Source organism: Streptomyces sp. NBC_01497 (assembly GCF_036250695.1).
In the GTDB taxonomy this organism is placed as follows: domain Bacteria; phylum Actinomycetota; class Actinomycetes; order Streptomycetales; family Streptomycetaceae; genus Streptomyces.
Map to the genome: position 1 here is coordinate 7,882,341 of NZ_CP109427.1, position 115,343 is coordinate 7,997,683.

At 70.0% G+C, this 115,343-nt stretch carries 100 protein-coding genes, 5 pseudogenes and 1 riboswitch (1 of these 106 only partly in view); of the genes and pseudogenes, 63 read left to right on the forward strand and 42 right to left on the reverse strand.

Features of this window, described 5'->3' with window-relative positions; all coding sequences use genetic code 11:
- Positions 1-398 precede the first annotated feature (398 nt).
- Positions 399-662 (forward strand): alpha/beta hydrolase, encoded by a 264-nt coding sequence (locus OG310_RS33260; RefSeq protein WP_329459560.1) that lies wholly within the window; start codon positions 399-401, stop codon positions 660-662.
- Here the strand turns inward: OG310_RS33260 and arfA are convergent.
- Positions 636-2,180, reverse strand: a complete 1,545-nt coding sequence (gene arfA, locus OG310_RS33265; RefSeq protein WP_329459561.1) for an arabinosylfuranosidase ArfA — start codon at positions 2,178-2,180, stop codon at positions 636-638. The two genes, OG310_RS33260 and arfA, sit on opposite strands and share 27 nt — an antisense overlap.
- Before the next feature lie 101 nt (positions 2,181-2,281).
- The gene (locus tag OG310_RS33270; RefSeq protein WP_329459562.1) at positions 2,282-3,364 is read right to left on the reverse strand and encodes a LacI family DNA-binding transcriptional regulator; all 1,083 of its coding nucleotides are present in this window, start codon (positions 3,362-3,364) and stop codon (positions 2,282-2,284) included.
- Between the two features lie 435 nt (positions 3,365-3,799).
- Between OG310_RS33270 and OG310_RS33275 the strand changes: the two genes are divergently transcribed.
- The gene (locus OG310_RS33275) at positions 3,800-5,659 is read left to right on the forward strand and encodes an arabinofuranosidase catalytic domain-containing protein (RefSeq protein WP_329459563.1); all 1,860 of its coding nucleotides are present in this window, start codon (positions 3,800-3,802) and stop codon (positions 5,657-5,659) included.
- A 268-nt stretch (positions 5,660-5,927) separates the two neighbouring features.
- Here the strand turns inward: OG310_RS33275 and OG310_RS33280 are convergent, their stop codons facing one another.
- Positions 5,928-6,971 (reverse strand): LacI family DNA-binding transcriptional regulator, encoded by a 1,044-nt coding sequence (locus tag OG310_RS33280; protein ID WP_329459564.1) that lies wholly within the window; start codon positions 6,969-6,971, stop codon positions 5,928-5,930.
- Between the two features lie 257 nt (positions 6,972-7,228).
- On the opposite strand from OG310_RS33280, the gene OG310_RS33285 reads away from it, so the two are divergent.
- The 7 genes from OG310_RS33285 to OG310_RS33315 all read left to right on the forward strand — a co-directional run bounded on the left by OG310_RS33285 (position 7,229) and on the right by OG310_RS33315 (position 13,902).
- Positions 7,229-8,377 (forward strand): Gfo/Idh/MocA family protein, encoded by a 1,149-nt coding sequence (locus tag OG310_RS33285; protein ID WP_329459565.1) that lies wholly within the window; start codon positions 7,229-7,231, stop codon positions 8,375-8,377.
- A complete protein-coding gene (locus tag OG310_RS33290) occupies positions 8,374-9,300 on the forward strand; it encodes a PmoA family protein (protein ID WP_329459566.1) in 927 nt (308 codons plus the stop codon). Before OG310_RS33285 ends, OG310_RS33290 begins: the two co-directional genes overlap by 4 nt.
- Positions 9,297-10,022 (forward strand): cupin domain-containing protein, encoded by a 726-nt coding sequence (locus OG310_RS33295; RefSeq protein WP_443078789.1) that lies wholly within the window; start codon positions 9,297-9,299, stop codon positions 10,020-10,022. Before OG310_RS33290 ends, OG310_RS33295 begins: the two co-directional genes overlap by 4 nt.
- Before the next feature lie 123 nt (positions 10,023-10,145).
- Positions 10,146-11,483: an ABC transporter substrate-binding protein gene (locus tag OG310_RS33300; protein WP_329459568.1), complete on the forward strand. Its 1,338-nt coding sequence runs from the start codon at positions 10,146-10,148 to the stop codon at positions 11,481-11,483.
- Positions 11,480-12,445 (forward strand): carbohydrate ABC transporter permease, encoded by a 966-nt coding sequence (locus tag OG310_RS33305; protein WP_329459569.1) that lies wholly within the window; start codon positions 11,480-11,482, stop codon positions 12,443-12,445. Before OG310_RS33300 ends, OG310_RS33305 begins: the two co-directional genes overlap by 4 nt.
- Positions 12,445-13,281: a carbohydrate ABC transporter permease gene (locus OG310_RS33310; protein ID WP_329460499.1), complete on the forward strand. Its 837-nt coding sequence runs from the start codon at positions 12,445-12,447 to the stop codon at positions 13,279-13,281. Before OG310_RS33305 ends, OG310_RS33310 begins: the two co-directional genes overlap by 1 nt.
- A 3-nt stretch (positions 13,282-13,284) precedes the next feature.
- On the forward strand, positions 13,285-13,902 hold the full coding sequence (locus OG310_RS33315) for a hypothetical protein (protein WP_329459570.1): 618 nt from the start codon (positions 13,285-13,287) through the stop codon (positions 13,900-13,902).
- 385 nt (positions 13,903-14,287) lie between these two features.
- On the opposite strand, the gene OG310_RS33320 is transcribed toward OG310_RS33315, so the two are convergent.
- The gene (locus OG310_RS33320) at positions 14,288-15,142 is read right to left on the reverse strand and encodes a YihY/virulence factor BrkB family protein (protein ID WP_329459571.1); all 855 of its coding nucleotides are present in this window, start codon (positions 15,140-15,142) and stop codon (positions 14,288-14,290) included.
- A 980-nt stretch (positions 15,143-16,122) separates the two neighbouring features.
- On the opposite strand from OG310_RS33320, the gene OG310_RS33325 reads away from it, so the two are divergent.
- The 7 genes and pseudogenes from OG310_RS33325 to OG310_RS33355 all read left to right on the forward strand — a co-directional run bounded on the left by OG310_RS33325 (position 16,123) and on the right by OG310_RS33355 (position 23,861).
- Entirely contained in the window at positions 16,123-17,445 is a 1,323-nt protein-coding gene (locus tag OG310_RS33325; protein WP_329459572.1) for a PP2C family protein-serine/threonine phosphatase, read from the forward strand.
- Positions 17,442-17,801 carry an STAS domain-containing protein gene (locus OG310_RS33330; RefSeq protein ID WP_329459573.1) on the forward strand — a complete coding sequence of 120 codons (360 nt, stop codon included), beginning with the start codon at positions 17,442-17,444 and terminating at the stop codon, positions 17,799-17,801. The genes OG310_RS33325 and OG310_RS33330 overlap by 4 nt, the downstream gene beginning before the upstream one ends.
- Before the next feature lie 452 nt (positions 17,802-18,253).
- Positions 18,254-20,530 carry a catalase gene (locus tag OG310_RS33335; RefSeq protein WP_329459574.1) on the forward strand — a complete coding sequence of 759 codons (2,277 nt, stop codon included), beginning with the start codon at positions 18,254-18,256 and terminating at the stop codon, positions 20,528-20,530.
- Between the two features lie 190 nt (positions 20,531-20,720).
- Positions 20,721-21,348: pseudogene (locus OG310_RS38635) on the forward strand (ornithine decarboxylase); the annotation flags it as partial.
- A 576-nt stretch (positions 21,349-21,924) separates the two neighbouring features.
- Positions 21,925-22,611, forward strand: a complete 687-nt coding sequence (locus OG310_RS33345; RefSeq protein ID WP_329459575.1) for a HemK2/MTQ2 family protein methyltransferase — start codon at positions 21,925-21,927, stop codon at positions 22,609-22,611.
- A gap of 37 nt (positions 22,612-22,648) precedes the next feature.
- Positions 22,649-22,873: a CDGSH iron-sulfur domain-containing protein gene (locus tag OG310_RS33350; protein ID WP_443078791.1), complete on the forward strand. Its 225-nt coding sequence runs from the start codon at positions 22,649-22,651 to the stop codon at positions 22,871-22,873.
- Positions 22,854-23,861, forward strand: coding sequence for an iron-containing redox enzyme family protein (locus OG310_RS33355; protein ID WP_443078792.1), 1,008 nt, complete (start codon positions 22,854-22,856; stop codon positions 23,859-23,861). Before OG310_RS33350 ends, OG310_RS33355 begins: the two co-directional genes overlap by 20 nt.
- Before the next feature lie 71 nt (positions 23,862-23,932).
- Here the strand turns inward: OG310_RS33355 and OG310_RS33360 are convergent, their stop codons facing one another.
- Positions 23,933-24,157 (reverse strand): DUF2945 domain-containing protein, encoded by a 225-nt coding sequence (locus OG310_RS33360; protein WP_329459577.1) that lies wholly within the window; start codon positions 24,155-24,157, stop codon positions 23,933-23,935.
- Positions 24,158-24,699: 542 nt separating this feature from the next.
- On the opposite strand from OG310_RS33360, the gene OG310_RS33365 reads away from it, so the two are divergent.
- Genes OG310_RS33365 through OG310_RS33410 form a run of 10 tightly spaced genes read left to right on the forward strand, consistent with a single transcriptional unit; the run spans position 24,700 to position 29,806 of the window.
- Positions 24,700-25,020, forward strand: coding sequence for a gas vesicle protein GvpO (locus OG310_RS33365; RefSeq protein WP_329459578.1), 321 nt, complete (start codon positions 24,700-24,702; stop codon positions 25,018-25,020).
- Between the two features lie 58 nt (positions 25,021-25,078).
- Positions 25,079-25,519 carry a gas vesicle structural protein GvpA gene (locus OG310_RS33370; RefSeq protein ID WP_329459579.1) on the forward strand — a complete coding sequence of 147 codons (441 nt, stop codon included), beginning with the start codon at positions 25,079-25,081 and terminating at the stop codon, positions 25,517-25,519.
- 1 nt (position 25,520) lies between these two features.
- Positions 25,521-26,267, forward strand: coding sequence for a GvpL/GvpF family gas vesicle protein (locus OG310_RS33375; RefSeq protein WP_329459580.1), 747 nt, complete (start codon positions 25,521-25,523; stop codon positions 26,265-26,267).
- 1 nt (position 26,268) lies between these two features.
- Positions 26,269-26,538: a gas vesicle protein GvpG gene (locus OG310_RS33380; protein WP_329459581.1), complete on the forward strand. Its 270-nt coding sequence runs from the start codon at positions 26,269-26,271 to the stop codon at positions 26,536-26,538.
- Positions 26,531-27,097, forward strand: coding sequence for a hypothetical protein (locus OG310_RS33385; protein WP_329459582.1), 567 nt, complete (start codon positions 26,531-26,533; stop codon positions 27,095-27,097). Before OG310_RS33380 ends, OG310_RS33385 begins: the two co-directional genes overlap by 8 nt.
- Positions 27,098-27,103: 6 nt before the next feature.
- Entirely contained in the window at positions 27,104-28,111 is a 1,008-nt protein-coding gene (locus OG310_RS33390) for an SRPBCC family protein (protein WP_329459583.1), read from the forward strand.
- 8 nt (positions 28,112-28,119) lie between these two features.
- Complete coding sequence (locus tag OG310_RS33395; RefSeq protein WP_329459584.1) at positions 28,120-28,491, forward strand: gas vesicle protein; 372 nt, start codon at positions 28,120-28,122, stop codon at positions 28,489-28,491.
- Positions 28,488-29,297 carry a GvpL/GvpF family gas vesicle protein gene (locus tag OG310_RS33400; RefSeq protein ID WP_329459585.1) on the forward strand — a complete coding sequence of 270 codons (810 nt, stop codon included), beginning with the start codon at positions 28,488-28,490 and terminating at the stop codon, positions 29,295-29,297. The genes OG310_RS33395 and OG310_RS33400 overlap by 4 nt, the downstream gene beginning before the upstream one ends.
- 3 nt (positions 29,298-29,300) lie before the next feature.
- Positions 29,301-29,531 (forward strand): gas vesicle protein, encoded by a 231-nt coding sequence (locus tag OG310_RS33405; RefSeq protein ID WP_329459586.1) that lies wholly within the window; start codon positions 29,301-29,303, stop codon positions 29,529-29,531.
- Positions 29,528-29,806 (forward strand): gas vesicle protein K, encoded by a 279-nt coding sequence (locus OG310_RS33410; protein ID WP_329459587.1) that lies wholly within the window; start codon positions 29,528-29,530, stop codon positions 29,804-29,806. The genes OG310_RS33405 and OG310_RS33410 overlap by 4 nt, the downstream gene beginning before the upstream one ends.
- Positions 29,807-30,305: 499 nt before the next feature.
- On the opposite strand, the gene OG310_RS33415 is transcribed toward OG310_RS33410, so the two are convergent.
- Positions 30,306-31,085: an SDR family oxidoreductase gene (locus tag OG310_RS33415; protein ID WP_329459588.1), complete on the reverse strand. Its 780-nt coding sequence runs from the start codon at positions 31,083-31,085 to the stop codon at positions 30,306-30,308.
- A 151-nt stretch (positions 31,086-31,236) separates the two neighbouring features.
- Positions 31,237-31,854: a DsbA family oxidoreductase gene (locus tag OG310_RS33420; protein ID WP_329459589.1), complete on the reverse strand. Its 618-nt coding sequence runs from the start codon at positions 31,852-31,854 to the stop codon at positions 31,237-31,239.
- A gap of 816 nt (positions 31,855-32,670) precedes the next feature.
- Here OG310_RS33420 and OG310_RS33425 point away from each other — a divergent pair.
- Complete coding sequence (locus tag OG310_RS33425) at positions 32,671-33,996, forward strand: geranylgeranyl reductase family protein (protein WP_329459590.1); 1,326 nt, start codon at positions 32,671-32,673, stop codon at positions 33,994-33,996.
- Positions 33,997-34,155: 159 nt separating this feature from the next.
- On the opposite strand, the gene OG310_RS33430 is transcribed toward OG310_RS33425, so the two are convergent.
- A complete protein-coding gene (locus OG310_RS33430) occupies positions 34,156-34,677 on the reverse strand; it encodes an SRPBCC family protein (RefSeq protein WP_329459591.1) in 522 nt (173 codons plus the stop codon).
- 868 nt (positions 34,678-35,545) lie between these two features.
- Here OG310_RS33430 and OG310_RS33435 point away from each other — a divergent pair.
- The 4 genes from OG310_RS33435 to OG310_RS33450 all read left to right on the forward strand — a co-directional run bounded on the left by OG310_RS33435 (position 35,546) and on the right by OG310_RS33450 (position 39,404).
- The gene (locus OG310_RS33435; protein ID WP_329459592.1) at positions 35,546-36,241 is read left to right on the forward strand and encodes a hypothetical protein; all 696 of its coding nucleotides are present in this window, start codon (positions 35,546-35,548) and stop codon (positions 36,239-36,241) included.
- 224 nt (positions 36,242-36,465) lie between these two features.
- The gene (locus OG310_RS33440) at positions 36,466-37,662 is read left to right on the forward strand and encodes a PP2C family protein-serine/threonine phosphatase (RefSeq protein WP_329459593.1); all 1,197 of its coding nucleotides are present in this window, start codon (positions 36,466-36,468) and stop codon (positions 37,660-37,662) included.
- 232 nt (positions 37,663-37,894) lie between these two features.
- On the forward strand, positions 37,895-38,446 hold the full coding sequence (locus tag OG310_RS33445; RefSeq protein ID WP_329459594.1) for a cupin domain-containing protein: 552 nt from the start codon (positions 37,895-37,897) through the stop codon (positions 38,444-38,446).
- Positions 38,447-38,582: 136 nt separating this feature from the next.
- Complete coding sequence (locus tag OG310_RS33450) at positions 38,583-39,404, forward strand: alpha/beta hydrolase (RefSeq protein WP_329459595.1); 822 nt, start codon at positions 38,583-38,585, stop codon at positions 39,402-39,404.
- 60 nt (positions 39,405-39,464) lie between these two features.
- Here the strand turns inward: OG310_RS33450 and OG310_RS33455 are convergent, their stop codons facing one another.
- A complete protein-coding gene (locus tag OG310_RS33455) occupies positions 39,465-39,674 on the reverse strand; it encodes a hypothetical protein (RefSeq protein WP_329459596.1) in 210 nt (69 codons plus the stop codon).
- Positions 39,675-40,221: 547 nt separating this feature from the next.
- Here OG310_RS33455 and OG310_RS33460 point away from each other — a divergent pair.
- On the forward strand, positions 40,222-40,863 hold the full coding sequence (locus OG310_RS33460; RefSeq protein ID WP_329459597.1) for an alpha/beta hydrolase: 642 nt from the start codon (positions 40,222-40,224) through the stop codon (positions 40,861-40,863).
- 372 nt (positions 40,864-41,235) lie between these two features.
- On the opposite strand, the gene OG310_RS33465 is transcribed toward OG310_RS33460, so the two are convergent.
- From OG310_RS33465 to OG310_RS33485, 5 genes are all read right to left on the reverse strand, one after another.
- Positions 41,236-41,934: a YoaK family protein gene (locus OG310_RS33465; protein ID WP_329459598.1), complete on the reverse strand. Its 699-nt coding sequence runs from the start codon at positions 41,932-41,934 to the stop codon at positions 41,236-41,238.
- 329 nt (positions 41,935-42,263) lie between these two features.
- Positions 42,264-43,172, reverse strand: a complete 909-nt coding sequence (locus OG310_RS33470) for a class I SAM-dependent methyltransferase (protein WP_329459599.1) — start codon at positions 43,170-43,172, stop codon at positions 42,264-42,266.
- A 274-nt stretch (positions 43,173-43,446) separates the two neighbouring features.
- Complete coding sequence (locus OG310_RS33475) at positions 43,447-44,559, reverse strand: NAD(P)-dependent alcohol dehydrogenase (protein ID WP_329459600.1); 1,113 nt, start codon at positions 44,557-44,559, stop codon at positions 43,447-43,449.
- The gene (locus OG310_RS33480) at positions 44,556-45,959 is read right to left on the reverse strand and encodes an aldehyde dehydrogenase family protein (protein WP_329459601.1); all 1,404 of its coding nucleotides are present in this window, start codon (positions 45,957-45,959) and stop codon (positions 44,556-44,558) included. The genes OG310_RS33475 and OG310_RS33480 overlap by 4 nt, the downstream gene beginning before the upstream one ends.
- Before the next feature lie 8 nt (positions 45,960-45,967).
- On the reverse strand, positions 45,968-46,723 hold the full coding sequence (locus OG310_RS33485; RefSeq protein WP_329459602.1) for a (5-formylfuran-3-yl)methyl phosphate synthase: 756 nt from the start codon (positions 46,721-46,723) through the stop codon (positions 45,968-45,970).
- 295 nt (positions 46,724-47,018) lie between these two features.
- Here OG310_RS33485 and OG310_RS33490 point away from each other — a divergent pair.
- A pseudogene (locus tag OG310_RS33490) lies at positions 47,019-47,317 on the forward strand (IS630 family transposase); the annotation flags it as partial.
- Between the two features lie 46 nt (positions 47,318-47,363).
- Here OG310_RS33490 and OG310_RS33495 read toward each other — a convergent pair.
- Positions 47,364-47,933 (reverse strand): histidine phosphatase family protein, encoded by a 570-nt coding sequence (locus tag OG310_RS33495; RefSeq protein ID WP_329459603.1) that lies wholly within the window; start codon positions 47,931-47,933, stop codon positions 47,364-47,366.
- A 54-nt stretch (positions 47,934-47,987) separates the two neighbouring features.
- Entirely contained in the window at positions 47,988-48,722 is a 735-nt protein-coding gene (locus OG310_RS33500; RefSeq protein WP_329459604.1) for a siderophore-interacting protein, read from the reverse strand.
- A gap of 560 nt (positions 48,723-49,282) precedes the next feature.
- On the opposite strand from OG310_RS33500, the gene OG310_RS33505 reads away from it, so the two are divergent.
- The 7 genes from OG310_RS33505 (at position 49,283) to OG310_RS33535 (ending at position 57,257) form a co-directional block, all read left to right on the forward strand.
- Positions 49,283-50,617, forward strand: a complete 1,335-nt coding sequence (locus OG310_RS33505; protein ID WP_329459605.1) for a hypothetical protein — start codon at positions 49,283-49,285, stop codon at positions 50,615-50,617.
- The gene (locus OG310_RS33510) at positions 50,614-51,777 is read left to right on the forward strand and encodes a dimethylarginine dimethylaminohydrolase family protein (RefSeq protein ID WP_329459606.1); all 1,164 of its coding nucleotides are present in this window, start codon (positions 50,614-50,616) and stop codon (positions 51,775-51,777) included. Before OG310_RS33505 ends, OG310_RS33510 begins: the two co-directional genes overlap by 4 nt.
- 32 nt (positions 51,778-51,809) lie before the next feature.
- On the forward strand, positions 51,810-53,738 hold the full coding sequence (locus tag OG310_RS33515) for an alpha-galactosidase (protein ID WP_329459607.1): 1,929 nt from the start codon (positions 51,810-51,812) through the stop codon (positions 53,736-53,738).
- Positions 53,735-54,607 (forward strand): glycosyltransferase family 2 protein, encoded by an 873-nt coding sequence (locus tag OG310_RS33520; protein ID WP_329459608.1) that lies wholly within the window; start codon positions 53,735-53,737, stop codon positions 54,605-54,607. Before OG310_RS33515 ends, OG310_RS33520 begins: the two co-directional genes overlap by 4 nt.
- 325 nt (positions 54,608-54,932) lie before the next feature.
- Entirely contained in the window at positions 54,933-55,784 is an 852-nt protein-coding gene (locus OG310_RS33525; protein ID WP_329459609.1) for an aminoglycoside phosphotransferase, read from the forward strand.
- Between the two features lie 98 nt (positions 55,785-55,882).
- A complete protein-coding gene (locus OG310_RS33530; protein ID WP_329459610.1) occupies positions 55,883-56,020 on the forward strand; it encodes a hypothetical protein in 138 nt (45 codons plus the stop codon).
- 370 nt (positions 56,021-56,390) lie between these two features.
- On the forward strand, positions 56,391-57,257 hold the full coding sequence (locus tag OG310_RS33535; RefSeq protein WP_329459611.1) for a SigB/SigF/SigG family RNA polymerase sigma factor: 867 nt from the start codon (positions 56,391-56,393) through the stop codon (positions 57,255-57,257).
- Positions 57,258-57,570: 313 nt separating this feature from the next.
- Here OG310_RS33535 and OG310_RS33540 read toward each other — a convergent pair whose 3' ends face one another.
- The 6 genes from OG310_RS33540 to OG310_RS33565 all read right to left on the reverse strand — a co-directional run bounded on the left by OG310_RS33540 (position 57,571) and on the right by OG310_RS33565 (position 68,454).
- Positions 57,571-58,818 (reverse strand): MFS transporter, encoded by a 1,248-nt coding sequence (locus OG310_RS33540; RefSeq protein ID WP_329459612.1) that lies wholly within the window; start codon positions 58,816-58,818, stop codon positions 57,571-57,573.
- A gap of 115 nt (positions 58,819-58,933) precedes the next feature.
- A complete protein-coding gene (locus OG310_RS33545; RefSeq protein ID WP_329459613.1) occupies positions 58,934-59,530 on the reverse strand; it encodes a sulfurtransferase in 597 nt (198 codons plus the stop codon).
- A gap of 577 nt (positions 59,531-60,107) precedes the next feature.
- A complete protein-coding gene (gene metE / locus OG310_RS33550) occupies positions 60,108-62,426 on the reverse strand; it encodes a 5-methyltetrahydropteroyltriglutamate--homocysteine S-methyltransferase (RefSeq protein WP_329459614.1) in 2,319 nt (772 codons plus the stop codon).
- A gap of 165 nt (positions 62,427-62,591) precedes the next feature.
- Positions 62,592-62,813: riboswitch (cobalamin riboswitch) on the reverse strand.
- Positions 62,814-63,174: 361 nt separating this feature from the next.
- Positions 63,175-67,002 carry an ABC transporter ATP-binding protein gene (locus OG310_RS33555; protein WP_443078920.1) on the reverse strand — a complete coding sequence of 1,276 codons (3,828 nt, stop codon included), beginning with the start codon at positions 67,000-67,002 and terminating at the stop codon, positions 63,175-63,177.
- 38 nt (positions 67,003-67,040) lie between these two features.
- Entirely contained in the window at positions 67,041-67,532 is a 492-nt protein-coding gene (locus OG310_RS33560; RefSeq protein WP_329459616.1) for a MarR family winged helix-turn-helix transcriptional regulator, read from the reverse strand.
- Between the two features lie 607 nt (positions 67,533-68,139).
- On the reverse strand, positions 68,140-68,454 hold the full coding sequence (locus tag OG310_RS33565; protein WP_329459617.1) for a hypothetical protein: 315 nt from the start codon (positions 68,452-68,454) through the stop codon (positions 68,140-68,142).
- 1,492 nt (positions 68,455-69,946) lie between these two features.
- Here OG310_RS33565 and OG310_RS33570 point away from each other — a divergent pair.
- From OG310_RS33570 to OG310_RS33590, 5 genes are all read left to right on the forward strand, one after another.
- Positions 69,947-70,909 (forward strand): SDR family NAD(P)-dependent oxidoreductase, encoded by a 963-nt coding sequence (locus OG310_RS33570; protein ID WP_329459618.1) that lies wholly within the window; start codon positions 69,947-69,949, stop codon positions 70,907-70,909.
- A 388-nt stretch (positions 70,910-71,297) separates the two neighbouring features.
- A complete protein-coding gene (locus OG310_RS33575) occupies positions 71,298-72,434 on the forward strand; it encodes an SGNH/GDSL hydrolase family protein (RefSeq protein WP_329459619.1) in 1,137 nt (378 codons plus the stop codon).
- 383 nt (positions 72,435-72,817) lie between these two features.
- Positions 72,818-73,315, forward strand: a complete 498-nt coding sequence (locus OG310_RS33580; RefSeq protein ID WP_443078794.1) for a DUF4396 domain-containing protein — start codon at positions 72,818-72,820, stop codon at positions 73,313-73,315.
- 456 nt (positions 73,316-73,771) lie between these two features.
- Positions 73,772-74,776 (forward strand): zinc-dependent alcohol dehydrogenase family protein, encoded by a 1,005-nt coding sequence (locus OG310_RS33585; protein ID WP_329459620.1) that lies wholly within the window; start codon positions 73,772-73,774, stop codon positions 74,774-74,776.
- 473 nt (positions 74,777-75,249) lie between these two features.
- Positions 75,250-76,629, forward strand: a complete 1,380-nt coding sequence (locus OG310_RS33590) for a dihydrolipoyl dehydrogenase family protein (RefSeq protein ID WP_329459621.1) — start codon at positions 75,250-75,252, stop codon at positions 76,627-76,629.
- A 65-nt stretch (positions 76,630-76,694) separates the two neighbouring features.
- On the opposite strand, the pseudogene OG310_RS33595 reads toward OG310_RS33590, so the two are convergent.
- Positions 76,695-77,694: pseudogene (locus OG310_RS33595) on the reverse strand (aldo/keto reductase).
- A 334-nt stretch (positions 77,695-78,028) separates the two neighbouring features.
- Between OG310_RS33595 and OG310_RS33600 the strand changes: the two are divergent.
- Entirely contained in the window at positions 78,029-78,613 is a 585-nt protein-coding gene (locus OG310_RS33600; RefSeq protein WP_329459622.1) for a CGNR zinc finger domain-containing protein, read from the forward strand.
- A gap of 589 nt (positions 78,614-79,202) precedes the next feature.
- Positions 79,203-79,895 (forward strand): nitroreductase family protein, encoded by a 693-nt coding sequence (locus OG310_RS33605; protein WP_329459623.1) that lies wholly within the window; start codon positions 79,203-79,205, stop codon positions 79,893-79,895.
- Positions 79,896-80,027: 132 nt separating this feature from the next.
- On the opposite strand, the gene OG310_RS33610 is transcribed toward OG310_RS33605, so the two are convergent.
- Positions 80,028-80,672: a TetR/AcrR family transcriptional regulator gene (locus OG310_RS33610; protein ID WP_329459624.1), complete on the reverse strand. Its 645-nt coding sequence runs from the start codon at positions 80,670-80,672 to the stop codon at positions 80,028-80,030.
- A 323-nt stretch (positions 80,673-80,995) separates the two neighbouring features.
- Complete coding sequence (locus OG310_RS33615) at positions 80,996-81,886, reverse strand: alpha/beta fold hydrolase (protein ID WP_329459625.1); 891 nt, start codon at positions 81,884-81,886, stop codon at positions 80,996-80,998.
- 140 nt (positions 81,887-82,026) lie between these two features.
- Here OG310_RS33615 and OG310_RS33620 point away from each other — a divergent pair, with 140 nt between their 5' ends.
- On the forward strand, positions 82,027-82,416 hold the full coding sequence (locus OG310_RS33620; RefSeq protein ID WP_329460503.1) for a winged helix-turn-helix transcriptional regulator: 390 nt from the start codon (positions 82,027-82,029) through the stop codon (positions 82,414-82,416).
- A 145-nt stretch (positions 82,417-82,561) separates the two neighbouring features.
- Here the strand turns inward: OG310_RS33620 and OG310_RS33625 are convergent.
- From OG310_RS33625 to OG310_RS33645, 4 genes and pseudogenes are all read right to left on the reverse strand, one after another.
- Positions 82,562-82,726, reverse strand: a pseudogene (locus OG310_RS33625) (CGNR zinc finger domain-containing protein); the annotation flags it as partial.
- Between the two features lie 69 nt (positions 82,727-82,795).
- Positions 82,796-84,334, reverse strand: a complete 1,539-nt coding sequence (locus OG310_RS33630; RefSeq protein ID WP_443078921.1) for an ISL3 family transposase — start codon at positions 84,332-84,334, stop codon at positions 82,796-82,798.
- Between the two features lie 220 nt (positions 84,335-84,554).
- Positions 84,555-85,208, reverse strand: a complete 654-nt coding sequence (locus tag OG310_RS38640; protein ID WP_443078922.1) for a lactate/malate family dehydrogenase — start codon at positions 85,206-85,208, stop codon at positions 84,555-84,557.
- A gap of 10 nt (positions 85,209-85,218) precedes the next feature.
- Positions 85,219-85,635: a hypothetical protein gene (locus OG310_RS33645; protein ID WP_329459627.1), complete on the reverse strand. Its 417-nt coding sequence runs from the start codon at positions 85,633-85,635 to the stop codon at positions 85,219-85,221.
- 198 nt (positions 85,636-85,833) lie between these two features.
- Here OG310_RS33645 and OG310_RS33650 point away from each other — a divergent pair, with 198 nt between their 5' ends.
- The 3 genes from OG310_RS33650 to OG310_RS33660 all read left to right on the forward strand — a co-directional run bounded on the left by OG310_RS33650 (position 85,834) and on the right by OG310_RS33660 (position 87,412).
- Positions 85,834-86,031 (forward strand): helix-turn-helix transcriptional regulator, encoded by a 198-nt coding sequence (locus OG310_RS33650; RefSeq protein ID WP_329459628.1) that lies wholly within the window; start codon positions 85,834-85,836, stop codon positions 86,029-86,031.
- Positions 86,022-86,645, forward strand: a complete 624-nt coding sequence (locus OG310_RS33655) for a hypothetical protein (protein ID WP_329459629.1) — start codon at positions 86,022-86,024, stop codon at positions 86,643-86,645. The genes OG310_RS33650 and OG310_RS33655 overlap by 10 nt, the downstream gene beginning before the upstream one ends.
- A 407-nt stretch (positions 86,646-87,052) precedes the next feature.
- On the forward strand, positions 87,053-87,412 hold the full coding sequence (locus OG310_RS33660; protein WP_329459630.1) for a hypothetical protein: 360 nt from the start codon (positions 87,053-87,055) through the stop codon (positions 87,410-87,412).
- Between the two features lie 159 nt (positions 87,413-87,571).
- On the opposite strand, the gene exaC is transcribed toward OG310_RS33660, so the two are convergent.
- The 6 genes from exaC to OG310_RS33690 all read right to left on the reverse strand — a co-directional run bounded on the left by exaC (position 87,572) and on the right by OG310_RS33690 (position 96,805).
- Positions 87,572-89,095 (reverse strand): acetaldehyde dehydrogenase ExaC, encoded by a 1,524-nt coding sequence (exaC, locus tag OG310_RS33665; protein WP_329459631.1) that lies wholly within the window; start codon positions 89,093-89,095, stop codon positions 87,572-87,574.
- 109 nt (positions 89,096-89,204) lie between these two features.
- Positions 89,205-90,788, reverse strand: a complete 1,584-nt coding sequence (locus OG310_RS33670) for a GMC family oxidoreductase (protein WP_329459632.1) — start codon at positions 90,786-90,788, stop codon at positions 89,205-89,207.
- 146 nt (positions 90,789-90,934) lie between these two features.
- A complete protein-coding gene (locus OG310_RS33675; protein WP_329459633.1) occupies positions 90,935-92,482 on the reverse strand; it encodes an APC family permease in 1,548 nt (515 codons plus the stop codon).
- Positions 92,479-93,948, reverse strand: a complete 1,470-nt coding sequence (locus OG310_RS33680; RefSeq protein WP_329459634.1) for an aldehyde dehydrogenase family protein — start codon at positions 93,946-93,948, stop codon at positions 92,479-92,481. Before OG310_RS33680 ends, OG310_RS33675 begins: the two co-directional genes overlap by 4 nt.
- Before the next feature lie 391 nt (positions 93,949-94,339).
- Positions 94,340-95,593, reverse strand: coding sequence for a GAF domain-containing protein (locus OG310_RS33685; protein ID WP_329459635.1), 1,254 nt, complete (start codon positions 95,591-95,593; stop codon positions 94,340-94,342).
- Positions 95,594-95,788: 195 nt separating this feature from the next.
- The gene (locus tag OG310_RS33690; RefSeq protein ID WP_329459636.1) at positions 95,789-96,805 is read right to left on the reverse strand and encodes an acetamidase/formamidase family protein; all 1,017 of its coding nucleotides are present in this window, start codon (positions 96,803-96,805) and stop codon (positions 95,789-95,791) included.
- 509 nt (positions 96,806-97,314) lie between these two features.
- Here OG310_RS33690 and OG310_RS33695 point away from each other — a divergent pair.
- Both OG310_RS33695 and OG310_RS33700 read left to right on the forward strand, forming a co-directional pair.
- Positions 97,315-98,409 (forward strand): fatty acid desaturase family protein, encoded by a 1,095-nt coding sequence (locus OG310_RS33695; protein ID WP_329459637.1) that lies wholly within the window; start codon positions 97,315-97,317, stop codon positions 98,407-98,409.
- Positions 98,410-98,480: 71 nt separating this feature from the next.
- Positions 98,481-98,663: a hypothetical protein gene (locus tag OG310_RS33700; RefSeq protein WP_329459638.1), complete on the forward strand. Its 183-nt coding sequence runs from the start codon at positions 98,481-98,483 to the stop codon at positions 98,661-98,663.
- Positions 98,664-98,724: 61 nt separating this feature from the next.
- Here the strand turns inward: OG310_RS33700 and OG310_RS33705 are convergent, their stop codons facing one another.
- The 3 genes and pseudogenes from OG310_RS33705 to OG310_RS33715 form a co-directional block, all read right to left on the reverse strand.
- Positions 98,725-99,843 carry a hypothetical protein gene (locus OG310_RS33705; RefSeq protein WP_329460505.1) on the reverse strand — a complete coding sequence of 373 codons (1,119 nt, stop codon included), beginning with the start codon at positions 99,841-99,843 and terminating at the stop codon, positions 98,725-98,727.
- 166 nt (positions 99,844-100,009) lie between these two features.
- Positions 100,010-100,601: pseudogene (locus OG310_RS33710) on the reverse strand (class I SAM-dependent methyltransferase); the annotation flags it as partial.
- A 25-nt stretch (positions 100,602-100,626) separates the two neighbouring features.
- Positions 100,627-101,235 (reverse strand): CGNR zinc finger domain-containing protein, encoded by a 609-nt coding sequence (locus tag OG310_RS33715; RefSeq protein ID WP_329459639.1) that lies wholly within the window; start codon positions 101,233-101,235, stop codon positions 100,627-100,629.
- A gap of 117 nt (positions 101,236-101,352) precedes the next feature.
- Here OG310_RS33715 and OG310_RS33720 point away from each other — a divergent pair, with 117 nt between their 5' ends.
- Positions 101,353-102,051, forward strand: coding sequence for an SDR family oxidoreductase (locus OG310_RS33720; protein ID WP_329459640.1), 699 nt, complete (start codon positions 101,353-101,355; stop codon positions 102,049-102,051).
- Between the two features lie 288 nt (positions 102,052-102,339).
- Here the strand turns inward: OG310_RS33720 and OG310_RS33725 are convergent, their stop codons facing one another.
- Positions 102,340-102,768 (reverse strand): PPOX class F420-dependent oxidoreductase, encoded by a 429-nt coding sequence (locus tag OG310_RS33725; RefSeq protein ID WP_329459641.1) that lies wholly within the window; start codon positions 102,766-102,768, stop codon positions 102,340-102,342.
- 146 nt (positions 102,769-102,914) lie between these two features.
- On the opposite strand from OG310_RS33725, the gene OG310_RS33730 reads away from it, so the two are divergent.
- Positions 102,915-103,325, forward strand: coding sequence for a roadblock/LC7 domain-containing protein (locus OG310_RS33730; RefSeq protein WP_329459642.1), 411 nt, complete (start codon positions 102,915-102,917; stop codon positions 103,323-103,325).
- 183 nt (positions 103,326-103,508) lie between these two features.
- Entirely contained in the window at positions 103,509-104,738 is a 1,230-nt protein-coding gene (locus tag OG310_RS33735; RefSeq protein WP_329459643.1) for a DUF6397 family protein, read from the forward strand.
- A gap of 8 nt (positions 104,739-104,746) precedes the next feature.
- Here OG310_RS33735 and OG310_RS33740 read toward each other — a convergent pair whose 3' ends face one another.
- Positions 104,747-105,718, reverse strand: coding sequence for an NADP-dependent oxidoreductase (locus tag OG310_RS33740; RefSeq protein WP_329459644.1), 972 nt, complete (start codon positions 105,716-105,718; stop codon positions 104,747-104,749).
- Between the two features lie 204 nt (positions 105,719-105,922).
- On the opposite strand from OG310_RS33740, the gene OG310_RS33745 reads away from it, so the two are divergent.
- Together OG310_RS33745 and OG310_RS33750 are read left to right on the forward strand one after the other, a co-directional pair.
- Positions 105,923-106,309: a winged helix-turn-helix transcriptional regulator gene (locus tag OG310_RS33745; RefSeq protein WP_329459645.1), complete on the forward strand. Its 387-nt coding sequence runs from the start codon at positions 105,923-105,925 to the stop codon at positions 106,307-106,309.
- Positions 106,310-106,493: 184 nt separating this feature from the next.
- Complete coding sequence (locus OG310_RS33750) at positions 106,494-107,288, forward strand: SDR family NAD(P)-dependent oxidoreductase (protein WP_329459646.1); 795 nt, start codon at positions 106,494-106,496, stop codon at positions 107,286-107,288.
- A 318-nt stretch (positions 107,289-107,606) separates the two neighbouring features.
- Here the strand turns inward: OG310_RS33750 and OG310_RS33755 are convergent, their stop codons facing one another.
- A complete protein-coding gene (locus tag OG310_RS33755) occupies positions 107,607-108,626 on the reverse strand; it encodes a LacI family DNA-binding transcriptional regulator (RefSeq protein ID WP_329459647.1) in 1,020 nt (339 codons plus the stop codon).
- A 137-nt stretch (positions 108,627-108,763) separates the two neighbouring features.
- A complete protein-coding gene (rhaI, locus tag OG310_RS33760; RefSeq protein WP_329459648.1) occupies positions 108,764-109,933 on the reverse strand; it encodes an L-rhamnose isomerase in 1,170 nt (389 codons plus the stop codon).
- Positions 109,934-110,235: 302 nt separating this feature from the next.
- Between rhaI and OG310_RS33765 the strand changes: the two genes are divergently transcribed.
- The 5 genes from OG310_RS33765 to OG310_RS33785 form a co-directional block, all read left to right on the forward strand.
- Entirely contained in the window at positions 110,236-111,756 is a 1,521-nt protein-coding gene (locus tag OG310_RS33765; RefSeq protein ID WP_329459649.1) for a sugar ABC transporter ATP-binding protein, read from the forward strand.
- The gene (locus tag OG310_RS33770; RefSeq protein WP_329459650.1) at positions 111,753-112,802 is read left to right on the forward strand and encodes an ABC transporter permease; all 1,050 of its coding nucleotides are present in this window, start codon (positions 111,753-111,755) and stop codon (positions 112,800-112,802) included. Before OG310_RS33765 ends, OG310_RS33770 begins: the two co-directional genes overlap by 4 nt.
- Positions 112,786-113,868 carry an ABC transporter permease gene (locus tag OG310_RS33775; RefSeq protein WP_329459651.1) on the forward strand — a complete coding sequence of 361 codons (1,083 nt, stop codon included), beginning with the start codon at positions 112,786-112,788 and terminating at the stop codon, positions 113,866-113,868. Before OG310_RS33770 ends, OG310_RS33775 begins: the two co-directional genes overlap by 17 nt.
- 166 nt (positions 113,869-114,034) lie before the next feature.
- Complete coding sequence (rhaS, locus tag OG310_RS33780) at positions 114,035-115,126, forward strand: rhamnose ABC transporter substrate-binding protein (RefSeq protein ID WP_329459652.1); 1,092 nt, start codon at positions 114,035-114,037, stop codon at positions 115,124-115,126.
- A gap of 19 nt (positions 115,127-115,145) precedes the next feature.
- Positions 115,146-115,343, forward strand: partial view of an L-rhamnose mutarotase gene (locus OG310_RS33785; protein ID WP_329459653.1) — the 5' portion only. Its footprint extends 141 nt past the window's final position; 198 of the gene's 339 nt are visible here — the first part of the coding sequence; its start codon is at positions 115,146-115,148; its stop codon lies off the right edge, out of view.

Below are 115,343 nucleotides of genomic sequence, written 5' to 3' on the forward strand. Positions count from 1 at the left end.
GTCCCGGCGCCGATCTCCAGGGCGGTCCGTATCGGATGGCCCGCGTACGCCGTCACCCTGTCGAACAGCTCCACGGGATACCCCGGCCGAAACCGTTCGTACGCTTGCGCCACCACTCCGAAGCCACGTGCGCGACCAGACATGCCGAGCATCCTGACATGGGCGCCGCCATCGGTGCCTGATCTTTTGTGCGGCCGGCGACGAGCGGGATGCCTCGCCAGAGGCATGATGCTGTCCGCGTGCGGGCGACCGCCCGTGTCACCCCCAGGGCCAGGAGGCAGGCCGTCCCCGGCGGCCGCCGAGCAACAGCCCAGGCCGCACATAGGTCTGACGCCCAATCAGGCACGTTGTACGGCAATTCAGCGTGGACGGCGCACCGCGTGGCAGGTACCCACCGGGTGGGACGTATCCCCCGGATCTGCACCCGAATCCCCATCCAGCAGGCGGCCATCCCCCTCGTGCAGAACATCGCCGACCCCTCCACCCCTGTGACCGACCCGCGGGAGGCCCTCCGGGCGTTGGGTGGCAGGGCGGGCCTGGTGACAGTGGAGGCGGCGGGACATGGCGTCGACACCTCGTCCGGATGCGTGGCCGGCACCGTCACGCACTTCCTCGACGACCGCGCCCGCCCGGTCTCAGGCGCGTGCCCCGCGACACGATGACGGCGCGGTCACCGTGGCGCGCGGTGTGGTGCGGATCATCGACCAGGACACCGGCGGGAGTTCGGCGGACACGCCGGTGGGTTCGGCCACGTGGCACGTCGAGGAACGCGGTTCGACACGGCGCGGCGCCGCTCTGGAGTTCGTCGCGAGGAGGTCCCGCCCACCGAGGACGACATGCTCGACGACCTCGTGCCCCTCACCGGCCATCCGCAGCCGCAGGGTGGCCGGCCGGTGCTCGTCGCGGTTGACCGCGAAGACAGTGGTCCCGCCGGTGACGGGGTCGCGGGTGGCGGTCACGTCGACCGCTGCCACGTCGCCGAGCGTGCTGGAGTGCAGCATCGGCGAGACCGGCTCCACCCGCAGGACCTCGCCCACCGCGTGCCGGGCGGTGAGGGCGAAGGGATGGAAGATGCTCTGCCGCCAGGCCGGGGCATCCGGCTCGGCGCGGATCGGTGCGATGACGTTGACGAGTTGGGCGAGGCAGGCGATGCTCACGCGGTCGCTGTGCCGCAGCAGGCTCATCAGCAGGTTGCCCAGCACGACCGCGTCCTGGGCGCTGTACTCGTCCTCGATCAGCCGTGGCGCGCGGCTCCAGTCGGGGCCGTCCTGCGCGGCGAACCGGCCTTCGTCCCACAGGTTCCACTCGTCGAAGGCGAGGTTCAGTCTGCGTGGGGAGCGCCTCTTGGCGGCGATGTGGTCGCAGGTCGCGACGACGCCCTCGATGAAGGAGTCCATCACCTGTGCGCAGGCGAGGTAGCCGACCCGGTCGTCGCCGTGCTGTTCGAAGTAGGCGTGCAGGGAGATGTAGTCGACCACGTCGTACGCCTCGTCCAGGACCTGTGCCTCCCAGGCGCCGAACGTCGGCATCCGCTCGTTGGAACTGCCGCAGGCGACGAGTTCGATCGCCGGGTCGACACGTCGCATCGCCTTGCCGGTCTCGGCGGCCAGCCGGCCGTACTCGGTGGCGGACTTCTGCCCGATCTGCCAGGGGCCGTCCATCTCGTTGCCCAGACACCAGGTCCTGATGCGGTGCGTCTCGCGCACTCCGTGGGCGACGCGCAGGTCGGAATAGTAGGTTCCGCCGGGGAAGTTGGCGTACTCCAGAAGGTTGCAGGCGTCCTGCACACCTCGGGTACCGAGGTTGACAGCCATGATCGGCTCGATGCCGGATCGCCGGGCCCACGCCATGAACTCGTTGAGCCCGAAGGTGTTCGGTTCGACGGACCGCCAGGCCAGGTCGAGGGTCGCCCGGCGGTCCTCGCGAGGGCCGACACCGTCCTCCCACCGATGGCCGGAGACGAAGTTGCCGCCGGGGTAGCGCACGGTGCTGACGCCCAGCTCCCGCGTCAGCTCGATGACATCGAGCCGGAGTCCGTCCGCGTCGGCCTCGGGGTGGCCGGGTTCGTAGATCCCGCCGTAGACGCAGCGGCCCATGTGCTCGACGAACGACCCGAAAAGCCGCGGCGGCACCGGTGCGATGGTGAAGGCGGGGTCGATGGTCGCAGTGCAGGTGAACACACCGTTCTCCGAATCTCTTTCCGGACGGGATGGACGAGCGGACGAGCGGACAGACGGACCCCTCTGACGGACGGACCCCCCTCGCACGGGCAGGCGCACGGTCAGTGATCGGGATGGCTCCCGCAGGAGTCGCGGATCACGAGGTCGAACGGCAGTACGGTGTGGACGGGGTCGGGGGCCGTGCCGCCCAGGAGGTCGAACAGGACGGTGGCGGCCGTGCGGCCGAGATCCTCAGCGGGTACGCGGACGGTGGTGATGCCGGGCGTGGTCAGCCGTGAGACGCCGAAGTCGTCGTAGCCGGCCAGCGCGACGTCCTCGGGAACGCGCAGCCCCCGTGACCGGATCTCCAGCATGGCGCCGTACGCCATCTCGTCGTTGGCGGCGAAGATCGCCTGGACGTCGGCCATGCTGTCGAGCACCTGCCGGGCGCCGGCCCGCCCCGACTCCTCGCTGAAGTCGCCCACCGCGAGGCTGTGGGTGCAGGGCCGCCCCGCGCCGGCGAGCGCGCCGCGGAAACCCTCGTAGCGGTCCACCGCTGTCTGGTGGTCGAGCGGTCCGCTGATGTGCGCGATACGCGTCAGCCCGTGGTCTCGCACGAGGTGGCGGGTGACGGCGGCGGCGCCCGCGATGTCGTCGACACCGACGCTCGCCGCGTGCGGCAGGTGCGCGAAGCGCCCGACGAGCACCACCGGAAGGGCGGTGTCCACCATGCGGTTCACGTTCGGGTCGCTGATCGAGGCAGAGGCGATGATCGCCCCCGACGCCGCCCCCGAGCGCAGCACCCGTTCGTAGGCGGCCACACCATGGCTCTCGTCGGGGTTGGTCGACACCATCAGGGCCGCGTCGCGTGCGTTCGCCTCGGTGGTGACCCCCACCAGCAGGTGCATGAAGTAGGGATGGCCGAACACGTGCCGGCCGGTCTGGGGGACGACCAGGGCGATGGACGTCGAACGGCCCGCGCGCAGTGCCCGCCCCGCGGAGTTCGGGACATAGCCGAGCCGGGCCGCGGCGGCGCGGACGGCCCGCTTCGTCGGCTCGCTGATGCGCGGGTGATCGGACAGCGCCATGGACACCGCGCTCTGCGAGACCCCGACGGCCGTCGCCACGTCCTTCAGTCTGACGTCGGTCCGCCCCGTCGCCGCCGTCCCGTTTCCGGTGCGTCGTGTTCCGGCCGTGTCCGTCATGCCGTGTCCCTTCCCGCCCCTCGCCACGTCATCCGCCGGGCACGTGACCGTGGGCACGCGGGGCCGACGTGCATGGCCGCGGCAGGGGAGAGGAGACGATCAACTGCTTCAACGTTTCAGCGTGGTGGACGGTAGGCCCCCGCGAGCGCAGCAGTCAAGCCTGCCAACATGACGTCAACCAGGCCGATTCAGCGAGCAGTTCGAGGTGCGTGGGGGTTGACGGCCGGACGGGGCATCTCTACCTTCGGTTCCGCTGAATCGTATGAGCAGCGGATCGGCGCCGGCGCGGCGCCTGCCGGCCGTCTCACCGCACGCCGGGGATCACGCCCACTCCTCAACACCCCCTGTGCGTGTGCTCCTTCCTGCCGCGCCCGCACGTCCCTGCCTTTCCCACAGGCGTCCCCCGCCTGGCTCCCGACGGAGAAAGGGTCGACGATGACCGAACCCCCACCACCCTTCCGACCGCGTTCGGCACTGCGGCGCTCCGGCCGCGTCCTGCTCGCCTTCTGCGGGGCCCTGGCCCTGACGGTGGGCCTGCTGCTGGGCGTCACCGGCCCCGCGAACGCCGCCGGTTCCCTGCCCTGTGACGTGTACGGCGGCGCGGGCACGCCCTGTGTGGGCGCCTTCAGCACCGTCCGCGCTCTCTACACCTCGTACGACGGCAGCCTGTACCAGGTCACTCGCGTGCAGGACGGCGCAAAACTCGACATCGGACTGGTCGGGGCCGGCGGCTACGCCGACGCCGGGGCGCAGAACGCCTTCTGCAACGGCGCCACGTGCGTCATCAGCACGATCTACGACCAGTCGCCACGCCACAACGACCTGCTCATCGCCGGTGCGGGCACCGCCGGCGCCGCCGATGCCGGCGCCCTCGCCAACGCGCTGCACGTCAGCGTGAACGGTCACTCGGTCTACGGCGTCTACGTTCCGCCCGGGGTGGGCTACCGCCATCCCGTCGGCTCCGGTGTGGCCACGGGCGGACAGCCCGAAGGCATGTACATGGTGACCAGTGGTACGCACGCGAGCCGCGACTGCTGCTTCGACTTCGGCAACGTCGAGGCGGCCGAGAACGACACCGGTGCCGGTCACATGGACGCGCTCAACCTGTCGACGGCCCACGCCTGCGACCCCTGCCACGGCGACGGGCCGTGGGTCCAGGCCGACTTGGAGAACGGCATCTTCCAGGCGGACACCAATCCCCACAGCACCAACGGCGGCAACACGAGCCCCTTCGTCACGGCGCTGCTGAAGAACAACGGGCAGACATCCTTCGCGCTCAAGGGCGGCAACTCCCAGTCCGGCGGCCTCACGACGTGGTGGAACGGCGCCCTGCCCCCGGGCTACGCACCCATGCGCCAGGAGGGCTCCATCGTGCTGGGCACCGGGGGCGACAACAGCAACCGGGGGGCCGGGTCGTTCTTCGAGGGGGCGATCACCGCCGGCTACCCCTCCGACGCCGCCGACTCCTCCGTCCAGACGAGCATCGTGGCCGCCGGCTACTCGGGAGACACCGCCGGCGTCGCGCCGTCGACGATCGCCGCTCCCGGCGGGAAGTGCGTCGACGTGACCGGCGACGACGTGGCCGGCAAGACCGCGGCTGTACAGCTGTGGGACTGCCAGAGCGGGGCCACCGACCAGCGATGGGTCCATGACGCCGACGGGTCACTGCGGACGCTGGGCCGCTGCATGGACGTCGTCGGCAACACCACGGCGCAGAACGCGCAGGTCCAGCTCTACGACTGCAACGGGGTCGGCGGGCAGAAGTGGGTACAGCGGGATGACGGCTCCCTGCTCAACCCGCAGTCCGGACGCTGCCTGGACGCGACCGGCGGCGCCACCGCCGACGGCACCCGGCTGCAGATCCACGACTGCAACGGGACCGCCGCCCAGGTCTTCACCGTCGGCGGCGGCTCGATGGTCGAGGGTCCCGGCCAGAAGTGCCTGGACGTCTACGGCGACGACAACGGCGGCAACGCGGCCGCGGCCGAGCTGTGGGACTGCCAGTCCTACGCACGGGACCAGCACTGGGTGCACACCTCCACCAACAGGCTGACGAGCCTGGGCCGTTGCCTGGACGTGGTCGGCAACGGCACCGCGCAGGACACGCAGGTCCAACTCTACGACTGCGACACGGCGGTGGGCGGCCAGGTCTGGGAGCAGCAGGCGGACGGCTCCCTGCTCAACCCGCAGTCCGGGCGCTGCCTGGACGCGACCGGCGGCGCCACCGCCGACGGCACCCGGCTGCGGATCCACGACTGCAACGGGACCGCAGCGCAGAGGTTCGCACTGGGCTGACCGTTCGGCCCCGCAGGGGGCGGACCCCCGAGGTGGACCGCCCCCTGCGCCGGCCGGCACGTACGCGGCCGGCCCTTGCGCCGGCCGGACCGCACGCGGCCGGCCCGTGCCACCGCGTCCGGGGCGGCTCGAAACGCGGCGGGGGAGCGGCTCCCGGGACGAGCGTGCCGCAGCCCCGCGCGGGCCGCACCGGGGCAGACGCTCTCGGGGCCGCTCTCCCGGGACGGTCCCCCACGTGCGGACAGCAGCGGGAAGCAGTCCAGGCGCCTCAGGGCGCGAGCGGCCGTCTCCCACCGAGCGTGGACTCGCGCTGCTCCAGCCAGTGCGGGGCCGTGTGCACCTCGAACGGCAGGCGTGTCCCCGAGCGGATGCGGGCCGCCAGGCACTTGACGGCCAAGGAGGCGACGGCCGTCAGGTCGGGGACCACGGTCGTGAGCGATGGTGTGCTGTACAGCGCCTCCTCGGAGCCGTCGACGCCCGCCAGCGCGATGTCACCGGGGACCTCAAGTCCCGCTTCGTGCACGGCCCGCAGCGCGCCCACGGCCAGGAGGTCGCTGAAGCAGAAGACGGCGTCGGGCCGTACGTGCGCGGGCAGTTCGATGAGCGCGCGCATCGCCAGCAGGCCGTTGCGGCGGTCGAAGTCCTGCACGGGAGGCGTGAGGCGGGGGTCGAAGGTCAGTCCGCCTTCGTGCAGTGCCTGCTGGAAGCCCTGCAGGCGCTGGCGGCTGGTCGCCGACGCCTTTCGGTCCGCGCCGATGGCCGCGATCCGGGAGCGGCCGAGAGCGGCGAGGTGCGCGGTGGCGTCCCGCGCCGCGGCGACGTTGTCGATGAGGACGTGGTCGGCGACGACATGAGCGGGTTCGTAGCTGCGTTCGCCGAGGAGGACCAGGGGGAACTCGTCAGCGACCGGGACGAGTTCGGCGGTCGTGACGTGCAGGGGAGAGAGGATCACACCGTCGAGCAGTGACGCGCCGACCCCGGTGGCCAGGCGCAGTTCCTCCGCCGGGTCCTGGAGCGTCTCCTCGATGAGGACGGTCAGGCCCAGCGCGGTGGCCTCCGTCCGTACGTGGTGGGCGAGGTCCGCGAAGTAGGGCGTGGTGAGTTCCGGGACTGCGAGGGCGATCAGCCCGCTGCGCCCCGTGCGCAGCCGGCGGGCCGACGCGTTGGGACGGTAGCCGAGTTCCCGCACGGCGCGCATCACGCGTTCCCGGGTGGCGGCGGACACCCGGGGGGCGTCGCGTACAACGTTGGACACCGTCTTGATCGACACCCCCGCATGTTCGGCCACGTCCTTCAGCGTCACTGCTGCCACCGACCGGTCCTCTCGCTGGCCTTTTCCCGGATTATGCACGTGCGGGCCTTGTCTGTCAGCGATCGTGACGGGCTTCAGCTGTTTTTCGACGAAGGGTTGACCGCTCGGATACGCGGCGGTTACAACGTTGGAACCGATAGCAAGCGGTTGCTGTCAACGTCGTGCCGGCGGCCGGTGCCCTCGGGGCCCGGTTGCCTGCCGTACGCGTTCCGGCTGCCGCAGGACTCCCACCCTGTCCACCTCACGAGAGGGGCCGCATGTCTTCGCATCGTCCGAACGCACCACTGCGCACAGCCGTGGTCGGCACGGGAGGTATCGCCCGCTCCAGCCATCTCCCCGCCTTGCGGACCCTGGCCGCGGAAGGGGCGACGGACGTCGTGGCCGCGGTCGACGTCGACGGCGGGGCCGTGCGCGCGTTCGCCGACGAGTTCGGGATCGCCCACGCGGGCACGGACCTTGACGCGATGCTGGCCGAAGTGCGCCCGGACCTCGTCGTGTTGTGCACGCCGCCCGCCGTGCACCGGCAGCAGTCCGTGGCCGCGCTCCGCGCCGGGGCGTGGGTCTGGTGCGAGAAGCCGCCGTGTCCCTCACTGGCCGACTACGACGCCGTGCAGGGCGCGGAGAAGGGCGGCGACGCCGACCCGTACGCGTCGATCGTCTTCCAGCACCGCTTCGGCTCGGGCGCCCGGCACGTGCGCCGCCTCCTGCACGACGGCGCGTTCGGCCGGCCGCTGGTGGCGCACTGCCAGACCACCTGGTACCGGGACACCGCCTACTACGCCGTTCCATGGCGGGGCCGTTGGGCCACCGAGGGCGGCGGCCCGGCCATGGGGCACGGCATCCATCAGACGGACCTGCTGCTGGATCTGATGGGCCCGTGGCAGGAGGTGCGCGGCATGGCCGCCCGGCTCGTCCACGACGTGGAGACCGAGGACGTCTCCACCGCGCAGGTCCGCTTCGACAACGGCGCCCTCGGCACGGTCGTCAACAGCGTGCTGAGTCCCGACGAGGTCAGCCGGATCCGTATCGACTGCGAGCTGGCGACGATCGAGCTGACCCACCTGTACGGCTACCGCAACGCGGACTGGCGCATCACCCCGGCCCCCGACGTCCCCGAACCCACCGTGGCCCGCTGGCGCGACTTCGGCGAGGACGAACCGAGTTCGCACCTCGCCCAACTGCGGGCTCTCGTCGCCGACATCAACGCCGGCCGACGCCACGCGACCAGCGGCGCGGGCGGCCGGCGGACGCTCGAATTCATCACCGCCCTGTACAAGTCCGCGTTCTCCGGCTCGCCCGTCCGCGCGGGTGATGTCGGCCCTGGCGACCCCTACTACACCGAACTGCACGGCGGTGCTCCGGGCTGGGCACCGGCCGGCTCCCGCGAGGAAGAGGACCACGCATGACCCTGGCACTGACCCACGCCCACGGAGACCGGATCACCGTGGCCCACGAGGCCACCGGAACCGAACTGTTCGCCTACGTGTACCGCCCCGAGGCCGCATGGGAGGCCCCCAAGCCCTACCTGCACCCCATCAGGACCCTGTCGGGCGCCATCGTCACCGACTACCGGCCCAACGACCACCGGTGGCACAAGGGCTTGCAGCTGACCGCCTCCCACCTGTCGGGGCAGAACCTGTGGGGCGGCAACACGTACGTGCACGGCGAGGGGTACCTGGCCCAGCCGGAGAAGGTCGGCTCGATGGCGCACGTCGCCTTCGAGGAGGTCTCCGTCGCGGGCGACCACGCCGTCATCGCCGAGCGTCTGACCTGGCACCCGCACGACGGGGAGCTCTGGGCCGAGGAGGAGCGCCGCATCGAGGTGTCCGCCGTCGACGCGGCGGAGGCCGGGAGCTGGTCGCTGACCTGGACCTCCGCTGTCGTCAACCGGCGCTCGGAGCCGCTGCGCTTCGGCAGCCCCACGACCCACGGGCGCCCGGCAGCCGGATACACCGGCCTGTTCTGGCGCGGGCCGCGAGCCTTCCGTGACGGCCAGGTCTTCGGCGCCGAGCCGGGCGGTGGCGACCTGATGGGGACCCAGGCCGACTGGCTGGCCTACGTCGGTGAGCACGACGCGCGCGACGGCCACGCCACGATGATCTTCGAGCACGCCCCCGCCAACGACCACCGGGGCGAGAAGGGGACGCATCCGGCGCACTGGTTCGTGCGCAGTGACCCGTTCGCGGCGGTCGCACCGTCCTGGGCCTTTCACGACGAACTCGTCCTCGCCCCCGGCGACCGACTCACCCGCGGCTACCGCGTGACCGTCGCGGACGGCGCCTGGGACCGCGAACAGGTCGTCGCGCACCTGCGAGGACACGCGTGGTGAGCGCCACGTACGACGGCTTCCCCGGGGCGGTCGCAGTGTCCCGGCTCCGGGTGTACGACTGGCCCACCCCCGACGACCGGCCCGGCGGCGGCACCCCGCACCTCCACCTCACGTGCACCGAGGGGTACGTCGTGACGGCGGGCCGGGGAACGGTGCAGACCCTGACCACCTCCGGCTGCACGGAGAGCCCCCTCGGGCCGGGCACCGTCGCCTGGTTCACACCCGGCACGATCCACCGCCTCACCAACGACGGCGGCCTGGAGATCACCGTCGTGATGCAGAACAGCGGCCTGCCCGAGGCAGGCGACGCGGTGCTCACCCTGCCGCAGGACCTCCTCGCCGACCCCGGCACGTACGCGGACGCGGTGCGGATCCCGGCCGACGTTCCCGAGGCCGCACAGGTGCGGGCCGCCCGCGCCCGCCGGGACCTGGCGACCCGCCGTTTCCTGGAGCTGCGCCAGGCCACCGAGAGCGGTGACCCGCAGCCGCTGGCGGCCTTCCACCGGGCCGCCGCCGCGCTGGTGCGGCCCCGCCTCGACGCGTGGGAGGAGCGCTGGCGCCAGGGCGCGCTCGCCGCCGCACAGGCGACAGGAACCCAACTCGACGCCCTGCGCCGGCAGGACGCGCGCCATCTCACCGAGGCCCGGGTCGTCTCCACCGGGGCCACGGCCCGGGGACGGTTCGGCATGTGCGGCCGTCTGGACGTCTATCCGGGGATCTGACCGCGCCGCCCGCCCCGGGGCGCCGGCCGAGCACCTGCCCTCCTCGGAGAGGGCCCGGCCGGCCGCCCGGGCCCTCCCGACCCTGCTCCCGTCCGCCCATCCGCGTCCTTCCGGAAGGCACCCATGCCCGAACCCCGAAGCGGCGGGCACCGACTCCCCAGCCGCCGTGCCGTCCTGGCCTCGGCCGCCGTCGGTCTCACCACCGCCATGACCCCCGCACTCTCCGCCTGTTCCGCCGCGAGCGGTGGAACGTCCGGCGGTATCACCCTCACCTTCACCTGGTGGGGCAACGATGACCGTGCCGCGCGGACCGTGCGGGCCGTGCGGCTGTTCGAGAAGGAACACCCGGGCGTCACCGTCCGTACGTCGAACGGGGACTTCGGTTCCTACCTGCAGAAACTGGCCACCCAGGCGGCCGGCGGCGGCGTACCCGACGTGGTCCAGCTCGACTACCGGCAGATCTCCCAGTACGCGGAAGGCAAGGCCATCCTGCCGCTGGGAGACGCCGTCGAGGACGGCACGATCCGTACGTCCGAGATGGACAGGGGGCTGCTGAGCACCGGCACCTACGAGGGCCGGCAGTACGCCCTGCCCATGGGCCGCGGCATCACCGGGTACGCCTACGACTCCGCTCTCTACACGAAGGCCGGCATCGCCACGCCCCGGCCCAGCTGGACCTGGCAGGAGTGGGCACGGGACAACAGGAGGATCGCCGCCCTGGGTCTCAGGTCCCCCGACGGGCGCCCCGTAACCGGCGCCAACGACGGCGGAACCAACGAGGACGTCTTCGAGGACTGGCTGCGCAGCCGCGGTGGGCGGCTCTACGCGAGCCAGACCCGCCTCGGGTTCACCGAGGACGACCTCACCGCCTTCTGGACCTTCTTCGACACACTCCGCAGGGAAGGCGCCGTCGCAGCCGCGGGGGACACGGCGCAGGCGATCAGCACCGAGACCTCCCCCATCGGCCGGGGGCTCTCCGCCGCCGACTTCACCTGGGACGCACCGTTCCCCGGCTATCCGGCACTGCTCGGCGACGGCATCCGCTTCGCACCGGTCCCCACGACCGGCGGCCGCGCGGGCTCGTACTTCAAGCCCTCGATGCTCGTCGGCGTCGGAGCGCACAGCCCGCATCCGAAGGAGGCCGCGCAACTGGTCGACTTCCTCCTCAACGACCTGCGAGCCGGCGACATCCTCGGCTTCAGCCGGTCCACACCCCCCAACCGGACGGTCGCCGGCCGCGTCGCCAAGACCCTCAAGGGAGCGGAGCGAGAGATCTACCAGTACGCGGTGATGATGGAGAAGTACGGCCTGCACGCGCCACCGAACGCACCACCGCGGGGCGATCTGGCGATCCAGACCGCCTTCACCCGGGAGTACCAGCGGGTGATGTACGGGCTCGCCACTCCCCGGCAGGCAGCCCGCGAACTCATCGACGAGGCCAACAGGGAGCTGAGGTCATGAGCACGGTGTCGACCAGCGCGCCCGCACGCGCCGACCGTACGCAGGTACCGCGGTCACCCGCCCCGCGCCGCCGCGGCAAACGTGAACAGCGGTGGCCGGCCTACGTGTTCCTCTCACCGTGGATGATCGGCGCGGTCGTGCTGACCCTCATCCCCATGGCGGTGTCCCTGTACCTGTCGTTCACGGACTACAACCTGTTCGACCCGCCGCACTGGGTGGGCCTGCGCAACTACACCGAGATGCTGACCCAGGACCCCCGCTACTGGCGCTCCGTCGGTACGACACTGCTGTACGTCGTGATCGCCGTACCCCTCAAGCTGGGCTTCGCGCTCGGCGCGGCGATGCTTTTGAAGAACCTCGGACGAGGCCGCGCCTTCTACCGTTCCGCCTTCTACGCGCCGTCCCTGCTCGGGGCGAGCATGTCCATCGCCCTGGTCTGGAAGGCGCTGTTCAACGACGGCGGCTCGGTCTCCGGCGTCCTGGACGCCGTCGGCATCCACACCGGCGGCTGGGTCGGCAATCCCCACCTGGCGGTGTACGCGGTCGTCCTGCTGACGGTGTGGCAGTTCGGCGCCCCCATGGTGATCTTCCTGGCGGGGCTGCAGCAGATATCGCCCGACCTCTACGAGGCTGCCGCACTGGACGGCGCGAGCCGTTGGCGGCAGTTCGTCTCCATCACCGTGCCGATGCTGTCCCCGGTCGTCTTCTTCAACCTGGTACTGGAGATGATCCAGTCCTTCCAGGTGTTCACCCCGGCGTTCGCGATCAGCGGCGGCAACGGCGGTCCCGCCGACTCGACGATGTTCTACACCCTGTACCTCTACGAACGCGGCTTCACCGCCTCGCACATGGGTTACGCCGCCGCGATGGCATGGCTGCTGCTGATCGCCATCGGCGTCGTCACGCTGATCCTCTTCAGGACGTCCCGGTCCTGGGTCTTCTACGCGGACGAGGAGGGATGATGAACCTCACCGCCAAGCGCTGGCTGCCGCACACGGTGGCCGTCGTGGCCCTGATCCTTCTGCTGTACCCCGTGGTGTGGCTTCTCGCCACGTCACTCAAACCGGCGGACGAGGTGGTGACCAGCCTCAACCTGTGGCCGGGACACCTGGAGTGGTCGAACTACACGACCGCCCTGGACGGCGTGTCCGGTGTCTCCGTCACCCGCCTGCTCGGCAACACCCTGCTGATCGCGGGGGGCGCCGTCGTCGGCAACGTCCTGTCCTGCTCCCTCGCCGCGTACGCCTTCGCCCGGCTGCGCTTCCGCATGCGCAAAGGGATGTTCACCTTCATGGTGGCGACCCTGATGCTCCCGCAGCACGTCGTGCTGATCCCGCAGTACATCATCTTCAACCGGCTGGGCATGGTGGACACGTTCTGGCCGCTGATCCTGCCCAAGTTCCTCGCCACCGACGCGTTCTTCGTCTTCCTCATCGTCCAGTTCATGCGCGGGCTGCCGCGCGAACTGGAGGAGTCCGCGCGCATCGACGGCTGCGGCGCGTTCCGTACCTACTGGGCCATCACGCTGCCGCTGAGCCGGCCCGCACTGATCACCACGGCCATCTTCACCTTCATCTGGACGTGGAACGACTTCTTCACGCAGATGATCTACCTGTTCGCGCCGGAGAAGGCCACCATCACCCTGGCCCTGCGCAGCTTCGTCGACCAGTCCAGCACCTCCGCGTACGGCCCCATGTTCGCCATGTCGGTCATCTCCGTGCTGCCGATCGTGCTGTTCTTCTTCGTCTTCCAGCGCTACCTGGTGCAGGGCCTGGCCACCTCCGGACTGAAGGGCTGACCCATGACGATCCAGGTCCCCCCACCCTCCGCCCCGGTTCGCCGGGAGCCCGGTGAGATCTTCGGGAACGGCTTCACCCTCTTCGCCGACATGCTGCTCGTGGGCCTGCTCACCAGCGCCGCGTGCCTGCCGGTCGTCACGGCGCCCGCCGCGTTCGCCGCGGCGTCGGCGACGCTGCGGCCGGCCACCGGCCTCGGTGCGCCGGTCAGGACCACCACGTACCTCACGCACCTGCGCGCCTTCCTGTCCGTCGCCTCACTTGCCGCCGGTCTCCTACCGCCGGTGCTGGTGGCGATCGTGCTGGTCGATGTGGGACTGCTGGACAGCGCGCTGCCCGGAGCGCATGCCGTGGCCATCGCGCTCGTCCTGCTGGTCCTGGGCACCACCGTCGTGGCGCTGCGCGCCTGCGCGCTGGAGGCCCCGCACCGCCTGTCCGTGCGGGAGGGCCTGCTGCGGTCGGCGGCCGACCCGAGGGGAACCCTCCTCCTGGCGGGCGGCGCGCTGCTGGCCGCTCTCCTCGCCTGGTCGATCCCCCTGCTGATTCCGCTCCTGCCCGGCCCCCTGGCCTTCGCCGCGACGGTCGTGGACATCCGCTCCACACCACACGGGGGCACCGACTGAGCCGGCGGCGCCTGGCCTGCGCCCCGAAGAGGGGCCCGCGCGGCGGGCGGCGGGCGCTCCCGCGCGGCCTCTCAGGCTTTCGACGGGGCCGAGCACCACTCCATCCTCTCGCGACGGGCACGTAGTTGAGGGCGCGGGGCGGAATACGACTGCGGTGGCCCCGAGACGGGTGGGACACCACCTGGGACTCGCGTCGGGTGAGCAGGGTTTCGGCGGCACGCAGCGTTACTGCTCCACAGAGGCTGAGCCGGAGCGCCATCTCGTGAACAAAGCCAGACAGGTGCCGAGGGGAGATCCGGGGGCCGGGCGGACGAGGTGGGTGCGTACCGGCGGCTCGGGACGCACAGCGCGTCGGGACGGCAACGAACCTACAGGGAAGACGAGTTCACAGTTTTCGGGTGTCGCGGGGTTCGGCGTAGGGCTCGTCGCCCGGGGGATGGCCGGTGTCGATGGCGTGTCCGCGTTCGAGTTCGGCGTTGAATTCCAGCCCGAGCAGGATCGCGATGTTGGTGATCCACAGCCAGATCAGCGCGACGATGGGGGTGGCGAAGGCGCCGTAGGTCTTGTTGTAGCTGCTGAAGTGAGCGACGTAGAGAGCGAACAGGGCGGAAGCGATAATCCAGATGACCACCGCCACGACGCCGCCGGGAATCACCCGCCGGAAGCTCCGTTTGACGTTGGGGGCGGCCCAGTACAGCAACATGATGACCAGGACGATCAGGATGAGCATCGCGGGCCACTTGGCGTAGTTCCACACGGTCAGTGCCGTATCGCCCAGGCCCAGAATGGATGCCGCTTTGGTGGCCAGAGGGCCGGTGAAGGCAGCACCGATCGCCGTGACGGCCAAAATGATCATCACGGCCGCGGTGATGGCGAGACGGACCGGAAGCGTCTTCCACACCGGTCGGCCCTCACCGATGTCGTAGACGACGTTGGACGCCCGCATGAAGGCGGCGACGTAACCGGACGCGGACCACAGCGCCAGGAGAACACCGATGATCAGCGCTGCCAGGGCCGCGCCCTGGCCGCCCTTGAGCTGCTGCAGGGCGGTAACGAGGACAGTGCGTACGGCCCCCGGGGCATTGTCGGAGAGGTTCTTGATCAGTGAGTCGATGGTGGAAGGGCTCACCAGACCCAGAATCGACACCAAAGCGAGCAACGCCGGGAAGACCGCCAGCACCCCGTAATACGTCAGGGCAGCCGCCCAGTCCGTCAGGTTGTCCGCCTTGAACTCCCGCACGGTGCGCTTGATCGCACCCTTGAGGGAACTGCCTTCCGCCGCCTCGGTCCTGGCCGGCCGGCCGTCATCTCCGTCCGTGCCACTCGCACCGCCACTGGACGGGGGACTGGACGGCGGACCTGAGCCGGCGCCGCTGCCGGGCGGGTACCTGTGCGCGCCACCACCCTGCCCGGCGCTGTTGCCGCCGTGATCGTCGGGACCCGGAACACCGGGAGGCGTCGTGGCCACGCGGACTCCTTCGTCAAGCGTCGGCGCCTGAGCGGGTCGGCGCATCCAGTCGCGGCCCCTTCGCATGCGACTGCGCCGCTGTCGGCACATATGCGGACTGCTCACGCTGAGGAGCCATCGCGCCCATCACACCCGTTGAGCCGGATATCAGCGAGCGCGGGCGCCCGAGTGGACCAGCTTGACCCCGTCCCGAAACACCGGGACCACAGCTCCCGCGGGAGCGTGGGGACCTCCCCGGCCCGGCGGCCGCAGGGGCAGCCAGGAGCGCAAGGGCGTTTGCCAGGGCGGGCGCGGGTTACTCGGGCACCGACACGCGTCGAGAGGCCCTCACCCGTAGGAGCGCGGCTCAGCCGTGCAGGACCACCTGATCGCCCGGTGGAACGGGACAGCTGACGCCGTGGATGTGTACGGGCACCGGGCCTTCGACGGCGGGGAATCCGGTCCAGGGTGGCAGGGGGACCCGCTCGGGCGACAACGCTGGGAGGGGTCCGCGACGACAGGGGGAGGCGATGGTGGCAGGGCCCGACACGGGGGCCACGGACCGGCGGGAAACCGACCTCTCGCACTGCCCTGTCGAGGACGCCGTCCCGGCCCCTCGGTCTCCGTACGCGCTCGTGCCCTCGGCGTGAACTGCCCATCGCCGCTCCGCCGCACCAGTGGTCGAGCCCGGAGCAGCCGACGGAGCCGCCGATGAGCGATCCGAGACCCGGACGCCCATGACGAGCCGGCCGTGGACGAGGGAAGGTGGAGGGATGACGGACTCGTGGGAGCGGGCCGCAGGCGGCCATCGGATGCTGGGGGACCTGCTGACCGCCAGCCATCTGATGCCGTTGGAGCTCCTGCCTGCCCGGGTCGTGGAGAGCGCCGTGCACGCGGGTTTCTCCGACGTGCTGATCTACGTCGGTGATCTCCAGCGGCGGGTGCTGCGGCTGGTGACCGGTCTCGGTGAACCGGACACCGGGCAGGAGACGGAGATCTCCGTGGGGGGCACGGTGCCCGGCCGGGCCTATCAGTACGGGGAGATCGTCGAGGCCAAAGCACCTGACACACAGGGCAGTCACTGGTGGGTGCCCCTGGTCGACGGCACCGAGCGACTGGGCGTGCTGCGGGTGTGCTCCGCTCACGACGATCCCCGGGCCCGCGGGGACGCCGCCGAGCTGGCATCCCTCGTGGCCCTGATACTCGTCAGCAAACGTGCCGGCAGCGACTCCCTGGCCCGTCTCACCCGCAGCAGGCCGCTCAACGTGGCCGCCGAGATGCAGTGGCGGCTGACCAATCCGCGCAGTTATGCCGACGGCCGCGTCGTGATCTCCGCCGCGATGGAACCTGCCTACGAGATCAGCGGGGACGCCTTCGACTACGGCACCGACGGCCCCCTGGTCCATCTGTCGATCTTCGATGCCATGGGACACGACACCGCTGCCGGACTGACCGCGAACCTGGCCGTGGGCGCCTGCCGCAACGCTCGGCGCCAGGGCGCGGACCTCCTCACGACCGGAGAGGCCGTGGAAGAGGTGCTGATCGAGCAGTACGGGTACCAGCGTTACGTCACAGGCATCCTCGCCGGCCTGGACACCCGTAGTGGCGAACTGACCTGGGTCAACCGCGGGCATCCGCCACCGGTCCTCATCCGCGGCTCGCGCTGGAGTGCCCACCTCACCTGCAAGCCCCTGCACCCCATGGGTACGGGTCTGGGTGTGCGGCACCCGCCCTGCACCGAACGCCTGGAGCCCGGCGACCGCGTCGCGTTCTACACCGACGGCATCACCGAGGCCCGCAACAGCGAGGGCGCCGTCTTCGGCCTCGAACGCTTCACCGACTTCCTCATCCGCCGCCACGCCGACCAGCTCCCCGTCCCGGAAACCCTGCGACGCCTCACCAAAACGGTCCTGGACTACCACGAAGGCCACGTGCAGGACGACGCGACCATCTTGTTGTGCGAATGGCTCGGCCCTTCGCTCACGGCCACCGAGCACGCGGCCGCCCTCGCCGCGGTCCCCGACCACCACACCGGCCCGGGGTCCGCCGACGACGCGGCGCCGGCCCCCAGCCAGCACAGGAGTATCCGCCCATGACCAGTCTCGCTCTGACCACCGACGAAACCCGTGGTGCGCGCATCGTGGTGAGCATCCAAGGCGATCTCGACATGCACGCCGCCGGTGACCTTCACAACGAGGCCGGTGATCTGCTGACCACCCACCCCCTCATGATCATGGATCTGTCCGGCATCACCTTCTGCGACTCCTCCGGCTACAACGCACTGCTGCGCCTGCGACGGCGCGCCGGGGAAGCCGGCGGGCAACTCGTTCTCGCGGCCCCGCCACCCACCGTGAGCCGCCTCCTCGCCCTCACCGGTGCCGAGGAGGTCTTCGACGTCTACAGCAGCCGAGCCGAAGCGCTCGCCGCCCACCCGGCCAGGGACGTGGCCTGAGCTCCCCCTGCACATCCACGGTGCGACCGGACGCGAAGGGGGCGGGTGAGCGGCCGGCCACGCCGCCTGCCCCGCCCCCGAGGGCCGGAACTGGCCGACGGCCGACGGGGGCTCGCCGCCGCGCTGGGCTGACGCGCACGCAGCCGGCCCTTGCGCCACGCTTCATGTCCGTTCCCCGCCCGACGGTTTCGCGGGAGGCATCCGGCGAGGGCAGAGTCCTACGGCAAGTGACCTCCGGGTGGTGTGTCCGCGTGCGCGTGTCACCGAAGGTGCCCGGCGTCCGGGCTGCCGGGCCTGTGCCGTGCGGTCCCCGGCCGTGTCGCAGCGCCGGATGGCGCAGTACGCGTGTCGGCTCTCGCGTCGAGGGGTATCCGTGGGCAGCGGTCGATGACGTTCCCCGGTGCCGATCGCTGTGCACGCGTCACCCCCCCCCCGCGAAGGATCGGAGCCCAGTGAGCGAGAAGAAGAACCCGGTGTCGGCCGCTGCGGAAAAGGTCGTGGAGAAGGTCCAGGACGCCGTTCGAACGGGAAACGAGATTCCCGGCGCCCCTGCCGCTGAGGCCCCGTCGGCTGAGGAACCGACGCGGCCGCGCGGGCCGTTGCCGCCCAAACCCGACCAGAGCGGCCCGGACACGTACAGCCCGACGGGCCGGCCGACCGGGGCCCCGCAGAGCCGGGTGGCCCAGAACGGTGCGTACCTCACCACCGCTCAGGGTGCGCGGCTATACGACACCGACCACTCGTTGAAGGCGGGGCCGCGGGGCCCAGTACTGCTCCAGGACCACCACCTGCGGGAAAAGGTCACCCACTTCGATCACGAACGCATCCCCGAGCGGGTGGTGCACGCCCGTGGCGCCGCCGCGCACGGCGTGTTCCGGGGCTACGGTGCCGCCGCGGGGATCAGCAAGGCAGGCTTCCTCGCCGAGGACGTCGAGACGCCGGTGTTCGTCCGCTTCTCCACCGTGCTGGGCTCGCGCGGGTCGGCCGACACCGTACGGGACACCCGAGGCTTCGCGACGAAGTTCTACACCGACGAGGGCGTCTTCGACCTGGTCGGCAACAACATCCCGGTGTTCTTCATCCAGGACGCGATCAAGTTCCCCGACGTGATCCATGCCGGCAAGCCGCATCCGGACAGGGAGATCCCGCAGGCCCAGAGCGCCCACGACACGTTCTGGGACTTCGTCACGCTCCACACGGAGGCGACACACCACACGCTGTGGAACATGTCGGACCGGGGGATCCCACGGTCCTACCGGATGATGGAGGGATTCGGTGTCCACACCTTCCGGCTGGTCAACGCGGAGGGCGACACCACACTGGTGAAGTTCCACTGGAAGCCGAAGCTGGGTGTGCACTCCCTCGTGTGGGAGGAAGCACAGATCACCGCTGGTGTGGATCCCGACTTCCACCGCCGCGACCTCGCCGACGCGATCGAGGCGGGCGCCTTCCCCCAGTGGGAGCTGGGCGTACAGACCTTCCCGGACACCGAGGACCAGATGTTCGAAGGCATCGACCTGCTGGATCCGACGAAGATCGTTCCTGAGGAGCTGGCGCCGGTCCGCCCGATCGGGCTGATGACACTCAACGCCAACCCGTCGAACTTCTTCGCCGAGACCGAACAGGTCGCCTTCCATCTCGGCCACCTGGTTCCCGGCATCGACGTCACGGACGACCCACTGCTGCAGGGGCGGCTCTTCTCCTACCTCGACACTCAGATCAGCCGGCTGGGCGGCCCCAACTTCGGTCAGCTGCCGATCAACCGCACGCACGCGCCCGTCAACGACATGCTGCGTGACGGCATGCACCAGAGCGCTGTGCACCGCGGCGTGGCACCGTACCGGCCCAACTCCCTCGACGGCGGCTGCCCCTTCCTCGCCGGAGCGGACAGCGGGGCGTACATCGAGGTGCCGGCCGAGGTCCCCGCCGCCCGCAAGGTGCGGGACGCGCCGGTGTCCTTCGACGACCACTTCAGCCAGGCCCGGCTGTTCTGGCTCAGCATGACGCCCACGGAGCGCGAACACATCGTCGCCGCCTACACCTTCGAACTCGGCAAGTGCTGGGAGGCGGCCGTCAAGGAACGGGCACTGAAGGTGCTCGCCAACATCGATCCCGACCTGTGCACGCAGGTCGCGGCCGGGCTCGGCCTCGCGGTCCCTGAAGCGACCGTCCCCCTGGCGTCGGTCGAGCCGAGCGCCGCTCTGTCCCAGCTCGGGCAGGACTGGCCGGTCGACGGGCGGATCATCGGCATCGTCACCGACGGTGCGGACGACCTGGACGGCGTTCGCGAAGTGCGCCGGGCGGTCCTCGACGCCGGAATGGTCCCCCTGGTCATCGCCCCGGCAGGTGGCGTGCTGGACCGGGACGGCGACCCCGTCACCGTGCAGCGCACCTTCACCACCGCCCGGTCCACCGAGTTCGACGCGATCCTGCTGGCCGGGGCGCCGGCTCCGGCCGCCGACGGCTACGGGGCCCGCGACGCCAAGGTCGACGACACTGCCGTGGCCACCTCCGTCGACCCCCGCCTGGTGCTGATGCTCAGCGAGGCGTACCGCCACGGCAAAGCCATCGGGGCCTGGGGCGGGGGAGTTGGCGGCCTGCAGGCAGCGGGCCTGCCCGAGGGATCCGCGGGAGTGGTGGTCGGCGACGCCGCGTCCGCCGTGCTGCAGGCCGTGACACGTCTCCTCGGAGGCCACCGCGCCTGGGGCCGCTTCAGCCCTGCCCTGTGACAGGTGCGGCCGGAACGGAGCGGGCACGCGCGCCCGTTCTGGCCGCATGCCGGGAGACCGGCGGGAGGTCCGGCGACTTCGATCCGTGCTGCTGTGGCCGCGCGCCGGCATTCTCCCCTGAGTCCGTGTCCGCCCCTCGCGCGATCCACGCGTATCGGTTTTCGCGCGGCTGCCCCGGGAGCCACACACCATGGACCACTCGACGGCTCCCGTGCTCGACGCTGTGAGGGCCTACCAGGCGCAGGAGCAGCTGCCTTTCACGCCTCCCGGCCACCAGCAGGACCGGGGAGCCGACCCAAGGGTCCGGGCTGTGCTGGGTGAGGCTCTCTTCGGCGCCGACATGCTCGCGGTGTCCGGTTCGGACGACCGGACCACGTCCCAGGGGATCCTTGAAGCGGGCGGAAGAGCTGATGGCCGGCGCGGTGGGCGCGGAGCACGCGTTCTTCTCCACCTGTGGGAGTTCGCTGTCGGTGAGGGCCGCCTGTGGGGGTTCGCTGTCGGTGAAGGCCGCGATGCCCTCCGTAGCCGGGCCGCACGAGAAGCTGCCGATCGGCCGCGACACGCACAAGGCGGTCATCTCCGGCTTGATCCTCGCGGGTATCCGCCCCGTGTCGATCGATCCCCAGTGGGACCCTGATCTCCACCTGGCCCACCCACCGGCGCCCGAGGCGTACCGATCCGCGTTCGAGGAACATCCGGGGGCGCTGGTCACCAGCCCTACGCCCCACGGAACCCGCGCGGACATCGGAGCCATCGCGACGCTGTGCCACGAGCGGGGCGTGCCGCTGGTCGAGGATGAAGCGTGGGGAGCTCACCTGTCCTTGTCCCGGCCCCCGGTGACCTGCGACTCCAGCAGGCGACGCTTCCGCGTGACGCCTTCTTCGGCGAGGTCGAGCAGGTTCCCGCGGCCAGAGCGGCCGGCCGGATCCGCGCCGAGATGCTCACGCCCTGTGTTCCGGGGATCCCGCGGCCCTCCCCGGCGAGCGCCTCGACCGGGCCGTGCTGGATTACCCGCGGACATTGCCCGCGGACCGGCGCCGGCGCGGGGATGTTCATTCCCGACGCCTCCGACAGCACCCCTCGCAACCCTCCGCGTCTCCGTGCATGACGTGGGCGCCGACTGAGCGGGTGCCTGGCTGCAGGCACCGCACACGTTCGCTCATGACGCGTCCTGTGGGTCGCCGGCGGGGGCTAGCCCCCGCCGGTGGCCGGCGCCGGAGGGGCCCGGCGGGACTGTCGCCGGCGTCTCAGCATGCGCGGGCAGTCACAGGGCAGGAGGGTGAAGACCGTCGGCCGAGTGGCGGCGGTCGGCCGGCACACCGAATCTGAATGACGTGGGCACGGGCCTGGCACGACGGACGAGAGACGTGTTCGTACCCTCATGGAGGCTTCAGATGACGACCGCTGCCGTACGGCCCGCCGGCCTCGGGACGATGTGGACATTGCCCGGGGTCTACGCTCCGCAGGCCGACACGCACCTGCTCGCCGGGGCGCTCCACGCCGAAGGGATCACGCCAGGGATGGACGTCCTCGACGTCTGCACCGGAAGCGGCGCGCTCGCTGTGCTGGCCGCGGGGATGGGGGCCCGGGTCACGGCGATCGACATCTCCCGACGTGCGGTGATGACGGCCCGAATGAACGCGGCCCGCGCCGGACGCCGCATCCGGGTCATGCACGGCGACCTCACAGGACCGGTCGCCGAGGAGCGCTTCGACCTGGTCGTGAGCAATCCGCCGTACGTACCCACGCCGCACGCGCAGCGCACCCGCCGGCACATGCCCGCAGTCGCCTGGGACGCCGGACACGGGGGCCGGCAGGCCCTGGACCGGATGTGCGCCCACACCCGGGACGTGCTCCGGCCGGGCGGCGTGCTGCTCCTGGTGCACTCCGGGCTGTGCGGCACCGGGGAAACACTGCGACGGCTGACCGCCAACGGCCTGCGCTGCTCGGTGACGGACCGGGCCCGCGTCCCCTTCGGCCCCGTGGTCACCCAGCGATTGCCGTGGCTACGCGCTCAGGGCCTGGTCGGCGCCGGCGAGGACATGGAGGAACTGGTGGTCATCCGTGCCGAACGAAGCTGAGCGCGCCCGGCGTGTGAGCGTCGATCGCGAAGGCCCGATGCTGATTGAAGGACCGGTGGAGGTCGTCCGGGAGGACGGCACGACCGTCACCTCCGACCGCTTCGTGGTCGCCGTGTGCACCTGCCGCCGCAGCCGCACCTATCCGTGGTGCGACACCAGCCACCGCCGCCACTCGAAACCTCCCGGCACACGCCTGCGTGAGGACCGCGACCAGCCTCAAGGCAACGACCCGAAGGGCACCCATGACGGCCCCCGTGACTGACCACCGCCTTGCCGGCCCCTTCGTGCCCAGCCCCAGGGGACCGCTCTCGGCCGCTGTGCTCGCCGCCCTCGTCGCGCCGCAGCAAGCTCCGCCCGGCGTGGGCGAGGCCGCGGGCGCCGACCCGTACGGGGAGGACCTGCAACTGGCCCTCTACGTGCTCTACGAACTGCACTATCGCGGTTTCGCCGGCGTGGCCGACGACCGTGAATGGGACCCCGCCCTCATGCCCCTGCGCCGGGCGCTCGAAGAACGCTTTCTCGGCGCCCTGCGCGCCGATGTGCCGGCCGGCCGCTCGGCGGATGAGACCTTCGGTGAGCTGCTGGTGGAGTCCACCGACCACCGCGACAGCGTGGCCCATCACCTTGAGCACAGCGGGCAGCTGTGGCAGATCCGGGAGTACGCCGCCCTGCGCTCGCTCTACCACCTCAAGGAGGCGGACCCCCACGCGTGGGTGATCCCTCGCTTGCGCGGACGGGCCAAGGCCGCGATGGTGGCCATCGAGTACGACGAGTTCGGGGCCGGACGGGCGGAGAACGTGCACGCCCAGCTCTTCGCCGACCTGATGGCGGACCTGGGACTGGACACCGGCTACGGCCATTACGTCGAGAGGGCGCCCGCCCCCGCTCTCGCCGTCGTGAACGTGATGACGCTCTTCGGCCTCCACCGAGCGCTGCGCGGGGCACTCGTTGGCCATTTCGCCTGCGTGGAGGTCACCTCGTCGCCGGGCTCGCGCCGACTCGCCGAGGCCATGCGGCGCACCGGTGCCGGCCCCGCGGCGGAGCACTTCTACGCGGAGCACGTGGAGGCGGATGCCGTGCACGAACAAGTCGTACGCCGGGACGTCATCGGCGGCCTGCTCGCCGACGAGCCGCACCTGGAGCCGGATGTCGCCTTCGGGGCGGATGCCACCACGCACCTGGAGAGCCGGCTGTCAGCGCATCTGCTGAAGGCGTGGCGGGCCGGGCAGTCGGCACTGCGCCAGGGGTAGCGACGCGGGGCCCGCCGTGTCCGGGCCCGCGGCGATCACGAATCGCAGCGACTCCGGCCGCGTCGGCTGGATCAGCCCTTCCCCTTCTTGCGCAAAGCTCCGGGCTTGTGCACCGCGGAGCGGCCGCTCTTCTCGCTGCGCACCTGGTACTGCGGGTCGCCGGGGCTCGCGTCCACCTCCCGCCCGGCGGCCCGGCCGCGCTGTGTCACTTTGCGCTCGACTTCGCCGACCGCTTCGCTTCCGTGGCTCTTCCAGGAGACCTTGTCTCCCTTACGCAGCTTCTTGTCCTTGCTCACGTGTCCCACCTGCCATTCGTCGCGACTCGTTCTCCGGGTGCGCCGATCCGCTCCCGCCCGCCGGCGTGCGACGGGCCGGGAGCTGTGACGCGCGTCGGGTGCCCGGGGCGGCAACCGCCTAACCCGCCACGGTCACGCATCCGGCAGCTCACTTCTCATGGACCGAAATCCTCGGAAGAGACCGTGGTCCCGCTGAAGCGGGAGACCCGCCGCCGCGAAACCCGTCGACCGAAGGCGCGACCTCCCGGTTGCCCGCCCCCCGCAACCGGGGCCGGCACCGCGCGGCCTGTACCTGCCCGGTTGACTGCCGTGCCCGCGAGGCACGCCCCACCATCCAGCAGGCGAAGGGGACCGCGTCCACCCCACCCCACCCCACCTCGCCTCGCTGCGGCACTGCGGCACTGCGGAACTCGGGTCGCCCGCCCGACACGTTCCGGCGCCGCGAGTTCCGCACGAGGCCGGGGCGGAGGGCCCCATGGGGTCATGCACTCCTTTGGCCCGGTGAAGATGCGTAGGGCCATCAGGTGATCACAATGGGTCATATGACAGAACAGCGTCATGGGCGGTCTCAGACCGCCTCCCCCACGGCCCGTCGGCGCACACCGTCCCGCCAGGGGCCCGAGGGCGCCGCGCGTGCTGCCCGGGAGCGACTGGAGGGCCTGATCAGCCACCCCACGGAGGGTGTGTCGGGGGTGCGCCGCGCCGACGACGGATGGTGCGTCCTGGTGGACGTCCTGGAGGTCCCTCGGATCCCGGACACCACCAGCCTGCTCGCCGTCTACGAGGTGCAGCTCGACAACGAGGGCGAACTCAAGGAGTACCGCAGGGTCCGCCGCTACCGACGCGGCGCCGCGGACGAGTGACGCGACGGCCGGACCAACAGCTGGGACACGGCCGACCAACTGCTGAGAGGACAGGCCCATGACGACAACCACCTACTCCGACGAGGTCGCGTGTGTCCCGCGCGCGGGCACGTTGTACGACGTGCTGGAGCTCATCCTGGACCGCGGCATGGTCATCGACGTGTTCCTGCGGATATCCCTGGTGGGCATCGAGATCATCAAGGTGGACGCCCGCATCGTCGTGGCGAGTGTGGACACCTATCTGCGGTTCGCCGAAGCATGCAACCGGCTGGATCTGGAGAGCGACACCCGCAGCACCACGGTTCCCGAACTGCTCGGCAGTGCCGGTGGCGGCATGGCCAGGTCCGTCGGCAAACGCAAAGTGAAGAAGACCGCCGAGTCCGTGGGAAGCACGGTGCGCAAGGCGGTGGGCGGCGGGGACTCCGACGAGAGCGAGGAGAAACCGCGTCGCCGCACGTCTTCCCGTAAACCCGCTCGTCACCAGGCAGAAGAGGACTGACGTGACAACCCATGGCCTCTACGTCTACGCCATCGTTCCGGCGGGGCAGCGGGTCCCGCCGGGCCTTCGCGGTGTGGGCACACCGCCCACGGCCCTGCGCGTCCTGTCGCAGGGCCGTATCAGCGCCGTCGTGAGTGAGGCACCGCCGAAGCTGCGTCCGCGCCGTCGCGATCTGCTCGCGCATCAGGAAGTGCTGCGACGTCTCATCGAGGGCGGTCCCGTCCTGCCGACGCAGTTCGGCATGGTGGCCCTGGACGAGGCCTCGCTGAGTGAGCAGTTGGCCAACGCGGAGGCACAGCACGTCCCGGCGCTGGAGCGGGTGGCGGGCCGGGTGGAGATGAACGTCAAAGCCCTCCCGGCCTCGGACGCGCTGGCCCATCTCGTGCGGGAGGACAGCGGGATCCGGCGGCTCCGTGAGGAGGCGAGGCGGCGCCCGGGGTACGAGGCGAACGTGAAACTGGGTGAGGCGCTGGTGTCCGCCCTGTCCGGTAGGGCGGCGGTGGCCGGCCGGCAGGCGGTGGTCCTGCTGACGCCTCTCTCGCACGCCGTGGCCGCCGGGCCCGAGGTCTCCGGCTGTGTGCTCAACATGTCGTTCCTCGTGGACGAGGCGGACGGCGAACGGTTCGAGAAGGCGGCGGCGCGGTTCGCCGCCCTCCACCGTGACCGGGTGGAACTGCGCGTCTCCGGCCCCCTGCCCTGTTACAGCTTCGTGGAGCCGGCGGCTTCACTCGCGGGCGCGGGAGCCTGAGATGGGCCTCGTCAGTGGGCTGCTCACGCTGCCGCTGGCTCCGGTTCGCGGTGTGACATGGGTGGCGGAGCAACTGGTGGATGCCGCGCACCGCCAGACGCACGACCCGGCCCTGATCAGAGCCCAGCTCGCCGCCCTGAACGGGGAACTGGAGGACGGAGCCCTGACCATCGAGGAATTCGAGGCGGAGGAGGAGCGGCTGCTCGACCGGCTGCACGACAGTCGGCCGCCGACCGTGGACGGACACCGGACGAGGAAAAGACATGGATAACCAGACCAAGAACTTCCTTGCCGCCGCGGTCGTCGGCGGCTACGTGCTGGGACGCACGAAGAAAGGGCGGATCGCCCTCACCGCCGCCACGTTCCTGGCCGGCAGAAGAGTGGGCCTCGATCCGCGGACGTTGCTTGTCGAAGGCGTCCGCCGCATCGCCGAGGTGCCCCAAGTGGTAGCGCTACAAGCACAGTTGCGCGACGAGGGGATGGAAGCCGGCCGCAGCGCGCTGACGGCCGTCGCCAATCGGGCTCTGCACGCGCTTGCCGACGCGATCGGCAGCCGCACGGCCGCCCACGGTCTCGCCGGGGACGACGGGGGCGCGGCGGAGGACGAGCGTCAGCAGGACGAGACGGAGGAGACGGTGGAGGCGGACGAGGAGGCCGACGAGCCGCCCAGGGGCCGGCGGAGTTCCCGTCGGGCCGACGGGTCTGCGGCGGCGGGGCGTCGTTCCGCACACGGGCAGGGGGAGAGGGCGACCCCCAGGGAGGCGGGCAGGACGGCCTCTTCTGCGAAAAAGCCCGCAAAGACGTCCACGCGTACCGAACGCAGGGGGTAGCCGGCAGTGGCCAAGACACCTTCCGATGCCTCTGACGCCACTCCGTCAGCCGCCGACCGGGTGCGTGAGGAGCTTTCGAAGTTCCTCACGTCGCAGGTGGAGCATCTCGCGGAAAAAGCAGGCAGCAAGCTGACGGACCTCACGGGGCAACTGACCGGCATCTCGGAGAACGGCGGGGCGCTGCCCAAGATCGCTTCACGCCTGCTCAAGGGCGAGTCGCCGGTGAAGGCCATCGTTTCCGAAAAGGCGAAGGACGCCAAGGACAACGTCATGGGCAAGGTCAAAGAGGCCTTCGGCGGCGGCTCCGGAGGTGGCGGCAGCGCGGGGAAGAACAAGGTGACCAGTGTCATCGAGGTCCTTGATATCGGGCTGCCGCTCCGCACGGTCTACGACCACTGGACCGCGTACGACAAGTTCAACGAGTTCACCAAAGGCGTGAGCCAGGTGTCGCCGAGCGACGAGGTGGAAAGCGACTGGAAGGTGAAGATCGCCTTCTCGAACCGCAGCTTCAAGGCGACCGTCCAGGAGCAAGTACCGGACGAACGCATCGTCTGGACGTCGGAGGGTTCCAAGGGCAGCACCCGCGGGGTGGTCAGCTTTCACGAGTTGGCGCCCGCCCTGACGCGTGTCGTCCTGGTCATCGAGTACTACCCGTCGGGCTTCTTCGAGAAGACGGGCAATCTCTGGCGGGCACAAGGCCGCCGCATGCGCCTGGACTTCAAGCATTTCCAGCGCTACGTCACCTTCACCGACGAAGAGCCCGAGGCGTGGCGCGGTGAGATCCGCGACGGGGAAGTCGTACGCACGCACGAAGAAGTGACCGAAGAGGAAGAAGCGGCCCAAGAGGACGACGGTTACGACGAGGACGAGGACGAGGACGACGAGGACGGCGCATACGAGGACGGCGAGGAAGAGGATGAGGATGCAGATGGTGACGACGATGAATATGACGATGACGACGACGATGAGGAAGATGACGACGAGGACGAGCTCGCCGACGAGAAAAAGGGGTGAGGAACCCCGTGACTGAGGTCGACTTCAGACAGCAGGGCGAGACCTTTGTCTCGGGGCCCAACGCGGCCAACCTCGCCGACATTCTCGAACGGGTCCTCGACAAAGGCATCGTGATCGCCGGAGACATCAAAATCGACCTGCTCGACATCGAGTTGCTGACCATCCGGCTGCGTCTGTTCGTCTCGTCGGTGGACACCGCGAAGAAGGCCGGTATCGACTGGTGGGAGACCGACCCGGCCCTGAGCTCACGCGCTGCCCGCAGCGCACTCCAGGACGAGAACCTTGAGCTGCGCGCGCGCCTCGCGGCTCTCGAATCGAACCTCGGTGAGGCGCACAGCTCACCCCCTGGCACGAGAACCGGAGAGGGGGAGGGGGCATGAGCCGGCAGCCCGACCGCGGCCAGGGCCCGGACTCCGGTGCGACCTACGTTTTCGCGGTCTGCGGCCGTATCGCCCCCTCCGCCCTGACAGCCCTGCCGGGGCTCGCTGAGAACAGTCCGGTCCGCGCCCTGCCGTTCGGTGATCTCACAGCCGTCGTGCAGCACGTCGACGCCGCCGAATTCACCGAAGAAGCCTGGCAGGAACGCCTCCTGGACGAGCGGGAACTCGAACGGTGTGCTCGCGCCCATCATCAGGTGGTGTCCGCTGCCGCCGCCTGCGGTCCGACGGTTCCCCTCGCACTGGCCACGCTCTACCGCACGGACGAGCGGGCCTGCTCGGCGCTCCAGCAGGACATCGAACGCTTCCGGAATGCCCTGCGGCGCATCGACGGGCGTGTCGAGCTGGGAGTGAAGGTCTATGCACCGACCGCGGTCCCACCACGCGCCGAGCCGCCCCGCACGCCGGGGATCCGCGACACGCCCGCCCCCGGCGCGGGCCGCGCCTACCTGGAACGCAAACGGGGCCTCCATCAGGAGCGGGAGCAGTGTCACACCGACGCTCTTCGCACCGCCGACACAGTAGACAGCGCCCTGCTCGTGCTGGCGGCCGCCGGCCGCCGACTGCGGGCACACGGCCAGAAAACATCAGAGGCGCGAGGCGTGCAGGTGCTCAACGCGACCTATCTGGTCGAGGCGGACCGGGCCGGTGAGTTCGGTGAGGCTGTGCGTTCGCTTCAAGGCCGGACCGGAGCGTCCATCGAGATGACCGGCCCGTGGGTGCCCTACTCCTTCGCCGGGGAGGTGTGAGGCATGGTGGCCAGTCACCTCGTGCCGTGGGAAACCCCCGAGCCGCTGTCGGGCCCCATCGGAGTCCCCCTCGTCGACCTGCTGGATCGGGTCCTGACGACCGGTGTGGTGATCAGCGGTGATCTTGTCATCGCCATCGCCGACGTCCCGCTGGTCCGGCTGTCCCTGCACGCCCTCCTGTCGTCGGTGAACGAACGGGTACCCGCTCCCTGGGCGGACGGAGGTCCCCTGTGACGGATACACGTTTCGATGTGGACCGCGACCAGATGGGCCGTGACCTGGTCTCCCTGGTCCTCACCGTGGTGGAACTCCTGCGGCAGCTGATGGAACGACAAGCGATCCGCCGCGTGGAGCTGGGTGATCTCGGTGAGGAGCAGGTCGAGCGGATCGGTACGACACTCCTGCTGCTCGACGAGCGCATGCACGAACTGTGCGAGCAACACGGGCTCACCGTCGCCGACCTCAACCTGGACCTCGGCCCCCTGGGATCCCTGCTGCCACGCGACTGACGCCCGAGCCGGAGCCGCGCACCCGGCGCGAGCCCGCGCCGGTCCTCCCACCGGATCGTCGGGTCCCCACGCGTCGGGTCCGTCCGACGAGCCCCGTCGGTGACAGGCGCGGGACCGGGTGGCCGTGCTGCCCGGACGGAGGGGCGGGGCCGGCGGCATGGGTGGCGGACGCGATGCACACGGTAGCCGCGCTCGCCTGGCTGTTGTTGACGTTCGCCTACGTGGCACAGAGTCGGCGGCGGCGCGGGACGCTCCGCGGGGACGTCGAGAATCTTGTGACTGCTCCGCTGACCTCCTGTTTTCCGGTCATCTGTCTTCCGCTGGTTCCCACCTCGGCATCGACGCCCATACGGCGGCCGAGTGGGCCTGCGCGGTGTTCGTCGCCGCCTGGGTGCTGATCGTCGCCTATCGGGGGCGAAGGCCGGGGACGTGACCAGGGCACCCGCTTCTTGCGTGCTGGGCCCGGGCTTCGAGTGCCGGGCCGTGCGGTGCGGGGGTCTCAGCCCAGTCGGGCGAGGAGACGCACGGGGATGTGCCGCAGGACGACAGCAAGAGGCCTCCACGGCCATGGCGGGATGATGGCCGTGGCCCGTTCGGCGTTGATGGCTTTCATCATGGCATCCACTCCTTTCCGCGTGGAGACGATGAGCGGCGGCCTTTTGTCCGCGTCGGTCATCTCGGATTCGATGAATCCGGGCAGGAGGGTGGTCACCGCGATCGGGGTGTCGAACAGGCCCGCCCGGATGCCTTCGGCCAGGGTGGCGGCTCCCGCCTTGCTCGCCGAATAGGCGGTCAGACCCGGCAGGCCGCGCAGCGCGCCCACCGAGGAGACCATGACCAGATGGCCGGAACGTTGGGCGCGCATGATCCGCAGGGCCGCTTCGCACTGGGTGAGCGCGGCGTTGAGATTGGTGGCCAGTATCTGCTGGTTGAGAGCGAAATCGCCGGTGCCGATGCAGGCGACTCGGCTGACGCCTGCGTTGACGATGACCCGGTCCAGCCCGCCCAGTGCGGCGGTGAGCTCGTCGAAGACGGCGAAGACCTGCTGGTGGTCGGTGACGTCGAGTCGGCGGGTCTCGACCCGGATCGTGGGGTGCTGGGCGGGCAGTTCCTCACGTAGCGCGTGGAGCCGGTCGGTGCGGCGGGCGCACAGCGCCAGGTTGCGTCCCTGCGCGGCGTGGCGGCGGGCCAGTTCGGCGCCGAGCCCGGAACTGGCCCCGGTGATCAGCACGTTGCGGCGGGGCGGTGGTGCCGACCGTTTGATCGTGAGGCGCTTCACGGTGTGCCCGCCCGCGGGAGCAGGCCGAGGGCGAGGAGGCTCTCGGCTCCGGCGTCCCCCGCTTCCTCACCGCGGTGTGCCATCCGGCCGACCACGGTGCGGGGCGTGTCTGGCATGAGGGGGCCTTTGCTCGGCCGGCGGGGCGGCTCGGCTACCGGCGTGGTGGCCAGGTCTCGAAGAACGTCCGGGGACGCAGCCCGGACACTCGCTCGGCTCCGACGAGCCAAGTGGGGGTAGAGGCGACACCTTTCTCCCAGCCGAGAACCTCCGAGCCTGCCAGCGCGGCGCTCGCGGATCCCGACGCCAGCGCCGCACGCAGGTCCTCCGCGTCGCCGCCGGTCCCGTCGGCCAGCGTGAGGAGCAACTCCTCGGACTCGATGTCCCGGCCGTTGCCGAAGTAGGCCGCGAACACCGAGGAGGCGAAAGGTTCGGCGGCCTCGGGCTCCGACTCGCGGAGCCACGCGTACGCGGCGAGCGCGGGACGCGAGTACGGGATGCGGTCCGACCAGCGCAGAGGGAGCCCGGCCGCCTCGGCCTCCTGGGCGAGCAACACGTACGTGGGCCCCTGACGCGGACCCGCGGGCGTGCCTCCGGGGCCGATCTCGGGGTGGATCTCCAGCGGGTGCCCCACGACATTGATCCCACGCTCGCGCAGGATCCGGTTGCGGTCCTGGCCGATGTAGCAGTAGGGGCAGAGGAAGTCGAACCAGTGGTCGGCGGTCACGACGCGTGACGGGGAGCCGGCAACGGTCTCGGCGTGGATGGACATCCCGTCTCCTCACGCGAACTCATCGAGCGGTTCCCGGCCCGGTTCGTCCAGCAAACTGTGAACGAACGCGCCGGATCCTGAAGGCCGGAGGTGGCACGCGAACCGGCTCCCCACCGGTCCATCGCGTGCGGGGACGGACGACCGGGAGGGCAGGCGCGACTACCAGGCTTTCCGCAAACCAGGCTATACCCGGCGCGCCCTGGGAACGCGTTGCCGGTAGCCCTCTCGCCCTCACGCCACGGAGGGTGACATCGACGGTGGAGGGCTTGTCGGCGCCCGTGCAGAAGATCCCGCTGCGGTGCGGGGGATGAGGGCCTTCCCCTTGACGAACTTCGTCGTCACATCGTCATCATGTGCACGTCCAGTGACAGCCGGGCGGCATCGAGCCGTGGAACGGCTTCGCATGCGCCCCCGAGCGCACGCGCCCCCGAGCCACCCCCCACCGTGTCGCGGTGGCGGGGTCACGACCCCGTCGAGGTGGACGCTGTTGCCGGGCCGCTGTCACGGTCAACTGCCGTGCCGTGTCCCGTCCGGGAACAAGGGTAGGACCTCCGACTGGCATGGCCGCGTCGATGCCGGAGTCACCGGCCCTGACGACGTCCCTCGCCGACGGGAACGGCCCGAGGCAGCGTTCTGTCAGGGCGTCGGCGATCCCCTGGAAGGTGGAGTGCGCGACCGCCGTGCCGGTTCCGCGCTCCCGGCGCAAACGGGCCGAGTTTTTACGGCTGTTGGACGCCTGGCGCCGGGCTGGTCAACCATGATGAACACCGGCGCCGTCTTTCAGGCGGCACCGGTTGTTCGAGGAGGGGAGCCCTCATGCGGGTAGTGACGTCAGACAGCTCGTCGCCCGGCGACCGCGGCGCCTCGGCGGTCGACACCGAGGCCGACGTGATCGTGGTCGGCGCCGGTCCCGCCGGCTCGTCCGCCGCGTACCACCTCGCCGCATCGGGCGTCGACGTCCTTGTCCTGGAGAAGTCGCACTTCCCCAGGGAGAAGGTCTGCGGCGACGGGCTCACGCCACGGGCCGTCCGTCAGCTCATCCGCATGGGCATCGACATCGACCAGCCCGGCTGGATGCGTTCGCGCGGCATGCGCTGGATGACCGGCGAACGCCGGATCCAGATCGACTGGCCGGACCTCGGCCGCTACCCGAGCTTCGGCCTCTCCCGCAGCCGACACGACTTCGACGATCTCCTCGCCCGCCACGCCGTCGCAGCCGGAGCCCGCCTCCTCACCGGTATGAAGGCCACCGGTCCCGTCACCGACCGCGGGGGCCGCGTCACGGGTGTCACCGCGGTCAACGACAAGGGAGAATCCGCCGTCCACCGAGCTCCGATCGTCATCGCGGCCGACGGGGCGTCCGCACGCCTGGCGCTGGCCATGGGACTGGAGCGGGACAACAAGCGGCAGATCGCCACGGCGGCCCGCCGCTACTACCGCAGTCCGACGAAGTCACCGGGGGACTACCTGGAGCTGTGGGCCGATGTCCGTCTGCCGAGGAGTGAGCAGTACCTGCCCGGATACGGCTGGATCTTCCCCATGGGCGACGGCCGGGTCAACGTCGGCCTGGGAAGCGTGGCCCACCGGCGGTACGGCCGGCCCGACCTCAAGACCACCCTCGATCAGTGGCTCGCCCGCACCCCTGACTCCTGGGGACTGCGCGAAGGGAACGCTGAGGGGCCACTGCGCAGCGCGGCACTGCCCATGGGCTTCAACCGGCATCCGCTCTACGCCCGCGGTGTGCTTCTGGTGGGTGACTCCGGCGGGATGGTCAGCCCCTGGAACGGTGAAGGCATCGGCCAGGCCCTGGAGGCCGGCGAGGTCGCCGCCGAGACCGTGGCGCTCGCCCTGGCGCGCCCCGCGGGACCCGGGCGAGAGCGTGTACTGCGTCTCTACCCTGCTGAGATGAACCGGCGATGGGGCCGCTACTACCGCCTCGGCAACCTCACCCTGGACGTCCTGCTCAGCCGGTCCGGCTTCCACTCCGTACTCAACCATCGCGTCATGGACTTCCCCTTCGTGTCCCACACACTCGCCCGGCTGCTCGCCAACCTCACCGACGAGCCCTCACGCGACGCGATCGACCACCTCGTGAACGGCATGGTCCGTCTCGTGCCCACGCCTTCCGTGCGCCGCCGCTGAGTCGCGGGGGGCGCCGCCGGCTGGGTCGTCACGCGCGTCACGCCCTACCTGGAGCTCGACGCCATCTCGTCGGGTGCAGGCCCCGGTGAGGTCACCGCGCCACTCGGGACACATGCGGTTCCACCAGCGGGTCTTACGGTCCTTGCCGCGTCTGACGTGCTAAAGCGACGGAGGCACGGGGGATACGAACTTGCCGGGTACGGCGTGCCTCAGATCGGTCACTTTTCCCGTCTCCATGAGCTGCTTCAACCGGTTGAGATTTGCCGCGATCTCGTCGGCGGGAGGCTTGCCGATCAAAGACAGTCCTGCCTGGGCGAATTTCCCCAGGGGGAGTGTCATGACTTCGCGCACCTTTGTCCCGTCGGCTCGGTCCTCCGGGGTGAAAGATATGTCCCAGATCGTTTGGAGGCCGCGAGGCGAAGCCGTTCGGTAACGAATCGAAGCGTTCTCTCGCTCTTCGACCACCTCGACGGTCCAGTGGATTCGGACGCGCATGGGTCCCTGTATCGTCCACCGCGATGTCGCGTCCCCTGTCGGTTCGACGGACATCACGTCACCCAGGAAGAGGGGGAGGTTCCGGAAATCCCTGTAGAATGCGAAGATCGGTGCCACAGGACGATCGATCGTCGCAGTGGATTCGATTTCATTGCTCCGTTGTCCTGCGGACGGTCGTTCGGACATGGTGATTCCTTTTTTCTCTTGGTGGCCGGGGCAGTCCCCGACCTTCAAGGTCAAGGGCCGGGATTTCCCTTGATGGTGCGTCGCCGGCAATCGACGCGGTGGCAAAGGATGATGGTCCAGGGTTCGGTGGAGAATTCATGACCCATCGAGCCGCCCAGGAAATGTCCGGATTGTGCTTCGTGTGCGGATGCGACAGCCGGGCGGCATTGCTCAGAATCCTGCCTTGCCCACGTCCTCTGAGGCTACTCTCCACAGGGATGGGGTGCAGGCCCCGACGGGGACGTCGAATCGGGGCCACCTGGCCACCCACCACATCGTGTTTCACACAGTGTCCTGTGGATTGTCTGGACCGACGGCCCGGGCGGCCCGCGCACGGTTGGTCCGAGCGAGTCGGCCTGGTGATGGCGGGATGTCCGATCCGGACACGGCCTGCAGTGAAAAGGCCCTCTCGGATGTGCCGACAATGTGTCGACAATTCATCGTGCCGATAATTTATACGCCGAAATCGACCGGAGCGCAGGACATGGCGAACGGCAACCGTCCCCCGGCGATTCGCCTCAGGTGGGTCGAGCCGTCAAAAGGGACGAGTTGGAGTGGTGCCTTCTGGCGGCGGAGGGTGACTTTGAGGGCCAGGAAGATGCCGCTACGCGGGCAGAAGCGACCGAAATTGTCCTGACGGGACGGTTCAGGCGCAGGCTCTAAGAGGCGTCCGCGCATGGCGGTCGTCCGGGGATCATCAGGTGATGCCGGAGGCGCCCGGGTCGACGTCGAAGCTGGTGGGTGCTCCATTTCGTGGAGGTTCTCAACAGGGGCGCCGCTGCTGTTGGCCGCGGTCCGGTGAGACGTGTCTGCTGGGAAGCGGTGGGCTGTGTCCGATGAGCATGCGGTCGGGAGCGCGGGGGACGCGAACCGTGTTCTTGACGGCGAAGTGGGTGCGATCGCGCGCACGGTCGGCGCGCACCTGGTCGCCGCCTATCTCGTCGTGCCCGATGAGCAGCTTATTCGTATGTCCGTCGTGCGGGGCGTGTCGGCACGGATCGCCTTGCCGTGGTCGAAGGTGGCGCGTGCGGCGCACGTTCCCGTGGCCGAAGTCGTCCGTACGGGTCGTGCTGTGTGGCTCAGCGACCAGGAGGAACTGACGCGTCGCTTTCCCCGGACGGCGCTGGCTTTCCCTTACCCCGTCGCGATGTACGTGGCGCCCCTCGTCGACGAGAGGGAGTGCCGCGGGGCCATGCTGCTGCTGTGGCCGAGTACGCGATCTCCCGAATTCGGTGAGGCGGAAAAACGCGAGATCGAGCGTTCTTGCCTGCGCGCGACGCGGGCGCTGCGGGGGGCCGCCGAGGCGGGAAACCCCGCGCGGATCCGGCTCGAACCGCTGGCCCTGGAGCCGCCACCTCGTAGCGTGGGACCGGTCAGTCGCGTCGTCGACCGTCTGCCGTGGGGAGTGTGCGCGCTCGATACGGAGGGGCGCCTGACGTTCATCAGCGACAAGGCTCGCGAACTGCTGGACCTGGGCGATGGCGATCTGGAAAACCGGAACTCTTCGGGGCGCTGCCCTGGCTGAGCGATCCCGCCTTCGAGAACGCGTACCTGTCGGCGCTCTTCAGTCGCCTTCCGTCCGCGTTCACCGTTCGCCCTCCGCACGGCCGCCGGCTGACCGTCACTCTGTACGGTGACGACTGGGGACTCACTGCCTGTGTATTGCCCACGGATCTTGCCATCGACATCGAGGTCGCTGTCGGGACGTCAAGGCCCACGGTCGCCAGGCGGGCCGGTACGCTTTTTCATTTGTTGCACCTGGTCTCGGCCCTGACCGAAGCGAGCACCGTAAGGGAAGTCTCCGACTCGCTGGGTGAGCAGATGATGCCCGTTCTCGGCGCTCAAGGCCTGGCATTGCTCGTCGCTGAAAATGGCCGCCTGCATGACGTCAGTTCCGTGGGATTTTCTACTCGACTGCGCAAGTATTTCGATGGTATTCCCCTCACGACGCGTACCGAGGGGATACGCACGATCGACAGTGGAATCCCCTCGTTCCACACCGACAGCTCTGCACTTCTGAAAAGATATCCACATATTGATGAATGCAGAGAGATGGGTGCCTTCGCCTACTTGCCCCTGACCGTGTCCGGTCGGACGATCGGCTGCTGTGTCCTGGGGTATGAGCGGCCTCGCTCGTTCGTGCATGACGAGCGAGCGGAACTCAACTCCCTCGCCGGCGTGATCGCCCAAGCCCTGGAGCGGGCACGCCTCTACGACATCACCGCCAGTACGGCGCGCGGGCTGCAGGCAGGGTTGTTGCCGGGCAGCCTGCCCCGGCTCGCGGGCCTGCGCACCGCCGCCCGTTACCGCCCGGCCACGAACGGTCTGGACGTCGGCGGCGACCTCTACGACCTGATCCGGCTGGACGATGCCACGGCGGCCGCTGTGATCGGTGACGTACAGGGACACAACGTGCAGGCGGCCGCCCTGATGGGGCAGGTGCGGACCGCCGTGCACACCCACGCGCAGGCCGGTGCCTCACCGGGCGAAGTCCTTGAGCGCACCAACCGCCTCCTGGCAGACCTGAACACGGAACTGTTCGCGAGTGGTCTCTACGCTCAGATCGACCTGCGGCGCGAGAGCGTCACGCTGGCCATGGCGGGTCATACTCCGCCGATCCTGCGGAGGCCGGACGGTTGTGTCGAGGTTCTGGATCTGCCGCCGGGTCTCCTCCTCGGCGTCGAGCCGGCCACGACCTACCGGACGACCGAGATCGGGATGCCGCCCGGCACCCTCCTCGCCTTCTACACCGACGGTCTCGTCGAGCGGGCGGGCATCGATGTGGGTGACGCCATCGACGATCTCGCCGACTTCATCGCGACGGCGCGGTCGCGGTCCCTGAGCTCACTCTGTGATGAGATCATCCGCCGGTCCGAGGAGAACGCAGCAGGAGCGATCAGCGACGACATCGCGATTCTCCTGCTCGAAACCGAAAATGCGACGTAAGACCGGAGGGCGGAGCGGCGGAGCCTTGGCCGGGCGTGCTGTCGCCTGCGACCGCCCCAAGTGGACTCCGCGCCGCGCCCGCCCGTGGCGGACGTCCTCACCAGACGCGGCCCGGGCGACCGCCCATGCGGGCATAGCGGGTCGCGCCTAGCATGAAAGAAGGCGGGAGAGGCTTCGGGCCGGCACCGGTGTGCCTGTCTGCGGGACGTGCGGGCCACGGAGACAGCAGGAGGTGAACCAGGTGACCGGTGGAAAAGATACCGAGGTCACGGTGGTACAACCCGGAGAAGGGGACACCGCGGTCCTGCCAGGTTTCGGGGCTGTGTTCAAGCTGTCCAGCGAGACCAACGGCGGGGAAGCGTCGATCGTCGAGCATCCCTTCGGAGTCGGCACGATCACCGCTCCCCATCGGCACACCAACGAAGATGAGCACTCGCTCGTACTCGAAGGCGAGATCGGGTTCCGCTCGGACGACAGCGAGGTGGTCCTGGAACCCGGTGGTTACATCACCAAACCGCGCGGACAGATGCACGCGATGTGGAACGCGGGCAGCCGGCCCGGCCGGATCGTCGAGATCATCACTCCTGGCGGGTTCGAGAGCTACTTCCGGGAACTCAGCGAACTGCTCGTCTCCCATGCGGGGGCGGCCGGCCAGGGGGCACCGGACCTGCACGCATCGCCCGAATTCACCGAACTGGCCGAGAAATACGGGATTACGTACGGCACTCCGGACTGGCTCGGCGACGTGGTCAAACGGTACAGCCTGAAGCCGCCGAGCCACTGACACACGCCCACCACGGGTCCGGCGCGCGATCGCGATTGCTTCTTCTCCGTCGGCTACGGGCTGTCGTCGGCGAACGCACCCCGTGGAGCGGCGCGTTCACTGCCGTGAGGACGATCCGGAAGGCCCCGGAGGGCAGATGGTCACCGTCGAGCGGGATCTCGTGTACGCCGAGGTGGGAGGGGCCGGGCTGCGACTCGACCTCTACCGCCCTGAGACATCGAACGCCCCGGTCGTCGTGTACGCACACGGCGGTGGCTGGAGCACGGGCGACAAGGGAGACGACGGCACGCGGTGGCTGGCGCCCCTCGCCGCCCTCGGTGTGACCGTTGCGTCCGTGGAGTACCGTCTCGCGCCCCAGGCAACGTTCCCGCAGCAACTGCATGATCTCAAGGGGGCCGTACGCTGGTTGCGGGCGCAGGGGCCACGCCTCGGACTCTCCACGGAGCGGCTCGGTGTGTGGGGCGCGTCCGCGGGGGCCTACCTGGGATCGCTCCTGGCCTTGTCCGAGGGCGACGACGCCCTTGAGGGTACGGTCGGCGGAAATCGCGAACAGTCCAGCGGTGTACAGGCCGTCGTGCACTGGTTCGGCCAAACCGACCTCGCGGCCTCAGCTGCCCGCAGTGCGGTCGAGGCGCGTCTGCTGCCCTTCCACTTCGAGGCGGATCTGCTGGGCACCACGGATCAGGCGGAGCTGGCGCAACGGGCCCAGGGAGTCAGCCTGGTGTCGCGTGTGTCGGATCACGCACCGCCCTTTCTCATCGTCCACGGTGATCGCGACCGTATCGTGCCCCCCTCGCAGGCATGCGCCCTGCACAGCGCACTTGGCCGCGCCGGAGCATCCAGCCGCCTGGAACTCCTGGCAGGTGCGGGACATGAGGACCAACAGTTCGACAGTCTCGCCACGCTCGCGACGACCGCCGCCTGGCTGCAAGCCGTCGTGGGGAAACCCCCCGGGTAGCGGACTCTTGCGGTGCGACGACGCGCCGCAGGTCCTCATCCGTGCTGTGCCGCACCGTGGTCACCACGCGTCAAGGCCGCCACCGTGCCACTCGACAGGCAGTTCCTCGTCGATTTCGCCGCTCTCGCTGAGCCGGTGACGGATGCTTTCCAGCACCCGTTCGAGTTCCACACGGCCACGAGCCACGGCGTAGACCTCTCCTCGTACCCGGACGGGACGCCCGCCGCCGACGAGGAGTGGTTCGACAACAACGATCGGTGTGTCCGCCATCGTGGCCCCCTTGCCGCTTGTGGAGGGGGCGACGTCGCGGCTTCCCCTCCTCACGCCCCATGGTGAGCCCCGTCCCCTGCGGAAGCATCTCGCGGCGTTGCCGGGACCCACGCGACCGCCCGGGCGACGCAGGCGACGGGCGGTGCGCGATGCCCCAGGGCTTGGCGCGCCGCTTCGGTGTCACGCCATGCTCCGCCATCGCCCAGGCGCGCCACGTGGTGCCGCCGGTCCGGTACAGACAGCGGGCGGGAGCGGGGCTGCCGGTGGCGGCGGCGTCAGCCGATTGAGCCAGATCCTCAAGGGGGGCCCGGGCGCGTGCGGAGTGCGCCGGGAACCACCTCTTCACCCGACTACGTGTACGCGTGTCCGGTCACTCGAACGGTGGGTTGGACGTGCGGTGGCCGCCGGGCCGGGATCTGCTTGCTGCGTCGGGTTCCCGGCTCCGCCGAAAGGGCACCGAACCCGTCGTAATGGCCGATCTGACCAAACAGGCGGCATCGGCCGCACCTCGGTCAGCGCGGCCGCTGAGGAGAGGGGCCGGTTCGAGGTGAGAACGCATGTGATCGTCCTCCCGGGCGGCGGGTACGCCGAGCACGCCGCCCATGAGGCCGAGCCTGTGGTCGCCTGGCTCAACGGGCTCGGGCTGCAGGCCGGCGTCTTTCGTTATCCGCTCAACGTCAGGCATCCGTTGCCGCTCCAGGCCCTTCGGGCCGAGATCCGGCGTTGCCGAGCGAGTGGGGCCGAGCGCATCGGGCTGATGGGGTTCTCGGCGGGCGGCCACCTGGCCGGCCTCGCCGCGCTCGCACCCGGTGCCGATGCGCAGGAAGCCGTGCAGTTCGCAGTCCTCGGATACGCGATCACGTCGATGGAGACCGAAACCTATCGCCCCGCGAGGCTGATTCTGCTGGGGGACGAAGCCGACCCGGTGCTGCGGCGCTCCACCTCCCTGGACGCGCTGGTGACGTCCGAGGCACCGCCGTTCTTCGTGTGGCACACCGCGGAGGACGCCTACGTCCCTCCCGAGCACACCTACCGTCTCGCTGCCGCTCTCGCGGCCCACGACGTCCCGCACGCCGTTCACGTGTTCGCGCACGGTCCGCACAGCCTCGGCCTGGCCGAAGGCGCTGGGGACACGGCGAACTGGCGTGCCCTGGCCGCATCATGGATTCGCGAACACACCGAGCCGTGACCGCCGACGTCCGTCCTGCCGCAACGAACGGCGTGTGCGTGGCCGCTCCCCGGGCCTCGTGGCGGGGCCGGGGCCGGGGCCGGGGCCGGAGACGGAAACCGATCTACGTCATGCCGCCCCGGGCGGCCGGGGTTTCGCGTACCGGGATTCCAGCAGGTGCGCTCCGCGGCTTCATCCCGATTGGCGTCGTCGAGTCGTCAACTCCGTCCGGGACGCTCGATCGGTCGGTGGACGAGAGAGCACTCACAGGGGGAGCCGACAGGTTCGCATCCTGCCGATCCAGGCCGAGTCCGGGGCGGCAGAGGTTCGCTGAGCCGGCGAGCGGACCAGTCCGCCGGGTCCGTCGGCAGTTTCCTGACGCCGACCGGTCGGCTATGAGGACTGAGCCGGAGCGGGCGCATGAGGAGTCTTCCTCTCGCGGCCGGCGACGGCGTAGGCGGCCGCGGTGAGGCCCGCGGCCACAGCTCCCGCACCCAGGGGCCATTCGATGCCGAAGTGCCGCAGAAGCAGCGCTCCGATGAACGCCCCCAGCAGCATCCCGACGACCGAGACGAGCCCGCGTGTCAACTGCTGTGCCGTGATGACCCCGCGCGCGATGTCGAAGGCGAGGCCGGTGAGTGTGAGAGTCAGTACCGTGGTCCGCATCTCCGCCACGTTGATCCGGCGTACGTGCGCGTTGCGCGTGCCCATGGCGAGTGCGCCGAGCACGATCACCGCGTAGCGCGGTCCCGCGCTGGACACGCCGTTGGCGGCGGCCACCCCGCAGGCGCAGCCGAGCATGAGGGACTCGGTCACGAGAGCCACCAAAAGCTGCGACCGTACGGTCTCCATCAGTGGGCTGAGCCTTCCGACGATCGCGCTCGACACCAGAAAGCCGCCCAGCGAGGCGAGGCACGCGGGGGCCGAGAAGCCTGGTGCGCCTGCCGCGGCGAACCCGAGGATCACCACGTTCCCGGTCATGTTGGCGGTGAACACGTGTCCAAGGCCGAGATAGCTCGCTGCGTCCAGCACGCCGCTGAGCACGGTGAGTACCGTGAACACCACGACGAGTACGTCAGTCCGCTTCGACACAAGGGGAAGATAGCATTCTTAAACGCACCATCTCGGACATGGAGTGCGACGGAGACGTCGTGCTTCGCCGCGCGCGGCGGCACGGACCGGCGGCGCCCGGGGTTCGTCACCTCGGCGCCGACAGCCCGTCGGTCCAGCGGAGATGGGTGTCCGTGGGCATCGGTGAGCGTCCAGCGCTTCCAGGGTCCGCTGGGCTCCATGCCGACGCCGACCACATCTCGTCGATCTTGGTCCCGAGGTCGTGAGGCCGTGAACTCGACACCTCGTACTCGGTGGCCCTGACTGTCCGCTTCACGGCCTCGGTGGGGTGAGACCGGCTGACGCCGCTGTCACACGTGGGGCCTGTTCGCGAACACCCAACGGTTGCCTTCCAGCGCGTCGTTGTGTTCGGGCAGCGGGCCGCGTCCGTGGCGGTGGGTGAAGTCGAAGGGGGTGTGAACCGACGTGTGCCAGCCCCTGCTGCCCAGCTCACCCGCGGAGTCGGGCCGTGGATCTCCGTCGAAGAGGGTGAGCAGGTCGATGCCGATCTGGTGCTTCGTAGAGGTGTACAGCGGGCTGTCGCGGTATTCCAGCAAGTCCTTTTCGATCTTGACCTCGTACGCCAGGGCACTTCCCCCCGTGCTCAGCCGGTCCACCGTGTCGATGAGGTGAACCTCCGCGGTGAAGGGCAGGTAGAACAGCAGACCCTCGGCCAGCCAGACGGTCGGTGCCGCGGTGTCGAAGCCGGCGGCGGTCAGCGCTCCGACCCAGTCGGCACGCAGGTCGATCGGGATCGGTACGCGCGCCGCTTTCGGGGCGGCCGACAGCCCGCCGAGCACCTGGTGTTTGAACTCCAGCACACCCTCCCTGTCGATCTCGAAGACCACGCAGCCGGGAGGCCAGTCCAGCCTGAAGGCCCGGGCATCCAACCCGGCCCCGAACAGCACCACTTGGCGGATGCCCCCCTCGTGCACCGACTGCAGCAGAAAGTCGTCCAGGACCCGCGTGCGCAGACCGAAGTACCGAGCGAAACGGCCCCACAGCGGGTTCGTGTCCCCCTCCGGTACCTGCCGCAGGTGCACCGGCCAGCTCGCGGACGCCGGGGCGGCGAGCACGAAGTGCTCCGCGTAGACGTCCTGCGCCAGACTGTCGTGGCGATGGGTTTCGATCGCCCGCGCCGCGGCGACCATGAGAGCGGTCAGACCGACACCCTCCTCCACGCTCTCCGCACTGGTGTTCCGATGTGTTGTGCCGGTCATGCGTCCTCCGTCGGTACGAGTAGGGACCACGAGAAACGAGAAACATGGAGTGCGTTACCTGCGCCGGGCTCACGGTGCCGAGGCGGCGGGCGCCAGGCGGCGGGCAGTTGGCTGCGGTCCCTCCTCCGTGCGGGCCCGCGGTCATCCCGTACGCCGGTCCCGCCGGCGACGCCTCGATCGGTGTGGGCCGGTATGCCGGGACGGCCGGCCCACGGCAGCACCGCGCAGTGGCCCGTCCGCCAGGTGACGGGCGATCAGGCAGGCGTCGGCCGGCTCAGCATCCCTCCCGCGGAATCAGGACGGGTTTGACCACGCGGCCGGCATCGCAGTCCCGTTCGGCCTCGTTGATGTCGGAGAGCGGGTAGGTGCGGATCAGCTGGTCGAAGGGGAAGCGCCCGGCCTGCCACAGGCTGATCAGGCGCGGTATCAGCAGTGATGGCACCGCGTCGCCCTCGCAGATGTGGGAGATCCTGCGGCCCCGGTCCAGTGCCCCCGGTTCGATCGGCAGGGCGGTGTGGAGCCGGGCCACCAGGCCGAGGTGGCCGGTCGGGCGCAGGGCCCTGAGCGCGTCGTTGATCAGCTGGGGGGAACCCGTGGTGTCCAGCGCGTACTGTGCTCCGCCGTCGGTCAGTCGCTGTATACGCTCGGGCAGGCCGGTGGACGCGGCGTGCAGGGGGAGCGCCCCCAACCGCTCGGCGAGGGACAGCCGTTCCGGGAGCCGGTCGACGGCCAGGGTCACCGCTCCGGCAGCGGTGGCCGCCATCACCGCGGCAAGGCCCACTGCTCCCGCGCCGTAGACCGCGATGGTGTCGCCGGGGCCGACGCCGAAGGAGTTGAGCACCGCTCCGGCCCCGGTGAGGAAGCCGCAGCCGAGCGGTCCGAGCAGCTCGACGGGCAGCGAGGGATCGACCCGGACGGCGTTGCGGGCGGGGACCATCGCGTACTCGGCGAACGAGGACTGGCCGAACCACCGGGGAGCCAGTGCGCCGCCGTCCGCGTCGGTGAACCGTGCCGCGTTCTCCTCGCGCCCTCCGAAGAGGTTGAGAGAGGCGAAGGAGTCGCAGTAGGCGGGCGCCGCGCCCGAGCAGTTCCGGCAGTGTCCACAGGAGTCGAAGCTCAGCACGACATGGTCGCCGGTGCTCAGGCCGGTGGCCGGGCCGCCGGTCCCCACCACGACCCCGGCCCCCTCGTGACCGAGTACGGCGGGCAGCGGTGAGCGTGAGCGTCCGGCCGAACGCCGGACGGCGAGATCGGTCCGGCACATTCCGCAGCCCGCGATCCTCACCAGGATCTCGCCGTCGGCCGGTCCCGTGTTCAGGACCACCTCCTCAAGGGTGAAAGGCTTCTCGTAGGAGCGCAGTACCGCGGCGCCGAACCTCGTCGTCACGCTTCCTCCGGGCGGTGCACGACGAACGGCCTGAGATTTCCGTAGAGCCCCCACGGTCCACCCGCGACGCCGACGCCGCTTTCCTTGATGCCCGCGAAGGGCTGGGCGAGCGACAGTTCGGCATGGTGGTTGATCCAGGCCGTCCCGCACTCGAGCCGGTCGGCCACCGCCTCGGCCCGGTCCAGGTCGGTCCCCCACACCGAGCCGCCCAGCCCGAAGCCGGTGCTGTTGGCCGCCGTGACGGCTTCGTCGAGGCTTTCGTACGGCAGCACCGGCAGGACCGGCCCGAACTGCTCCTGCGTCACCACCCGGCTGGCAGAGGGAACATCCGCCAGGACGGTCGGAGCGTAGAAGTACCCCGGCCGCTCCAGCCGGTGGCCGCCCACCACGGCTCGGGCGCCGTCCGCCAGGGCCTGGGCCGTGCAGTCCTCGACTCTGGCCAGCTGGGGGGCGTTGCTGAGCGGCCCGAGCTGCGAGCCCGGTTCGAGCCCGGCTCCGACGACGACGGTCCTGGCGCGTTCCGCGAGGGCCTCGACCACCTGGGAGTAGAGCCGGGCGGGTGCGTAGACGCGTTTGACCGCCATGCAGACCTGCCCGCAGTTGCGAAACGCCGCCCAGAACAGCCGCTCCGCGACTCCCTCCACATCCACGTCGTCCAGCAGGATGGCGGCGTCGTTGCCGCCGAGTTCCAAGGTGACCCGGGCGAGCGAGGCGGCGGCGCCCTCGGCCACGGCCCGGCCGGTGGGGATCGAACCGGTGAAGGTCACATGACGGATGCCCGAGTGGGACGCGAGACGGGCACCGAGGGGCTCACGGCCGGTGACGATCGTCAGGACGTTCTCAGGGAGGGCGGCGGAGATGACGGATCCCAGCATGCGTGTGGCGAGAGGCGTGAACGGGGAGGGTTTGAGCACCATCGTGTTGCCTGCGGCGAGCGCGGGCGCGAACTTCGCGGACGCCAGCTGAAGAGGGAAGTTCCACGGGACGATCGCGGCGACGGGCCCGAGCGATCGCCAGCGGACCTCGGTACGCACCGGCCGGCCATCCGTGATCTTCTCGGTCCCCGGGTCCAGCGCGGCGAAGTAGCGCAGCCGGGCCGCCGCCCGAGCGATCTCCGCGTACGACTCGGCCAGTGGTTTGCCCTGTTCACGGGTGAGCAGGGGAGCGAGATCCGATCCGGCCGCCTCAACGGCGTCTGCGGCCGCCAGCAACGCCTTGGAGCGGGCGGGAGGGTCGGCCCGCCAGCCGATCCAGGCCTCGCGGGCCCGCTCGACGACCGCGTCCAGCTCGTCCGGTCGCTGGTCGGGAGCCTCATCGAAGGCCTCACCCGTAGCCGGATCGAGGACGGTGAAGCGCTCGCCCCGGGTCGCCGGCGCACGACCGGGCGGGATTGCCGGCATGCCGGCGCTCAGCTCGCGGCGGCGATCGCCGCCGCCTGTTCCCGGGCATGCCGGTCCATCTCCGCCCGGAAGGCGGCCACCAGGTGCGGCTGAATGCGTCCCGTCCTTCGGTCACCTCCCTGGCAGACCGCGCCGCGCACTCCCACGATGTCCGTGCCGATACGCGTCAACGCGCCCAGGTCCCCCACCGTGACGCTCCCGGCGAGAGCCGCGATCCGACCGGCCTCGTGGGCCAGCCTGACGAACTCGGCGCAGACATCGGGCGGGACATGGTCGAACAACCGTGTGCCGTCCTTGATCGCGGTGTCGAGCATGGCCGCGTCGGAGCCGGACCGGCGGGCGATATCCGGCAGCGAGAGCGGGTTGACGCAGCCGATCCGGTGGGCGTCGGCGTAGCCCGAGGCGACGACGAACGCGTCCGGCCGGTAGTCCTTCACGGCCCGGACGACCCCGCGCATGACGTCGATGGCCTGGTCGGGGGTGGTGCAGCCGTAGAGGCCGACCTTGATGTACGTGGCTCCGGAGACAGCCGCGCCGAGCGCCGCCTGGGCTACCGTGCCGGGTTTGTACGGAACGTCTCCGACGGTGGCGGACACCGGCTTGTCCACCGGGACCGCCTCACGGATCTCCCTGATCACCCAGGGGTAGTTCGCGCCGAGCGAGCCCTCTGCGGGCCTTTTGACGTCGACGATGTCGAGGTGTTCCGACGCCTTGGCGCAGTCGAGCGCCTCTTCGACACTGTCGGGAGAGATGAGAAGCAACAACGTGGTCTCCTTCTGCCGCATGTCCACCTGCCGGAGGGCAGGAATGCGGAGTCGCCTGGATCACGTGCGGTCTGCTCATCATTGCGGCGGCCTGCCGGGCCCGGGAGGGCGTGCGGAGTGCCAAACGGGTCACTGCCCTGACGGGCCCACGCCCCCAGCGCGCACCAGTGCGGCCGACGGCAGGCCGACTTCGACGTGGGCAGGCGTGAGACTTCGCGCGGGCGCGCGCGACGGGACTGCCACTGACACACTCTCCCTGAGGCCGGGGACGCCACCGACACACTCTTTGTGAAGGGACGAGTTCGGACCGCTGAACCTGATGCCCCACCCGGGTCGGCCGTGGGCGCAGCGCAGCGGCAAGCACAAGGGCCCCGACCGCGAGCCATGCCGACGCAGGCGGGCAACCTGCAACCGCCTCTTCCTGGCCGAACAGGATCGAAGCCCAGTTCACGGCCCTGCGCGCCTTCACCCCCGACGGTACCGGCCACGCCGATCACAAGGAACAGGGCAGCATGATCCGCGCTACATCATCCGGCGAACCACCACGTCGCCGATGCCCGCCTGCGTCGGGTGGTCACACGCGCGAACGTCGCCTGGCACGGCAGTAGTTGCGCCATGCACCGGGTATGGACAGCCGCTATCACGGCACGTTCCACCCGAGCACGACCGGCAGTTCGTGCTCGTAACCCAGTGTGTTGATCGTCCCCGGATGCGGGTGCCCGAACTGCCGCCCGGCCGAAGCCTCAAGGCCGAGCCAGCGCGCGGTGAGGATGCGTGACAGGTGGCCGTGCGCAACGACGGCCACGTCGCCCTTGTCCAGCAGCGGCCGGACCCGGCCGAGGAAGGCGTCGACCCGTACTGTCACGTGCTCCAGGTCCTCGCCGGCGTCGACGCCGTCGCGCCACAGCTCCCAGCCGGGCTTGAGCTCCCGGATCTGCTCGGCAGTAAGACCCTCGTAGCGACCGTAGTCCCACTCGATCAGGTCGGTGTCGGGCTCCGCGCTCCTCAGCCCCGCCAGTTCCGCCGTCCGCACCGCGCGGGTCAGCGGGCTGCTGTAGACGGCGGTGAAGTTCCGTTCGGCCAGCCGAGGCGCGAGCGCACGCGCCACGTCCTCACCCACCTCGGTCAGCGACAGGTCCGTGCGGCCGGCATGCTGCCCGGTCCGGCTCCATGCGGTCTCGCCGTGCCTGATCACCACCAACTGGCCCATGGCTGAGGACCGTATCTCACATCGAACACACGGCGAACGTTGCCTGATGCGGCACTAGAGAGTCCTGGCCGCGTCGTGCTTCCAGTAGCCGGAGAACGTGATGCGGCCCTTCGGCAGACCCGCACGGTGCACGTGGCGCCGTCCCTCGGTCGCGAGCGTCGACTCGCCCACGACGAAGGCGTAGCCGCTCTCGTCGACCGACCGGTGCCGGCGCAGTTCCGCCAGCGCGGCGGCCCCGGGCACTGTGGCGGCGTCGCCGCGGACCACCCAGGTCACAGACACTCCGGGCGGTGCGTCGAGGTCGCGTCGGTCCCCCTCGACCGGGATCTCCTGGATGGCTCGGCCGACGGGGTCCCGGGGCAGGGAGCGGAGAATCCCGGCTGTGGCGGGCAGACCGCTCTCGTCGGCGGCGAGGAGTACCTCGGAGGCGTCATCCGGGCAGTTGAAGATGATCCCTTGGTCGAGCAGGGCGACGGGGTCGCCGGGGCGGGCGGCGCATGCCCAGATCGCCGCGGCGCCGTCGCTCTCGCCCGACGGGCCTGCGTGCACGACGAAGTCGATGTCCATCTCCGCCGTCCCGGGGCGGAAGCCCGCCACCGTGTAGTTGGCGCAGTGCGGCCGGACATCCTCAGGAGTCGCCAGGTACGGTTCCCACCACCGTGAGCCGGAGATCCCCGGTAGCACGAACCGCTTCTGGTGCGGCAGTCGCAGGAAGAGGCGGAACCAGTGGTCGTAGCCGAGCCACGGGAAGCCGGCGAAGTCGGCTCCGCTCACCGTCACGCGTTGCATCGACGGGGTGAGGCCGCAAGCCGTCGGGTGCGCCCGTCACGGTGCAGGCGTCAACTCCGTCCACTCCGACGCCATTGCCGCACCCTTGGCCCGAGGCCTGTTGGACGGGCGAGGCGACCGGCAGTCGGACATCGGCCCGTGCCGTAAGACTGCGGGACGGTCCGTGCCGTGTTGTAAGGCTGCGGGCCGCAGCAGTGCCGGTGGAGGCGTTCGGGGCGCAGCGCTCCTCCGCGAGGTCGTCGAGTCAGTCCCTGCAGTGCTGTTGACAGCGCCGAAGCCGTACCTGTTTCATCGGCTCGTCAGTTTGTTTTCGTTTAATTGTGCTCGGTTAGCGAACAGCGCCTGTCTCTTCGTCCGTCACCCGCATTGACCCGGACCTTCCTCCTCGTTTCCCGCCGTCCGTCAGTCAACTCTGCTCGTAGTTGGTCCTGTTATCGACATGGGACGGGGTTGTCGGCCGTCCGGGCACCTGCCGTGGCCCCGTCCCTCGCCTGGTGGACCCGATGCGGGCGGTCAGACCGTCGACTGTTTGATTCTGTGACTTCTGCTGGGAGATCCCCTTGGACAGCGTCGAAGCGCTCGACCGGCTCGCGACAGTCGGGGACCACGCGCTGAAGGTGCGCGAGTCGCTTTCCCCCTTGGATGACCCGACGGCCGTTCGGCACGTGCTGCTGGTGCTCTCCGGATCGCGGGGCGGGTCCAGTCTCCTGTACGAACTGCTCGCCCGTGCGGGCGACATGGCGTCGCTGGCCGGGGAACACATACCGTTCTATCGGCTGCACGGCATCGACGCCCCCGCCGCTCCGGGGCGCAGCGACCTCTGGCAGGACGTGGACAGCGACCGGGCCCTGAAGGTGTCCCGCGCGCTGCTCGCCGAGGCGCGCCTCGGAAGAGGGCGTGTCCCGCCGGGGGACCGCTCCGCCGCCGCCCTGAGCGCGATGCGCCTCGCCCTCCAATGGCCGGAGATCCAGCTGGGTTTCGAGGAGCTCTGCGACGCCTTCCAGTGCGCGGCCCGCGAACTGCCGCCGGACGCGACGTCCGACGCGGATCACTCCGCCGTGCTCCTGCGGGTGATCGACCGGCTGCGTGCCGCGGGCCACCGCGTGGACGCCGGCTATCACGATGTCCCTGCCCTCGCGCGTGCCCAGCCCCCGCAGGGGCCGCCGCGTTCAGGATTCTGCGTGGAGGAGCCGCCGTTCGTGTGCCCGGCGCCGGGCCGTGTGCCGGAACCGGGAGAGCTCGAACACGTCCCTCTGCTGCTCAAGGCCCCCCTTGACGCATACCGGCTGCCCCTGCTCAAGAGGATGTTCCCCGGAGCGCTGTTCACGGTCGTCCACCTGACACGCAATCCGGCGGCCTCGGTGAACGGACTGTGGGACGGATGGCGGAGCAACGGATTCTTCTCCCACCGCACGACGGACCTCGGGCAGCCGCTGTCCATCCCGGGGTACACGCGGGCCGACGCCCCCTGGACCCGGCACTGGTGGAACTTCGATCTGCCCCCGGGCTGGCAGAGCTGGGCGCACCGTCCGCTGGCCGAGGTGTGCGCCTTCCAGTGGGCCTCGGTGCACCGGTACGTTCTCGCGGCACTCTCCGCACCTGAGCCGCCTCTGCCGATCCGAGCGCAGGTGCGGGTGAGATTCGAGGATCTCGCCGCGGGGGCCGAGGGGCGCTCCCGGGTGCTGCGCCGAGTCCGGGAGGCCGCGGGGCTGCCGAGCGGCGGCCCGGACACGGACCGCGGTCCGGCACCCCTGGTCATGGCCACGCAGCCGCCGCGGCCTGGACGCTGGCGGGATCGGGCGCGGATCATCGAACCCGTGATCCGGCGCCCGGACATCGCCGAGGTGGCGAGGGCCCTGGGCTACGATCCGGCGGCCGAGGAGACCTGGACATGACCGAGCCCTTACTGCCCGCGCCGACGCCCGCCGCCGACGCAGGCTCCACGAACCAGGCACCGGACGACGGGAGTTCAGCGCCCGCGACCTACCATGGCCCCGGCTTTCGCCCCCGGGTCCGGCGTCACCGGGACGAGGTCGCCGAAGGACGTCTCTGGGCGCCGCGCACCGTGGACTCCGAATACGGGCGCCTTCGCGAGGTCGCACTCGGCATTCCCGTGCGAGGACAGCGTCCGCCCGCCGTCCCCGATGCGGTGCAGCATCTCAGGACCGTCGACTACGCGCGCATGGCCGACGAACTCGCCTGCCTTGCGGGGACGTACGAGGCTCTGGGCGTGCGGGTCCACGAACTGCCCCAGCCCGCCGGACTCGCCCTGGGATCCGCGGAGGCTGGGACGCGGCCCCCGGGGGCCGGGCCGGCACCGGCGCGGGCGGACACGCAGGCTCGGCCGGCAGTGGTCGCCGCGGATGATCGGAGCACCCACAACCGGATGTTCGCCCGCGACACCTTCGTCATGACCCCCGAGGGAGCCGTTCTGGCCCGCATGGGCAGCGAGGTACGGGCGGGTGAGTCCCGCCTGGTCGCACGGCTCCTCGCGTCCCTCGACATTCCCGTGATCCGCACGATTCACGGGAGCGGCACCCTCGAAGGCGCCGACGTGCTGTGGGCCGGCCCGGACGTGGCGCTGGTGGGCGTCGGCAACCGCACGAACGAGGAGGGCGCCAGGCAGCTCACCGAGACGCTGGCGACCTTCGGTGCGCGAACCGTTCCCGTCAGAATGCCTCGCGGTGTGCAGCACCTGCTCGGACTCGTGCAGTTCCTCGACCACGATCTCGCGGTGATCCGGCACGAGTTGGCGGACACGGCCATGGCAGAGCTGCTGCGCCGACTCGGACACACCCTGCTTCCGCTGGCCGAGCACCCCGATATCACCGACGGATTCGGCATGAACGTCGTGTGCGTGGCGCCGCGCACCGTGGTGATGCCGACCGGTGCCGCCCACGTGCGGAAGGTGTTCGACGCGGCCGGTGTCGATGTGGCGGCCGAGGTCGCCATCGGCGAACTCCTCGCCGCGGCCGGCGGGATCGGCTGCGCCACCGGCATCCTCTCCCGGGACCGCGCGACGCTCCCGCACCCCGATCCTTCCCCGGCCGACTGACCCGGCGCTGTCTCAAGGAAGAAGGTCCATCGATGCAGGACTCCCTCCGGATCACCGTCACACTGGCGTCCGGCGCGCTCGCCGTCTTCGACGCTCTGCCGCCCGACGCCACCGGCATCCGTGTCGACCCCGGCACCGGAGTCGAACTGCGCACGTCCGGGACCCGGCCCCTGGCCGTCACCGTTCGTCCGCCGTCCGTCGACGACCCGATCCGTTCAGTGGCCCACGACCTGTTCGCCCCCATGGCCAACCTGCGCAACGTCGTCCTCCCGGACAGTGGCCGCTGGTTCATGAACGGCCTGCAGCCGATCAGCGCCTGGCGCTTCCACCGCACCGCCGACAGTGCGGCGCACGACGTGCTGACACCCCTGTACGTGTTCACCCGTCCCGACGGCGCGACGGATGTGGCCCTCGGGCTGGTGGGCGAGCTGTACGAGACCCGGTGCGAGGTCATCGAGCCGGCGTCCAACCGGGCGCTCAACGTCCATGTGGGCATGCTGGGCGTCCGGTTCAGCCGGGGCACGCAGGACCACCCCATCCCCGCGCACGTCGTCGCGGCGGACGGTTCCGTCACCGACCACCTCTATGTGGACCGCCCCGGCCGCGAGGAACACGTGCCCTGGTCCCAGGCGCTGCGCCGGTTCAGCCGGGCGCAGCGCGCGGTCCACGACCTGCGCGACGCCGCTCCCGCCGACGCGTGGGAGCCGGTGTGGTGCTCCTGGGTGGACTGGGGGAGTGAGCATCTGAGCGAGGACCTCGTGCGGGAGAACGCCGCACGTGGCGTGGACCTCGGAATCCGGCACTTCATCATCGACGACGGCTGGTTCGGCCCCGGCCTCGACTCGTCCTACGACACGCCGCTGAACATCGGTGACTGGGAACCCGACCCGAAGAAGTTCCCCGACCTGCCCGGCCTCGTGCGGGAGATCAGGGAGCTGGGCGGCAAGACGCTCATCTGGTGCGCGCCGCACGCCGTGGGACCCGCTGCGCGCTGTCTGCCCGAGCGGGAACACCTCCTGATGCGTGACCCGCAGGGCGCCCCCGCCCGCAGCGAGACCCAGTTCCACTCCCTGTGCTTCCGCTCCCCGGAAGCACGGGACGTCATGGTCCGCGTCTGCGTGGACCTCCTCACGACGTACGACTTCGACGGGGCGAAGTACGACCTCTTCAACTGGCTCCCGCCCGAGGGCTGCCAGAGCACCCGCCACGAGCACGACACCACGTCGATGCTGCACGGACTGGAACTCACCCTCGCCGCAGTCGATGCCGCGACCCGCCGTGCCCGCCCCGGCGCCGTGGTGGAACTCAAGCAGAACTACGGCACACCGTTCCTCACCCGCCACGGGTCGATGACACGCGCGGGAGACGCCCCGTACGCTCCGGAGACCAACTTCCTGCGCACGCTCCACGTGCAGGGGTACTGCGCCGCGGCGCTCAACGACTACCAGACCTTCACCGACCGTGACTCGGCACAGGACGTCGCGGTCGCGGTGCTGACGATGATGGCGGTCGGCATCCCCGCCTACGGCGCGGACCTGCCCTCGCTCTCCGCGGACCGCGCACACGTGCTCCGCCACTACCACCGCTGGTACGCGGAACGGCTGCCGCGTATGCGCCGCCACCGGCAACCTCTCGAAGCGTCGCACCGCCTCGTGGCCGTCGCCGCGTGGGAGCCCGCCGACGGGGACGTCGACCGCAAGGACATCGTGTTCGCGGTGCACGACCCGGCACCGGTGCCCTGGAGCGGACGGCCCACCACCGTACTGAACGCGACGCACGCCGACCGCCTGGTGCTGACGGGCGCCGCCACCGGCGACCACCGCGCTCACACGACCGATGCCCTCGGGCACGACCTCGGCGAGATCCTCCTGCCCGCGGACCGGGACTGCTGGTCGGTGCCCGCGCCCCCCGGCGGCCGCGTGGACATTGTCCCCGCGACGGCGTCCGGGAGGTCCCGGTGAACGCGTCGGTCCCCGGCGTCACGGTCGTCATCCCCTGCCACAACGACGGGGTCTTCGTCGGTGGGGCCGTCGACAGTGCCCTGGCACAGAGCCACCCCGATGTCACCGAGATCGTGGTGATCGACGACGCCTCCGACGACCCCGCCACACGGGACGTGCTCGCCTCCCTGGACGCGGAACGCGTCCGCGTCCTGCGCGTGCCCCACGGCCACGTGGCCGCGGCCCGCAACCACGGCATCCGACAGGCTCGCACCCCGTACGTCATGGTCCTCGACAGCGACGACAGGATGGAACCGGACTACCTCAAGGAGACCGTCTCACTGCTGGAGGCGGACCCGTCGCTGGCCGTCGCGGGGAGCTGGCTGCGGACGTGGGGCGCGGGCGAGTGGGTGGTCAAGCCGTCCGGGGGCGGCCTGACCGAGTTCCTGCCCCGTAACAACTGCCCGGGGTCCTCGCTGCTGCGCAGGTCGTGCTGGCAGGAGTGCGGCGGATACAGCGAGGAACTGCGAGGGGACTACGAGGACTGGGACTACTACCTGAAGGTGACCTCCCGGGGATGGCGGATCGCCGTCGTACCGGCTCCCCTGATGCGCTACCACCTCGCCCAGGGTTCCCTGAACACCCAGGGGTTCGCCCGCCGCCCCGAACTCGTCGCGGAAATCGTCCGCAGACACCTCGACACCTACCGCGCACACATCGTCGAGGCCATGGCCGGCAAGGAACGCATCCTGATGCAGCGAGTGGAAGAGCTGCGGGACCATCTGGTCGCCACTCCGGACGCGCCGTTGCCACAAGTGACGTTCGGGGACGGTGGTCTCGCCTTCGCCGCAGCGGTGCAGGCGCTGCGTGAGGGCGCCGTCCGGCCCTGACCTGGACGTGTGTCGCCGAGCCGGGAGCCGGGGGAGCGAGGCGCGCCTGGCGAACGCGCGGTGCCTGCGCGCCTAACGGCCTTCTCGGCCTGCGGTCGCTTCCACAACCGTTGCGGAGCCGTCGCCGACGTCGAGAGTGCTGATACGGGGTGGTGTGCTGGACAAGGTTCCGCTCCTTGGCGTGTGCCGGCGCCATGTGCCGCCCTCCGGCTCGGTTCTTCTGCGCGCCTCGGTCTCATCCGGACGGGCCACGTGGGCCCGGGTGAAGGCCGGGGAGGCGAAAAGATGCTGCGCTCGGCACGGCGGTGTCGGCAGGATGCCTGTCGTGACTGAACAGCAGAGGGACACCATTCCGCCCCGTCCGGTCCTCGATGCCTTCGGTGTGCGGGGCGCCCCTGTCCCGCTGCCCGGTGGGCAAGGAAGAAGTGTTCTTGTCGGTGGGTTTGTCTTCAAGCCCGCCGAGGGAGCCGGGGACGAGGTCGAGTGGGCTGCTTCCCTGTTCGAGACACTGGCGCCAGGCAGGGGATTCCGCGTACCGCGGCCGCTCCGTGCCACGGACGGGCGGAGCCTCGTGGACGGCTGGACCGCCGGCGAGTTCCTGACGGGCGAGCCTGGTCCGCGGGGACAGTGGAGCGGTGTGCTCAGCGCCGGGCGGGCTTTTCACGCCGCCCTGCGACACCTGCCCCGGCCCGACTTCCTGGATCACCGCACCCATCCCTGGGCCGTGGCCGACCGGGTCGCGTGGGGCGAACGGGGCATCGACGTGACCGACGACCTCGACTCGCCGTATTCGGCGCTGCTGGAGCTGAGGCGGCCGGTTGAGCAGGACGCGGCCCAGCTCATTCACGGCGACCTCACCGGCAATGTGCTTTTCGCCGCGGACGCCGAGCCCGCCGTGATCGACTTTTCGCCGTACTGGCGGCCTCCGGTGTTCGCCGAGGCCGTCGTCGTGGCGGACGGCCTGCTGTGGTTCGACCTTCCGCCCGACCTGCCGGCGCGGATGAGTGATCGTCCCGACTGGCAGCAGATGGTGATCCGTGCGCTGATCTTCAGGCTCGTCGCACAGAGTGAGAGCACTCGGCCGTCGGGACAGGATCAGTGCGGTGAGGCCGAGCGGTATATGAGGGCGATCGACGTCGTGGTCAAGAAGTTGGCGGGGCCCGGGTCCCGGGGATAGCCCCTCCCCGGGCCGCCCTTCCCGGCTGAACGGGCTCCGCGGGGGTGCCGGATCACCGCTGGCGCGTCCGGGTCGGCGTTCGCTTTTTATCGCTCCTGATGCGGAGGAAGGTCCTGGCCCCGCATCCCGTGCCGGCGGGTCACCGGCCCGACTGCCTCGACGGCCGGTGGCTGATCGCCGAAGGACTCGCACTCACCGCGCTCACCGTTCCCGCCACGCGATCGGCGGAGCGGTGAGGCCGTTGCCTTCGCCGTGGGCGCCACCGGCATCGATGTCTCCGGCATCCGCACTCGACGGGCGGCGGGGGACAGGCGCGCGATGTCCTTCGCGGAGGTTGTGAACCGTCAGGAACGGCTGCCGGCCCGCGTCGCGCCGCCGACCCGCAGGCCGCCGCGCGCCGGAGGAACCGCAGGTGCCATCCGCGCGACGTCGGGGCCGTACAACCCGGGCCGTACCGTGAGCGGGTCCGGTTGACCCGCGGTTCCCGTCCCTGATCCGGACCGGCCCGTGGGCCGCGAAGCGCGGCAGCGGATCGGCCTGAGGTTGGCCGGCCCATTCAGGGGAACGCGGTTCACTGCCAACCCTGGCAACTGGAGGTCCTCCCGTATGACTGCTGGCCCCGTCCTCACCGCTTCTGCCGCCCTGTCCGTCTCCGAGCGGGTGGGTGAGCTGCCGTGGGTCGAGGACCCCCAGGCGGTGGCGCCGAAGGACGCGAGGGCCCTGTCGAAGGTGTTCTTCGACCGGTTGCAGAGCGTGGAGGAGGGGACGCGTGAGTACGCGTACGCGCGCAACACCCTCGTCGAGATGAACATGTCCCTGGTCCACTTCGCTGCGCGCCGTTTCCACCGCAGGGACCAGATGGAGGACGTGATCCAGGTCGGCATGATCGGCCTGATCAAGGCCATCGACCGCTTCGACCTCTCTCGCGAGAACGAGTTCGCCACCTTCGCGATCCCCTACATCGTCGGGGAGATCAAGCGGTTCTTCCGCGACACCAGCTGGGACGTCCACGTCCCCCGCCGTCTGCAGGAACTGCGCAGCGAACTCGCCAAGGCCCGCGACGCCCTCCACGCGCGCCTGGACCGGGACCCGACCGTCGCCGAACTCGCGACGCACCTGGACCGGCCGCAGGAGGAGATCCTCGACGGGATCATCGCCGCCAACGGCTACAACACCGACTCCCTCGACATGCCCTACGACAACGGCGACGCTGCCCGTGGCCGCAACACCAGCCTCGCCGACTTCACCGGCAGCATCGACCCGGGCATGGAGCTCGTAGAGGACCTCACCTCGCTCGCGCCCCTGGTCGCCGAGCTGCCCGAGCGTGAGCAGCGGATCCTGCGGATGCGCTTCGGTCAGGAGATGACGCAGTCCCAGATCGGTGAGGAACTGGGCTACTCGCAGATGCACGTCTCACGCCTCATCACCCGCGCCGTCAAGACCCTGCGCATGGGCCTGCTCACCGATCGGTGAGTGCTCTCGCCACCCGAAGGGGCGCGCACGCGCCCGCTTGACCGGGGCGGCGGCGAGTGACGGGAGTTCCCGTGTATCCCGCTGCGTGGTCCGAAGGGGAGCCGTGAAGGGTGCCGATCAGGCAAAGAACCTGTTCAGGTGCCCTTCCGCGCTGTCCTGAAGAGGGCCGGCCACTTCGGTGACCACGACACCACCAGGTTCTGGTCGCCTGGTGACGGAGTGGCCGTCGACGCCGGAGAGCAGAGCCACGTGGCAGCGCGCCATGCCGCCGCCGGTATGGATGAAGCACTGTTCATGATGGCACCGGCGCTCCTCAGTCGAAGGTGACGGACCGCAGGGTGGGGCTGAGGCAGCCGTGGATTCCGGCGGCGACGGTCACCACCGCGCAGATCAGTGTGGTCTGCCGGGCGCCGGCGAAGTCCGACCAGAACCCGAGCAGATTGTTGCTCACGACCAGCGGGAGGGTCTGGACCAGGATATTGATCGACTGCACGCGCGACATGTACGCCTCGGGCGCGGAGCGCAGTACCAGAGGACCGATATGGGTGCTGAACAGTCCCGTGCCCAGACCCGCTACGGTGCTTCCGGCCACGCAGACGACCAACGATCCGGTCAGGGCGAGAAGACCCACTCCCAGTCCCGCGATCAGCAGTCCGAGCGCGCTGCACAGGCCCGTTCTCCGAGCGGTGCCGCGGGAGAGTGCCACGACGGCGACCAGGACGCTGGAAGCACTGAAGGCCCCGATCACCAGGCCCGCGGTCCTCGCGTCCCAGTGGGCCTGACGGGCCAGCAGCGGCACCATGAGGGCTGTGACCGGCAGGAGGAGACCCGCCGACACGGCGATCAGCGCCATGGTCGCGCGCAACAGGGGCTCTTGGGCCACCAGTCGGACGCCACGGCCCATCTCCTGGAAGATGCCTTTCTCGGGGGTCTGCTCGATCCGGCCGGGAACCCGGACGAAGAAGAGCACGACGAGCATCAGGGTGAAGGTCACCGCGTCGAGGAGGAGAGCGCCGTCGAGGCCGCTGAGACCGACGACGAAGCCCCCGATCGGCGCTCCGCACAACGCCACGACCCTGCCGACGACCTGGCGGGCGGCCAGGGCCCTGGGTACCGCCTGATCCGCCACCAGCCGGCGGGGCATGGAACTCGAAGCGGGCAGGTAGAAGGCGTCGACGGTGCCGACGCACAGGGCGATCGCGATCAGCAGCCACACGGACGCGTGATGCCCGGCGGAGACCAGGGCCGCGGTCAGCGTCACCAGGATCATCACCGCGTCACCGGCCATCATGACCTGCCTGGCCCCACGGCGGTCGGCGATCGCGCCACCGAAGAGCAGCAGGACCGACCGCGGCACGATCACCGCGGTCAGGACGGCACCCGCGGACCCGCCCCCGAAGGAGGACGCGACCCAGCCGAGTGCGAAGTACAGAACGGCGTCGCCGAGCAGACTGCCGGCCAACCCGGTCAGCCAGAGCAGGAAACCGCTGCCCAGCCGCGTGGCGGCCGCGCTGCTCTCCTTCGTGTACGGACCAGTGGCAGCCGCGGCCGGGTCACTCACGTGCGTACCTCATCCGTCTCTCCTGGGCGGGCGGGCTGCCCGTCGTCATGCCGGACTCGGACGACCGCCGCACTCTTCTGGGAAGCCCAGGTTCTCCGGGACCCGGGGAATCCTCTCAGCCCGGTTCTGGACCCACGGCGACAGGGCGGGTGGAATCGGTGACCCAGGCCGACCAAGAGCCGGGATAGAGCGCCGCGTTGATACCGATGGCGGCAAGGGCGGCGATCTCGTGCGCGGCGGCAACGCCCCCACCGCAGTACACGCCGACGCTTCGGGTATCGTCCGCGCCCAGCGCGTGAAAGCGCGCACGCAGCGTCTCCCCATCGGCGAAGTCGCCGTCGGCGTCGAGGTTCCCGGCGGTGGGAGCGTTGATCGCCCCGGGGATGTGGCCGGCGGGCGAGTCGTCCCCCGCCCCGGGATCCCCCCTGTACTGGGCCGCGGTACGCGCGTCCAGGAGCAGCCCCTGACGGGCCAGTCGGGCCGCGTCCGCCGCGTCCAGGACGGGGAGGCGGCCCGGCTCGACGACCGCGTCCCCGTGTGCGGGATCCGGTACGTCCGTGGTCAGAGGTCCTCCGATCCTGCGCCAGGCGGCGAGCCCCCCGTCCAGGAGCCGGACACCGTCGATCCCGGCCCAGCGCAGGACCCACCACGCCCGTCCCGCGGCCCGGCCGCCCTCGTCGTCGTAGACCACGACGGGAGAGCCCTTCCGCACGCCCCAACGGCGCAGATCGTCTTGGAGCCGGCCCGGATCGGGCAGCGGGCCGCGGCCCGAAGCCGGGGGTGGGGGGCGCGGCCAACTCGGTGCTGAGATGCACCGGGACAGCGCCCTGAAGGTGCCCTTTCCAATAACCGCTTCGGCTCTCCGCCGGTGTTTTGCCGCGTGCCACGTGCAGCAGGACCGGCGCCGGCCCGGAGCCCGCTCCTTCCAGCAGGACGGAAGCGCTCACGAGAACGGTGGCTCGCGTGTCGCGGCCGGAGGTCATGAGCCGGGCTGTTCGTCGTCGCGTGAGGCATCGGCGTACACGCTGCGGGGACGGCCGAGTCGACCCCTGTGACCCTCGTGAGCCCCCTGGTCCAGTGCGATCAGCAGCCGGCGCCCGGGCTGCCTGCGCACGGTGAGGCAACCCCCGACGTCGCGCGGGTGCGATGCGATCACACGCGCTGTCCCCCACGATCTCCCGTGGCGTGCGCTGCGCCTATGGGCCCCTCGCGCCTCTCTCCTGAGGTCCGATGCCCGTCGCGCGCGGCCGGGGCCGCCGCTGGACGCCCCGGCCGCGCGCGACTCCCGGTCAGGAAGAGGCGAGCTCGTTTCGTACCGTGCGGGTCGCGCTGACGATGTTCTCCAGTGAGGCGCGGGTCTCGGGCCAGCCTCGCGTCTTCAGACCGCAGTCGGGGTTGACCCAGAGCCTGTCGGCGGGAATGGCCTTCAGCCCGGTGCGGAGCAGGTCGGCGGCTTCCTCGGCGCTCGGAACGCGTGGCGAATGGATGTCGTACACCCCTGGCCCGGCTTCACGCGGGTAGCCGTGCGTGGCGAGTTCGTGCGCGACTTGCATGTGGGAGCGGGCGGCCTCCAGGCTGATGACGTCGGCGTCGAGGTCGTCGATCGCCTGGACGATGTCGCCGAACTCCGCGTAGCACATGTGGGTGTGGATCTGGGTTTCCGCTCGCGCCCCACCGGTCGTGAGCCGGAACGCCTCCGTGGCCCACGCCAGGTAGGCGGCGCGGTCCGCGGCCCGCAGCGGGAGCGTCTCCCGCAGCGCGGGCTCGTCCACCTGGACGACGGAGGTGCCGGCCGCCTCCAGGTCGTCCACCTCGTCGCGCAGGGCCAGGGCGACCTGCCGTGCCGTGTCGCCGAGAGGCAGGTCGTCGCGGACGAAGGACCACGCGAGCATGGTGACCGGACCCGTGAGCATGCCCTTGACCGGTCGATCGGTCAGGGACTGCGCGTGGGCTGTCCAGCGCACGGTCATCGGCTCCGGCCGGGAGATGTCACCGACCAGGATCGGCGGCCGGACGTAGCGGGTGCCGTACGACTGCACCCAGCCGTGCCGGGTGGCGAGGTAGCCGGTCAGTTGCTCGGCGAAGTACTGGACCATGTCGTTGCGCTCGGGCTCGCCGTGCACCAGGACGTCCAGGCCCGTCCTCTCCTGGAAGGAGATGACGTCCTGGATCTCGGTCCTGATGCGCTCCTCGTATCCGGCGGTGTCGATGCGCCCCGCGCGAAGGTCGGCACGGGCGCCGCGCAGTTCCGCGGTCTGCGGGAACGAGCCGATCGTGGTCGTGGGCAGGAGGGGCAGGCCGAGGTGCGCGCGCTGGGCCGTGGCCCGCTGGGGGTACGGCTGGGAGCGGTGGGCGTCGGCCTCGGTCACGGCCGCGGCGCGGGCGCGGACGGCCGGGTCCCGGGTGACGGGGGATTCGGCCCGGGACGCGAGGGCGGCGCGGTTCGCGGCGAGTTCCGCGGTGATCGCCCCGGTGCCGAGGGACAGGCCCGTGGCGAGCGTGACGATCTCCGCGGTCTTCTGCCGGGCGAATGCCAGCCAGCGCAGGATCTGCGGTGCGATGTCCCGTTCCGCCGCCGTGTCCAGCGGGACGTGCAGCAGGGAGCAGGACGCCGACACGTCGACCCGGTCGGCGAGACCGAGCAGCGTGCCGAGGGTGGCGAGGGACTTCGTCAGGTCGTTGGCCCAGATGTTGCGACCGTTGACCACTCCGGCGACCAGACGCTTGCCGGGCAGGCCCCCGACCGCCGCGAGGGCGTCGAGGTTGGCCGCCGCGGGCCCGGTGAAGTCCACCGCCAGTCCCTCGACCGGTGCTTTGGCCAGCACCGGCAGCGCGTCCCCGAGACGGTCGAAGTAGGAGGCGACCAGCATCTTCGGCCGGTCGGTGAGTGCCCCGAGATCCCGGTAGGCGCGTGCGGCGGCATTCAGCTCGGCCGGGGTGCGGTCCTGGACGAGGGCCGGCTCGTCCAGCTGCACCCACTCGGCGCCCGCGGCGTACAGGTCGGCGAGGACGTCGGCGTACACCGGGAGCAGCCGGTCGAGCAGAGTGAGCGGGTCGAAGTCGCCGGGCACACCGGGGGCGGGCTTGGCGAGCAGGAGATAGGTGACAGGACCGACCAGGGCCGGACGGGCGGCAAGGCCCAGCGAGAGGGCTTCCCTGAGTTCGGTGACCTGCTTGGCCGAGTCGGCCGTGAACACGGTGCCGGGGCCCAGCTCGGGCACCAGATAGTGGTAGTTGGTGTCGAACCACTTGGTCATCTCCAGCGGCGCGACGTCCTGCGTCCCGCGTGCCATCGCGAAGTAACCGCCGAGCGGATCGGCGGTGACGGCGTCCCGGTGGCGCTCGGGGATCGCGCCGACCATCACCGTGGTGTCAAGGACGTGGTCGTAGTACGAGAAGTCGCCCGTCGGAACCTCGTCGACGCCGGCCTCGGCCAGGTGCCGCCAGTTGTCACGGCGGAGTTCGGCGGCGGTCGCCAGAAGGCCGTCCGGGGTGACGCGGCCTTTCCAGTAGCCTTCGATGGCCTTTTTCAGTTCTCGGTTCTGTCCCTGACGGGGGTAGCCGTACACGGTGGCCCGTGCTGCCGCGGCTGCGGACTTGCTGGTCACGGAAATCTCCTTCGCGAGATGACTCCTGAGGATCCCGGCGAGGGGATACGGAGGCGAAGGGAGGACAGACCGGACGGTCCACGCGCGCTGTCGGCGCGATGCTCCGTCCGGTGCGTACGCCGACCCGCCCACGAGGTCACCGGGAGGTCCGCGTACGAGGCTGGCTCCGCACGCGGGCAGTTGGCAGGTCTTCGGACTCGCGGGCACGCCCTCCCGGGGGAGGACATCTACTGGCCGTCGCTTCCCAGGCCCGTACCTTCAGGCCCAGTGCTGATGACGGCGGTCGTTCCCGCTCACCGCTGCGGGGCAGTCCCGGATTCCCACCGGGTTCCCTCTTACGACGCGTCTGCCTGGCGGGCAGGGCGAACCAGCTGCATGGTCCAGCCTAGACGGCGCGGCGCGTCTTGGGCAGCACCGCTCGGAACGTGGGACGCGAAAGGAGACGGCGATCCGGCCTGCCCGGGGGGCGGGGCCCGGGAAGACCTCCGCCACCGGGCCCGGCCGCGGGATCCGCCGTGCCTCACGGCTGGCGTGCTGCGACGGCCCCGGTCCGGGCGATGTCCCGTCGGTGTCCTCATCGCCTTCGGGACCCCCTCGCGCCCGCGGGGTCCGTGCCCCGTGCGGGACCGCCAGGGCCCCGGGGAGACAGTCGTGGGAGGAGTGGTCCCGGCCTGAACACTGTCAGTGACGGTACGGGGTCGATGCCGGTCAGGTCATGACCTGTGTCCTTGGTCAGCGAGGGGGCCGGCTACCGGGCGGCCCGGTCGGCGGCCGGCGGTGCCGGCCTGTCCCCGCCGAGCAGTTCGAAGGCCTTCCACATCCGGGCGTAGGGGCCACCGCGGGAGAGCAGTTCGTCGTGACTGCCGATCTGCTGTACGCGACCGTCGCCGAGGACCGCGATGCGGTCGGCCGCACGGGCGGTCTGGAGCCGGTGGGCGATCACGATCGTGGTGCGGTCCCGCGCCACGCGCTGCATCGCCTCCGTCACGCGGGCCTCTGTGGCGAGGTCGAGGTTGGAGGTGGCCTCGTCGAGCAGCAGGATCACGGGATCGACGAGTTCGGCGCGGGCCAGCGCTATCAGTTGCCGTTGTCCGGCCGAAAGGGAGCGACCCCGTTCGGCGACCTGGTGGTGGTAACCGCCGGGCAGAGCGGCGATGAACTCGTGCGCTCCCACCGCTCGCGCGGCTGCTTCGACCCGCGCGTCGGTGGCGTCGGGGCGCCCGTAGGCGATGTTGTCGCGCAGCGTGCCGGTGAACAGGAACGCCTCCTGGGGTACGTAGCCGAGCTGCGCCCGGAACCAGGGTGTGTCCAGTGTGCGCAGGTCATGGCCGTCGACCTGGATGCTGCCGGTCACCGGGTCGTAGAAGCGGGCCAGCAGCTTGAGAGCCGTCGATTTCCCGGCTCCCGTCTCCCCGACGAGCGCGAGGGTCTCACCCGCGGCGATCGACAGGTCGACGCCGCGCAGCGCCTCCGGTGGTCTGGCCATCGCCTCGTTAAAGCCCGGCAGCGGCCGGGCGTCGGCCGGTCCCCTGCGTTCGCGGCGCTCGGTCCCGGAGGCCGTGGGATAGGCGAAGCGCACGTCACGCAGGCTCACCGCGCCGCGGAGGCGCTCGGGGACGCGGGGCCGGTCAGCTTGGGGGGTGCTGGTGTCCAGGTCCATCAGTTCGCCGATCCGGCCCACGGAGATACGTGTCTGCTGCCAGGAGTCGAAGACCTGGGAAAGCTGCTGGATGGGCGAGAAGAAGAGGTCGATGTAGAGGATGAAGGCGATGAGCGCGCCCGTGGTCAGGTGCCCTGAGGCGATCATGCCCGCACCCACTCCCAGCACGATCGCGTCCGCGACCGCGGAGAGGAACTGCACGAAGGGGAAGTAGGTAGCCGCCAGCCGCTGCGCCCTGACCCGCGCGGTCAGGTAGTCGCGGCCCAGCCGGCGAAAGCGCCGCTGGGTGTGCTCCTGGTGCACGAACGCCTGTGATTCGCGCACTCCTGACAGGCTTTCCTGGAAGTCGGCGTTGAGGACCGCGATCCGGTCCCGGGCCTCGGTGTACAGCTTCCTGGAGCGGCGGCGGAAGACCGCGGTCGCTGCGGCCAGGGGTACCACGATGGCCAGGGTGCACAGGCCGAGCTCGGTGTCGGACGCAACCAGGGCGATGCCCACTCCGACGAAGGTCACCAGCGAGACGAGCGCGGAGAGCAGTCCGTTCTCGACCAGGGACTCGAACTGGTCGACGTCGGTGGTCATCCGGGTCATGATCCGGCCGGCCATCTCCCGCTCGTAGTAGTCCAGCGACAGCCGCTGGAGCTGGGCGAAGACGCGAACGCGCAGGGAGAGCATGACCCGTTGTGCGGTGCGCCCGGTCACGAAGGTCTCGCCGACGCCGACGAGCAGATCGGCCAGGGTCACCGCCAGGAACAGTGCCGAGGCGGCGAGCAGCACCGCGGCCGAGCCGGCCGACACACCGCTGTCGATTCCGGTCTTCACCAGGACGGGACCGGCCAGTGCGGCCAGGGCGTCCAGCACGACGAGGACCAGGCCGAACAGCAAAGGGCGGCGGAAGTCCCGCAGCAGCCGAAGCAGGGAGAACCCGGGCATCCGCGCCGATTCCGAGGCCAGATCGATCCTGGCCGCGTCGCGCACCGGCTTCAACCGGGCCACCCGGGCCAGAAGTTCGGGTGTCGCTGCCAGGCTGCGGTGTCCGCCGCCGCGGCCGCTTCGGCCCAGGCCCGCTCCCAGACTGGGCGCGCCGGTGGTGACAGCGGAGTACCGGCGCCCGGTGGCGCCGCCGCGGGTCCAGGCGGCGGCGGTCGTCGCTGCCCGCGCCGCCGGTGTCAGTGCTTCGACGGGCTCGCCGGCCGGCTCGGCCTGGTCCTCCTCGTCCCCGGTGAGCAGGGTTCGGTAGAGCGCGCAGCGTTCCAGCAGGTCTTCATGGCTGCCCTGGTCGGCCACCCGTCCGCGGTCCATGACGACGATCCGGTCCGCCAGGTGAAGGGTGGAGCGACGGTGGGCCACGAGGAGGGTGGTGCGACCGGCCATGACGTCGCGCAGGGAGGCGTTGATGGCCTCCTCGGTGTTCGCGTCCACCGCGCTGGTGGCGTCGTCCAGGATCAGTATCCGCGGATCGCTGAGCACGGCCCTGGCCAGGGCGACGCGCTGGCGCTGGCCGCCGGACAGGGTCAGGCCGCGCTCTCCGACCTGCGTGTCGTACCCGGCGGGCAGGCCGGTGATGAACGCGTCCGCGTGGGCGACCCGGGCCGCGGCCCGGACCTGCTCCTCGGTGGCGTCGGGACGGCCGTAGCGGATGTTGGCGGCCACGGTGTCGGAGAACAGGAAACTCTCCTCGAAGACCGTCCCGATCTGGGAGCGCAGCGGGTCCAGCGCCAGGTTCCGCAGATCGTGGCCGTCGACCCGCACCACCCCGGCGGTCGGGTCGTAGAAGCGGGAGACGAGCAGGGTGGCCGTGGTCTTGCCGCTGCCGCTGGAGCCCACGAGGGCCACGCGTTCGCCGGCGCCGACGCGCAGGTCGAATCCGCTCAGTACCTCGTGCCCGGCTGGTTCGCCGGAGCCGCCCTCGGCGTCGTAACCGAAGCGCACGCCGGTGAACTCGATGTCGCCCCGCAACCGTCCGACAGTGACGGCACCCGGCGGGTCGGCGACAGCGGGCGCGCGGTCCAGTAGCTGCAGGATCCGGTCCATGCCCGCCCTGGCCTGCTGGGCGACCACCAGGATGCCCGCGAGTTGCCTTGCGGGTGCCAGCAGTTGGGCCACGTAGGTGGAGAACGCCAGGAACGTCCCGAGGCTCAGGCTGCCACGCAGCGCCAGCCAGCCGCCCAGGGCGAGAACGGCGACCTGCCCGAGCGAGGGGATGGCCTGCAGCAGGGGCTGGTAGCGCGCCTGCAGCCGCACCGTGCGCATCTGCGTTCCGTACAGGGCCTGGCTCGCGTCCGCCAGGCGTTCCAGTTCGCGCTGTTCCTGGCCGAACGCCTTGACCACGCGCACACCGTTGACGTCCTCGTCGACGATCTGCGCCACGTCGCCCTCCCGCTGCTGGGCGTCCCAGGTGGCCGGGAACATCCGCCACCGCATCCGGTACGAGACCACCAGCAGACCGGGGACCATGACCAGGCTCACCAGCGCCAGCAGCGGTGACAACCACACCATCACAACAAGCGAGAGCAGCATCGCCAGCACGTTGCCGCCCACGTTGGGCAGATAGCTCAACAGTCCTTGTACGAGGGAGGAGTCGGAGTTGGCACGGGCGACGAGCTGGCCCGTCGGCATCCGGTCCAGGCTCGCGAAGTCCATCCGCTGCAGCTTCGCGTGCATGGCGTCACGCAGATCCAGTTGCACCGCCAGCGCGACCTTGCTGCCGTGGAAACGCCGCAGGTAGGCGAAGCCGAAACCGGCTGCGGCCAGCACCAGCAGGGTCACCAGCCACGGCCACAGCGCGCTGCCGGGGCGGATGATGACGTGGTCGACGATCTGGCGCTCCAGCAGCGGAACCACCACCTGGCAGGCACTGCCCAGAACCGCCGCCCCCAGAGCCAGCGAAAGATCACGCCGGTGCCCCAGGGCCATGTCACCCAGGCGCCGGATCCAGCCGGCCTCGGCCGCCGTCACCGGGGCTGCTTACGTCGGGCGGCCCTCGCCTGCTCCAGGCGCTGCGGATAACTCTCGTCCAGCGCGTCACCGAGCCACACCAGGGACTCCAGCACCCGCGCGCCGTCCGGAGTCAGGGCGCACAGCTCGGCGATGCGGGCGAACATCTCGTCCTCGACCTCGCCCAGGAGTCGCCGGCCCGCCTCAGTGAGGGAGAGGGTGACCGCGCGCTGGTCCTCCTCCGCCTCGGCACGCAGCAGCAGTCCGCGCCGGCACAGCGCGTCGACCGCGGAGCTGACCGTCGGCCTGCCCAGCGCCAGCCGGGCCGCCAGACGCGAGGCCCGCTCGTCGCCGGCGGCGACCGCGGACAGCACCCGGTAGTGCGCCAGGTTCAGTCCCGCGCCGGCCCGTTCGACCACACGCGACAGGCGCGCCAGGGCCCGCACCGCCTGCGTGGCACGCAGCCGCTCGTCCAAGGAGGGCGCCCCGACAGGCGTGGTGTCATCCATGTCCCGGAGCGTAGCAAACATGGTTCGCCCATCGAACCAAATGAGCCGGGGTCGCCCCCGGACACCGGCGCCGACGCGGCTGCCGGTAGACCAGGAACAGGCGGGGAGCGGCGATCCGGATGATCTTGAGTGGATGAAGGACTACCGTCGGTGAAAAGGACGCGTGGACGGCCGCCGGTGAGGCACGCCGCCGACCGCCGTGGTGGCGGCCGCGTCGGTATGTTTTCGGGCCGGAACGCAGTCGTTTCGTGCGCTTGTGCCATCTGTTCGCTCGGCGGCCAGAAAGATCACCGGAGCACTCAAGGCGGAATCCGCGACGACGACCGCCAGGCCGGGGATCGAGTGAGCGCCGAGTGGCACCGCACGCCGGTCGTCTGGATGACGGTGCTCCTTCGCCGTCGGCGACAGCGGGCACGCCGGCTGTACGGTCAGCGAAGACCCGCGGGAACCGGGGCATCCTTCTGGTCGAGCTCCGCGCCCACCTGCGCGATCTCCCGCCTGCGGTAACTGCCGAAGTGGGAACTGGGCTTGTCGATCACGCATCGCGGTCGGCCGGAACTCTGGTAGATCTGCGGTGCGCAGGGGCGCGTGCAGCATGACCGGCGCGTCAATGGTGGAACATCCGCTGGGCGATCGTGTGGTTCCCCATGAGGCACATCACGAACTCGGTGTCCTCGCCTGCCCGGCTCATCAGCGAGCTTCCCGCGTTCTTTCGGAAGATCACGAACCCGTGAGGCGCATTCCTCTCGGCCTGCTCCAGAAATGAATTCCACGGTGCTCGCGACTCGGGAAGACTCCGAATCTCGGCGGAATCCAGGGGCGGTACGAGACTCTCATAACGCCGCACAGCGTCGTCGAACGAGCCTGGCGGTGGAATGTCAAAACGGGTGACTTCGTAACTGGTCGCCTGAGGCTGGGGCATGTTCGGGATCTCCCTCGGTGTGCGAATGGGCCGACGACGACCGTGGCTCTTCGGGTCGTAGGGGGAGGCGGGGGAGGTGTTGTGCTGCGCGGCACAGGAGACATCTCGCGGAGACAACCTCCCACCTTCGTCCCGTCTCCCGATTCTCTCCGGGACAACGGTCAGTCGCATCAGTCGGACGACCACCGCCGCGCACCAGGAAGTGCGGTTGTGTGCCTGTCGGCGTGAAAGGCCGGACCGCCAACAGGATCACATGACCCTGCTCGGCGAGTGGAAGATCCTTCGACCCGAGCCGACAGCGGTCGTGGCCCCGGTCCGAGAGAGCCGCAGCCCGGACACCCCGCTCCGGCTGCCCGGCCTCTCGCCACCACCTCGACCGTGCTGAAGCGGCCCGTCACAGCCTCGACATCCGAGTCGTCGATTCCGTCGAACACGAGTGAGTCCCGGAACGATGCGCCGGTCAGCATGACCAGCACCATCACGGTCCACAGCCGACCACGGCAGCGACGGCCAAGGGCTTGACGGAGCGTCGCATCCGGTTCCCGGAGGACAAAACGTACACGGTCTCACGCGACGCCGCCCCGCACAGGCGGCGTCGCGACGCGGCGGACATATGGCACGCCCTTGGTCGTGCGGGTGGGCGCCGGCGAGATCTCGCGTCGGGCTGTCACCGCTCGCTATGGGAGCCACGCGCGCGGCATCCCGTCGCAGTGAGGCAGAGGAGGCGAAGACACCGGGAGAAGACACCTGTGGGGCAGGGCAGCCCGTATCCCAGAGCAGGCTCCCACCCTCATCGCATCCCCGGAACGTCCGGCGGTGCGGGCGCCGGTCAGGTCGGAATCGGTGGCACCGCGACAGAGCCCATCGTGCCGTACACTCTGTACGACAGGATGTATGGCAAGATTGTTGACGCGCTGCGGGCCAGTGTTCCCAAGTGGGTGGGCGTGTGTGTAAGGCGCTCCCCTCGGTGATCGCGTCCCCGACAGGCGAAGGTCGGTAATAGCTGCAAACCGTGAAGAGAAGGATTTTCTATGGCTGTTGAGCCACCACGACGGTCCCCATCGCCCTGACGAACACGGCGTGCCCCTCCCCGTGATCGCTCACTTCGATGATCTTGACCCTGTCAGCATGTTGCACAACACCTGCTACGCGTTGTTGGCCGAACGGACCTGCGACTGCCCTGGTGGCACGACAGAGGCCCATGGAGCACGCACCGTCGCGGCCCGTGATCCCAGCGCGATGCGCTCCGCCGAGATCCCGGATCGTGCGAGGGCGACGTGGTGGCAGATTCGGCCCAAGCTCGTGCCGGTCACTGCCTGACCCGCACCCTCCGGCTTCACCTGAGCGGAACCGGTCCGGTAGAGGTCTGGCGTCGTCGCCCTCTGGGCGTGCGACCGGTGCCGGATGAGGCCACGGAGCGGGTTACGTCCGTCGCGTTTCCGATACAACACCCACTCACACCCACCCCACTCGATCGAGAAGGAAATACCGCGTGTCACTCCTATCAACACCCTTCGACCTCAGGGCCACTGCTGCGGATGTCCTGGCCGGCGTGGACCTGACCGGGCAGCGCCTGATCGTTACGGGCGGCGCTTCCGGGCTGGGCACGGAGACGGTCCGCGCTCTTGCCGGTGCCGGTGCCCGGGTCACGGTCGCCACGCGCGATCCGGGCCACGCGAAGGCTCTCACCGAGGAGTTCGCCGGCGTCGACGCCGCGGCGCTCGACCTCGCCGACCTGGCCTCGGTGCGTACGTTCTGTGACGGGTGGGAAGGCCCCGTGGACGCGATCGTCGCCAACGCGGGCGTGATGGCCCTGCCCACACACCAGAAGAACCCGCAAGGCTGGGAGCTGCAGCTCGCGACTAACTACCTTGGCCACTTCGCCCTGGTCACCGGCCTGCGGCCGGCCCTCCAGGCTGCTGGGCGGGCGCGCGTGGTCATGGTCAGTTCAGGCGCTCACCTCATGGGCGGCTTCGATTTCGATGATCCCCAGTTCGTGCGACGCCCGTACGACCCTTTCGCGGCGTACGCACAGTCCAAGACCGCGGACGTGCTGCTGGCCGTCGGGATCAGCCGCAGGTGGGCCGACGACGGGATACGTGCCAACGCCTGCGCCCCCGGATTCATTCACACCAACCTCTCACGCCACATCCCCGTGGAGACCATGCAGGCCATGGGGGCCATGGACGCCGACGGGAATCTGATCACGCACGACTACTTCAAGACACCGGGTCAAGGGGCCGCCACCTCCGTGTTGCTGGCCGCATCGCCCCTGCTGGAGGGTGTGACCGGACGCTACTTCGAGGACAATCAGGAGTCGGCAGTCGTGCCAGGAGGCGCTGGCGCCACGACGGGTGTGGCCGATTGGGCCGTGGACCCCGCGGCGGCGGATCGCCTCTGGGACTACGCGTTTCCCCTCGTGAACGAAGCGCTGCAGGGCGTGGGTTCGAGGTAGATTCGCCACCTCACAGGTCTGGCGGCGTTTGAGCCGTGCAAGGGCAAGACGGACAGCGTCCCTCCATGGGACGTACGCGCGACTGCTCGGCGCGAAGCCGGACGTGTCTCGCCAGGTGAGCGCGGGTTCGCGAAACGCTCCGGACTTCGGGCGCCCCGCTTCTTCCCTGTCCGGCAGCCCTGGCTGTGAGCGCCCCCGCATCAGTCCCCGCAGGAGCACAACGACACGGCGAGTCCCGGCCCACGCACGCGTGTGACGGTCGGGGGTCCCGGCAACTGTGAGGAAAGCAGCGGCAATTCAGTCCACCGCAAGGGGGCAGGTGAGCACCTGAGTCGGCGTGGTGTTTTCGCCGACAGCACACCTGTCCCTGCTGAATGATGGGATCCCCATGTACTCCGTCTTGGAAACTGCTGTCGGCCACGTCGTCGGCGCTCTCGAGACGACAACCGACGCGACCGGCGTCACGTTCCACCGCACGCCTGCCACCGCGAGAGCGCGGATGGCGGACGACTACTTCGATCTCATGAGCGCGGTGCCGTCGGGCGCACGTCTTGAGGCACTCACCGACACGTCCGTGTTCGAGTTCGACGTCGAGCTCACACGTGATCTGCTTCCCGGCACGACGTCTCCCGGCAGCACGTTCGACCTGGTGGTTGACGGAGTCCTCCAGGAACCGGTGCGCGCGACGGAGAACCTCGTCATCGTTGATCCCGTCACGCTGGAGACGCAGTTCCATCCCGCCGGGCCCACCACTGTGCGCTTTGAACTCGGCGAGGGGGCAGCGGACCGCCGGGTCGAGATCTGGTTCCCCGCGTCCTCGATGCTCAAACTGCTCGACGTGCGGATCGCCGCGGGGGCGTCACTGCGACCGGCGCCGGCCGGTGCCCCGCTCTGGGTGCATCACGGCAGTTCGATCAGTCAGTGTTCGCAGGCCGACCGGCCCACGGAGACGTGGCCGGCGATGGTCGCCCGCGAGACCGGCAGGTCCCTGCTGAACCTCGGAATCGGCGGACACTGCCAACTCGACCAGTTCATGGCCCGTACTGTTCGTGACCTGCCCGCGAGCGCGATCAGCCTCGAACTCGGCACGAACGTCGTCAACTTCGACACCATGCGTGAACGCACCTTCGCCTCGGCGTTCCACGGTTTCCTCGACACCGTGCGTGACGGTCATCCCAACACGCCCATCGCGATCGTGACGCCGATCATCTGCCCGGTCGCCGAGCAGCACCCCGGGCCGACGCTTTTCGATGCCAATTACCAGATGCGTACCGTCGGGCGCCCCGCAGAGCTCGCCGCTGGAGCGCTCAGTCTGACGCGCGTCCGCGAACTGCTTGTGCGAGAGGTTGACGTCCGCATCAAGGAGGGCGACTCCAAGCTCAGTGTGATCGATGGACTCGCGCTCTTCGGAGCGGACGATGTCAAGGACATGACGGACGGCCTACACCCCAACGCCGCCGGCTACCGGAAGATGGCCGGACGCTTCTTGGCCCTCGTCGGCGGGCTCGACGGTCCACTCGGCTGAAGCAAGGGCAGGGCAGGACGCACCTCGCGAGGACCTAACGATCGCCTGGCCGGTCGGACAGTGCAGCACGCTCGGCGTGTGGACGGACGCTGCCGTGCTCGGGGACCTCGACCGTCTCCGCACGTGCGTCCGGCAGGTACGCGGTGACATCGGCGTCCTCTTCGCCAACGCCTCCATCGTGGAACCCCCTCCGCGGCCCTCACCGGGACCGGGGTGACCGCCACCTGAACATCAACATCGAGGGTCTCGTCGAGAAGGCCTTCCCGCTGATGCCGTGGCATCCGTGTCAACGCCATCCAGCGGCGGAATACCCCCTGGGGGTACCAGGTTGAGGTGGGGGAGGCAACGGCCTCCCCATGCGGGCATCGCGAGAGGGCGGCACGATGAATCACGTATCCGGCCACGGCCACGGCAATCACGACCACTCAGGACACACTGCAATGGGTGGCGCGCCCTGGCGGATGGCCGCGCAGGCCACACTGCACTGCCTGACCGGCTGCGCGATCGGCGAGGTCCTGGGCATGGTCATCGGTACGGCGGCGGGCCTGGACAACGGTGCGACGGTCGCCCTCTCGGTCGCCCTGGCGTTCGTCTTCGGCTACGCGCTGACCATGCGCGGCGTACTACGGGCAGGGCTTTCGCGCCGTCAGGCGCTGAAGATCGCTCTGGCCGCCGACACGCTCTCTGTCGCCGTCATGGAGGTCATCGACAATACGGTCATGGTCGGCATCCCAGGCGCGATGGATGCCGGGCTGGTGGACGCCCTGTTCTGGAGTTCGCTCGCGGCTTCCCTGGTACTCGCCTTCCTGATCACGACGCCGGTCAATCGGTGGATGATCGGCCGCGGCAAGGGCCATGCCGTCGTCCACGCGTACCACTGAGCTTCCCTGCTTCGCCGGGGGCGCAGTGAACGCCACGTGGCGGAGTCGCGAGCCACCGCCGGCGGCGCCCTTACCGGGGCTGCGCCGACCGGCGGGGCCATCGTCGCGGCTGATGTCGCGGTCCTCGCCCGGGTGCGGTGCCCGCCGTCGGCCGGAAGACTCCGCAACCCCTGGCCGACGGAGCCGCCCAGGGCGCTCGGCCGCCTGGGACGAGGCCGGCCGGTCCGCGCGGCCCCGATCTTCCGTCAATGTGCCGCAATCCGGCCGGAGATCGGCGCCCCGTCCGGGGTGGGGGGGCGAGAGTGCGCGGGTGGCGTGGCGACACGACAACGCGACATGGTCTTTTGCATTAAGACCTTTACAAGTCGAGGGAGGTGCTGATAGAAAGTAAGCGTGAATTCGATTTTGGGCCTTACGAAACAGTGGCGTCATCGCCGTACGAGGAGCACGCACACCATGAACAAGATCATCTTGACCGCCGTGGGCGGGAACACCGACGAAACCGTCGCCCTCGTGCAGGAACCCACTCCCACTCCCGGCGCGGACGAAGTGCTCGTCGCCGTCGAGGCCGCTCCGGTCAACAACGCGGACCTGCTCTTCGCGGCCGGATGGTTCGGCGTCTACCCACAGGTGCCCAATGCCATGGGAGCCGAGGGCGTCGGACGCGTGGTCGCCGTGGGCGCCGGCGTGAGCAGTTCCCTCGTGGGCGAGCGAGTCCTTGTCCTGCCGACCTTCGTGCAGGGGACCTGGGCCGACCAGGTCGTCGTGCCGGCCGGCAACGTCGTTCCCGTGACCGGGAAGGCCGACCCGCTGCAGCTCGCCATGCTCCCGGTCAACCCCGCGACGGCGTACTCGCTGCTCCACGACTACGTCGAGCTGCGCGCCGGCGATTGGGTCGGCATCGACATGGCCAACTCCGCGGTCGGACAGTACGTCATCGCCCTGGCCAAGAAGGCCGGCGTCAACGTACTCGCCGTGGTGCGCCGCGAGGAGACCGTCCCGCTGGTGCGCGAGCTCGGCGCCACACTGGTGGTTGTCGACGGAGAGGACCTCGGCGACCGTGTCGCCCAGGCCCTGGACGGAAAGCAACTGCGCCTCCTGCTCGAAGGCGTTGGCGGCACCGAACCGCTTGAACAACTGGCACGCTCGGTCGAAGCGGGCGGCACCGTGGTCGCGTTCTCCGCCGCCACCGGCCAGTCTCCGGCCCTCCCCCTCGCTGACCTGATCTACCGAGGGGTTGTCCTGCGTTCCTTCTTCATCCTCAACTGGATCCGCACCACGCCGCGGGCCGAACTGGAGCGCATCTACGCCGAGCTTGCCGAACTGGTCGAGCAGGACGTCATCAACGCCACTGTCGAAGCGACCTATCCTCTCGCGAAGCATCAGGAGGCACTCGCACACGCCGCGCGGACAGGACGCACCGGCAAGATCCTCTTCGTCCCCGCCGGAACCACCCGGTGACCGCACCGGAAGCCGGGGCGGGGGGCACGCACGGCCGTCCCCGCCCCAGCTTCCGGACAGGCTCTCCCCGGCGCCCTTTCCGCCACGCGCGCGGGGAGTTGCCCCCAGCCCAATCCGCCATCCGTGCCGGCGGGGGTACAGGTTCGCGGCTCGGCGGAAAAGCGCTTCGGCGCCACCAGCACCCCCTCGCGGACTGTTGAGGTCCGGGTCGGGTGGACTGCGCAGCTGCTCCTTGTGGCCGAAATAACCTTTTTCTTCTACTATGCGGATTTGGGGACCGGCAACGTGTTCATGGAGCTTCTGGTCCCGACGCCGACCGTTGCCCGAGTCGTGCCGCCCCGTGATCCCGAGGGTGGGAACCGTGATCGGACCGGTGCGGCCCGGTCGCCGACAGCGACGGGCGAGCGCTGTACCCGACCTCCTCACTGTTCGAGGGCGCGTCCGGAAAAGCGCCGGGGAAAGGAGTGGTGACAGTGGCGGTGGAGGATTTCGACCTGCTGGTGGTCGGCGGCGGTAAAGCCGGCAAGACCCTGGCGATGGATCGGGCGAGGGGCGGCCTGCGCGTCGCCATGGTCGAGCGGGAGATGATTGGCGGCTCCTGCATCAATGTGGCCTGCATCCCGACCAAGGCGCTGGTGGCGAGCGCGCGCGCCCTGCGTACCTTCGATCGGGGCCGGGCCCTGGGCCTGATCGGTGGCGAGGTGCGAGCCGATGCCGACTCGTTGCGAGAGCACAAGAACGATGTTGTCCAGGGAATGGTCGCCATCAACCGCGAGCAGTTCAGGGACTCGGGCATGGACCTGGTCATCGGGCAGGCCCGCTTCGTCGCGGAACGGACGGTGGAGATCGCCCTGGAGGGCGGCGGGACCCGGGTCCTGCGCGGTGCGGACACGGTGATCAACACCGGCACCCGGCCCCGGATCCCGGACATCCCCGGGCTCGCCCAAGCCGGTGTGCTGGTGAGTGACACCCTGCTCGAACTCCGGCGCCTCCCGGATCGTTTGGTCGTGATCGGGGCCGGGCCGATCGGCCTGGAGTTCGCGGACATGTTCGCGGCCTTCGGCAGCGACGTCACGGTCGTGGCTGGGCGGCAGCAGTTGCTGCCGCGTGAGGAGCCGGAGTTCGCGGACGCGGTACACCAGTTGTTGTCCGACCACGGTGTCACCGTGTTGTTGGGCCGTGAGGTGACACGGGTGACCCGCGAGGCGGACGGTGCGGTGGCCGTGTCGCTCGCGGACGGCAGCCTGCTGCATGGAGATGACGTGCTGGTCGCGGTCGGCCGTACCCCCGTGACCGAGGCGCTCGAACCGGACAGGGCCAATGTGGCGCTGACCGGCGACGGTTTCATCGAGGTGGACGAGTATCTCGCTACGAGCGCCCCGCATACCTGGGCGGCGGGCGACGTGGCCGGCACCACGCAGTTCACTCATGCGTCACTGGACGACTACCGAGTACTGAAAACGAATCTTGCGGGTGGCCGACGTTCCACCCGGGACCGGTTGATCCCGCGCACAACGTTCTTGAGCTTCGACCTCGCGCACGTCGGCCTCACCGAGGAGCAGGCGCGGGCGCGCGGCCACGCAGTGCGGATTGCCCGGCTTCCGGTGGCGGCCATTCCGCGCGCCCGTACGATGGGGGAGACCTACGGACTGTGGAAGGCCGTGATCGAGGCCGGCACCGGCCGGATCCTCGGTGTCACTCTGCTGGGTCCGGAGTCCGGCGAGACTCTCGCCACTGTACAGACCGCGATGATCGCGGGTTTGCCGTACACCGCCCTGCGGGACATGGTGATCACCCATCCCACGATGACCGAGGGGCTGAACATGCTCTTCTCGGCGGTCGGTCCGGCGTAGTCCGGCCGCCGGGCGGTGGGCGCGGACGTCGCGGCCGGACGGCTTGACAGCCGTCCGGCGCCGGCTCACCGTTCGCTGTCGAGCAGACCGAGTAGCGGCTTCATGTAGCGCTGCCCCGCGGCCGCACCGCGGGGACCGCCTTCTGGGCCTCGGCGATCGCAGCCCCGTCGATGTTGAGCGCCGCGCCGGCGAGCACTTCCGTCAGTTGCGGACCGGTGCGTGCGCCGACGAGGGGGGGTGATGTCCTGGCCTTGTGCGGCGACCCAGGCCAGGGCGAGCTGCGCGGTGGTGACGCCGTACCGCTCAGCCGTCTCGCCAAGTGCCGCGGCCGGTGCGAGGTTGTGTGAGAGAGGAGGCTCCTGGAAACGCGGGAGCCCAAGACGGAAGTCCCCTGGTGCCAAGCGCTGTTGGCGCTCCCGTGACCAGTGTCCGGAGAGCAGCCTGCGGGAGAGGACTCCGTATGCGGTCACGGCGATCCCGAGTTCCCGCGCGGTGGGGATGATGTCGTCTTCGGCATCCCGGGAGAACAGCGAGTACTCCGTCTGTACATTCGCGATCGGGTGGACCGCGTGGGCCCGGCGCAGGGTCCGCGCGCTGACCTCGGACAGCCCGATGTTCCGGATGCAGCCGGCCTGGACCAGCTCGCCCAGTGCTCCTACGGTCTCTTCCAGCGGTACATCGGGATCGGAGCGCCCCGGCCGGTAGAGGGCGATGTGGTCAGTGCCTCATCCGGCGCAGTGAGAAGGCGAGCGCGTTCTTGACGGCTACGGGCCGGCTGTCCGAGCCTGTCCAGCCGCCACCAGGCTCCCGAAGGGCGCCGAACCTGATGCTGATGACGACCGACTCGCGGCTACGGGCACGCAGTGCCTCGCCCAGCAGGAGCTCGCCGTGCCCCATGCCGTAGGCGTCGCCGGTCTCGACCAGCCGCACTCCGCCGTCGAGGGAGGCCCGGAGTGTGGCCGGGGATTCCCTGTCGTCGGCCGGCCCGTAGACCTCGGACATGCCCATGATGCCGAGCCCGAGCCGGGGGCCCGTCCGTTGCGGCCCCGCTGTCAGCATGTTCATCATCGAGCCCTTCGTCCGGTACGCGGGAAGCCGCAATGGGCTCCACGCTAATATGACCGGTCGTCTTATGTAAGCGCGTGACGCCCTCCTTGCCTGGCGGTCGCCGCGGACCCTGGCTGTTCCCAGGATCTTGAGACGGCGGCGTGCGTACGCCATGGAGGGTGACGCCTTGGGTGATGCCCCCGGGTTCGCGACCGACGGGAACTGCCGGTTCCCCCTGACGGCGATCCGGCCGGCCGAGGGCGGTGGGCGGGTCCTCGTGGTCGACGCGGGGGCGCCTGTGTCGGTCGTAAAGCCCTTTTCGAGATAGGGCCTGTCGTCGTACGCTGGCTGCATGGTTGACATGGAGACAGTGGGCACGGCGAAGGCGCGGATCGCTGACTTGGCCGGCGCGGTCGTGGAACTGCTCAATTCGCGCCCCCATGCCAATCCGGTCCTGCCGGACAGGCTCGACGACCCGCAGGCCGCGAAGAGGATTTTGATGCCGTTCGGCCCGTTCGCGGCCGCCGGCCCCTCGTCCGAACAGCTCGCCCTCGTCCGCGCCTTGCGCGCGGATCTGATGGACGTCATCGACATGCCGGACGCTGAAGCGGAGGCTCGCGGATGGGACACCCTTACCGAGCACTCGGCGTCGGCCGAATTCCGGCAGACGTTCTCGACCGACGGGGCGCGACTGCGCCAGGTGGGGGGTGACCCGTTGGTGGGCGGTCTCGTCACCAGCGTGGCCGAACTGGTCCGGGAAGGGGCCTGGACGCGGTTTCGCGTCTGCGGCAACGGGAACTGCCGGGCGGTGTTCTACGACACGACCCGCAGCCGCTCCCAGCGGTGGCACTCCTACGAGCTGTGCGGCAACCGCGCCAACGTGGCGGCCTATCGCACCCGCAAGCGCACTGCGGCGGACCCGGGCGGCGACGCCTGAACCCTGACCGCCGCTGACATCGCTCGGCGTGCGCCTCCCCTGTCTTTCTCCGGTCGATGCCGTCGTGGCTCGACCGGGTCCCCAAACCCGCACCACTGCCCAGTCCTGCCTCTACGCCTAACGCGGGCGCGCGGAGGCTTGCCCGTGAACGCTCTCGCCGCTCTCTGACCCTGTGGTTCCTGGTCATGCTCACGCGGTCCGCCGGGCCCGCACGGCTCTCGGGCGGCCCGCCGGGTGTGGCCTGCTGCCGAGCAGATGGCCGTGCGTGCGGGTTTCCCGCTGGGCGGATGCCCGCCCATGGAGCGGGAGTGTGGTCGTGGTCGGCTCCGGCGTTCAGCCAGGAGCGGCTTGATTTCAACATCCGCCAGTGAAGGAATCGGCGCGGCGGTCGTGCGGGGGTCAGCGGTGGCATGGGAGTGGCCGAGTGGTCCGTGGATCCCTGAGCGGCGGTCCGTCTTGACGGATCCGCCGCGTCCGGTTCCTTCCCACCGTGCCATACACTATGTCGGACACAGTGTCCGCCGAAATGTTAGGTTTTTTCGGTACCGCCCAGCCGCAACCCCTGCTCTCTCTCGCTTTGGACTGACATATGCACCATGCGAACGATTCCCAGCAGCCGGACCCGCGAATGCGCCTCGGCTTGTCCGCCGACGAGGTTCTCACCACCACCCGAGCTGTACGCCGTCGGCTGGACATGGAACGACCGGTGCCGCGGGAGGTGGTGGACGAATGCGTCCGCGTCGCCCTTCAGGCGCCCAGTGGCCGTAACAGGCAACGTTGGGACTTCGTCTTCGTTGAGGACCGGAAGACGAGGGCGGCTGTGGCGGAAGTGTGGCGGCGCGGTCTGGCTGCTCCCGCAACCCCCGGGGTGGTGGGTCCGGAGCCCACACGCATGGACTTCGGGTCTTCGGAGTGGGCTCGCATCGCCGGCAGCCTTGATCATCTTGCCCGGCATCTCCACGAGGTCCCGCTCATCCTCATTCCTTGTCTGCGCGTGGCCGACCGGGCTGAGCTCGACTCGGTCCGTGGTCAGGCAGGGGCCTGGGGTTCTGTCATCCCCGCCTTTTGGAGCTTCATGCTCGCGGCCCGTGAACGGGGGCTGGGAACCGCATGGACCACGAGCCATCTCAGCTACGAGCGCGAGATGGCGGAGATGCTTGGCATCCCGTACGACGAGGTGGTCCAGGTGGCCCTCACGCCGGTCGCCTACACGATCGGGACGGACTTCAAGCAGGGTTCCCGGGCGCATGCCGAACAGTTCTCCCACTGGGATCACTGGTAGGCGAAGGCCGATGCAGGAGTGTGGTCCGCCACTACGCGGGCGCGCCTCGGACCGGGCTGAAGGAGGGCGGAGAGCGTTCTCTCGACCGCGGCGCACCCGGAGTGGTGCTTCGAGATGCTGGTCAGCGGCCGCTCAGGAAAGGCGGCGGTTGTATGCGCCGTACCACCAGATGGAGGCCAGTTCCAGGGCGAAAGCCGCGTCGCCGCTCTGGTCCACCTTGCTGATGTGGTGGGCGATCGCCTGCTCCCCACCCCAGACAATGATCCGCCCGGCCACGATCGGATCCACTCGGCTGTCTGTCATCCCCTCCTCCTGGCGCCGTCTCAAGTCACTGACGACCCTTTTCTCAAATTCTTCCAGATCAGTCGTGTAAAAGTTGTGCACCGAAGAGTCATACGCGGCGGTCTCACTGATGGCCGACAGTACGGAGAAATGCCTCCGATGCCGCGCGATCGACCCTTCGAGGAGTTTGGTGATGCCCTGCAGGCCGTCCGGCGATTCCACTGCGTCCCACACATCGAGGGCATCAGAAGTCGCCTCCTCGAAAAAGCTTTTGCTGAGTGACCTACCAAGCCGGGACAAGAGATCAGACTTGTCCCGGAAGTGCGAATAGAAAGTCGAACGCGCAATCTGCGCCTCGACGATAATCTTTTGGACGCTGATTTCGGTATATTTCATTCCGCTGTCGAGCAGATTTTTGACCGCCTCGAAGACGGCGGACTCCACTTTTGCGCGGTTTTCTTCGGAATCGGAGGGTGAACGGGTGATGGACGGCATTTAAGAATCCTAGATGGCTTCCGGCCCACTGCTCCCCTGGAGTGAAACAGTGAAAGCGGTGGAACTGAACAGTGTGGCCCTCAACTCCTGGCGGTGCCAATATGATATCAGGGGAATCTGTGGGATCCAGGAGGCAGGATGTGCGAACCTGAGGCGTTCCCTCGAAGCCGCTCCGGTATGCCTGCGTCCGCTCCGTAATCGCCAGGGGCTGCCGCCACCCCTGGCCCCGGCCGCCCGGCCCGCCGGGCAGGTACGGCACACCACAACAGCGGTATGCCGTACCTGGTTCTTCTCGTCGGCCGGGACGGTTGTCGGTCAGCAACTCAAGACGAGGGCAACGTGCGGAAGAATTCAAGGTAAGCCGCCGCGGTCTCCGCCGGAGCCTCCTCGGCCACCTGGTGCCCCGTGGCCAGCACGATACCCCGGACGTCCCGTGCCACCTCGCGCATCTGACGCTCGGTGTCCGCTCCTATGGCGAACTGCCCGCCCACTGCGAGAACCGGAATGTCCAGAGGAGTCCGCGCTGCAAGGTGATTGCTGTCAGCATCATCGAGGCTTGCCCGGTATATCGACAGCATGGCCCGGAGGCTGCCCGGGGACGAGTAACAGCGCACGTATTCGTCGAGTGCCTCCGCAGTCAGGGCATCGACGTTGTATGCCTCGTTCTTGAGCCACCAGGTGATGAACTCGCGCTCATGTCCGGATATGAGAAGCTCGGGAACGTCGGGCTTGAAGAAGAATCCTAGATGAAACACGAATGACCCCTGAGACACGTTCGACCGGGTGAGGTGCGTAGTGTCCTCCCAGCCGAAACCGGCGAGCAGCGCCTCCTGGTAGACGAGTTGCCGTACTCGGTCGGGGTACCGCGCCGCAAGTTGGTAAGCCGTCGCAGCTCCCCAGTCCTCACCGACGACACGGTATTCACGGTGTCCCAGCGAATCCATCAACTGTGCGATGTCCTCGCTCAAGGTGACGGTGTCGTAGCCTTCCTCCGCTGAAAATGAGTCGCCCAGCCCCCGCAGATCCGGGACCACGACGGTATAATTCGGGGTGAGCAGCGGAACGATGTGGCGCCAGTGGTAGCCGGTCTTGGGAACGCCGTGCAGCAGAACCACGGGCTCACCTGATCCGCCCATGCGGTAGTGCAGTCGCGTTCCGTTGACGGCGGCCCGAGCAGACCGCAAAGGATTTCCTTGGTGGTCAAAGATGAGCATGTGACTCCTTACGCCGTTTTCGTGCGCTACTCCGTCACCGTAGCCGAGCAGTGAATACCCGGAAAGAACGCACCCCAAGGATAGGAAGGAACCCGGAGGTGACCGACGAGGTCAGAATTGCGCACGAACCTCACGATGTGATGCACACCATGGTGCATATCAACTCTCTCGCACAGGAGATCTTCACGCATATCGCGAACAAGTGGGCACTTCTCATCGTCAATGCCCTGGGTGACGGCACCCTGCGTTTCACGCACCTGCACACAGCGGTCCAGGGCATCAGCCACAAGATGCTCGCGCAGACACGGCGCACGCTGGAACGGGACGGAGTCGTCGACCGCCGCGTGTACGCGACCGTGCCACCACGGGTCGAGTACAGCCTCACGGAGGCCGGGCGCGGCCTCAGGGACACGGTCAATGAGATGTGCACATGGACCAGGCAGCACGCCCGACACATCGAGGCTGCCAGAAGGCACTTCGACGGTCAGCAGGGCCCTGGGGCCGTTGTCGTACGACGGCCCGAGCGCTGACTCAATTGTCGCGGATCGTGCCGACGGTCGCGTGCCGCTCAACAGACGGTCCGCAGCGGCGCTTCCTGGAGCGCGGCACGGACAGTCTGTCACCGTCCGCCGGAGCAACTGTGCCGTCGGGCAGGGTCTCAGCGCGGTCCGACTGTCAGGCGTCCCCCTCCGTGGAGCGCCCCTGGGCACGGTGGTAATGGCGCTGTGCCTTGGAGCGGGCGCCGCAGGTTTCCATCGAATGCCAGCGGCGGGTGCCGTTTCTGGACGTGTCAAGGAAGAACAGAACGCAGTCGGGGTGAGCACACTGCCGCACCCGGTCCGCCTGCCCGTCGATCAGCTCCACGTACTGGGCGGGCTCTGTTCCGTAGTCGGTGGTGACGTTGCGTGCCTATGCGCTGAGCAAGATGCGGTGGCGGAGGAGTTCGAATCCGGCACGGCCGTGCATCTGCCGCATGATCCGCTTGGTGTGGGTGTTGACGCCCTCGGTCCGGCCGTTGTGGTGGGGCAGGGTGAGGCCGGCGTTCACGGCGGCGCGGTCGAGTTCGAGGCCGTTGCAGAAGCTGTGCAGGTGGGGCAGGTCGACGGTGCGGACGGTGGTGATCCACTGGGTGAGCTTGTTGTCGTTGGCCTGGGCCGGGGTCAGGAGAGCGGCGAACTCGCCGGTGAGTCGGGCGAGCGCGGTCATCTCCGGGCAGGCAGCGGTGAGGAGTCCGAGCAGGTCGGTGTCCTTGGTCGACAGGTGCTCGGGGTGGGTGAGCAGAAGCCGGGCGACGCGGCGTGGGGTTGTCACGGGGCGGTCGCCTTCGGCGCGGCCCTGGTTGAGGTAGCGGACCAGCAGGTTGGCACTGCCGGTGTAGCCCAGTTCCCGGATCTCGTGGAGGAGGTGGGTGACGGGGACGGTCGGGTCTTCCGCCCGTCGTTGACGCAGGTGGTCGCGGTAGGGATCAACGAGGGTAGGCCGGTAGCGTGGGGCGATGCGATCGGCGGACGGTTCAGGGATGCGGGCGTAGCGCTTGACGGTGTTCAGGGCGAGGTTCAGTCTGCGGGCGCATTCGAGCAGGCCGACGCCGGAGTCGAGGAGGGCGTGGACTGTGTGCCAGCGCTCGCGGGTGGTCTGCTCGCGTACCCCGCCGGGCCGGGGCGGATTGACGGTGGCCCAGCAAGGGGCGTGGGCGCGGACTTCGGCCAGAATCTTGTCGCACAGGTTGCGCCACAGGTGCCAGCGGTCGCTGACCTGCACCGCGTCGGGCAGTGCCCGGCGGATCGCCTCGGCGTAGGTGGCCGAGCCGTCCCGGCACACGACCTCCACCTCCTTCTTCCCGCGCAGCCATGCCTCCAAGGTGGCGGCCTCGCGGTCGGGCAGGACGTCGACGCGTTCCCCGGTCTCGGCGTCGATGATGATCGTGGCGTAGCGGTGGCGGCGGCGCAGGGCGAAGTCGTCGACCCCGATCACCCTCGGGATCCGCACCGTCGGTGGGGGGATGCGCCGCAGCAGGCGCAGGGCGGTGGCGTAGGAGAGGGGCGTGGCCAGGAACCGGGCGAGACGGGAGGCCGCCCGGCCGCATAACTCCTTGACTACCTTAGAGACTTGGCTGGTCAGACGCATGGTGCGACGTTGAAGGCGCTCGATCAGCCCAGGGACTTGCTCGCGGAAGGTCTGCCGCCGGCAGCCCAGGACCGGGCAGACCAGGCGTCGCACCCGGACGCTGGCCACGACCTGCCGACCGTCCACCGGCACATCCGCCACCGTCCGGACGTGATACCCGTGCACCTTCCCCGTCGGCACCCCGCACACGGGGCAGGGCACCGGAACATCCCGGGTCCGGGCGATGACCCGGATCACCTCGCCGTCATCTGCCACGTCTTCGATGACCAGTGCCGAGAGCCCTGAAAACACCATTGCCACAAGGGAGTTGACATCGCGGATACCAGGTCAACGACACCTGTCACCTGCCGTTACCACCGACTACGGAACAGAGCCGCTCGTTTGACAGACCCCGACGTACCGCCGGGGCTCCGCGAGCCGCGCTGAAGGAGTACACGCTGGCGCCGCGCAGCTCGGAGTGCTGGAGTGAGCGGCCTGCGTGATCCTGGAGGGATGGCTCCGATTGTCGTGCATCCGCCCTCATCCACCGGGGGCCTGCGTGTCACTGCCCGCGGGGAGGTTCTCGGCCTCGCGCACAGTGATGTCGACCTGTTGGTGTTTCTGGAGGGCGCTGGGCTGCCGGACGCTGAGGAGCTGCTGGACGACCCGGAGTGGGTGGAGTGGCGCACACCACGGCGTGGTCGCCGTGCTCGCCGATGACGTGCCCTTCCACGGTGTGCAGCGGCATACCGAGGTGGGTGGCAAGCGCGAGGCGGTAGCGGGCGCTGTCGAGGTTCGAGCCGATTCTGAACAAGCGCCGGCATCCTGATGTCTCGGCGAACAGGCGGGTCATGAGGTCGACTGGGTTGGTGACCACGAGGACGACACCGTCGAAACCGTGCAGCACGGTGGCGAGTTCGCGGATCACGTGGGCGTTCGCGACGGCCCAGCCCTGGCGCACGTCGTGGGTGTTGTGGTTCACGAAGTCTGCCCGGGCCGCGATGACCACGGCGTCGCAGCCCTGCAGCTCCTCGACGGGCACGGCTTGCGGCGCGGCAGGATGGCGCAGGGCGGAGCGCATGTCGTCGAGGTCCGCGGCGAGCGCGCCGGCCTGCGTGATGGTGCGGGAGGCTACAAGGAGCCGCCCGTCCAGGCCGCCGCTGATCAGCACGGTGCACACGGCCTGGCCGACCGCCCCGGCGCCGACAACGCCGATGGGCCGGGGGTCACCCGGCCACCGCCGTCGCCGTGACGGACAGCAGCCGCTCCCACAGCGCGCGCTCCTGCGTCGCCCCCATGAGGTAGGCCGTCGTCCGGTCCAGGAATTCCGCCAAGGCGGGTGCGCGGGCGATGAGGCGCTCGGCGGCGTCCGGCAGGGGCAGGTCGGCCGGGGCTGAGAGATACGTGCTCAGGATGTTCACCGTGTCCGCGAGCCACAGCACGGCGACCTCCCACAGCCACCCCTCACCCGCCGAGGCGTGGGCCACGCCTGCGGCGAAGGCGCCGATCCCCTCCACCAGCTGCCCCGCCGCCTGCCCGCCTGGCCGGGCCGCAGCGGCGAGGAGGATGGTCCGGCCGATCAGCTTGGCAGCATCCGCCTGCGGGCCGGCCGCACGTTGGCCATTCGCCGACGGCAGACACATTGGACGCCTGAACGGTGTGGCCTCTCGCGGCAGCGTAAGCAAACCTAGAGCCGTCTACCTGAGCGAAGCGGGGTCTCTACGCACACCTTGGAGGCGCGCAACATAGCCCACGATTTCCGGTTAGCCAAACCGGCAGTAGCCGAGACCGTGGAGGAGTCAGTGCTGGATTGGTGACTCATGAGATGTGATCCACGAACTATGACGCGACCTGCCTCCCTAAAACTCGCCGAAGTCCTTGCGGAGATTCGAATGAGCGCATCGGCGTTCTACCGTCTCCGTGCCCGCGGCAAGGCGCCTCGAATGATCAAACTCCCGAATGGTGAACTGCGCTGCCGTCGAGTGGATCTGGATGCTTGGTGGGCGGCATGCGAAAGGGATACACCTGAATGGCGATGAGTTATCGGGTTAGATTCTGGGAAATCCGTGAGCGGTCCGACCGTCGCAAGGGCTACGAGGTTCGATGGACGGTAGCTGGCCGGGAGAAGTCCGAGTCTTTCCTGACGAAGGGGCTGGCGGAGAGCCGACGTTCCAAGCTCGTGACGGCCGCACGTGAAGGGGAGCAGTTCGATACAAGGACTGGCCTTCCGGCTTCCGAGGTGCGGGCCTTGAAGCAGCGCACCACGTGGTACGTGTTGGCGAAGGAGTACATAGACCTGCGCTGGGACCGAACGCCAGGTAACACGCGCCGCACTCTCGCTGATGCCCTCGCGACCATCACCCCTGCCTTTGTGGGGCCAGCAGTCAGGTCTCAGGCCCCTCCGGGACTGCGGCGCGCGCTGTACTCGTGGGCGTACAACAAGAACGCCTGGAGGAGCGACCCTTGCGAAGAGTGGCAGCGGGCGCTCGAGTGGCTACAGCGTCACTCACTTCCCGTCAGCGAGTTGGAGGACCCCGACGTCTTGCGGCGAGGGCTCGATGCCCTATGCCGCAAGATCGACGGTGGGGCGGCTGCCGCGAAAACGACAAAGCGGAAAAAAGCGGCAGTGAATAGGTATTTGGTGTCGCAGTAGAACGCGGATACTTCAATCAAAACCCTCTCACGGGACTGCGCTGGACCGCGCCAGAAGTCGCCGACGAAGTCGACCCAGACTGTGTCCCTAACCCCGCGCAGGTCAGGCGTCTGCTGGACGGTGTTAAGAACCTGCCCGGGCGCGGTCCACACCTGTATGCGTTCTTCGGCTGCATGTATTACGCCGCAATGCGGCCAGCAGAGGTTATCCAATTGCAAAAGTCGCAGTGCCGGCTGCCAGTTGAAGGATGGGGACTCCTCAATCTCAAGGGAGGAGTCGTGACGGCGGGGAAGGAGTGGTCCGACGACGGTGCTGTCCACGAGATTCACTCCCTCAAGCGACGCGCGACCAAGGCGACTCGACCAGTCCCCATTCCGCCCGTCCTCGTCCGTATGCTTCGCGAGCACATGGACACCTTCGGTGTCGCATCAGACGGGCGCTTGTTCCGTAACGCCAACGGGAACTACATCGATCCCGCTGCTTACGGCATCACCTGGCGACGGGGGCGTGAAGATGTGCTCACTCTTGATGAGCGTGCCCTCGAGCTGGCAAAGCGTCCCTACGACCTGCGTCACGCAGGCATCTCGTTCTGGCTCGCCTCGGGTGTTGACCCAGCTGAGTGTGCTCGCCGGGCCGGTCAAAGTATCCAGGTCCTCTTCCGCTACTACGCCAAGTTCATTGCCGAGGCGCGTGATCACGCCAACGGCCTGATCGAGGAGTCGATGCGGCGGTGGGAGAGGCCGGGCAGTACAGAGCAGGACGTGTGAGGGGCGTTCTGGCCCGGAAATGCCCCGGAACAGCTGGTCACAGGTGGCACAGACGTGGGAGATATCGGGAGTTACCGTATATCTCGCAGCGTGGCTCCACCTGAGACACCCAGGGCGCCTGCCAGGTAAAGTGCCTGGTCAGGCGCCCTCCGTGCACGCCTAGAAGAGCCCGAGCCTCTTCGCCGAGTACGACACCAGGAGGTTCTTCGTCTGCTGGTAGTGCTCCAGCATCATCCGGTGGTTCTCCCGGCCGATCCCGGACTGCTTGTAGCCGCCGAACGCGGCGTGCGCCGGGTAGAGGTGGTAGCAGTTCGTCCACACCCGGCCCGCCTGGATCGCGCGGCCCGCTCGGTAGGCCGTGGCTCCGTCGCGGGTCCAGACGCCCGCGCCGAGGCCGTACAGGGTGTCGTTGGCCGTTTTGATCGCGTCGTCGAAGTCGTTGAACGACGCGACGGCGAGCACCGGGCCGAAGATCTCCTCCTGGAAGATCCGCATGCGGTTGTCGCCCTCGAAGATCGTGGGCTGTACGTAGTAGCCGCCTGCCATGTCCCCGCTGAACTCGGCGCGTTCACCCCCGGTGAGGATCTTCGCGCCCTCCTGCCGGCCGATGTCCAGGTACGAGAGGATCTTCTCCAGCTGGTCGTTGGAGGCCTGCGCGCCGATCATCGTGGTGGTGTCGAGCGGGTGTCCCGGCCGGATCTGTTCGGTGCGGGCGACACCCGCCTCCAGGAACTCGCTGTAGTGGCCCCGCTGGATGAGCGCCCGCGAAGGACAGGTGCACACCTCACCCTGGTTGAGGGCGAACATGGTGAAGCCTTCGAGTGCCTTGTCGCGGAAGTCGTCGTCCGCCGCGCACACGTCGTCGAAGAAGATGTTGGGGCTCTTGCCGCCGAGTTCCAGTGTGACCGGTTTGATGTTCTCAGACGCGTACTGCATGATCAGCCGGCCGGTCGTGGTCTCGCCGGTGAACGCGACCTTCGCGACACGCGGGCTCGACGCGAGCGGCTTGCCGGCCTCCACACCGAAGCCGTTGACGATGTTGAGGACACCCGGCGGGAGCAGATCCGCCACAAGGCTCATCCACAGGTGGATCGACGCGGGCGTCTGCTCAGCCGGTTTGAGGACGATCGCGTTGCCCGCGGCCAGCGCCGGCGCCAGCTTCCATGTCGCCATCAGGATGGGGAAGTTCCACGGGATGATCTGCGCGACCACGCCCAGCGGCTCGTGGAAGTGGTACGCGACCGTGTCCCCGTCCAGTTCGCTGAGTGAGCCCTCCTGCGCGCGAAGGGCACCGGCGAAGTAGCGGAAGTGGTCGATCGCCAGCGGTATGTCGGCGGCCAGTGTCTCCCGGACGGGCTTGCCGTTCTCCCAGCTCTCCGCGACCGCGAGTTCCTCCAGGTGCGCCTCCATCCGGTCGGCGATCCTGTTCAGGACGTTCGCCCGGTCGGCGGCGGAGGTCGCGGCCCACCGGGGTGCCGCGCCGTGCGCGGCGTCGAGCGCCCGCTCCACGTCGTCCGCCGTACCGCGTGCGATCTCCGTGAAGGGCCGTCCGTCGACCGGGCTCGGGTTCTCGAAGTACTGGCCCCGGGCGGGCGGCACGTACTCGCCGCCGATCCAGTGGTCGTAGCGCGCCTGGTACGAGACGACGGAGCCCTCCGTGCCGGGGCTTGCGTAGCGGGTCATCGCTGGGGACCTCCCGGAGTCCGTGCCGCCCGCCGTTGGACGGCACGGAACCGAGGCTAGACACCGCTACGTTGCAACCAGGTTGCGAGACGCCTGACGGCCAGGAGGGTCACCGGGACGCGAGCTGAGCCGACTTGATCATGTCGGCGCACTTCTCGCCGATCATCATCGTGGTGATGCACGGGTTCACGGCGGGCAGGAACGGCATCACCGAGGCGTCCGCCACGCGCAGCCCCGTCACACCCTTCACCCGCAACTGGGGGTCGAGCGGCGAGTCGACGTCGGACTCCGCGCCCATCCGCACCGTACCCGCGGGGTGGTAGACGGTGTTGTGAGTCTCGCGGATGTACTGGAACAGCTCCTCGTCGCTCTGCGCCCCGGGGCCGGGGGCCAGTTCGGGACCCGTCCACTCGGCCATCGGGGCCTGCGCCGCGATGGTGCGCGCGAGCCGCAGACCGTACGTCATCACACGGATGTCGTGCTCGTCGGTGAAGTAGCGCGGGTCGACCCTCGGCTTGTCCCGGAAGTCCCGTGTGCGCAGCCGCACCGTGCCCTTCGACCGCGACCTCGTCACGTTCGGGGTGAGGCAGAACGCGTTGTCGGTGGTGGGGTATCCGCGCCGGTAGGTGTTCATGTCGAACGGCACGGAACCGTAGTGGAACATCAGATCGGGCCGGTCGAGGCCCTCTTCGGTCTGCGTGAAGATCCCGATCTCCCACCACTGCGTCGAGGAGGTCACCATGGGGCGCTTGGCCTCCCACATGATGACGCCCTCCGGGTGGTCCTGCAGGTGCGAGCCGACGCCGGGGGAGTCGACCCGTACCGGGATGCCCGTCTCCCGCAGGTGCTCCGCCGGGCCGATGCCCGAGAGCATCAGCAGCTTCGGCGCGTCGATCGCGCCACAGGAGACGATCACCTCCCGGCGGGCCAGCACCTTGTCCCGGTGGAGCGTGTCGGGCAGCAGGAACTCCACGCCGGAGCACCGCTCGCCGTCGAACAGCAACCGCGTCGCCTGGAGTCCGGTGCGGATCTCCAGATTGGCCCGCTTGCCGAGGATCGGGTGCAGATACGACACGGATGCCGACGAACGCGTACCGTCCTCACGGGCGTTGATCTGGAACCAGTTCGCTCCGTGTGTCACGGTCGTACCGCTGTTGAACGGCGTGGTGGGGATGCCCGCTTCTGCGCACGCCGAGAGGAGGGCGGCGCCGCACGGGTCGTGCGGCGGCACCGTACGGATGGTGACCGGGCCCGAGCGACCGTGGTGGTCGCCCGGCGCGTCGTTGGTCTCCAGGCGCTGGTAGAGCGGGAAGCAGTCGGCGGCGCTCCAGCCCGAGCAGCCGAGCGCGCCCCACTCGTCCAGGTCCTCCGCCGGCGCCCAGAAGGCGATACACGAGTTGTGGGACGAGCAGCCGCCGAGCACCTTCGCCCGTGCGTGCCGCATGAAGCTGTTGCCGAACTGCTGCGGCTCGATGGGGTAGTCCCAGTCGTAGCCGGACTCCAGCAGGGCCATCCACTTCTCAAGCCGCAGCACGTTCTCGTCGCCGACGTCCGACGGCCCTGCCTCCACGACGCACACCGTGACGTCGGGGTCCTCACTGAGCCGTGCGGCCACGACGGCACCTGCCGTGCCGCCGCCGACAACGACGTAGTCGTAGACGGGTGCGGAAGTATCTGCGGACTGAGCGGACATCACTGCTCCAGAGTTCAGAGTGTTCAGTGGGAACCGGTGCGGACCTGCGCGGGGAGGGCAGCGTGGAGGCGGGCACGACCGGTGCGGGGAGGCGGAGTGGGGAGGGGGCGCGCCGCCGGCGGCAGGCGACGGGGCGCGCCGCCGTGCTACGGGGCCGCCGGCTGCTCCGGGTCGGGGACGGCGGCGCGGCTGCCCTCGATGACATTGATCCGGCCGCGCTTGCGGAACCAGTAGTAGATGAAGCCGGCGCCGGCGATCACACCGATGTAGAGGAACGCCCCCCACTGCAGGTACCAGTGGTGCGGGGACGTCGCGTTGTAGATACTGGCGCGCGGCCAGGCGAGGTTGAGGGCCATGGCGCCGCCCCACAGGACAGCGACGATGTTGACCGGGAGGCCGAACTTGCCCAGTGAGAACTGCCCCTTGACGGGGTGCCAGTTGCCGCGCAGGCGCTGCCACAGCATGGGTACCGTCACCGAGAGGTACGCCAGATAGATCATGATGATCGCGATGCTGGTGACGACGGAGAAGATCTGCGGCTGGTCGATGTTGATGACGAGGATGCCGATCGCGACCAGCCCGATGACCACCGCCGGGACGATCGGGGTCTGGAAGCGGGGACTCACCTTGGCCACCCACGACGACGCGGGCAGACCGTTGTCCCGCGCCATCGCGAACGCGAGCCGGATTCCGGCCGTGTGGACGGCGAGCTCGCACACCGTGATGGCGATGAACACGCACCACAGCACGCCCTGACCGACGCTCGAACCGAGCGTCGACAGCACGACGAACTGCAGTCCATCGGTGGAGAGTTTGGACGAGTTCAGGTTCGGCACGGCCAGCAGCGCGAACAGCAGGATCAGGCCGCCGATGAGGAACGAGGCGATCAGGGCGCGCAGGATCGCGCGTGGTGCGTTGCGGCTGGGGTTCTTCGACTCCTCGCCGAGCGACGACGCGGTGTCGAAGCCGTACATGACGTACGCGGAGGCCAGCGACGCGGTGAGGAAGGCGCCGAAGTAGCCGAGGGGCTGCCCCTTGCCGAGCCCGTGGGACTCGGTGATCGTGCCCGCGCCGCGGGTGATGTGGGCGGCCAGCAGGGCGATCAGGACGACGGCGGCGATCAGCTCGATCAGCACACCGCCCGAGTTGATCCTCGCCATCAGCTTCACACCGAAGGCGTTGACGAGAGTGGTGAAGACGATCAGGCAACTGCCGAGGAACACGGCGTTCTTGGCGGCGTCGGCGGGGTCGCTGCCGTTCCCGATGACCCAGAACACCGACGAGATCTGGGGGAGGGTCTGCTGGTAGGCGAGGGCGACCGCCGAGAGCGAGACCATGGTGGCCGTCACCATCATCCAGCCGCCGAGCCAGCCCAGATGCTCACCGCCGAGCTTCTTCGACCAGTTGTAGACCGAGCCGGCGACGGGATAGCGGGCCGCCAGCTCGCAGAAGCAGAGCGCCACCATCAGCTGGCCCACGAACACCATCGGCCAGGACCACCAGTAGGCAGGCCCGCCGAAGCCGACACCGAGGTTGAACAGCTGGAAGGTGCCGGTCAGGATCGAGATGTAGCTGATGCCGGCCGCGAAGGTGTGGAAGTTGCCGAGGGTCCGCTTCAGCTGCGGCTTGTATCCGAAGTCCGAGATCGACTGGTCGCCGTCGTCGTGCTCGTCGTCGGGGATCGTGGCACTCATTCGAACCACCTCAGGGGACTCGGTTCGAGGTTGCGCCACACGTGCTTGGCCTCCTGGTACTCGGCGAGACCCGCGGGTCCCAGCTCCCGCCCGAAGCCGGACTGTTTGTAACCGCCCCACTCGGCCTGCGGCACGTACGGCTGGAAGTCGTTGATCCACACGGTGCCCGCCCGCATTCTCGCCGCCACCCGGTGCGCCTTGCCGACGTCCTGCGACCACACGGCACCCGCGAGACCGTAGATCGTGTCGTTCGCGAGCCCCACCGCCTCGTCCTCGGTGTGGAACCGCTCGACGGTGAGCACCGGTCCGAAGGACTCATCGGTGACCACCGACATGCCGGCGGCACACTCGTCCAGCACGGTCGGCAGGTAGTAGAAACCGTCTTCGAAGGCGGCACCGTCCGGACGCTTGCCGCCGCAGCGCAGCACGGCGCCCTCCGCGATCCCGGCCGCCACGTACCGCTCGACCTTCTCGCGGTGCGCGGCGGAGATCAGCGGCCCGGTCCGCGCGTGTTCGTCGAAGGGGCCGCCCATCGGGATGGCCCGTGCGCGCTCGACGACGTCGTCCACGAACCGGTCGTGCAGGCTGTCCTCGACCAGCAGCCGCGCGCCCGCGGAGCACACCTGCCCGGAGTGCAGGAAGATCGCGGTCAGCGCGTAATCGACGGCTGTCTCGTAGTCCGCGTCGGCAAAGACGATGTTCGGGTTCTTGCCACCGAGCTCAAGAGCCACCTTCTTCACGGTCGGCGCCGCCGCCGCCATGATGCGGCGGCCCGTGAGGAGGCCGCCGGTGAACGAGACCATGTCGACGCGCGGATCCTCCGTCAGCGGGGCACCCGCCTCGGCACCGGTGCCGAGGACCAGGTTGGCCACGCCGTCCGGTAGTCCCGCCTCGCTCAGCAGCCGCATCAGGTGGATCGCCGTGTGCGGGGTCAGCTCGCTGGGCTTGAGGATGAACGTGTTGCCCGCGCCGATCGCCGGCGCGACCTTCCACGCCGTCTGCAGCAGGGGGTAGTTCCAGGGCGTGATCAGTGAACAGACGCCCACCGGCTCCTGCACGACGCGGCTGTCGACGGTGGGGTCACCGGCGTCCACGATCCGGTCCGTGCCGCCCGCCGCCACCAGGTTGCCGAAGTACCGGAAGCACTTGGCGATGTCGTCCATGTCGAACTCGCTCTCGACGAACCGTTTCCCCGTATCCAGGGACTCGGCGCGCGCGAGCGCTTCCTTGTCACGCACCAGCAGGTCCGCGACGCGCAGCAGCAGTGCCCCCCGCTCCGCCGCCGACGTGTGCGGCCAAGGGCCGCTGTCGAAGGCGTCCCGCGCGGCCGCGATCGCGGCGGCGGCGTCCCGGGGGCCTGCCTCGTCGACCGCCGCGACCAGGGTGCCGTCCGCGGGGCAACGGATCTCCCGTACCTTTCCCTCGACCGCCGACGTCCACTTGCCGCCGATGAACAGCTCAGGCATGCACGCTCCTACCGTTGGGTCGAGGTGCCTACCCGGAAGATCGTCCGGCACACCTGACAAGTCATACCTGTGTATACGCGTCGCCGGACTGCGGCAGGACGCCGGTGGTCTCTCCGAGGGACGAACGGAGGAACGAACGGAAGAGCGAACGGGACGGACGGCTGGAAGCGTCGGGACTTCGGCACCCCGGGGCCCCGCCATGACAAGAGATTAAGGAGGGGGAGCGGGTCGCGCACCGTGGGATGGGCCGTGGGGGGGCGCTCCGGCATCGGGGGCCCGGCACACCGGCCCTGATGGTGGGTTGTGAGGGTGGCTGCTGAGGGGCGCGGGACGGTGGGAGCGGTGGCTGAAGGGCGTGGGACGGCGGACGTACGGGGGCGGCTCGCCGGGATCAGCCACGCTGCGTCCGGTCCAGCTCACGCAGCCTCGCCAGGGCCGGGGCCCGCTGACCGCCGGGGAGCGCGCGGGCCAGCGCCCGCCACACCGGGAGGTCCTCCTCCCCCCACGGGCTGTTCGCCCAGTCGGCGAGCAGCACCGGATCGGCCCGCGCGACGAGCGCGGCCCGTAACTGGTCGGCCAGGCGGCGCCGCAGCCGCACCACGGCGGGCGCCTGCGAACCCGGCAGCAGGGGACCCGTGTACGCGTTGGCCGCCGCCGTCACCGCACCGGAGGCCAGCAGCCGCCCGACGGCGGCGAAGTCCGTGTCGACGCGGGCGGCCAGCCGGTACGGCCGTGAGCGCAGCGGCTCCGGGCCGAGGACACCGCGCAGCCTGGACAGCTCGGCGCGCAGCGTGACGGGCGTGACCGACTCGTCCTCGTACAGCTCGACCAGCAACTCGTCGCCCGGCACGCCCTCGGGTCGGCCCGCCAGCAGGGTCACGATCTCGCTGTGACGGCGGCTCAGTGCCGTCCGCCGACCGCCCGTCACCAGCAGCGCCTCGTTCCTGCCGAGGGCCGAGAGCCGAAGGTTCTCGGTGGGCGCGGCGGGTTGCAGGAGCGCGAGGTGCGACTCCGCGGCCCTCGCGACCGCGCCGATGAAGGCGAGGCTGTGCGGGTGGGCGAGCCGGTCCCCGCCGGTGATGTCGACCGCGCCGAGCACCCGTCCCGTGCGCGGGTCGTGCACGGGTGCGGCCGCGCAGGTCCAGTGGTGCACGGGACGCCGGAAGTGCTCGGCGGCGAAGACCTGCACGGGCCGGTCCTCGGCGATCGCCGTCCCCGGGGCGTTCGTGCCCGCCGCGGCTTCGGCCCAGCCGGCACCCGGTACGAAGTTCATGGCGTCCGCCCGCTTCCTGGCGCCGGCGTGCCCCTCCACCCACAGCAGCCTGCCGCGCGCGTCGCACACCGCCACCAGGTGCTCGCCGTCCATCGCGTACCCGCAGGTGAGTTCGCGGATCAGCGGCATCACGCGGGCCAGCGGATGGCCGTCCCGGTACGCGGCGAGCGTGTCGTCGGCGATCTCCACGGCCGCCGTGCCCTCGGGGCTGACCCGGGCGTGCGCCGAGCGCCGCCAGGACTCCGCGACCACCTGTCGTACGGGGCGCTCCACTCGTCCGGCCGCGGTGAACGACTCGTACGCGCGCCCCAGCTTCCGGCGCTGCTCGGCCGGATCGGCCCCGGCCGTCAACGCCACCCATGACTCGGTCAACACGGCCTCCCGGGGCGCGATTCACCGGATGACGGCCATCGTCGTCCCCTGGGCGGGCCCCGGCAAGCACCGTGCACGAGCCGGTTCGCGAGGCTTTGGCCCGGCCCTTCGCCCGGCGCTCCCGGTGGTGCGCCGCGGTTCGGCGAGGGCCGCCGGGGCGCCGGCCGCCTCGCCGGCCGTTTCGCCGGGGGCCCGTCAGGATCGGGGCAGGATCGCGGAGGTCTCCCTCAGATGCTGATGCAGACCGCGGTGCGGTTCTCCCGCGGGCAGCCACTCCTTGCGGATCTTGGCCACGCACGTGTAGTTGGTGTCGCAGACGTTCGCGATGGGCGCCTCACCGGCCTGCGAGACCAGTTGGTAGGCGTCGAGCTCGGACAGCCCGTAGTCGCGGGCCAGCCACTGCACGAGATCCAGCTGCGAGATCCGGAAGGCGTCCTCCAGCGGCCTCGCGGAGCCCGTCGACATGATGTGCGTGTCCGACTCGATGCGCGGCCAGGGAGTCGAGACGCCCTTGAGCAGTTCCACCACGACGACGGTGTTCATCGCGCACTCCACGGCCACCCCGCAGGTCTCGCCCTCGCCCTGGCGGGCGTGCCCGTCACCGAGGCTCAGCAGTGCCCCCTCGACGTTGACGCCGAGGTAGCAGGTCACCCCCGCCCGCATCTCGGGCGTGTCCATGTTGCCGCCGTGCGCGTCCGGCACCAGGGCGGAGCGCACTTCGAGGTTGGCGGGCGCCACGCCGACGGTTCCGTGCATCGGGTCCATCGGCAGGTCGATCTCGATGTCGCTGTCGCGCGCGGTGAATCTGCAGGTCCTGCGCTCCCTGTCGAGCTGCCACATCCACACCACCTCGGGCAGCGGAGCCTGCAGCGTCGCCGTCGTGTGGGTGGAGGTCAGGGCGCCGAAGAGGGGGACCGTGGTCGACGCGGCCCAGTCGCGCGCGGGCTCGATCGACACGAAGTGCACGGCGACGGTGTCGCCCGGCTCCGCGCCCTCCACGTGGAACGGCCCCGTCTGCGGGTTGAGGAACGGGAACTCGCAGACCTCGGACACCAGGTCGCTCGTGGAACGCACCCGGCCCGCGAAGCAGTCCTCGGTGAACAGGTCGAGGACGGTGCCCGGCGCGATCCGCGCCACGGGGGCGTTCCCGCCGAACGTCCAGGCGTACTCGCCCTTCTCGGGGCGTACGGTCAGGATCCTCGGGTCACTCATGGGTGTGCTGCTCCTGTCGTCGCGGATGTGGCGTCGTCCCGCCCAGCCATGCGCGGGCTTGTCGGCGCGGGCCCACCGTACGATCACCGCGCCGTCGCGCGGAAGACGGGAGGCGGGTCGGGGCACGGGATGCCGCCCGCCCGGTTCGCGGGCGACGGCGGGCCGGGGGCGACGGCGGTGCCATGCGTCGTGCCGGACACGGAACCGCAGCCGTCGAGCCGGCCGGGGAAGGGACCTGGCCGGCCGGGGAACGGGCCGGTCAGCCGCGCAACGCTGTCCGTCCCGTCACCGCGGGCCCGGGAGGGCTGGTCGCCACGGGGTGTGGCCGGGAGCCGGGCGGGGGTGTGGCCAGCACCACTGTCGCCACGGGGGGCAGCCGCCAGGGGAGCGGGTGGTGCCGCCATGGTTCCGGGAGGCCCCCAATCCTAGGTTTGTTGAGGTCAGCGCAGTGAGCGCGTCATGCACCGGCCCGACGCGGCCGCGCCATCCGACCACAGACCGGAGACCTCATGTCCCAGGCCGTCGCCCTCTCCGTAGAGACGGAGCCACAGCGGAGCTCCGCACCCGCCGCGTCCGCCAGGACGACTACAGGCAGTGAGTTCGCGCCGCTGCTGCGCCAGGTGAAGGAACAAGGACTCCTGGAACGCAGGACCGGCTGGTACGCGCGCACCATAACCGTCAACCTGAGCGTCCTCGGTGCGATCGTCTTCGGTCTCGTGGCACTCGGCCCGTCCTGGTGGGCCCTGCTGCTCGCGCCTCCTTTCGCGGTCGTCACGGCGCGCATGGCCTTCATCGGCCACGACGCGGGACACGCGCAGATCACCGCGGACCGGGCCCGGGGACGGCTGGTGCAGCTGGTGCACGCGAACCTGCTGCTCGGGATGAGTCAGGAGTGGTGGAACGACAAGCACAACAAGCACCACGCCAACCCCAACCACCTCGACAAGGATCCGGACGTCTCGCCCGACATCATCGTCTTCAGCAAGGACCACGCGGCGGGCCGCTCCGGCTTCGCCGGATGGCTCACCCGGCACCAGGCGTGGCTTTTCTTCCCGCTGACGACGCTGGAGGGCATCGCGCTCAAGATCCACGGGTTCCGCGCGGTGTTCTCCCGGGAGGACAACCACATGACCCCCGCGCACCGCGCGCGGGAGGCCGCGCTGCTCACGGTCCACGTCGGCGCGTACGTGGCGCTGCTGGTGACGACGCTCTCCCTGCCGCAGGCGCTGGTCTTCCTGCTGATCCACCAGATGCTCCTCGGCCTGCACCTTGGCATGTCCTTCGCGCCCAACCACAAGGGCATGGAGATGCCCGACCCCGACACGTACGACACGCTCGGTCACCTGCGCAAGCAGGTGCTGACCTCGCGGAACATCCGCGGCGGGGCACTGACGGACTGGTTTCTCGGCGGGCTGAACTACCAGATCGAGCACCACCTCTTCCCGAGCATGCCCCGCCCCCATCTGCGGCTCGCGCAGCCGCTGGTCCGCGCGCACTGCCGGTCGCTCGGGATCCCCTACGCGCAGACCGGCGTGATCGACTCCTACCGCCAGGCGCTCGGGCACCTGCACGAGGTCGGCGAACCGCTGCGTGCGGACGCATAGTGGAACTGATGCACGCGTCCATGCGTTACATCAAGCAGTGAGCGGCGACAGCCGCAGAGGAGGCGTCGTAGATGTCGACAAGGGCAAAGATCGCTGTCGGAGGAGTGGCCGTCGGCCTCGTTCTGTGGATCCTGACCAGCTTCTGGATCGCGGTGATCGTGATGGTCGGCGTGCCCGCCGTCGCGTACCTGGCGCTGGACTCGTCCCAGCGCAAGCGGCTTCGGAGGCTCGGCAAGAAGGAAATCGGCCGCTGACCGTCATCAGGACCTGACCTCGGTCATGGCACCGCCCGCTCCGCGCGGGCGGTGCCATGCGTCATACGGGGCGTACGGCGATGGCGTCGAGCGCGGTGAGCAGTGCGGGAAGTTCCGCGCCGCGCCCCACGGGCAGCACCTTGCCCGGCTCGTCGTCGAGGAGGACGAAGGCCATGTCGTCGGTCCGCGCCACGAACGACCAGCCCGGTCCGTCGGCCCGGAGCGTGCGGGCCCCCTCCGGCGCGAAGCTGGAGCGGATGCGGCCGGGGGGAGGAGCCTGCTCCACATAGCCGTGCAGGGCGCGAAGGACGTGGTGCACTCCGGGGTGGGAGAGTCCGGGCAGCGCGCCGGCGTCGGTGGTGTGTGCCACCGGTGCGCCAGGCCGTTGGCCCCCGGTCTGGCTGCCCGTCCCGGCCACGGCTTCGGCGGGGGCTGCCCCGGCGTGGGAGTGGGCCTCGGTCGGGTCCCGGACGTCGGTGCCTGCGTCGTTCGTGTCCGCGCGGGCCGCTCCCGCGCCGATCGCGCCAGCCGGCGCGACGTCGTGACCGGCGGGCGCCGGACCCGGCGCCCCGGCCTCGCCTGACGGGCTTCCGGTCGCGCTCCCGCCCGCACCCTCCACCTCTACTTCAGGCTCAGGCCGGGTTTCTCCGGCCTCCGCCTCGGCCCGAGGTCGAGGGTCAGGCCCGTCCGCCGCCACCGGCGTGTCGAACGCCTCGCGCCACGTGAACCACTGGGCGGCGATCTCGTCCGCACCGAGACGTCGCTGTGCGGAACCCCAGACGGTGGTGTCAGGCGGGGTCAGCGGATCGTCACCACCGACGGGGTCGTGCGGGGCGGGCAGGCCCGGTGCCGTGACGGTCAGCGCGAGGGGCCAGCCGGGCAGGGCGGCGATCACCGTCTGCTCCGGAGGGGAGAGCTCGTGCTCCATACCGCAGTCCCATGCCGCGATCGCGACGGCGACCAGCGAGACGTCGTCCACCACCACGGTCCAGCGCGCGCCGACGCCGTCCTGGCCCAGCACCAGCCCGTACCCCCGCTCGTCCGGCGTCAGACCGAGCGTCGCGCACGCCAAGGTGAAGTCGTCGCCGAGCGCCGAAGGGAACTGGGCCGGCGTCAACAATGCCGCCGTCAGTACGTACAGGGCGTCCTCTTCGGACGCCTCCTTCGTGGTGCTCACCAGCAACTCCTGTCCTGTCGGCTGCCGGAGACCCTAACCAGTCGGTAACCCGGACGTCGAGACCTGTGCGCACCCCCGTCCACCTGCGGAGCTACCCTTGCCCCGATTCGTCCCCGGTCCGTCCGTCATGCGAGACCGGTAGCGCGGCGCCGGAGGCCGCGTTGTCCGTGCGGACGGCGAGCGCGAGGAACCTGCGATCCTCGTCCGCGTACGTTTGCAGGCGCCAACCGGAATCCGCGAGCAGCGGGCGCAGGCGGGGCTCGGCGCGCAGGTCGTCCTCGGTGATCCGCCGCCCCTGCCGGGCGGCCAGCGCCGCCCGCCCGACCGGGTGGAAGAGGGCGAGCCGTCCGCCCGGCCGCACCACGCGGGCGAGCTCCCGCACATTTCCGACCGGGTCGGGCAGATGCGCGATGAGCCCGGCGGCGAAGACCGCGTCGAGGGCTCCGGTACGGATCGGGAGAGCCGCCACGTCGGCGAGGAGCAGCGCACCGTCCTGGTGGCGCCCGAGACGTGCGGCCTCGTCCAGCATCTGAGGGGTGACGTCCGCACCCACTACGGCACCGCTCGGGCCGACGGACGCGCGCAGCGAGGGCAGGGCCCGGCCCGTACCGCATCCGGCGTCGAGCACGCGCTCCCCCTGGCGCAGGCTGAGGGCCCGCACGGCCGCGGCGTAGGCCGGTCCGTCATCGGGGAACCGGGTCTCCCAGCCGGCCGCCCTGGCGCCGAAGAAGTCCCCTCACGTGGGCGAGATCGTGGCTCATCGCTCCATGATCCCCCGCCTCGTCGTCAGATGTCCCCGGTCGCCGATGCTTCGCGCCGGCGCCTGCGGGCCCGGGAGGCGCGCAGGTTCGCGGCGTTCCCGCAGGTGCGTACGTCGTGCCAGACGCCGCTGTTGTTGCGGGACGTGTCGTAGAACGCCGACGCGCAGTCCTCGTTCCGGCACAGTTTGAGCCGGGACCACGCGCCGTCCAACTGCGCCAGCAGGATCTCCGACCAGACCGCCGACGCGGCCCAGGCGGCGCCGCTGCCCACGGGGACGACGGCCACGCGGCCCTCGGGCCCGGGGGTCAGCCGGATACGCGTGGAGGGGATGTCCTCCACCGGCTGTCGCGCACCGGTGCCGGCGGGCAGCAGGGCGTCGACGGCGGCCCGCAGTTCGCGCAGCCGTGGCAGATCGTCAGCTGTGATGTGTGACACATCCTCTGGCGCGTTGGTGTCGCGCTCCCCGGCCCAGGCCTGTACGGCGTCGGCCAGCCACGCGGAGGCGCTCTCCGGGGTGGCCAGCAGATCCGGTCGGTACGCCTGGATCCCCTTGGTGTTGACCAGGTCCTGTACGAGCGCGAGGCCACCTGGTGCCTGTCGGAGCCTGTAGCGCCCCGTCGCCATCCATGACATACCCCAACCTTACTTGACTATGTCGATGTGAAGCCCCAACATTCTCTCGATGTAGCGACCTAGCCAAAAGCCTTACGCCTCTGTCGAGGTGCGAGGCGCGTGTTGGAGGAGAGCGATATGACCACGATCAACGGCGCTGTGGCACTGGTCACAGGAGGACAGCGGGGGCTCGGAAAGGCGTTCACACGTGAACTGCTGGAGCGCGGCGCGGCGAAGGTCTACGTGACGTCGCGTAAGCCGATCGAGGAGAGCGACCCCAGAATCGTGCCCCTGCCGCTGGAGGTGTCGGACCCCGCTTCGGTGGCCGACCTGGTGAAGGCCGCGGGCGATGTCTCGATCGTCTTCAACAACGCGGGGGTGACGGGTGGCACTTCGCTCACCGATGCCGACGAGAGCGAGGTGCGGGCCGTCTTCGAGATCAACGTCTTCGGCGCACTGCGGGTGGCCCGGGCCTTCGCGCCGGTGGTCGCGGGCAACGGCGGCGGCGCCCTGGTCGACATGCACTCCGTCCTGTCCTGGATCGCGGGATTCGGGGCCTACGGAGCGTCGAAGGCGGCGCTGTGGTCGCTGACGAACTCGCTGCGTATCGAACTGGCCCCGGCCGGAACCCAGGTGCTGGGTGTTCACCTCGGCTACGCGGACACCGACATGATCAAGGACCTCGACGTGCCCAAGACCGCCCCGACCGAGGTGGCCGTCGCGGTGGTCGACGCGCTGGAGAAGGGCGAGAGCGAGGTTCTGGTGGACGACATCAGCCGCAACTTCAAGACGGCGCTCTCCGGCCCGGTCGAGGGGCTGTCGGGGCGCCAGGCCTGAGGCCGGCTCTTTCGCGCGGCCGTGCCCTGCCGCGCGACCGGTCGGGACCACCGCCGGTCGCGCGGCACGTGAACCACGGCCCGGAACCCGGATGCCCCACGCCGCGTGCCGGACCGGCGGACCTGCACCGGGCCTCGTGGGCCCGACCCCGGACGCCGGATGCCGGACTCGTACGTCCGGTTGCGTGCGCCCCGTTCCGTACCTCGGTTCCGTGGGCCGGGCCCTGGAGCCCGCCGGGCGGCGGGGTGCGGCCGACAGGCGGCCCGGGGGATCAGGGCCCGGATCGGCTCAGTCCGAGACGGACGAGAGCGCTGTGACCTTGTCCATGCGCAGCCGCACGACGAGTTCCCCCGGCACGCCGTTGCGCTCGCCGAACAGTCGCGCACGCTCCGCGCCCATGTAGCGGGCGGCGACGCGGGTCGCGACGTCGCGCAGCTCCCGGGGCTCCTCGCTGATCGTCACCGGCCCGCGCACCACGACGAAGGCGAACGGTTCACGTTCGTCGTCCACACACAGCGCGGCACGGCCCTCGCGCAGCAGGTTGCGGCCCTTCACGGTCTCCTTGCCGGTGTTGAACACCAGGTCACCACCCTCCACCAGGAACCAGACAGGGGCGACGTGCGGGCCCCCGTCGGCGCCGACTGTCGACAGCTTTCCGGTGCGCGCGCCCTCCGAGAGAAAGGACCGCCACTCGTCCTCGTTCATTCGTTTGCCCATGGCCGACATCATCGGTCTTGACGCCGCACGCTGTTGACGCGACTCCCCGGAAACGGGGCACTCCTTGCTCACGGGTGGACGGTGCGCGAGGCTTACGGGCACGGCGGGCGGGCGGAATCGAACGGCTCGATGCGAAGGGGCGGGGAATGGCGGCGGACAAAGGGCTCGACTGGCTGCTCGACGATCTGACGGAGCGGGTCGACCACATACGGCACACGCTGGTGCTGTCGAACGACGGCCTGGTGACGGGGGCGAGTTCGGGACTCCCGAGGGAGGACGCGGAGCACCTCGCCGCCGTCGCCTCGGGGCTGCAGAGCCTGGCGCGCGGCTCGGGGCGCCATTTCAACGCGGGGCAGGCACGGCAGACCATGGTCGAGTTCGACGAGGCGCTGCTGTTCGTCACCGCCGCCGGGGACGGCAGTTGCCTGTGCGTACTCAGCACGGCCGAGGCGGATGTCGGGCAGATCGCTTACGAGATGACCCTGTTGGTGAACCGGGTGGGGGAGCACCTCGGGATCTCCGCCCGCAAGCGGGACACCTTCATCGACGGCCTCTGATCCGGCTGCGGCGACCTCCGGGACGGACGCGAACCTCCATGGTGAGCTGCGTGTCTTCCGGGTCGTGGGAGTTGTCCACAGGCTCTGTCCACAGGGGTCGCGGAGTGTCTTTCCCTCGCGCTACGGTCATCACCGAGAGTAGTCGCGGCCGTCGGTGGCCGCTCATCACGGGGGAGTGCCGGTATGGCGGAGAGTGTGCGCGTGCGAGATGGTGGCACGAGGGATGACGAACTGGTGGGCGCGGACCGTGCCGCTCGTGAACTGGTCCTGATGAGGGGTGAGTTCGAGCTCGCGGTGGAGCTCGGGCACGTCGGGGTGACAACACGGGGGCCGCTCGGCCGCAGGCGGGTCGCGCGAAGCGAGATCGATCGGCTGCGATCGGCGGAAGGCTTCCCGGAGCGGCTGCGCGAGCGGGTGCGTACGGTGGGCGCGGCACGGGGCGCCGAGCTGATGGGCATCAGTCCCGGCCGCTTCACGCGGCTGGCGCGGGCCGGACTGCTCACGCCCGCGCGGTTCTATCTGAACCGCTACCGGGCGGTCGTGTGGCTCTACCTCGTGGAGGAGCTGACGGTGTTCGCCGCCGCCGAGCCCCTGCTGCTGCGGGGGCGCCTGCCGGCGCCGTTGCGGGCCCTCGCGGACGACGGGGACCGCCGGGGGCGGAACTGGCGGGCCCGGCGGGTGAGCGCGCTCCTGCGTCAGGCACAGGGGCCCTGGGAGCACGTCGCCGCGGCCTCGGCGGGGCTGGCCCCCGAGGAGCTGGAGCGCCTGGTCCCCGACGCGTCCGAGCGGGCGCGCGTCGCGAGCGTACGGCCGCGCCTGGGCGCCGTCCGGCCGCCGACGGAGCGGGCGGCGGAGGTCCTGCGCGAGGTGGTCACGGCGCAGGACGCCCACGAGATCGCCTGGTACACGGCGCACGTCGAAGCGCTTCTGACGCTCTGCGCCTCCCGGAGCGGGCCGGGGGCGGCGGTGCCGAAGGCGCCGGACACCGCGGCCCCGGCCCCTGACCCGGGCGACGCAGGGGCCCCGGGGCTGCCTGCGCGCGTGCCGCCCCGTGCGTGGGCGCCACGACAGATGCTCCTCCGGAGCGGGCCCGGTGACGCCCCGGCGCGAATCACCGCGGCTACCGCCCCGCTCGCGGTCGGAGTGCCGGTCGCGGGTGGGATCGGCGCCGCTGTGCTCGCGGGGTCCGTGGCGCGCCGGGCGGAGCCCGCACGGCCTGGCCGCGTCGTCGCGGCCTCCGCGAGCGGCCGTGGTTCCGCGGGGTACGCCATCCCGGGGGACGAACCGCCAAGGCCGGGAGGCCACGCACGGGCGGGGCTGCTGGGCCGCCTGCGTGGCCGGCGGAGTGGCGATGCGGTCCGGGAGGACGTCCCCCCGCCGGAGGCGGACAGCGAGGCAGGGGCCGGACGGTGAGGCGGACCTCAGGGGGCGACGTGCAGCACGATCTTGCCCCGGGTCCGGCTGGTCTCACCGAGGCGGTGGGCCTCGGCGGCCTCTTCGAGCGGCAGGATGCTCGCCACCTCGACGTGGATGGCGCCCTGGTCGATCAGGTCCGCGATCCGGGTGAGTGCCGGGCCGTCGGGCTCCACGAGGAAGGCGCTCGCCCGCAGGCCGCGCTCCTTCGCCTTGTCGACGAGATCGGGCGACACGCCGGACGGCACGGCGACCACAAGACCGCCGCTGCGCAGCGTGTCGAGCGAACGGGTACTCGTGGAGTCGACCTCGTCCCCGACGAGGTCGACGACGACGTCGATGTCCTGGACGGCCTCCTCGAAGCGCACCGAGGTGTAGTCGATCACCTCGTCCGCACCGAGGGTGCGCAGCCACGCGTGCTTGTCGGCGCGGGCCGTGCCGATGACGTGGGCACCCAGATGCTTCGCGATCTGCACGGCGAAGTGCCCGACGCCCCCGGCGGCGGCGTGGATGAGGACGCGTGTGCCCTTCTCGACGTGCGCGGTGTCCACGAGTGTCTGCCAGGCGGTGAGTGCGGCGAGGGGCACGGCCGCCGCGTGGTCGTGGTCGATCGTCGTGGGCTTGCGGGCGAACTGCCGGGACGGCGCCGTCACGTACTCGGCGTACGCGCCTGCCTGGCGGGGGAACCACGGCATGCCGTAGACCTCGTCACCGGCCTTCAGGGTGGTGACGCCGAAGCCCACCTTCGTCACGATGCCCGAGACGTCCCAGCCGACGACGAACGGAGGGTCGCCGAGCACACCGGCCATGCCGCCGCCCGTGCGTGTCTTCCAGTCCACCGGATTCACTCCGGCTGCATGGACCTGGACCTGCACCTCGGTCGGCAGCGGCTCCGGCACCGTGAGACGGGCGGGGACAAGGACCTCGGGGCCGCCGAGGCTGTCCTGCGTGATCGCACGCATGGTTTCTTCGCTGCTCATCAAGACTCTCCCGGGTGCGCGAACGGATCGGCCGGACTCGTTCCGGCCGCCTGCGGACAACCATCACGCTATCTCCGGGGTACCGGTATCCCGCAAGGGTAGCTACTATCTAAAAGGAAGCACGTACGTCGGTGTGCATACGAGCAGGTTGAGGCGGGCGGGAGTCGTCGCGTTCCCGCAGCACGAAGGGACGGCACCATGGCCATGGCCTGTACGACAGGACGCCACGCGGATCACGACGTGTACGCGGAACTCTGTCCGTGCCGCGAAGTGCTGACCCTGATCGCCAACAAGTGGGCGGCACTCGCGATAGGCGCGCTGGAGGACGGTCCGCAGCGCTTCGGCGCGCTGCAGAAGAGGCTCCAAGGCGTCAGCCCCAAGGTGCTGACGAGCACACTGCGGCGACTGCAGGACTTCGGCTTCCTTGACCGTACGGTCTACCCCGCGGTGCCGCTCCATGTGGAGTACGCCCTCACGGAGCTCGGCAGGAGCGTCGCTGTGCCGCTCGGTGCCGTACGGGGCTGGGTCGAGGACCATCTCGACGACATCCAGGGGACCGGCGCGGCGTCGCCGGGGTGCGCGACGGTCTGACGGGTACGGGAAACAGCGCCGGCCGCACCCCGGCGATGCCGGGCGGCGACACACCCGGCGGGACGCGGGGGCCGGGACCGGCTGCGGGAGGGCCCACAATGGCCCCGACCGCGACGGCCGTGCACGAGCGGACCATGACGGCCGTGCGGAAGCCCCTCGACCTCAGACGGAAGGACCCGGACCTTTGCGCATCGACCTCGCGGGAAAGACTGCCCTCGTGACCGGCTCCACCCGGGGGATCGGCGCGGCCATCGCGACGGGACTGGCCAGGGCGGGCGCCCGGGTCGCCGTCAACGGCCGTTCGCACGAGTCCGTCGACAAGGCGCTGGACGAGCTGCGCGACGGGGCGCCGGGGGCCGACTTCATCGGTCTGGCCGGCGACGTGGCCACCGAGGAGGGGGCGCGCGCGGTGATCGACGCCCTGCCACGCACCGACATCCTGATCAACAACCTCGGCGTCTTCGGTGCGGAACCCGCCCTGGAGATCACCGACGACGAGTGGCGCCGCTACTTCGAGACCAATGTCCTCTCAGGCGTCCGGCTCACCCGGGCCTACCTGCCGGGCATGAGCGCGCGGGGATTCGGCCGGGTGCAGTACATCGCCAGCGACTCCGCGATCGTCATCCCCGCCGAGATGATCCACTACGGCGTCTCCAAGACCTCGCTCCTCGCCGTCGCGCGGGGGTTCGCGAAGACCGCGGCCGGTACGGGTGTCACGGTCAACTCCGTGCTGGCCGGGCCGACCCACACCGGTGGCGTCGAGGGGTTCGTCCGCCAGATGGTCGGCGACGAACTGCCGTGGGACCAGGCGCAGCGGGTCTTCATGCGGGAGCACCGCCCGCAGTCGTTGCTCCAGCGGCTGATCGAACCCGAGGAGATCGCGAACATGGTGGTCTACCTCAGTTCGCCGCTCGCGTCCGCGACGACGGGCGCCGCGGTGCGCGTCGACGGCGGTTACATCGACTCCATCGTTCCCTGATCGGAGTCCTGGCCCGAGTCCCCGGCCCGAACTCCTGTTCCGGCTCCCGGCCCGAGCCCCGTGCCCCGGCCCCGAGATCTTGATCCCTGCCCGAGCACAGCGCTTGATCCGTGGCCCAGCCCGAGCCCCTGAGCGGGCCCCGGCCGGGGCCTCTGACGCGCGTCCCCGATCCAAGACCCCGACGCGATCCGCGACCCCGACCCGCGCTGCGGCCTCCGCGACCCGGGCCCCCGCTGCGGCCTCCCCGGCCTGGCTCGGCCCGCCCCGCCCCGGTCCGGCCGCACGCCGTGCGTCACGGGTGAGTCGAGGGCCTCCGGCTCAGCGCAGGTGGCGGGTGGAGCTGCGGACCACCAACTCGGGCTGCAGCACCACCGCGCGGTGCGTGTGCTGCTCGGCGTCCTCGCCCGTCTCGTCCATCAGCATCCCGGCGGCCGTGCGCCCCATCTGCTCGGCGGGCTGCCGCACGGAGGTCAGCGGTACGACGGCCGCGGCCGCGAACTCGATGTCGTCGTAGCCCACGATCGACACGTCGCCCGGTACGTCGACGCCCGCGCCGTACATCGCCTGGAGGACGCCGAGCGCCAGCAGGTCGTTGGCGCAGAACACAGCGGTCGGGCGCTCCGGCAGGCCCAGGAGCCGGGCGCCCGCGTCGATGCCGGAGGCCACGTCCAGGCGGCGGGCCTCGACCTGGCGCAGGGCCTCGTCCGGCAGGCCCGCCTCGTGCAGGGCGAGCAGCGCGCCGGTACGCCGGTCCCGGCACTGCGCGAGTTGCATCGGGCCGCTGATGTAGGTGACCGAGCGGTGCCCGGCCGCGAGCAGGTGACGGACCGCGAGGGTGCCGCCGACCACGTCGTCCACCGAGACCGAGCAGCCCGCGCTCTGCGGTACCGCCCGGTCCACGTGGACGAACGGAATTCCTCGGCGGGCGAAGTCCCGCACGTTGCGTCCCGTCGGGTCCGCGGGCGTGACCAGCACGCCCCGGACCCTTTGCTCGGCGAAGAGGGACAGGTACTCCGCCTCCTCCGCGGCGCTGCCCGCGCTGTTGCAGAGCATCACGCCGAGTCCGGCCTCGCGGGCCGTGCGCTCGGCGCCCTTGGCCATGGCGACGAAGAACGGGTTCGCCATGTCCAGAACGAGTATCGCGAGGATCCTGCTGGTGCCTACACGCAGCTGCCGCGCGGTCTCGCTGCGCACGAAGCCCAGCTCGTCGATCACTGCCCGCACCCGCACCCGCGTGCTCTCCGCGACCTTGTCGGGGCGGTTCAGTACGTTGGACACGGTGCCGACGGAGACACCGGCGAGCCGGGCCACGTCCTTGATGCCCACCGTCTGCGTCACTTCGCCCGCCCTAGGTCGCCTCGCTCCGGCACCCCCGCGCCCCCCGCGGACCGGGGTCCGGACCCGGGCCCACCATCATATGCGCGGGCCGGGCGGCCGGACGTCCGCGGTGGGCGGCCGCGGAGGACGCGGGCGGGTCAGGCGCCCCAGCCCGCCTGCGTTCCGCCGACCCGGTCGGCCACGATTTTCTGCGCGTAACCGGACGCACGGTAGGCGCCGACCGGGTCCGCGTCGGCGCCGAGTTCGTCGCGGACCTCGGCCACCAGCGGACGCACGTCCGTGTTGTACGCGTCCATCAGCACCGCGTTCGCCTCCAGCACGTCGCCCGCGCGCTGGGCCGCCGCGAGCGCGTCCGCGTCGACCAGCAGCGCCTTGGCCGTGGCTTCCTGCACGTTCATCACCGACCGGATGATCGCGGGGATCTTCTCCTCGATGTTGTGGCACTGGTCGAGCATGAACGCGATGCCCGCGGTGAGGCCGCCGCCGTGGACCACCTCGTACATGATGCGGAAGAGCTGGAAGGGGTCCGCGGCGCCGACCATCAGGTCGTCGTCGGCGTAGAACCGCGAGTTGAAGTCGAAGCCGCCGAGCTTGCCCTCCCGCAGCAGCATCGCCACGATGAACTCGATGTTCGTGCCCGGAGCGTGGTGTCCGGTGTCGACGACGACCTGCGCCTTGGGGCCGAGCCGCAGGCAGTGTGCGTAGGCCGTGCCCCAGTCCGGTACGTCCGTCGCGTAGAAGGCCGGCTCGAACAGCTTGTACTCCAGCAGCATCCGCTGGTTGTCGCCGAGCCGCTCGTACACCGCGGACAGGGCTTCCGCGAGACGGCCCTGGCGGGCCGAGATGTCGTCCTGCCCGGGGTAGTTGGTGCCGTCGGAGAACCAGAGCTTCAGATCGCGCGAGCCGGTCGCGTCCATGATGTCGACGCATTCCAGCAGATGGGCGAGCGCCTTGCGGCGTACCGCCTCGTCCGGGTTGGTGACCGAGCCGAGCTTGTAGTCGTCGTCCTGGAAGACGTTGGTGTTGACGGCCCCGAGCTTCAGTCCCAGGTCCCCGGCGTACGCGCCGAGCGTGGCGTAGTCGTCGACGCGGTCCCAGGGGATGTGCAGCGCCACGGTCGGTGCGACCCCTGTGTGCGCGTGCACCTGAGCCGCGTCCGCCAGTTTCTCCTCGGGGGACCTGGGCACACCGGGCTGCGTGAAGACCTTGAAGCGCGTACCTGAATTGCCGAACGCCCAGGACGGCAACTCGATGGCCTGCGACTTGAGCGCGGCCTTCGCCGCGGACACAGCGGACTGACCTGTCATCTCTCGGAGCTCCCATGGTGGGGACCCGCCGCGCGGGCCGTGCCGGCAATGCAGCCTGAGTCGATCGAGAGGCTGAATCGTTTCATTGGGCGTTCAACGTAGAGGACGGCCTCCGGCCAGTCAAGACTCCCGTCGCACCTGGCAGTTCGCGTCGGAACCTCGCGTTCGGGACCCCGTGTCCTGGGTGCGCCGGAAAATGTCGGGCATACCCGTTGACGCCGTCGGGCCACGGCGTCTAGCTTCCCTGGCATCTTGTTTGAAACCTTTCACGGCCGGGAGTCGGCCACGCCGAGGAGCTTTCGATGAACCAGCCCGACACGGGTGGAGCCCCCGTTCTGGCACTGAGGGACGTGAGCAAGTCCTTCGGCGCGGTACGGGCCCTGGAGGACGTGTCCCTCCAGCTGTTCCCCGGCGAGGTGCACGCACTCGCCGGGGAGAACGGCGCGGGCAAGTCCACGCTGATCAAGACGCTCGCCGGGGTGCACCGGCCGGACGGCGGGCAGGTGCTGCTCGACGGGGCGCCCGTCACCTTCGGCGGACCCGCCGACGCGCGCGACGCCGGGATCGCCGTCATCTACCAGGAGCCGACGCTCTTCCCCGATCTGTCCGTCGCCGAGAACATCTTCATGGGCCGTCAGCCGCGCCGGGGGCTCGGCCGGATCGACCACGCCGCCGTCCGCGCCACCACCGAGGCCCTGCTGAAGCGGCTCGGGGTGGCGCTCGACCCCGACCGGCCCGCCCGCGGCCTGTCCATCGCGGACCAGCAGATCGTGGAGATCGCCAAGGCGCTCTCGTTCGACGCGCGCGTCCTCGTCATGGACGAGCCGACCGCCGCCCTGACCGGCAGCGAGACCGCGCGCCTGTTCGCCGTCGTGCGGGCCCTGGAGGCGGAGGGGGCGGCCGTCCTGTTCATCTCGCACCGGCTGGAGGAGATCTTCCAGCTGTGCTCGCGGGTCACCACGCTGCGCGACGGACGGCTGATCAGCTCTGAGCCGCTCGACGGTCTCACCGAGGACGACCTGGTGCGCCGCATGGTCGGCCGCGACCTCGGCGAGCTCTACCCCAAGCAGCCCGCGAAGCTCGGCGAGAGGGCCCTGTCGGTGCGCCGGCTGACCCGGGAAGGGGTCTTCCACGACGTCTCGTTCGAGGTCAGGCGCGGCGAGATCGTCGCGCTCGCCGGACTCGTGGGCGCAGGCCGCAGTGAGGTCGCGCAGGCCGTCTTCGGTGTGGACCGCGCCGACGCGGGCGAGGTCGAGGTGGCCGGCCGGATCCTGCCGAAGGGCTCACCGACGTCCGCCATGGCGGCCGGGCTCGCGCTCGTGCCCGAGGACCGCAGGCAGCGCGGTCTGGTGATGGACATGTCCATCGAGCGCAACATCGGCCTCACCGGCCTCGGCGCCCTCGGCCCGGCCGGCGTGGTGCGGCGCGCCCTCGAACACGGCCGGGCCGCAGACTGGGCCGTCCGGCTCCAGCTCAAGTACAACCGGCTGGCGGACCCCGTGGCGGTACTGTCCGGCGGCAACCAGCAGAAGGTCGTCCTGGCCAAGTGGCTGGCCACCCGGCCCGCTGTCCTGATCGTGGACGAACCGACCCGCGGCATCGACGTCGGGACGAAGGCCGAGGTGCACCGCCTGCTGTCCTCACTCGCCGCCGACGGGCTCGCCGTGCTGATGATCTCCTCCGACCTGCCCGAGGTGCTCGGCATGGCCGACCGGGTGCTGGTCATGCACGAGGGCCGCATCGCGGCCGAGATACCCCGTTCCGAGGCCACCGAGGAGACCGTGATGGCGGCGGCGACCGGACGAGAGAGGGCGGCGGCATGACCACCCTGACCGACAAGCCGACCACGGCCGCGGGCGGGACCGGGTCCGCCCGCTCCCTCGTGGACACCGTCTTCCGGGCCCGTGAGATCAGCATCGCGGGCGCCCTCGCCCTGCTGATCCTGGGCACCTGGATCGCCAACCCCCGCTTCCTGGACAGCCAGGGGATCAAGGACCTTCTGCTCAACGCGTCCATCCTGGTGCTGCTCGCGATCGGGCAGTCGGTGGTCGTCGTCACCCGCAACATCGACCTGTCCGTCGGCTCCGTGACCGGCCTGTCGGCGTTCGCCTGCGGCAAGTTCGTCGCCGACACGCACCACGGCGTCCTGATCACGCTGGTTCTCGGCGTGCTCATCGGGCTCGTCTGCGGCCTCGTCAGCGGAGCCCTCGTCAGCTTCGGCCGGGTCCCCGCGCTCGTGGTGACCCTCGGCATGCTGTACATCATCCAGGGCCTCGACTACTGGTGGGCGCACGGCGACCAGATCAACGCCGCGCAGGTGCCCGACGCGATCCTCCACCTGGGCAGCGGGAGCGTGCTCGGCGTGCCGTACCTGCCGCTGATCGCGGTGGCCCTGCTCGCCGTCACCACGTACTTCCTGCGCAGTTACCGCGCGGGCCGCGAGATGTACGCGATCGGGTCCAACCCCGAGGCCGCGCGACTCGCCGGCATCCCCATGCGCCGTCGCGTGCTGGGCGCCTACCTGTTCTCCGGGGCGGTGGCCGGGTTCGCCGGGGCGCTCTGGCTCGCCCGCTTCGGCACCGTCGTCGCGGACAACGCGCACGGCTACGAGCTGACGGTCGTCAGTGCCGTCGTCGTCGGCGGCGTCGCCATCACCGGCGGCACCGGAACCGCCTGGGGCGCCGCCCTCGGCGCCCTGCTGGTGACCACCATCGGCAGCGCCCTGGTCGTGCTGAAGGTGAACTCGTTCTGGCAGGGCGCCATCACCGGCGCGCTCCTGCTCGCGGCGATCAGTGTCGACCGCGTCGTCAACCTGCGGATGACAGCCGCACTGAGGAAGAGGAGCGCCCGCCATGGCAATGGCGCCTGACACCCGGAGTCCCGCGCCCGGCGCGGGAGCGAAGGCGGAGCCGCCGCTGACGGCGGGGCTCCGGATGCGGTCCGTCGCACTGCGCTGGGACACGGCCGTCGTCATCCTGCTGATCGCCGTCTTCCTCGTCGGCCTCGGCACCACGGACGGCTTCACCGGCAGCGGCAACCTCGCCTTCGCCTTCAACGACATCTCCGAGGTCGCCCTGATCGCACTGCCGATGACGCTCCTGGTCGTCGCCGGTGAGATCGACCTCTCGGTCGGTTCCATGCTCGGCTTCAGCAGTGCGCTGGCCGGCTCGCTGTGGAACGCGGGCTGGGCCTTCGAGACCATCGTGCCCGTGGTCCTCGTCATCGGTGTCCTCGGCGGGCTCCTCAACGGATGGCTCGTCACCCGGGTCGGGCTGCCCTCCCTCGCCGTCACCATCGGCACGCTCGCCCTCTACCGGGGCCTCGCGTCCGTGGTCCTCGGCAGCGACGCCGTCACCGACTTCCCGGAGCGGTACGCCAACTGGACGGCCAACACGACGACCGTCCCGGGTACGTTCCTGACGTACCCGATCGTCCTGTTCATCGTCCTCGCGATCGTCACGGCCTTCGTCCTGCACTCGACGTCGTTCGGCCGGTCCCTGTTCGCGATCGGCTCGCAGGAGGACGCGGCGTTCTTCGCGGGCATCCGGGTCAAGCGCTACAAGCTGCTGCTGTTCGTGCTCACCGGCCTGTTCTCCGCCTTCGCGGGCATCATCTTCACCCTGCGCTACGGCAGTGCCAGGGCCGACAACGGCACCGGCTACGAACTGCTCGCCATCAGCGCGATCCTGCTCGGCGGAATCGACTTCGACGGCGGCAAGGGCACCCTGGTGGGCGCCGTCGCGGGCATCCTCCTGGTCGGTGTGCTGCGCAATCTCCTGACCCTCAACGACGTGCCCAACGAGGTCCAGACCGTCGTCACGGGCCTGCTCCTCGTCGCCTCCGTCCTCACCCCTCGCGTCATCGGAGTCATCACCGAACGGCGGCAACGGCGAGCGGCCATGGCGGCAGGGCCCGCGGGCGGCGCCGTCACCTGATCCGCGCGTCGCGCCCGGCGCACCACCCGAGCCCGTGCGTCGCGCAGGACGCACCACCCGAACCCTGTGTCACCCGGCATCCCGCCGCCCCCACGTCCGTGCCGTCACGGCCGGACCCGCGCCCCCGCACACACCCTCCAGCGAACCTCGTGAAAGGCCACGACCCATGACGATCCGTACCGCCTCCCGCGGGCGCGCCGCCGCCACGGCCGCCGCCGTCTGCGCCCTGGCCGTCTCGCTCGCCGCGTGCTCAGGCACCACCAAGAACGACTCCAAGGACGACTCGGCGGGTGGCCCCGCCGCCAGTTCCGCCAAGGCGGACCCGAATGCCCCGCTGAAGAAGAACCTCACGATGGCGTTCCTGCCGAAGCAGATCAACAACCCCTACGAGAAGATCGTCGACGACGCCGGCATCGCGGCCGCCAAGAGCTTCCAGGGCACCGCCAAGGAGGTCGGCCCGTCCGACGCGAGCGCCTCCTCCCAGGTCTCGTACATCAACACCCTGATCCAGCAGCGGCAGAACGCGATCCTCATCGCCGCCAACGACCCGAACGCGGTGTGCGGCCCGCTGAAGCAGGCCATGAAGCAAGGCATCAAGGTCGTCTCGTACGACTCCGACACCGCCAAGGACTGCCGGCAGGTCTTCATCAACCAGGCCAGCTCGGAGTCCATCGGACGCAGCCTCATCCAGCACATCGGGGAGCAGGTCGGCTACAAGGGCAAGATCGCGATCCTCTCCGCGACCCAGAACGCCACCAACCAGAACACCTGGATCGAGTACATGAAGGAGGAGCTGAAGGACCCCAAGTACAAGAACATGCAGCTGGTCAAGGTCGCCTACGGGGACGACGACGACCAGAAGTCCTTCCAGCAGACCCAGGGCCTCCTGCAGGCATACCCCGACCTCAAGGGCATCATCTCGCCCACCACCGTCGGCATCGCCGCCGCGGCCCGCTACCTGGACGACTCCTCGTACAAGGACAAGGTCGTCCTCAACGGCCTCGGCACGCCCGACCAGATGCGCAAGTACGTCAAGGACGGCACGGTCGCCCAGTTCTCGCTGTGGAACCCGAACAACCTCGGCTACCTCGGCTCCTACGCGGCCGCGGCCCTGGCGTCAGGCCAGATCACCGGCGCGCAGGGCGACACCTTCACGGCGGGCAAGCTCGGCAAGTTCACCGTCGGCAAGGACGGCGAGGTCATCCTCGGCGCGCCCACCGTCTTCGACAAGGCGAACATCGACCAGTTCCACTTCTGACCGGGAGGACGACCCCACCGTGCAGCGTGTGTGTTTCCTGCTGAAGGTCCGGGCGGAGCGGGCAGCCGAGTACCGTGCGCGCCACGCCGAGGTCTGGCCCGGCATGCTCCGGGCCCTGAGCGACTCCGGCTGGCAGAATTACTCGCTCTTCCTGCGCGAGGACGGCACGCTCGTCGGGTATCTGGAGACCGAGGACTTCGAGGCGGCCCGTGAGGCC

Bases quoted from the DNA above. Each gene is read 5' to 3' on its own strand.
- OG310_RS33270 (WP_329459562.1), bottom strand. From the start codon at position 3,364: ATGACGGACACGGCCGGAACACGACGCACCGGAAACGGGACGGCGGCG.
- OG310_RS33275 (WP_329459563.1), top strand. From the start codon at position 3,800: ATGACCGAACCCCCACCACCCTTCCGACCGCGTTCGGCACTGCGGCGC.
- OG310_RS33285 (WP_329459565.1), top strand. From the start codon at position 7,229: ATGTCTTCGCATCGTCCGAACGCACCACTGCGCACAGCCGTGGTCGGC.
- OG310_RS33290 (WP_329459566.1), top strand. From the start codon at position 8,374: ATGACCCTGGCACTGACCCACGCCCACGGAGACCGGATCACCGTGGCC.
- OG310_RS33300 (WP_329459568.1), top strand. From the start codon at position 10,146: ATGCCCGAACCCCGAAGCGGCGGGCACCGACTCCCCAGCCGCCGTGCC.
- OG310_RS33305 (WP_329459569.1), top strand. From the start codon at position 11,480: ATGAGCACGGTGTCGACCAGCGCGCCCGCACGCGCCGACCGTACGCAG.
- OG310_RS33310 (WP_329460499.1), top strand. From the start codon at position 12,445: ATGAACCTCACCGCCAAGCGCTGGCTGCCGCACACGGTGGCCGTCGTG.
- OG310_RS33315 (WP_329459570.1), top strand. From the start codon at position 13,285: ATGACGATCCAGGTCCCCCCACCCTCCGCCCCGGTTCGCCGGGAGCCC.
- OG310_RS33325 (WP_329459572.1), top strand. From the start codon at position 16,123: ATGACGGACTCGTGGGAGCGGGCCGCAGGCGGCCATCGGATGCTGGGG.
- OG310_RS33330 (WP_329459573.1), top strand. From the start codon at position 17,442: ATGACCAGTCTCGCTCTGACCACCGACGAAACCCGTGGTGCGCGCATC.
- OG310_RS33345 (WP_329459575.1), top strand. From the start codon at position 21,925: ATGACGACCGCTGCCGTACGGCCCGCCGGCCTCGGGACGATGTGGACA.
- OG310_RS33350 (WP_443078791.1), top strand. From the start codon at position 22,649: ATGCTGATTGAAGGACCGGTGGAGGTCGTCCGGGAGGACGGCACGACC.
- OG310_RS33355 (WP_443078792.1), top strand. From the start codon at position 22,854: ATGACGGCCCCCGTGACTGACCACCGCCTTGCCGGCCCCTTCGTGCCC.
- OG310_RS33365 (WP_329459578.1), top strand. From the start codon at position 24,700: ATGACAGAACAGCGTCATGGGCGGTCTCAGACCGCCTCCCCCACGGCC.
- OG310_RS33370 (WP_329459579.1), top strand. From the start codon at position 25,079: ATGACGACAACCACCTACTCCGACGAGGTCGCGTGTGTCCCGCGCGCG.
- OG310_RS33380 (WP_329459581.1), top strand. From the start codon at position 26,269: ATGGGCCTCGTCAGTGGGCTGCTCACGCTGCCGCTGGCTCCGGTTCGC.
- OG310_RS33385 (WP_329459582.1), top strand. From the start codon at position 26,531: ATGGATAACCAGACCAAGAACTTCCTTGCCGCCGCGGTCGTCGGCGGC.
- OG310_RS33400 (WP_329459585.1), top strand. From the start codon at position 28,488: ATGAGCCGGCAGCCCGACCGCGGCCAGGGCCCGGACTCCGGTGCGACC.
- OG310_RS33405 (WP_329459586.1), top strand. From the start codon at position 29,301: ATGGTGGCCAGTCACCTCGTGCCGTGGGAAACCCCCGAGCCGCTGTCG.
- OG310_RS33420 (WP_329459589.1), bottom strand. From the start codon at position 31,854: ATGTCCATCCACGCCGAGACCGTTGCCGGCTCCCCGTCACGCGTCGTG.
- OG310_RS33425 (WP_329459590.1), top strand. From the start codon at position 32,671: ATGCGGGTAGTGACGTCAGACAGCTCGTCGCCCGGCGACCGCGGCGCC.
- OG310_RS33430 (WP_329459591.1), bottom strand. From the start codon at position 34,677: ATGTCCGAACGACCGTCCGCAGGACAACGGAGCAATGAAATCGAATCC.
- OG310_RS33450 (WP_329459595.1), top strand. From the start codon at position 38,583: ATGGTCACCGTCGAGCGGGATCTCGTGTACGCCGAGGTGGGAGGGGCC.
- OG310_RS33455 (WP_329459596.1), bottom strand. From the start codon at position 39,674: ATGGCGGACACACCGATCGTTGTTGTCGAACCACTCCTCGTCGGCGGC.
- OG310_RS33470 (WP_329459599.1), bottom strand. From the start codon at position 43,172: ATGACCGGCACAACACATCGGAACACCAGTGCGGAGAGCGTGGAGGAG.
- OG310_RS33480 (WP_329459601.1), bottom strand. From the start codon at position 45,959: ATGCCGGCAATCCCGCCCGGTCGTGCGCCGGCGACCCGGGGCGAGCGC.
- OG310_RS33495 (WP_329459603.1), bottom strand. From the start codon at position 47,933: ATGGGCCAGTTGGTGGTGATCAGGCACGGCGAGACCGCATGGAGCCGG.
- OG310_RS33500 (WP_329459604.1), bottom strand. From the start codon at position 48,722: ATGCAACGCGTGACGGTGAGCGGAGCCGACTTCGCCGGCTTCCCGTGG.
- OG310_RS33510 (WP_329459606.1), top strand. From the start codon at position 50,614: ATGACCGAGCCCTTACTGCCCGCGCCGACGCCCGCCGCCGACGCAGGC.
- OG310_RS33515 (WP_329459607.1), top strand. From the start codon at position 51,810: ATGCAGGACTCCCTCCGGATCACCGTCACACTGGCGTCCGGCGCGCTC.
- OG310_RS33530 (WP_329459610.1), top strand. From the start codon at position 55,883: ATGCGGAGGAAGGTCCTGGCCCCGCATCCCGTGCCGGCGGGTCACCGG.
- OG310_RS33535 (WP_329459611.1), top strand. From the start codon at position 56,391: ATGACTGCTGGCCCCGTCCTCACCGCTTCTGCCGCCCTGTCCGTCTCC.
- OG310_RS33555 (WP_443078920.1), bottom strand. From the start codon at position 67,002: ATGGCCCTGGGGCACCGGCGTGATCTTTCGCTGGCTCTGGGGGCGGCG.
- OG310_RS33560 (WP_329459616.1), bottom strand. From the start codon at position 67,532: ATGGATGACACCACGCCTGTCGGGGCGCCCTCCTTGGACGAGCGGCTG.
- OG310_RS33565 (WP_329459617.1), bottom strand. From the start codon at position 68,454: ATGCCCCAGCCTCAGGCGACCAGTTACGAAGTCACCCGTTTTGACATT.
- OG310_RS33575 (WP_329459619.1), top strand. From the start codon at position 71,298: ATGTACTCCGTCTTGGAAACTGCTGTCGGCCACGTCGTCGGCGCTCTC.
- OG310_RS33580 (WP_443078794.1), top strand. From the start codon at position 72,818: ATGAATCACGTATCCGGCCACGGCCACGGCAATCACGACCACTCAGGA.
- OG310_RS33585 (WP_329459620.1), top strand. From the start codon at position 73,772: ATGAACAAGATCATCTTGACCGCCGTGGGCGGGAACACCGACGAAACC.
- OG310_RS33600 (WP_329459622.1), top strand. From the start codon at position 78,029: ATGGTTGACATGGAGACAGTGGGCACGGCGAAGGCGCGGATCGCTGAC.
- OG310_RS33605 (WP_329459623.1), top strand. From the start codon at position 79,203: ATGCACCATGCGAACGATTCCCAGCAGCCGGACCCGCGAATGCGCCTC.
- OG310_RS33610 (WP_329459624.1), bottom strand. From the start codon at position 80,672: ATGCCGTCCATCACCCGTTCACCCTCCGATTCCGAAGAAAACCGCGCA.
- OG310_RS33615 (WP_329459625.1), bottom strand. From the start codon at position 81,886: ATGCTCATCTTTGACCACCAAGGAAATCCTTTGCGGTCTGCTCGGGCC.
- OG310_RS33620 (WP_329460503.1), top strand. From the start codon at position 82,027: ATGCACACCATGGTGCATATCAACTCTCTCGCACAGGAGATCTTCACG.
- OG310_RS33645 (WP_329459627.1), bottom strand. From the start codon at position 85,635: ATGTGTCTGCCGTCGGCGAATGGCCAACGTGCGGCCGGCCCGCAGGCG.
- OG310_RS33650 (WP_329459628.1), top strand. From the start codon at position 85,834: ATGACGCGACCTGCCTCCCTAAAACTCGCCGAAGTCCTTGCGGAGATT.
- OG310_RS33655 (WP_329459629.1), top strand. From the start codon at position 86,022: ATGGCGATGAGTTATCGGGTTAGATTCTGGGAAATCCGTGAGCGGTCC.
- OG310_RS33660 (WP_329459630.1), top strand. From the start codon at position 87,053: ATGGACACCTTCGGTGTCGCATCAGACGGGCGCTTGTTCCGTAACGCC.
- exaC (WP_329459631.1), bottom strand. From the start codon at position 89,095: ATGACCCGCTACGCAAGCCCCGGCACGGAGGGCTCCGTCGTCTCGTAC.
- OG310_RS33670 (WP_329459632.1), bottom strand. From the start codon at position 90,788: ATGTCCGCTCAGTCCGCAGATACTTCCGCACCCGTCTACGACTACGTC.
- OG310_RS33675 (WP_329459633.1), bottom strand. From the start codon at position 92,482: ATGAGTGCCACGATCCCCGACGACGAGCACGACGACGGCGACCAGTCG.
- OG310_RS33680 (WP_329459634.1), bottom strand. From the start codon at position 93,948: ATGCCTGAGCTGTTCATCGGCGGCAAGTGGACGTCGGCGGTCGAGGGA.
- OG310_RS33690 (WP_329459636.1), bottom strand. From the start codon at position 96,805: ATGAGTGACCCGAGGATCCTGACCGTACGCCCCGAGAAGGGCGAGTAC.
- OG310_RS33695 (WP_329459637.1), top strand. From the start codon at position 97,315: ATGTCCCAGGCCGTCGCCCTCTCCGTAGAGACGGAGCCACAGCGGAGC.
- OG310_RS33700 (WP_329459638.1), top strand. From the start codon at position 98,481: ATGTCGACAAGGGCAAAGATCGCTGTCGGAGGAGTGGCCGTCGGCCTC.
- OG310_RS33715 (WP_329459639.1), bottom strand. From the start codon at position 101,235: ATGTCATGGATGGCGACGGGGCGCTACAGGCTCCGACAGGCACCAGGT.
- OG310_RS33720 (WP_329459640.1), top strand. From the start codon at position 101,353: ATGACCACGATCAACGGCGCTGTGGCACTGGTCACAGGAGGACAGCGG.
- OG310_RS33725 (WP_329459641.1), bottom strand. From the start codon at position 102,768: ATGGGCAAACGAATGAACGAGGACGAGTGGCGGTCCTTTCTCTCGGAG.
- OG310_RS33730 (WP_329459642.1), top strand. From the start codon at position 102,915: ATGGCGGCGGACAAAGGGCTCGACTGGCTGCTCGACGATCTGACGGAG.
- OG310_RS33735 (WP_329459643.1), top strand. From the start codon at position 103,509: ATGGCGGAGAGTGTGCGCGTGCGAGATGGTGGCACGAGGGATGACGAA.
- OG310_RS33740 (WP_329459644.1), bottom strand. From the start codon at position 105,718: ATGAGCAGCGAAGAAACCATGCGTGCGATCACGCAGGACAGCCTCGGC.
- OG310_RS33745 (WP_329459645.1), top strand. From the start codon at position 105,923: ATGGCCTGTACGACAGGACGCCACGCGGATCACGACGTGTACGCGGAA.
- rhaI (WP_329459648.1), bottom strand. From the start codon at position 109,933: ATGACAGGTCAGTCCGCTGTGTCCGCGGCGAAGGCCGCGCTCAAGTCG.
- OG310_RS33765 (WP_329459649.1), top strand. From the start codon at position 110,236: ATGAACCAGCCCGACACGGGTGGAGCCCCCGTTCTGGCACTGAGGGAC.
- OG310_RS33770 (WP_329459650.1), top strand. From the start codon at position 111,753: ATGACCACCCTGACCGACAAGCCGACCACGGCCGCGGGCGGGACCGGG.
- OG310_RS33775 (WP_329459651.1), top strand. From the start codon at position 112,786: ATGGCAATGGCGCCTGACACCCGGAGTCCCGCGCCCGGCGCGGGAGCG.
- rhaS (WP_329459652.1), top strand. From the start codon at position 114,035: ATGACGATCCGTACCGCCTCCCGCGGGCGCGCCGCCGCCACGGCCGCC.